Source organism: Xenorhabdus sp. SGI246 (assembly GCF_040838225.1).
Lineage (GTDB): Bacteria > Pseudomonadota > Gammaproteobacteria > Enterobacterales > Enterobacteriaceae > Xenorhabdus > Xenorhabdus indica.
In genome coordinates this window covers 1-95,455 of record NZ_JBFPEZ010000043.1, presented here as the reverse complement: position 1 = coordinate 95,455, position 95,455 = coordinate 1, and the positions used below count along the sequence as shown (strand labels likewise).

Genomic DNA, 95,455 nt, shown 5'->3' with positions numbered 1-95,455 from the left:
TTAAACTGGCTAAAGCCCCAAAAAGAGGCGGGCTGCTTTTATGCAGCCCGCCTTTAAGAATAGCTTAGACAATGAACTAGATTGATGATGGGTGTGATCAGCCCTGACGGGCTTCAGTTAACTCATTGAACATGATGCCCTGCATTCCATGCCAGATAATCCCACTCTCTTTACCATAATTGCGTACACATTCCATAATCTTGTCATAGGTCTGTTCCTGACACAGGACACTCAATTGCTGATAGAAATTTAAAGCGAGCTTACGGGCATCAGGATTCGAGAAATAATAACGACCGACACGAGTATAAAGCCCTTTCAATCCGTTAATAATCAAACCATAAATCGGGTTCCCTGACGCAAACGCCAATCCACGGAAAATATCATAATCCACGGAACTGAAAGATTCGGCAGTATCCTCTACGTTGTTCTTTTCCGCCAATACTTTCAATGATTTTTCCGGATTGTGCCTGAACGCAGTACGAATAAAAATGGCTGCAATATTAGTACGGACTGACAATAAATTATCGACTAACTGAGGCACACGATCATGATCCAGGCGCGCCAGAGTTTCCAGAATATTAAGGCCGGATGTTTCCCAGAAGTTATTGACCTTTGTTGGTTTTCCATGCTGAATAGTCAACCAACCATCACGTGCAAGGCGTTGTAACACTTCACGTAAAGTCGTTCGGGTGACACCGATTAATTCAGATAACTCACGCTCTGCTGGCAGTATGGAGCCTGGTGGAAAGCGATTATTCCATATACTTTCAATGAGATACTCTTCCGCAAAACTCGCAGGACTCTGAGCCTTAATTACCATATTTTAACTATTCCAAAGCAGTTTTCTCAGCTAATAATAGGCACTGATCATACCAGAATGCATCTGCTCGACATAGTTACATAGTAAATAAACCACGAAAGAGTGAAAGAGGTCATAAAAAAATATAATTATTATCTGATTAATTATGAGGTTAACCCCTTAAATTAGTACTGTTTAGAGCGTACTATGAGCCTTTAGAATCGTCCATGTATCCATGAAGAGGAATATTAATAATAATGGAAATCAGTATCCGACGCGCAGTGGTGAAAAACTTTCTCGGCAATTCTCCGGACTGGTATAAGCTGGCCATCATTGTTTTTCTTATTATCAATCCACTGATTTTTTTCTTTGTCAGTCCTTTTATTGCAGGCTGGATGCTTGTTGTTGAATTTATTTTCACGCTGGCGATGGCATTAAAATGTTATCCCTTGCAACCAGGAGGATTACTCGCTATTGAAGCCGTTATCATCGGTATGACTTCACCAAAACAAGTAGGGCATGAGATAGCCAACAATCTGGAAGTGATCTTACTACTGATTTTCATGGTTGCCGGCATTTACTTCATGAAACAGCTCTTATTATTTGTTTTCACTAAGCTACTATTAAGTATTCGTTCCAAAAAAATGCTGGCGCTGGCATTCTGTCTGGCAAGTGCATTCTTATCCGCTTTCCTTGACGCCCTGACAGTTATTGCTGTTGTTATCAGTGTATCTGTCGGTTTTTACTCCATCTATCACCGCTATCTTTCCAGCGCCAGCCAAAACGATAATACAGATCTCAGCGATGATAACTTCATTGATAATGAAGATAAAAAGCAGACGCTGGAGCAATTCCGGGCATTTTTACGCAGTCTGATGATGCATGCCGGAGTCGGTACAGCACTAGGTGGCGTAATGACCATGGTCGGTGAACCACAAAACCTGATTATTGCCAAACACGTTGGTTGGGACTTCATGACATTCTTTATCCGTATGTCGCCTGTGACTGTCCCTGTCTTTATTTGTGGCCTTTTGGTCTGCCTGCTGGTTGAACATTTCAAGCTGTTCGGTTATGGCGCTGAGTTACCTGAGCGCGTCCGTTCCGTTTTGGAAGACTATGCCCAAAAAGCGAGTGAAAAACGTACACACCAAGAAAAAACTCAGCTTGTGGTTCAGGCTTTAATTGGTATCTGGCTGATTGTGGCTCTGGCTTTCCACTTAGCGGAAGTGGGGCTAATTGGCTTATCAGTCATCATTCTGGCCACCGCATTTTGCGGTATCACTGAGGAACATGCTTTAGGCAAAGCCTTCGAAGAAGCCCTACCATTTACTGCTTTATTAACTGTTTTCTTTTCTGTGGTTGCCGTTATTATTGATCAGCAACTGTTTGCGCCGTTTATTCAATTTGTGCTGCAATCTTCACCTGCTTCGCAGCTCTCACTCTTCTATCTGTTTAATGGCCTGCTCTCAGCGGTATCTGACAACGTATTTGTAGGTACGGTTTATATTAATGAAGCCTTAAACGCTCTCAAAAATGGTCTCATTTCACAACAGCAATATGAATTTCTGGCTGTAGCTATTAATACCGGCACTAACTTACCCTCAGTGGCAACACCGAATGGACAGGCAGCTTTCCTGTTCCTGCTGACATCAGCCCTGTCGCCATTAATTCGCTTATCTTATGGTCGCATGGTTATCATGGCATTGCCTTACACCATTGTGATGACATTAGTAGGATTATTGTGTGTCGAATTTTTGCTACTTCCGGTGACTGAATATCTCGTCAAAATCGGTTGGGTTATCCCACTATAATTACTAAAATTTATTAATTAATTACTGAAATTTATTTTTTTATGATTTCAGAAACGGCAAAATAAGCAACTAATTATATTCAAGATATGGGAAAAGAAGTATGTTTCATTTTTTAAAACGAAGTTCCCAAGGGCGAAGTACTTGGTTATTGATGGCACTAACCGCTTTTATATTAGAAGCTATTGCGCTCTATTTTCAGCATGTTATGCAACTACAACCTTGTGTAATGTGCATTTATGAGCGCGTTGCTCTATTTGGTATTTTGGGGGCAGCACTATTAGGCGCTATTGCCCCCGGAACTCCGCTACGTTGGTTAGCCATTTTACTGTGGCTTTATAGTGCATGGCGCGGATTACAACTGGCATGGGATCACACTATGATGCAGTTAGACCCTGGCCCTTTTAACACTTGTGAATTTTTTGCCAGATTCCCATCTTGGTTACCACTGAATGAATGGTTACCTTCGGTATTTCAGGCGTTTGGTGATTGCTCAATGAAACAGTGGTCATTTCTGACATTAGACATGCCACAATGGTTAATTGGTATTTTTGCCGCTTATTTACTGACAGGTATCTTAGTTCTAATCAGCCAGTTCTTCCCTGTTCAGAGTAAATACTAAGGATAAAAATGATTTTCTCCCCCACATGGGGGAGATATAAAGCATTTTTCACTAACTCTGATTGATAATCCCTTTTCATCCGCTATCATTGTTCCCTTTTCATGTTCTCCGCCATAAAATCATCATCATTTTTAAAAGGCATTTATCCGAACAGCTATCAGAAACAGTAAGAACAATCAGAGATGAACACTCAAAAAGAACAGTATAATTTCAATAAATTACAAAAACGTCTGCGTCGTGATGTGGGCCAAGCTATTGCAGATTTCAATATGATCGAAGAAGGTGATCGCATCATGGTCTGTCTTTCTGGTGGCAAAGACAGCTACACTCTGCTGTCCATTTTGCAGAATCTGCAAAAAAGTGCCCCCGTTAATTTTTCCCTTGTAGCCGTTAATTTGGATCAAAAACAACCCGGTTTTCCTGAACATATACTCCCGGCTTATCTGGATGAACTGGGAATTGAGTATAAGATTGTTGAAGAAAATACCTATGGTATTGTTAAAGAAAAAATCCCTGAAGGAAAAACAACCTGCTCTCTGTGCTCCCGTTTACGCCGGGGTATTTTGTACCGCACGGCGACTGAGTTGGGTGCCACCAAAATTGCATTGGGGCATCATCGCGATGATATCTTACAAACTGTCTTTTTGAATATGTTTTATGGCGGCAAATTAAAAGGTATGCCACCAAAATTGATCAGTGATGATGGTAAGCACATTGTGATCCGCCCACTTGCTTACTGTCGGGAAAAAGATATCGAACGCTACGCTGAAGCTAAAGCATTTCCAATCATTCCTTGTAACTTGTGTGGCTCACAACCTAACCTACAACGTCAAGTCATTAAAGATATGCTGCGTGACTGGGACAAACGCTATCCGGGCCGCATTGAAACCATGTTCCGTGCCATGCAAAATGTGGTTCCATCACATCTTAGTGACTTTAATCTGTTCGATTTCAAAAGCATTAATCATGGTAGTGAAATTATTGATGGTGGAGATTTGGCTTTTGATCGGGAAGAATTGCCGATACAGCCTGCGATTAGCTCCGATGAACAGATTGATTTTCAGACAGAACGCCTGGATGTCATCGAAATCAGATAATGATAAAAAAATGGCCGATGCTAACATTAACATCGGCACAATACGTCAATTAATCTGTATAACCTCAATATGAGAAACACTACAATTATGGATATGGAGCACAACGTTCATCGCTCAACGTTGTATTCACCTGCACAGTTATAATGCCTTAACTGTAGATTCAGATTATTGATATATCTCAAACTGAATGAGATTAACCGTTTGATTTAGGGAAAGTGATTTTGAAACACCGCTTTCCTTATACCTTATAGCACCCTATAACCATTTGCTGCGCCTTAACCACCAGGTGAATGCGGCGATCAATAACGACAATAACAGGCTGAATAAACCAAACCCAAACTGATATTCATTCCCTGGGATCCCGCCAAGATTAACGCCAAACAACCCAGTTAAAAAGGTACTGGGTAAGAATATCATTGTTAACAAAGACATCATGTAGATACGGCGGTTCATCGCATCTGCCATAATAGAAGTGATCTCATCCGCAAGAACAGCCGTCCTTGCAATACAGCCATCTAAATCATCTAACCCACGCCCTAAGCGATCAGCAATTTCCTGCATCAGATGACGCTCCTCGTCACTCATCCAGGGCAATTTTTCACTGGCTAAACGCATAAAGACATCGCGCTGTGGTGCCATATAACGACGCAGAACAATCAATTGCTTACGCAATAACACTAACTCACCGCGTCCGGGAATTTTCTGCTCCAGAATGCCATCCTCAAACTCAATCAAGTTATCATGCAACGCTTCAATAAAATCGTTCACTTCATCGGTAATAGAGTCCGCTATTTCAACCAACCAATGTCCCGTATTCCTTGCGCCTATACCATTGTGCAAATTACCCAAGACCTGATCTATCGAATAGACTTTCCGATGACGACTGGAAATAATCATTCTGTCATTAATATAGATGCGGAATGAAACCAAATGATCAGGACGGGCATTATCATTACGGTTAATTGTCCGCAATATCATCATCGCACCTTCTCCAGTGCGAATGAGCTTAGGCCTGACACTTTCACCTGCCAACCCTTCTTTTACCGGAGCGGGTAGCAAATTTGTATTCATAATCCACTGATAACTGGCCTGATTTTTATAATCAAGATGCTGCCAGAAAGGTTGCTCTGCCGTCGCAAGTGCATTTTCCCCAAAGCCTGTGATACCGCCCTTACCATTCAATTGACAAGCATACACAGCATTTGAATTTTTAAATGCTGAGCCATATATCGTTTCCACACCCACTCCTGTTTAGCACTTGATGTTTAATTGCATAAAATAAATACAATACATACTCAACATCATTGAAGATACTTTGTGTCTGGATCAGTATAGTTATCACTTTAGAAAAATTTTACTGTAACCAATATAGAAAAAGGCCGAACCGAAGCTCAGCCTTGAATTCAGAGTGCAAATTTAGGGATTTATTTCCAGTTCAAACAAACGTGTATAGTTTTATCTCCATTTTGTTTTATTGTCTCACCTAATTTTTGTGCATCAGAATTTCGATACGAAAACACGTAATCATAAGGCCCAGAGGGTGCAGGGAATAATTCTGGTGATGCAACTGGTGGTGACTTTCCTAGATTATAGCGTACACCATCAACCGTTACCCAAAGAACATTATTTTGAAATAGATCTACTACCTTTTGATGACTTCCTTTATCCTGTTTAGCAGTTATACCAATATATACAACATATTCAAGCCAAAAAAATCCGTATATTCCTACAATATCTAGCTTATTTGGTCCCATGTTTAAATCACCACTAGTCGAATGATAAGGAGACCACCAAGACTGTGTAAATCCCCAAAGCATACCCATAGGTCCATAACCAAATTCTGTATTGGGAACTCCCACCTTAAGATCAAATTCCAACATGCAATCAACAGGCTTTGGTTCAGGTTTAGATTCTGATTTCAGCAGATTCCAGTCACAAGCCATTAGATCTTCTTGTGTTGGCTGCCAATGTGCCCAATACCCCTTGTATCTTAAATGTAGGTTAAAATAAATACGATTAGATTTGGCGCGGTGCATGCAGCCTGATGCCGCCTAGGGTTCCTAGCCCGTCTGTAAGCGATTGGCGCATACACCGAGCCACTCATCTGAAACCCGAACAGTTGTCCGTACTCCATAACGTATTTGCAAGGAGGGGTAATAATGAGTCTGCCAAATTCACTCTGTGTGGGCATTGATGTTTCTAAAGCAACACTGGACATCGCTGCCAGTCATGAGTTTGCACAGTTCACTGCAAGTAACGACTCTGATGGTTTTGATGCCATTCTTGCTGAGTTGAGAACGCATTCCGTTGCGCTGATTCTGATGGAGGCCACTGGCGGGCTTGAAGCCACCGTGGCCTGCTCGCTTCAGGCAGAAGGTTTTGACGTTGCTGTCATTAACCCCAGACAGGCACGTGACTTTGCCCGTGCGATGGGATACCTGGCAAAGACTGACCGTATTGACGCCAGAGTACTCGCACAGATGGCGGAGGTCATTAATCGTCATCCGGAACGGGAACGTTTTATCCGGGCTCTGCCAGACGCTGAACGTCAGATTCTTGCGGCTATGGTGGTGCGCAGACGCCAGTTGATTACGATGTTGGTGGCTGAACGTAACCGGTTGTACCCTTCCCATCCGCAAAACAGAAAAAGCATTAATATCATTATCAAAGCGCTGGAAGGTGAACTTGCCCGAATCGATACAGACATGAACCAGCATCTCAAGAACCACTTTAAAGTGCTTTCTGAACGGCTGAGCAGCGTTAAAGGTGTTGGCACTATGACGGTTGCAGCCTTGTTGGCTGAGGTGCCGGAACTGGGTCACCTCTCACGGCGTGAAATCAGCGCACTTGTGGGTGTTGCGCCCGTAAACCGCGACTCGGGCACTATGCGCGGTCGGCGAACCATTTTTGGCGGCAGGGCTGGGGTAAGAACAGCACTGTACATGTCTGCGCTCGTGGCAGCCCGATTTAATCCAGTGATAAAGGCGTTTTACATGCGTCTGCTTGCCGCCGGAAAAGCCAAAAAAGTGGCGCTGGTTGCCTGTATGCGTAAGTTACTGACTATACTGAATGCAATGCTCAGAAAGAACGAAGAATGGAATGAATCTTACCATCACGTTGCGCCATAATTTTTATGTTCAAGACAGTTGCTCATTATCACTCTTCTCAATATAAGCGGCTCCATCACCTGCACTCCCCACTTCCGATTTATAGGCAAGACGCATGTGCTCTTTAGGGGCATTCCAGCCACTACGATACACTTGTTTCCCCAAATACACGTGGCTCGATGCCCAGGCGAAAGTCCCGGCGGGGACAGTTATACTGTCTTTGCCAATCTGGTATTGTTCTGGTTTGAATGGGCAGTTGAGGTCAGTTTTTTTATCTTCTGGCTTATTAATTTCAGACATAAATTCCTCACTTATTATTTGTTAAAATTCAAGGTAATTTCATCTTACTGCCAAATAGCCAGTAAATATTACTTAAGTCAGATTTTTATATCAATCGAGAACCGTAAAACAGCAATTAATACGCATTAAAATAGGGCTATGCATTATAAAACTTGACTCTTCGTCGAGTACAGAATTCACTGAGTTGTAAATTCAAAGTTTACTGCTAATTCTGAGAATGCGTTTTTATTCAATCAATTTTTATTCAAAAAATATAGCGTAATAACTGGTCAAACGCATAAATACAAATTGACCAGTTTGTAATGAGTTAGCTAATTCTGAAAAATCACCATTACCAGCCTATACAGGCTAATGCTTAATGATATACATAGTGTGACTATAAGCCACATCTTCAGGATTGGTGATCGGATATCCTTTTAACCACTTTTTGATTAACCGGCCATTGGTATATTGGTAAATCGGTACAATTGGCGCTTGCTCTTCAATCATTTTTTCTGCCTGATTGTAATCCTTATTTCTGACTACGCTGTCTGTTTCCTGGCTGGCTGCTTTTAACAAGGCGTCATAGGCTGGATTATAGAATTTAGCCAGGTTTCCGCTATGTTTTGATGTTAAAAGAGACAGGAAACTTGATGGTTCATTATAATCGCCAGTCCAGGACGCCCTGACAACATCAAAATTGCCGGTATTACGGTTGTCAACATAAGTTTTCCATTCCTGATTAACTAATTTCACTTCAACGCCCAGTTTTTTCTTCCATTCCGAGCTTACTGCAATAGCAATACGTTGGTTATTTTCCAGATTATTATAGAGCAAAGAAAGTTTTAATGGATTTTCAGGGCCATAACCCGCTTCTTTTAACAGTGTTTTGGCTCTCTTATCCCTTTCCTGCTGCGTCAGCCTCTCTTGTTGACTCTTTTCTGGCTGGAACCCGGTTGTAACATCAGGAGTGAAATGCCATGCGGGCTTTTCTCCCGTTCCCAGGATTTTTTCCGCAATCAGATTCTTATCGATCGTCATAGCAAGAGCTTGCCTGACCCGGATATCATTGGTCGGTGCCCGTTGAGTATTAAATGCGTAATAATAAGTACCCAATTGATCAGGGGTAAAAACTTCTGCCGGAATATCACGCAGTAACTTGTGGTACATATTTTTAGGAAAAGATTCTGTAATATCCAAATCTCCGGCCAGATAACGCTTAACCGCATGGGACTCCTGACTGACAGGTACAAAAGTGACTTTTTTCAATACCGTATTTTTGTGATCCCAATAATAAGGGTTAGGCGTCAAAACAATTTTTTCATTGACCACCCGCCCTGTAAGCATAAATGCGCCATTACCAACCAAATGACCGACTCTGGTCCAGTCATTACCGTATCTTTCAACACACTGTTTATTGACCGGATAAAGACTAAAATTAGTTGTCATACTGGGAAAATAAGGTACAGGGCGATCCAGTGTGACTTTCAGGGTATAAGCATCAAGAGCTTCAACACCTAATTTTTCGGCTGGCAGTTTACCATCAATAATAGCCTGAGCATTCTGAATGCCTGATAAAGCCGCAAACCAGGCAAATGAAGAAGCATTTTTAGGATTAACCAGTCTCTGCCAGCTATAAACAAAATCAGAAGCTGTCACTTTGTCACCATCAGACCAATGGGCATTCTGTCGCAGTGTAAATATCCATGTTTTGTTGTCTGTCGTTTGCCAGTCAATAGCAACACCGGGAATAGGTTTTCCATAAGCATCCTGACTGACGAGACCTTCCAGCAAATCACGTAATACCTGTGCTTCCGTTAAGCCAAAAGATTTAATCGGATCAAGTGACGCAGGTTCATCTTTCAAATGTCGAACCAACTCCTGATGAGGATCTAATTGAGTCCCCATCGGGATCTCAGCAGCATAAACAGAAAGAGGCAAAGAAAGTCCGGTCATCAGTAATACAGAAGGGAATAAGGGAAAATTATGCATAAATTTTTTTACTCTACTGGTCTAATAATCACCCTAAAATAAATTATAAGACACTGTTAATTAAACAATAGGTGAGTATTTCTAAATATTACATCTATTTTTGTGGGCAAGATCGCACTATTCCTTTACACTGGCACCGCAGTTTACTTATATAGAGGGATAAAATTATGACACAAACCGTCAAGTTCCAAGGTAGCGATATCACCGTGAGCGGAAGTTTTCCACAAGTAGGTGAAACAGCAAAAGAATTTACGCTGGTAGCCAAAGATCTCACTGATGTGACACTGAGCCAATACGCAGGGAAACGTAAGGTACTCAATATATTTCCAAGTATTGATACCGGTGTTTGTGCAACTTCTGTTCGTAAATTCAATCAACATGCCAGCGAACTGAACAATACCGTCGTACTTTGCATTTCAGCAGACTTACCTTTCGCACAATCTCGTTTCTGTGGCTCTGAAGGCCTTTCAAATGTCGTCACCCTATCAACACTACGCAGCGGCGAGTTTCAGGAAAATTACGGTGTCGCAATAAACGAAGGCCCATTAAGCGGATTGACTGCGCGTGCTGTTATTGTTCTGGATGAAAATAATCAAGTTACTTATAGCCAACTCGTGGATGAAATTACCAACGAACCTGACTATGACAACGCATTATCAGTGTTAAAATAAACAGCACTATAAAAAATTCTTTATTGGAAACAATGTGTTTTCTTGCTTCCGGGCACCGTTGATACATTGTTTTATCAATAAAGCCAACCTCTGGCGGTAATTGTTGTTTGGACAATTGTTGCATAATTGCCGCCAACCTTTTTTATCCCCCCTGCTCCCTTTCCTGATTTTTCTTAAGCACTTCTACTTCTTATGTAAAGATAATTTTTTATCTAAATCAAAAGGATAAATACGATCCTTTATTAAAAAGAGATAAATTTGTAATTTTAAATTTTTTTTTGTAAAAAAATACAAACATAGTGATAATAACATTGAGATACAGTTTCTTTTGTGAAATATTGTATTTATGAATTAAATTAATAACAAGTAACGGTCAGTAATAACACAGGGTTTAATTTCTTATCTGGTCCTTTATTGATAGGTTCATGCGGTAGCTTTTAATTTAAAAAGGTACTTTCAATGAAAAGAAATATTATTGCACACACTTCACTGGGTGAAGATACTTTACTTTTTAGTTCATTAAAAGGTGAAGAAAAACTATCAACTATTTATAGCTTTGATATTGAATTAATAAGTAAAAAAAAAGATATTGATATCAAATCACTACGAGGAAAATCAATTACCATTGAAATAAATAACCCGGCTAACCCATCAGCAAACCCACGTTATCTGAATGGCATAGTCCATGATGGTATAGTATGTGATTTTTATGATTCTTACTTCTATAAATATAAATTCATTCTTCAACCAAAATTATCAATTCTGCAAAAAAGTAAGGGATGTAAAATATGGCAAAAGAAAACTGCCCCTGAAATCATTAAAGATATATTGAATAAACACAGTATCAAGTTTGAAAGCAAATTAAATTCTAAATATCAACAGCTTGAATATTGCACACAATATCGCGAGACTGACTTCAATTTTATCAGTCGATTAATGGAGCATGAGGGAATTTATTACTATTTTCAACATACTGTCAGTGATCACACTCTTATATTAGCTGACTCTCCCCAATCCCATTCGGCCTTATCGGGATATTCCTCTATAGAATATTATCCAAATCATTTTCCCCCAAGAAATAAAGAGAAGCTCTATTTATATGATTGGAATGTAAGTTATTCAATAGCACCAAAGATCTATGCAATGAATGATTACAATTTCCTCAAACCACGGGCCCAGTTACTGGAAGCACAACAAAACCCGGATTCTTCGGTTCCCGATACAAAAATATATGAATGGCCGGGAAATTATACTGAAGCTTCACAAGGAAAATCTTATGTTCTGGTTTTACAACAATCCTATACCGCTCATTGTCATTATATTAAAGCCAAGAGTCTTGAAGTTGGTATAGCTCCGGGGCATATCTTTACGCTTTCTAAAGCATTCAGAGACGGGGATAATGGTAATTATCTGATTGTCAGTGCCACATATGAACTTTCTGAATCCAGTTATCATTTTGGTGATATTAATATTAGTGATGATAGCACCATCAAGATTGAAACCAGTTTCACCGCGATTCCGGCTAAAGTAAACTGGCGAGCTCCCTGTTTAACACCATGGCCGGTCGCTAGCATAGAAACAGCGGAAGTCGTGGGTGCGAGTGGCAAAGATATCTGGACAAATGAATATGCTCAGGTCAAAGTACAATTTCATTGGGATCAAGAAGGTGCTAAAGATGATACCAGTTCTTGTTGGATACGTTGGTCCAGCACCTGGGCCAGTACCAAATTCGGTGCAGTCCAGATCCCCAGAGTTGGAGATGAAGTTTTTGTCAGCTTTATCAATGGCAACCCTGATCGGCCACTAATAATAGGCAGTACTTTTAATAAAGAGAATATGCCACCGTGGGAATTGCCAAAAGAAGCCACAAAAATAGGCTTTATGTCACGGAGCATAAAAGGTGGAAATAATAACGCCAGTTATTTATTCATTGACGATGCGCAAGATAAAGAATCTTTTGATATACACGCAGAAAAAGATATGAATATTTCTGTAGAAAATGATCAAAAGATAGCTATTGATGGCTCCCGCACAACAGAAATAAAGAAAAAACAAACGGATACCGTAGAAGAAGATGCAAGTTTTACCTATAAGGCAAAACGTAATACGACCGTTGAACAAGAAGAAACGGCTGTTTTCAAGAATAAACAGAAAACAACGGTGACTAATGGTAAAGAAGTTAAAGTCACTAGTGGTGGCATTAAATATAATATAACTGGTGATTATCAAGCAGATATCAGTGGCAATAAAAAAGAATCAATTACCGGAAACGAAGAAGGTAGTATTACAGGGAATTGGAAAAAATCCGTCACTGGATCAGCCGAGTTGAAAGCTATTTCGACTCTCACTTTAAGTGCAACAGTAAATACTGAGATTAAAGGCACTACATGCGTTACTCTCTCTGGTGCATTAATCAAGATTGGTTGATTTTCCATTTACTGTTACCCAGAAAACAATATTAATAAATATTTATAAAAATACAATTGGTTAAATCAACACCTTTTCTCATAAAAAATGAATTTTATAATCTTAAAATACTTTATATAAAAAAATAAATACATACAAAAGGGGCTAAAATAACAAAAAACATAAAAATTAATTATATATTACATCAACGAAATGATATTCACTGATTACAAATGGTAACCATTATGCTTAACTCAGCATTAGAAAACCAGCACTATATATTCCTCTAACTACCCTATATTCCCGAACTTACCTGGAGTATGCGGTAGCTTTAAACAAAAGCGAGTAAATCTTATGGAGAGAATGTTTATCGCACACTCCTCATCCGATGAAACTTTATATTTTAAGTCACTGAATGGAATAGAAAGATTATCGGAAGCTTACAAATTTGAGGTTGAATTACTGAGCGAAAAGAGATTATCCGACCCAATATCTCTGCATAATACCGTTCTGACTGTAGAAATAAAAACCCCGTCAAAACAGACAAGATATTTAAGTGGTTATATAGAACAGATATCTTATGATCCCTTTTATAAATATGATGACAGGCTTTATTTATATACGGCTACAGTCAGACCTAAGCTATGGGAGTTGAAAAAAAAACTGGGATACAGCATTTGGCAAGAAAAGACTGTACCTGAGATTATTGCGACTGTATTAATGGATGCTGGTATCTTTTTTGAGGATCGGCTTCTTGAAAAATATCGTACATGGGAATATTGCGTTAAATACAATGAAACTGATTTTGATTTCATCCATCGGCTAATGGCGCATGAAGGGATTTATTATTACTTCAAACACGACATGGGAAGTCATACTATGGTCTTAGTCGATATGCCACAAATGCTTGGTCCCATGCCTGGATATGATACGATCAATTATTTCAATGTCGGTAAATCATCCAAAAAGCCGGGTAAAGAATATATTTATAATTGGAATATTCGCAGTACCACGATACCAAACAATTTTTGTCTTGATGACTACGATTTTCGTAAACCACGGGCTAAGCTACAAGCCGCCATTCAGACATCACTCAGTTCGGTTAATAATACAGAAATATTCATGTGGCCCGGACGCTATGTAAAAAATGGACAAGGGCAATTTTATGCTCGAGTGCTTCAACAAGCCACAGAAGCCCAAAGTGAACTGATTAATGGTAAAGGTAATGTGTTGGGCATGGCTCCGGGACATACTTTCACCTTGTCACTACCTAATGATATTAAAGGTGATGACTACAATGACTACTTAATTACTGGTGCTCAATATACTTTTTATGAATCATGCTACGGCTTCGCTCTTAATTGCGAATATGACGACGATGATGATTGTGACGACGATAAACCCAATAAAGATAAAAATGTTGTCCAATTTGATGCTATCCCTGCCAATATCCATTGGAAACCACCAGCAGTAACCCCTTGGCCAAAAGCAACAGGTCTTGAAACCGCGGTTGTAACAGGCCCTAAAGATAAACCGATATGGACTGATAAGTACGGCCGGATAAAAGTGAAATTCCGTTGGGATAAAAGCGATAAAAAAGATGATACCAGTTCTTGCTGGATACGTGTGGCAACCCGTTGGGCTGGCTGGCGGTATGGCAGTATTTATGTACCCCGTGTGGGTGAAGAAGTTGTTATTAGTTTTGTCAATGGTGACCCGGATAAGCCTTTTGTTATTGGCAGCGCCTATAACAATGAAAATATGCCCCCCTGGGAGCTTCCCAAACATGAAACCCGTAGTGGTGTGATGTCAAATACAAAGGAAGGTAAACATGAACAAGCAAATTACCTCTTTATGGATGATGCTCCAGATAAAGAGTTATTTGATCTGCATGCAGAGCGTGACATGAATATCTCCGTGGAAAAGGATAAGAAAGTCACTATCGATGGGAACCGCACGACTGAAATAAAAAAACAGCAAACGGACACAGTAACAGGTAAAGCCAGTTTCACTTACGAAGATGCTCGTGACACGGTAGTTAAAGGCAAAGACACATTATCTGTTGAAAACAGCCAGCAAAGAACCATTCAGAAAGGAAGAAAAACAGAGATTAGTGATGGGGATACTTATAAACTCAAAGGGGATTTAAGTGCTAAAATTGACGGAAACTGGACACAGGATATTACCGGAACGACGTTAATCTCCAGTCCTAATCTCATTACAATAAAGAGCGATACTTATGTCGCAATAGATTGCCCACAGTCTTTTTATACATCCAAAGATTTTAGTGTTTCTTCGGTAAAAATAAGCATAAGTTCGGTTAAAATATCATTATCCCGCACAAAATTTAGTATAAGTTCAACCAATACAAGTTTCTCATCCACGATTTTATCTGTCAGCACAACTGATATATCCCTTAGTAAAACGGGAATAGAACTTTCGCAATCTAATACGAAGTTAGCTAAAGCAATGACTTCAATCATACAGGCAAGCGCTAACATTTTAAACAGCAGCTTACATATCATCAGTTGACTAATATATCTGGCAGATTGTCATGAAAATTATCAAACCCCTGCGGTTAAGTGTGCTTTATCGGCCTTATCGCTGGATGCAAAAAAACCATCTCGGCATCTCTATCATGGCACTGGCTGATATGAGCCCTACCCCACGCTTGCGTCCAGAACCAGAACTTTGGCAACTTGCAGAAAAAGAACTGAAAACCTGTAATGGTATTGTTGATCTCGCGATGCCTAAATCCTGTGCTGAATTTCTGGCCACAGGCTATGCCTATACGCATCACCAAGCCGATAAAACAGCCTGTACAGTACGTATTCAGGTGGATCAATTGGAAAAAACATTAGTTGCTTTCGGTGATCGTTATTGGATTGGTGATACTCCCTCAAAAGCTGAGGCATTTGAACAAATGCGATTGGACTGGAGCCGGGCTTTTGGTGGTGAAGGCTATGAAGAGAACCCACACGGTATCGGTTTCAGCCCGAAGTTGATAGAAAATGGCGTAAAAATCCATCACCTGCCCAATATCGAAACGTTGCACAAGCAGTTGTTATCACCAGAGGATAACCCCATTCCTGCCAGTTTTTGTCCACTGGATTTTACATGTCCGCGTCGTTTTACCCGTATTGGTAAAAAATATGACAAGGAGTGGCTGGAAAATGAATTTCCGGGGTTTGCCCATGATATTGACTGGCGACTATTTAATGCAGCTCCAAGGGATCAATGGCTGGATCAGATAACTGCCCTACCGGTCCAGGCTGCATGGCGTATTGAGAATATGCATCCTGAAAAACCGGTACAAGAAGGCGTTTTGCCTGCGTGGCGGGCGCGTTGTTTTATCAAGCGCTTACGTCTTGATGATGAGGTTTTTGAAGAAATAAGCATGCGCCAGACGACAGTATGGTTCTTTCCCCATTTGGAGCAAATGATCCTGATATGGCATGGACATTCCCAGATTAATGAAGATGATGCAGCGGATGTATTACAAATGGTATCGGCTCTGGAATTAAATGATAACCCCCTGGCAGAAAATCATTACTTGCAAGTGCTTAACCAACGTATGGATAAAGAAAAAGGCGTTTTGTATAGCTTCCGGGAAAAAGATCTCATCCCTGAAGAAATCATTGGCCCGTGGATAGATACGGAACAATCTGAAAACAATCCAATACAGGAAAATGTGCTTAATCGTGAAAAACGTCTCCGTGAACAACAGAAAGAACGTTTAGCTGAATATGGTTACGATATCGATACTATCATTCCTGCTCCCCCCGCAACATCTGCACCTCCTGCCACCCCCAGATTGGATGAACTGCCAGAATTTGTGGAGAAAATAGAGCAAGATGCGGCCCAAAAGCGGGCCGAAGCCGAGCTAAAGCGAGAGAATATAGCAGCCAAAGCGAAACAACTGGGTATTGATATTGATCAATCAGTGACAGAAAACCAAGCCAGAGGGCCAGAAAGTCTCTATAAAATGCGGGATATATTGCAGAAACAACAACAGCAAATAGCGTTTGATGACCCCAAATTAGCACAAATTGAACAATCACTACGTGATACGTATTTTTTTTCCGTGCAATCACAAAATCCGGCCTTACGCTTGACAGGAAGTTTGTCGCAAATCATCCGTAAACGGGTGCAAAAGATCATGGGGCAAGGTGGTAATTTCAGTGGCATGGATTTTACCGGAGCAGATTTGTCAAACATGGATCTGCGTGGAGCCAATTTTTCCCAGGCATTATTGGAAAGCGCCTGTTTCAATAATAGTCAACTGGACGAAGCCGATTTCAGTCGGGCTATGCTGGCCAGAACAGAGATCTGCAACGCTTCCCTGTCCGGGGTTAAATTGGATAATGCCAACTTAATATTGGCTAAATGTGAACAGAGCGATTTTTCCGGCGCTCGCTTCAAAGAAACACAATTACAGGAAGCACTGTTTGATCGTTGCCAGTTCAACCGTGCAACATTCACGGATCTGTTCCTGCAACAGGTTTTTATTACCCATTGTAATTTTCAATATTCCCAGTGGAAAGATTGTACCTTTGCAGAACTTGAATTACCTGCACTCAAATTCAATCACGCAAATCTGAATAAGGTATCTTTTCTCAAGTGTAAACTGAAACAAGCCATTTTTGACCATGCTCTCCTCGAAAGCTGTGCCTGGGTAGAAACTGAAGCAAACAAGATCCGATTTCGCTCCGCTAATCTGTTAACTTGTGCTTTTGCAATGGACAGCGAACTTAACCAGGCTGATTTCAGACAGGCTACTTTAACGGAATGCAATCTACGCAAAATGCCTTTGGTTCAGTCAATATTTCACTCCGCGACGTTGAACAACTGTGACCTGAGTGAAGCCAACTGTCAGTCAGCCGATATGCAGTATTTAAATACGATAAAAAGCCTATTTATCAGAACAGATTTTCGGGGGGCTTTGTTGAATAATGCCAATCTGATGAATGCTCTGATGCAAAAATGCAGCTTTAATGGTACGGATTTACGGGAAACCAATCTATTCCGCGCCGACATGTCCCAGTCCATCGTTGATAACTCAACCCTGTTTAAAGGTGTCTACACACAGCAAACTAAAACCTTACCCAAACGAGATAAGGAAGTGATATGAATTCGCTGTCAACAGGTGAACTGATAACAAAAATCAAACAAGGGGAAATAATTGAGAAAGTCAGCTTGCAAAATATGTCGCTCATCCGACAGGATTTATCTGGCGGGATTTTCAGGGAAGTCGATTTTTCTGGTGTGGATTTTTCTCATGCTCAACTGAAAGAAACTATTTTTACTGAATGCCAACTCGAAGAAGCCGTTTTTGATTCAGCCATGCTTGAACAGAGTACTTTTGAACAATGCAATATGAGCCGCACAGTATTCGACAAAAGTGAAATAACAAACTGCGTATTTAATACGTGTATTTTGCAGAAAGCACGTTTTACAGAAAATAAGCAAAATGAAACTCAGTTTATATCCAGTTCACTGCAAAGTGTAGAATTTAACAATAGTGACCTTGAACGGGTAACATTTATTGATTCAACACTTAATCGAGCAAAATTAACCAATAGCTGCCTGTTTCTGGTCACTTTTTTTCGGCTGGATTTACGGGAAACAGGTTTTTCTGCCAATGAATACACTAAAGCTGTTTTTTTTGAATGTGATCTACGTGGTCAGGATTATCAGAAACAACAACTCAAAGAGTGTCTGTTCACAGACTGTCAACTTAAAGCAGCAAACTTCAATCAAGCAAGATTAACTAACTGTAATTTCAAGGGTGCCACGTTACAAGGTGCAACGTTATCGAATGTCAATGCAACCCAGGCTTTATTCATTGAAGCAGATTTAACCCAGGCATGTTGCAGCAATAGTCTGTTTGAACAGGCGATTTTCGTCAGTGCCTGCCTTGAATCCGCTGATTTCAGGCAAAGCAAATTAATCCAGGCCATTATGCACAAAGTACATGCAGTAAATGCACGATTTACCGGCTGTGACATGTCTTATGCCGATCTTTCCTATGCCAATGTCAACAATAGTGACTTTCGTACAGCACACTTTATGAGAACACTTTTTCATCGTACCCAACAGACTGAAACACTGTTTTCTGACCGTCGTGGCATACTGGAAAATGATCCTGAACTGTTTGCAGCCGAAGAGTGGAGTATGCAACACAAGATTTAACCGGGAGAATCAAAATGTCAAAACCTTCTTATGCGCTTTCTTCACACCCTCTTACTACCGAACAACCCTTACACCAAGTTGCAGGTCAGGTTGTTAATCACCTTCAGGATGGTAGTTTAATAGTGGAAAGTAACAATCGGGGATGGCACTGCCGACGTGCTGCCAGTTGCCTGCTGACCCCTGAACCGGGAGATACCGTTTTAGTGACAACAGTTGATAGTCAACTCTGGATTTTGGCCATATTAGAGCGAGCAGAACAGCATCATCCGGCAGAAATCAGCGTGCCTGGTGATCTGGCTATCTCTTCTCAGGGAGATTTGAGTTTAAACAGCAACGGACTGAATATTGCTGCCAGCATTGGAAACTGCCATATCAGCAAAATGCAATACAGTGGTGAATCACTGTCTGCATGGGTATCCATCACCCAATTGGTTGGCAATAAATTTGAATCTGTCTGGCAGACAGTAACACAGCTTAGCAACCGACTATTTCGTCATACAACGCAGACAGAACAGGTTCAGGCAGGCCAACTAGATATGCAGGCTGAAAGCTATATTCGATTACATGCCCAAAACACCATGATGTCTGCAAAAGCTGTCACCAAAATAGATGCTGAACAAATTCATATTGGTTAAGGAGAGACATTATGTTTGCTAATACTCAAGGGGGTGGAATGGATCTGGCAGCCCCTGATATTTGCCTGACCCCATGTCCCTTTCCTGTACCCGTACCTTATCCCAATATGGCACAAGGGCCTACCGGCATCACTAATGCCATGAACATCTTATTTGCAGGCTCTCCTGTACATAACATAGCGACAAACTTTCCCATGACAACAGGTGATAATGCCGGAGTTAATATGGGAGTGGCTTCAGGAACAGTAATGGGACCAGCACGACATACATTAGGGGCCAACTCTGTCTTAATCAAAGGTTCACCAGTAACACGGCTGACAAGTCTCACTATGCAGAATTCAACAAACGCTGTGGGTGCCCGCATTACTCCCAGTCAGACAAAAGTGCTTATTTCAGCGGCCTGATGTATTCGGCTTTTTATTTTATTCAATGCTGGCTATGCCTGAATAATTAATGAACTTTATGATATGCGTTTTTCACTGAGAAAAACATTCTTAATCAAAACGTTATATTCAATTAACTATTGGATTAACAGAGCAATTTTACCCTCGTTTTTATTAATATCACTTCTTTTAATAATGACAGGCTGTTCATCGCAACCGGAAAAGTTGCCCCCTTATAAATTAATTTTCAGTATCGCATCTAATGTAAATGATTCAGCACCACTGAAAATACACGTTTTTTTATTGCAATCGAATGAAGAATTTATGTCGGCAGACTTTTTTTCACTACAAGACAAAGCGAAAGATACCCTAGGCGATAAATTGGTCAATGAAGATCGGTTTTTTATACTTCCTTTCAAACGTGCACATTATTTATTGGAAAAGAATCAGCCAGAAATCAGCTACATCGGAATTATTGCAGAGTATAAACAATTAGATGGCAAGAAATGGCGTATTTCGTTTCCAGTCCCTGTACCAGAAAAGCGCCCTTTTTACGAATTCTGGCGTTCTGCCCCCGATGAACTACAAGTGTGCGTTAAGGTTACTGGAAAAGGCTTAAGTTCCACCTCAAACTGTGCCGCAGGAAACTGAAAAAATCATGAATAGATCAGAAAAAGTCATTTGGACCGAAGGCATGTTTCTGCGCCCTCATCATTTCCAACAGACGGAAAACTATCTGGAAGCTTATGTCCGCGACTGGGGTAAATCCCAACTGCCCTACTACTGGGGTTTTCTGACACTCGAACTGGATCAGGAACTCCTCAATCAGGGTAAAGTCATGCTTTCCTCAGCGAGTGGTATTTTTCCGGATGGAACTCCATTCAGTTTTGACGGTGCGCATGCCCCTGCGCCTTTGCAACTCACTGAAAATCAGATAGATGTTAATGTAGTACTCGCCCTTCCTCTTTTTCGGCGGGGCAGAGAAGAAGTCATTTTCAGTGAAAAAAAAGATTCTTTGGCACGTTTTGTCAGCTTTGAAGCCGAAGTAAATGATTTTAATGCCATGTCAGTCGGTAGTGCTGCTGTGCAATTCGGCAAAATGCGCTTACGCCTGATGCTGGAGTCTGATTTGACACCAGAATGGACTTCATTGAGCATTGTACATGTCATAAATAGAACCAGCGATAATAAAATCTATCTTGATCAACAATTTATCCCTCCCCTGCTTAACTGTTACGCCAGCCCACAAGTGGCAGGATTTATCACCGATATCCAGGGGCTATTAGAGCAACGCCGCCAACAGATAAGTCAACGTTTGTTACAATTGGGACGGCACAATGATTCCGAAATCATGGATTTCCTGTTGCTGTCCCTGGTTAATCGCTATAGTGGCCAGGTCAACCACATACGGAATATATCGTTACTGCATCCAGAGAGACTATTTAGTGAGTGGCTGCAATTCGTCACTGAATTGGCAACGTTCTCCCAAAACCGGGTGCCGGAAGAAATCTTTCCCCTCTATGATCACGACAATTTGACACTGTGTTTCAATCAACTCATGTTTCAATTGCGTCAAGGATTGTCAATTATTTTGGAGGAGCATGCCATCCAGCTCCCATTGACAGAATATTCTCATGGTTTAAATATCGCCACATTACCCAATGCCAGTATGGTCAATACGTTCAGCTTTATTCTGGCTGTTTACGCTGATATCGCCAATGACACATTAATGAGTCATTTCCCGGCCCAAATGAAAATTGCTCCCGTCGGGCGTATACGAGAATTGGTTCAGTTGCAATTACCCGGTATTTCAATACGAGCTCTGCCATCCGTGCCGAGACAAATCCCTTGGCACTCAGGATATATCTATTTTGAACTGGAAAAAGACGGGGATTTATGGAAACAAATGGATAAATCGGGTGGTTTTGCATTGCATTTGGCGGGTGAGTTCCCCGGTTTAAATATGGAATTTTGGGCTGTCCGTGATCAGCCTAAATAGAGGTAATGACGCCGATGATAAGACAAGAAATGCAGAAGATTGAGCATTCATGGTTTTCTGGTAAAGCCAATGATAATCCTCTGGTTGCTGCTGCAAATCCCCTGCTGAATACGCTTCCCCAAATCCGGCATACCACTGTTCACCCGGACCCCGCAGGTTTACGTCAAAAACTGATTGATGAAATCCGACGTTTTGAAGTCGCGTGTCAGCATGCCAAACAACCCTATGAAGTCATTATTGGCGCACGCTACTGTCTATGTACCGCACTGGACGAAGCAGCCGCACTGACACCTTGGGGAAGTCGTAGTGTTTGGTCAGGTAGTGGATTACTGGTCACTTTTCATAATGAAACCTGGGGCGGTGAAAAGTTCTTCCAATTGTTGGCTAAATTGTCACAGAATCCCAAAGAAAATTTATTCCTATTGGAGCTGATTAATTTTTGTCTCCAACTTGGATTTGAAGGACGTTACCGCATCATGGACAACGGACGTTCTCAGTTAGAAACGCTAAAACAACGCCTGTTTCAATTAATTCGTTCAATCCGCGGCAATCATCCTGCCGAATTGTCTCCCAATGTACAAGTCATCACAAAACCCAACAAACTCTGGAGACCTTTTTTGCCTATGTGGATTTGTATAGCATTATTGTGCTTTCTGGGCTGTATCTTGTATATCGGCCTGAATTGGCGATTAAGTGATATATCTACCCCGGTTTTATCATCTATCTATCAGACCAATCTGCCAAATGTAGCTATTGATGATCGGATATCCCCACCTGTTCCCCCGACGCTGAATCTACAAAGCAGGTTACGGGATGAAATCTCTGCCGGGCTATTAACTGTCACCGATCTGGCTGATAGAAGTATCATCACCTTGAAAGGGGACGGTTTATTTAAATCAGCTTCAACACAAATCAGAAACCGTTATCTGGACGTTATCAGGCGTATTGCGGAAGCGATGAACCATTATAAAGGTGAAATTTTAGTTGTCGGATATACCGATAATATCCCCATCTATTCTCATTTCGTCTCTAACTACTCTTTATCGCTGGCCAGAGCGAAATCTGTCCAGAGAGAACTTCAGCATTATTTGCATCAGCCTGAGCGAGTTAAAACTGAGGGAAGAGGCGCAAGTGATCCTCTTGTCCCTAATGATACCCCCAGTAACCGGGCCAAAAACAGACGAGTAGAAATCACACTGTTAGTTTCTCCAGCCGATCAAATAAAGTGAGGAAACTAAGATGCTGAATGTACTCTTTTCTATCCTTACCAGCAGATTAATGTGGAGTTTTCTTGGTATAATGGCAATTTCTGCCATTATCTGGTTCATCGGGCCCATTATTTCTATCGGTAACTCAGTCCCTTTTGAATCGAAATTCATACGAATCTTTACCATTATTTCACTTTTCTTCGCCTGGCTCTTAAGTCAGTTAATTCCCCTGCTATATCGGACATGGCTTAATAAAAAATTAGCTAACCAATTGAATATCATTAAGGACGATAAAAAAGAACAGGAACAGGACAAAAAACACGATGATCAATACCTCACGTTGTCAGAACGCTTTTCTGACGCCGTAAAATTATTGCGAAAAGCTTATTTTTCTGGCTATTTTTCCGGTTTAAATGGCAAACCTAAACCTGGCTGGCGGGGGCTGTTTAGCCGTCAATATTTATACCAATTACCCTGGTATCTCGTTATCGGTGCACCACATTCAGGTAAAACAACAGCACTGGCAAATTCCGGGCTGAATTTCCCACTTTTAGACTATTTCGGCAAATCGGCTCTATACAGCATAGGAGATATGAATAGCTGTAACTGGTGGTTTACGAATAAAGCCGTCCTGCTTGATACCGCAGGTCGCTATACCACTCATAATAACAACTTACACGCAGCAGACAGCAGAGAATGGCAGACTTTTATCAGGTTGTTAAAAAAATACCGTACACGGCAACCAATCAATGGGATCATCCTTACTATCAGTGTGGAAGACTTACTGAATCCATCAACAGAAGCCCGTGATCAACACGCCTATATGTTACGCAGGCGTCTGTCTGAATTACGTGAAAAACTTAAAATCCAATTTCCTATTTACATTTTCATCACGAAAACGGATTTACTAAAAGGATTTAACGCCTATTTTACCCATTTTGATAAAGCATCACGTGAACAAATTTGGGGATTAACATTCCCACAAGACAAAAAAACTGACTGGAATATTAATTCGATATTTGAGGAACAATACAATCAGTTACAACTACGACTGGATGCAGAATTACCCTATATTCTCTTAAACGAGTCTAATCCGCGGCAATGTGCCGAGAGTTATCTGTTTCCACAAGAATTTGCTGCCTTACGTCCACGCATTGCGCAATATCTTGAAATTGTATTCGCGAGATCAGGATTTGAAATCCCCAATTATCCACGAGGACTCTATTTCACCAGCGGAACACAGGAAGGGAAACCATTTGATGGTGTTATGGATACATTTAACCGTAATTTCCAATTGCCAACAGACAATGACAGTATTTCAATGTCATGGGGAAATAATGATGATAAAGGAATTTTATATCAACCCCAGACTCGCCAGACTTATTTCCTGAAAAATTTACTGGACAGTATTTTTCAGGAAGCAGGACTTGCCAGCTACAACCGTTGGTGGGTATACCAAAATCGCCTGCTTAATGGGTTAGGCAACATGGCATTAATAGCAATTCTGGTCTTAGTAACCACTTTATTTCTAACCAGTTATAACAATAATAAAAATTATCTGATGGAAGTTCAGGCTAAAATTCCGACCATATTGCGTCAGGGAGCTGAATTAAATAAAAATCATGATGATACCGATGAGATAATTAACACCTATAATCTATTGCCGATTTTGAACAGTCTGGCTGACCTCGCTAAAAACCAGAACTTTTCGCTGGATGATCCCCCAATATCTTACCGTATGGGATTATATAGTGGTGAACAAGTCAGTAATGCAAGCCGTACTCTGTATATGAAAGCACTGCAAACACTACTACTGCCACAAATAACAAAGTTAATCACCAGCCAACTACACAATGCTAACAACAATAATACAGAGGAAACCTACAATACGTTAAAAGCGTATCAGATGTTATATCAGCCCAAACACTATGACGGTGCGTTTCTACGTAATTGGGTGATGCAATATCTAAAAGCACACTTAGATCCAGAAACAACTCAGGCACAACTACAACAACTTAACGGGCATCTCAGCCAATTACTGGATAATCAGGTTGTCACATCGCCATATATTCGTAATGACTATCTGGTTGAACAAAAACAAGCATTCATTGGCAGTATTCCCCCTGCACAACGAGCCTACAATATTCTGAAACACAATTTGTTACTTGACCCCAATTTAACATCAGTAAATTTAGTCACACTTGCAGGTCCTCAAGCTGAATTAGCTTTCTCACGTATTAGTGGAGCCCCCATAACCAGTGGCATACCAGGAATGTTCACTCCTGCGGGGTATAAAAAAAGTATCGGCAAAGATCTCATGACTTTTCTTGTTAATTTGAATTCACAGGATAATTGGGTACTGGGTTCCTATGCGAGAAAACAGTCAGTTAAAGATCTCGAACTATCTGTTCGACAGTTTTATATCAATGATTATATTTATCAATGGGACAAATATCTGACTGATATTCGTTTGAACAATATTAATGAATTAAATCAACGGGCCAGCACAGCACGTTTGCTCTCTTCTTCAGCTTCACCGATGCGTACCCTGCTAATCAATATCAGCAAAAATGTCACACTAACTAATAACCAACTCAACAGCCTTATGAATAAGGCTAAAGGTAAAGTCAGTAGTAACTTCACAAACGGTAAATTAACAAATTTCGTTCCAAAGCAAATTTTGCCGGATAATAGCCAACCGTCACCAGAGCAAGTGTTAGCAGAACATTTTGCACAAATTACCGCTCTGACGAAAAGCCCTGATGGAAAAAATAAACAAATACCTTTTGACGATATACTGAAAAAAATCGGTGACTTATATCAGTATCTGGCTTCAGTGCAAAATGCCGTCAATACAGGTATGCCTTTTCCTCCCAACAATATTATTACCCAGTTACAAACGGCATCTGAACGCCTGCCAATACCATTCAAAGATATGATTTCTGCCCTGGCAATTGGAGCCAGTAGTGATACACAAATCAGTGATATGAAAAATGTCAGCAAACATCTCGGTGCAGAAATAGGGGGTTTTTGCCAACAGGCTATTGCCAATCGTTATCCGTTGATGCCTAAAGCGTACAAAGATATCAAACCTGATGACATGACACGGATGTTTGCCCCCGGAAAAGGCTTGATGGACACTTTTTTTCAAAAAAATTTAGTGGGTAAGGTTGATACAACTCAGCCAGGATGGCGGTTTATGCCGGGGGTAGATGGTAAGCCTTTACCCGGTGGAGAAAAGTTGCTCAAACCTTTCCAGCAGGCACAGATTATTCGCGATACTCTCTTTTCCAGTGGGGCTCTCACACCGTCATTTCATATCATGGTTCGCCCAATCAGTATGGATAATGAGATATTGAGTATGGTTCTGGATGTTGATGGGCAACGACTGCAATACAGTCACGGCCCTCAACTTTCGCGGCTCATTAGCTGGCCGGGCTCTGCGGGAACCAATCAGGCCCGTATTCAATTAAATTTAGAAAATGGCACAACGGCAAACTTATCGACTTCTGGCCCCTGGGCACTGAATCGGTTACTGGATCAAGCGAAGCGTATTTGGCAAAACAGAACAGGAAATCCAACTCAAAGTGATGATGCTGGCTTACAGGCAATGTTTAATATCAAAGGGCATACGGTTTTACTGGAGTTCACACCAAATAGTATTTTCAGTCCGTTTAAACTGCCTGATTTCTCTTGCCCGAACCTGACGAGTATGAAAACACCATGAATATTGATGCTTTATTTGCGCCAATCAGTGAAGAGTCTCCCTGTGGGGAAAACCTTGAATACGATGATGTATTTCTGCTATTAGAACAAAGTATTATCGGAAAAGCAGAGCAACAGTTTGGGGATTTTGTTATCCCTGCGGAGCCACCCGATTGGTTAGAAGTGGAAAAACAAGCTACAACGCTACTGCTGTCCCGTACCAAAGATCTGCGTATTATCATCGCTCTCATGCATGCATGGGTAGAAACTCAGGGAATATGTGGCTATGCCGATGGGCTGGCGCTACTCCGACAAACACTGGAGCACTATTGGGAAGAGGTATGGCCAAGACTGGAATTTGATGGTGAATACGACCCCTTATTTCGCCTCAATGCTTTGGCAGATATTGAAGATGGCGCCCCTCTCTCAATAAAAGTGCAATATTCCATTCTGCTGAAAAGCATTTCGCAAGAATTGTCATTCCGGGAAGTTTGCTCACTGCTTGATGGTTCGATAACAGAAATTAGTGGTTACACCGGAGGGCGAACCCGCCTGCAAGATGAGTTAAAACAACAAGCTGACAGCCCGGAAATATCAGCATTAGCCATCATTCGCGATCATATTACGGCTCTGCTTGATATTATTCGCCAGCACTTATCCGCCGGCCATATGCCTGAACTATCGCGATTCCTAAAAAATCTGAATACTGTTATTGAATTTAGCGCATTAAGTAGACCCACAACTGCCGCTTCGATAACTCCCGGCAACAAAGGAGAACCTCAATCTGCATCAGTGATAAAACAGGCAACGACGCGATCATCAATAAACCCATCGTCTATAGTGCCATCATCAACAGATACAGCAGCTCCGGCTGGTTTGTCCTCATTTAATTGGTACGGAGTAGAAGTCAATAATCGTGATGAAGCACGCATGTTATTGGAAAAAGCGAAAACCTATTTTCTGACACACGAACCAAGCCACCCTGCTCCGATGATGATTGACCGTATTCAACGCCTGATTGATCGTGATTTTATCGATATTATCTATGACCTTGCACCAGAAGGATTAAACCAGCTCGCCATCATCTTTGGCCATACTGATAATTCTGACACTGATATGAATTAGTTGTCTCTTGTATTTATCCAACCAACAAAGAGGCAGCGTGAAAGACGAAGGGTATATCGCCCGTTTACCTCTTAACTTACCTATTTAGCCAGTAATGGAGAAATTGTCATGAAATCCAGTGGACAAAAGTTTATCGCCCGAAATCGTGCTCCTCGAGTCCAGATTGAATACGATGTCGAGCTTTATGGCTCAGAAAAAGTTGTCCAATTACCATTTGTCATGGGCGTTATGGCTGATTTGGCAGGAAAACCCACAGAAGCCCTACCAGACGTTAGCGACCGAAAATTTCTGGAAATTGACATTGATAACTTTGACGAACGCATGAAATCAATAAAGCCACGAGCCGCCTTTCAGGTTGATAACACCTTGACAGGTGATGGCAAACTGAATGTCGAGTTAGTTTTTGAAAAAATGGAAGACTTTCAACCTGATGCTATCGCTAAAAAGGTAGAACCTTTAGCTCAACTGTTGGAAGCACGTACCCAACTGGCAAACCTACTGTCTTATATGGATGGTAAAAGTGGCGCAGAACAACTGATTGCTGAAATACTGCAAAATCCTGCTCTGTTGAAATCACTGGCGGAAGCGCCAAAACCTGAAGATAGCACTTCAGCTTCAGATGAAGGTGCTGAAGATAAGGAGTAATTGATGAGTACAACTGAACAAGAAAACCTGGCTCAACAAGAGCAGACACCGAAAGAATATACGGTTGATGAATTAAGTGTATTGCTCGGTAAGGAATTCCGTCCACAAAGTGATCAAACACGTGATGCCGTTGAAAATGCGGTAAAAACTCTGGCACAGCAGGCACTGGAAAATACTGTTACCATCTCTGGCGATACTTATCGCACTATTCAGTCATTGATTGCTGAAATTGATACCAAAATATCACAACAGATGAATCATATTCTGCATCATGATGAATTCCAGACACTGGAAGGCGCATGGCGTGGTCTGCATTATCTGGTTAATAACACAGAAACCGATGAAATGCTGAAAATCCGTGTGATGAGCCTTTCCAAAAAAGAACTAAGTAACACACTAAAACGTTTCAAAGGTGTTAGTTGGGACCAAAGCCCACTCTTTAAGAAGATCTATGAAGCAGAATACGGTCAGTTTGGTGGTGAACCTTTCGGCTGTCTGGTAGGCGATTACTATTTTGACCATACCGCGCCGGATGTTGAACTTTTGCGTCAGCTAGCACAAATCGGCGCCGCAGCACACTGTCCATTTATTTCAGGAGCAGCCCCAAGTGTTATGCAAATGAAATCCTGGCAGGAGTTAGCTAACCCTCGTGATCTCACCAAGATTTTCCAAAATACGGAGTATGCCCCCTGGCGGAGTTTACGCGAATCAGAAGACGTACGTTACATCGGATTAGCACTGCCCCGTTTTCTGTCCCGTTTACCTTATGGTGCTCTCACTAATCCCGTTGATAATTTCAATTTTGAGGAAAATACTGAAGGCCCCACCCACGAAAACTATACCTGGGCAAATGCCGCTTATGCTATGGCGGTCAATATCAACCGTTCCTTTAAACTGTACGGCTGGTGCACCTCTATTCGCGGTGTGGAATCTGGTGGTATTGTAGAAAATTTGCCTTGCTATACTTTTCCCTCTGATGATGGCGGGGTGGATATGAAATGTCCTACCGAGATTGCCATCAGCGATCGTCGTGAAGCTGAATTAGCCAAAAATGGTTTTATTCCACTTTTACACCGTAAGAATACCGATATGGCCGCCTTTATCGGTGCCCAATCGCTGCAAAAACCATCAGAATATTATGATCCTGACGCTACAGCAAATGCCAATCTCTCTGCTCGTCTGCCTTATTTATTTGCCTGCTGTCGTTTTGCTCATTACCTGAAATGTATTGTACGCGACAAAATTGGGACTTTTCAGGAGCGTAGTGATATGGAACGTTGGTTAAATGAATGGATCACTCATTATGTTGACGGTGACCCAGTCAATTCATCACAGCTTACTAAGGCGAAGAAGCCACTGGCAGCCGCAGAGGTTCAGGTAGAAGAAATAGAGAGCAACCCAGGATATTATCAAGCTAAGTTTTTTCTGCGCCCCCATTATCAATTGGAAGGACTAACCGTTTCTCTACGTCTGGTTTCAAAATTACCCTCACTAAAAGGAGCATGATACTAAAAAGTCATTTTCTCTAAGCAAAATCAGAAATCATCCCGCACAGAGGGGGCTTCCAGTAACAATACACATGTATTTCTAGACCGCATATACATACTCCAATATACATCCATTGGATTCAATCATCCCATTCAACTCTATTAAGGCAAAGATTATGTCTAACAACGCATATATTACTTTTACTGACATTCAAGGTGAATCAGGTGACGAAGCCCATAAAAATTGGACTGCCGTCCATGTTTTTGAACTGACAATGACTAATTCTATTTCCACAAATACTCAGTCTAGCGGATTGAGTTCAGGTATAGTTGAAGTTCCTGGTATTACTGTAGGACTCTTCTTTGATAAATCATGTATCACTTTGTCTAATTATCTGACGATAGGTAAACATATCAATGAAGTTAAAATTGAAGTATTGCGGCAAGGAGGCGAAAATGTACTTTGGCATAAAATAGTCATGACGAACGTTATGGTAGCAAGCACATCGCTCGGATTCTCATTTGACCAATATATTTCTACTGTTAGGTTATTCTTCCAAAAACATAAAGAAAGCTATTATCCTCTGGACTTCACAGGCAAAAAAGGCGCCGAAGTCACTTATGGATGGGATTCTTTCACTAATAAACCTCTCTAATTTCATTATAATCTACCCCGATAACCTCCCTGTTTCAGGGAGGTTATCTCTACTAACCTATCCTTATCAAAAAAATAGGGATCTACGCTTATGCGATTCACCATTGTTAAAAACACCGGTACAAATCAACCCACACAATTGAGTTATGATTTTTCGCCTCCGGGGGGAACTATCGGTCGCAGCAAAGACAATAACTGGATTTTGCCCGATGAAGAGCAGGCTATTGCCCGGCTTCAGGCCATCGTGTCTATTTCTGCTGATGGTGAGTGTCGGATTACCAATCGTGGCTCTGCATCTGAGTTGTTACTAAACACAATACCATTGGCTCCGGATCGTCAGGTTGAAATCCGCGATGGTGATGTATTGAATATTGGTGACTATCAGATTCAGGCAGTTGATATCAATAAAAGTGCACCTCCGCAAGCAACCACTCGGATTATCAATACGGAATCCCAATCGGCTACCAACTGCTCAGGCATTCCCAATGAAATCTGGGACGGTCTGGAACAGATTTTCACTGCATCCGATACTTCGTCCTCCCCCAACAAACAGCAGACAACATCAGGGGGAAATGACAATAACCCACTACTCAAACCCCAACAACAGGAAAACGATGAACGTAACCCGATTGATCCATTAGCCCAAATTGAAAACACAACCGATCTAGAGACACTACAATTACGGGCGACAGATCCTGTGACTATGTTCCACTCAGATGCCCTCTTCCAACAGGAAGATATTCTGAATAACAATACCCCCACAACATTATTCCAGTACGATGATCAGAGAATTGAACATAGTGACGACAAAGAAAAAGAAATTGAAATTGATCCACTGGCATTATTTTCTGACAATTCTATAAAACAGCAGAAATACGTCAAAAATGATGACCCGCTAAACTTGATGTTAGATAATGCCGTACCACTAACATCACCTGATAACCCAACAACTTCTAATTCTCAGTTTGCGCCTATATCACAGCCCATATCTGCTCAGGATAAACAATCCATTACTCAGCCACCTTCTTTACCTCCACTCTTCACAACAGAAGAGATATCTAAGGAACTCAGTAAAGATTTAACTAAAAGCCATACAGGTATAGAAGAAGCCAGAACAAAAGAAAATATTTTTCCTCCTGCTCCTTCAAATGAATATCCTGATTATCCGGCCAACACCAATCACCAACCCTCTGTTAAGCACCAAGCGAGTCACGCGAATCATTCCCTGCATATCACGCATGATAATCATGCTTATGAACGGCTTGGTATTGATCCAATAAGCTACAGTTCCAATAACCATCAAACAGACGGGATCAAACTAGAGGGGAAATTACTGGCATCGCTATTAGAAGGAATGGGACTCAAAAATCTTCACCAACCACAATTTGATGAACACCGTATGTATCAATTAGGTCTGTTTATCAGCCAGTTATCTCAAGGGATTGTCGCACTCAATGCTTCACGCACTATGCTGAAACGGGAAGCTGATGCGGATATGACTCAAATGCTACTGGATGCCAATAATCCATTTAAGCTATTACCTTCTGGTCAATCTGTTTTAGTACAGATGTTTGGTGATCATATGCCGGGATTTATGCCTATTGAGCAGGCGACTCGCGATATTTTAATTGAATTACAAGCACACCAATTAGGAATGATTGCAGGAGTACGTGCCATTACAAGAGATATTCTGCAACTCTTCCATCCCGGTGTGCTTGAGCAGAAAGCACGGGATGAAGGTGGTATGCCACGTTTGTCTTTATCGTCAACTTACAAAACATCACTGTGGGAATTTCTCACCAAATACTATCAAAAAACAGCCAATGAATTTGAGCAAAATTCAGCACTGTTTGGTGAAAACTTTCTGCAATCCTACGAAAAAGAGGTCAATAAATATAAAAGTTCTCAAAGCAAACTAAAAAAATAAACAAACTAAAAAATAGGTTCATTGCCTCAGCAATCTTTCCCCTATTGCCCATTATCACCACGACCAATAGGTACTCCATGAATGACAATATAACTTTAATGCATGGTGGTTATCATCGTCGGAGTAATACCAAGCATATCACTGCCAGAGACAGAATGCAGCCATCCTTGCTGGATAGACTCACTGATAACGACCCCGATAAGAAAAAAGAGGCAATCAGCAACTATCTGATATCACACAGTACATTACGGCAAAATGTTCTGCGGGATTTACAGTGGTTGCTCAATAGCATCAACTGTGAATCTGAGCAAGATCTTACCCTATATCCGGAAATACGCTGTTCTGTTTATAACTTTGGGCTAGAACCCCTGGCAGGTAAACGCATGTCTGAAATAGAGTGGGAAGATATTCAACATAAAATCATTAAGGCTATACATGTGTTTGAACCACGCATTATCGCTGATGAACTTGAAGTGCGTTGTGTTTCCGATACTCACTCTCTGAATCTATACAATACATTATCCATAGAAATTAAAGGTTTTTTGTGGTGTGTTCCCTGGCCACTCGAATTCCTGTTCCGTAGTGATATTGACCTGGAAAACGGTTATTTCACTATCAAAGAAGCAGGATAAAAACAGATACGAGAGGATACGGATACATGGATAACAAACTACTTGAATATTACAATCGTGAACTAGTCTATTTACGTGAGATGGGCAAAGAATTTGCCGAACGTTATCCAAAAGTCGCCAACCGACTGGGTATGCACGGTATTGATGTTGCTGACCCTTATGTTGAACGACTTATGGAAGGTTTTGCTTTTCTGACTTCCCGTATTCAGTTGAAAATGGATGCTGAATTCCCGAATTTTTCCCAACAATTACTGGAGATGCTCTACCCTAATTATCTGGCCCCCACTCCATCAATGACAATCGTCGAACTCCAGCCTGATACCAGCAAAGGGGATATCAGCCACGGTTTTTTAGTGCCACGTGGAACGCTCATGCACTGTCAGACATTGAAAAAAGATGGCATCACATTCCAGTACAGCACAGCACAAGACGTTATTTTGCAACCATTACATTTGCAGAAAGTTGAACTGGGTAAGCTCCCTGCCAACATTCCTCTGGCAACTTTAAATCTTCACCAATCCGGTGCTGTCAGTGCGCTGCGCATTCATCTCTCCTGCAAAGGAAAATTTTTCCTCAATGAACTGGATCTCAACAAACTGGTATTCTTTCTTTCAGGGCCGGATATTCAATCCCAACAATTGTTAGAATTACTCATGGAACATTGCGTCGGCATGGTATGCCAGACCCTTGGTGATACTCCCCAATATCAAGTTTTACCTGATACTTCTCCACATCATGAAGGTTTTGATGATGATCAGTCATTGTTACCTAATGATCCACGTACTTTCAGTGGCTACCGTCAGATCCAGGAATATTTTGCTTTTCCGGCACGTTTCCAGTTTTTCAGCATTAGTGGCATGCAATCTCTGTTGGAAAAAACACAAAAAGAGAGTGAGTTTGAACTTATCCTGCTTTTGGACAAAATAGACACGGATTTGGAGCATCTGGTTGATGTCTCTTATTTAGCTCTCAATAGTACACCTGTCATTAATTTATTCCCTAAGTTGACTGAACGTGCCACGGTAAAAGAAAGTACTAATGAATACCATTTAGTTGTCGATAATATCAGGCCTCTGGATTATGAAATCTTTTCCGTAAAACATCTGCATGGTGCAGATATTAAACACAGAGAAACACAGATTTTCAGACCCTTCTGGTCTACTTTCAGTGATGATAAAAGCAATTACGGTGCCTATTTTTCTGTGCGCCGTGATCCCCGCATTTTATCTGAACATGCCCATCATTACGGCACCCGGACCAGTTATGTCGGTACAGAATCCTTTGTTTCTATTGTTGATGAACAACATTCCCCTTGGCCGAACGAACTCAAATTCCTAACTGCCGATGTCCTGTGCACTAACCGCGATTTATCTGCAATGTTGCGTCAACAAGATCTTGATAACTTCGTTATGCTGGATTCTATCCCCATCAACCAGATTGTATTTCTTAAAAGACCAACCATACCACGCCCTGCCTTAGCACAAGGTTCAATATCCTGGAAATTAATCAGTCACCTCCATCTCAATTACCTGAATTTTATGGATAAAAATGATGAACAAGGGACTCAGGCATTACGGCAATTACTCAGTCTGTATGCCAATCTTTCAGAGCCAGCTATCACCCGTCAGATTAATGGTATTCGCCATTGTTCATTAAAAACGATTTATCGGAGGGTTCCTGAACCCGGCCCAATCGTTTTTGCCCGTGGAGTCAGCATTGAACTGGAAGTGGATGAGCAGGAATTTGCCGGAAACAGCCCCTGGTTACTAGGAAGTGTTCTGGAAAAACTATTCTCGCGTCTGGTCACCATGAACTCTTTTACTGAAATGACTCTCTATAGCCAGCAACGTGGCAAGATCGGTTTTTGGCCGGCCCGGATGGGAAAAAAGAAACTGATATAACCAGTACTTACAGATAAAAATGAATATGAGCGAAACAAGTGCCATTTCCATACATCGCATATGTCACCTGCCGGATAATTTTTGGCAACAACTCACCCAGACACCGTGGCAATTCGATCTATTTCAAACCCTACGCCGAATAGACGCCCAGTCCGGGGAGTATTATATGTTAGGTTCTGCCCCATTGCCGCGATACGATCTGTTGCGTCTGGGTCAAAAAGCATCAATGATATTCGCCCCATCGACCATTGCTGAAGCCAAAAAACGCGAAAACTCAAAACTGTATGACATATTGATTTACAGTTTTGGTTTGTTCGGCCCAAATGGGCCATTGCCGCTCCATATCACCGAATATACTTATGCGCGACAATATAACTATCAAGACCCAACACTGAACGCATTTGCTAATTTATTTCACCATCGGCTAATACTGCTGTTCTATCGTGCCTGGGCTAATTCCCAATCAACAGTATCGCTTGATCGTCAGGATAACCAACGCTTCTGTCATTATCTTGCTTGCCTGATTGGTATGGGATTACCTGCTCAACAACAATCAGATTCAATTAGTGAACACGCCCGTTATTCTTTATCAGGCCATTTATCCCGGCAGGGACATGGCGCGGAAGGGTTGGCAAAAATATTATTCTGTTACTTCAATATTCCGTTAAAAATTATACAAAATATCCCCCAATGGTTGAAAATTGAGGCTCAGGATCAGGCACGGTTAAAAGCCGGACGCAATATGCCTCGTTTGGGTGAATCGGCCTTTTTGGGAACTGCATTATATGATGTTCAATATAAATTCCGCCTTGAACTCGGCCCGTTAACTTTGGCTGAGTATGAAGCGTTTTTACCAAACCAACCAAAGTCACTACAGCTACGTGATTGGGTATATCAATATTTCGGGATCGAATACGCATGGGATATCCGCCTGATACTTGATCGAGCTGATATAAAAGGTATTCACCTGTCAGAGCCCGTAAAATTAGGATTAAGTAGCTGGCTTGGCAACATTGAACAGAAATCCCATTGTGGTGACTTAATCTATAATCCATAATTTCATTGAATAACAATTTCATTAAGTAATAACTCTACTAAACAACAATTCCACTAAACAGTAATGTAATCACTCTCTACAAAACACGATCAACGATAACATCACGGATTACACGTTATGTCAGAAATCAGCCGCTCCGTACTATTTGGTAAGCTTAACCGCACATTATTCACCTCGCTAGAAGGTGCCACTGCTTTTTGCAAATTGCGGGGGAATCCTTATGTTGAGTTAGTGCATTGGCTACACCAAATCATGCAGCAACAAAACTGTGATTTACAGAAACTTCTCCATCATTTCGGGCTGGATGAATCTGCGTTGACCAAAGACATTGTTACAGCGCTGGATCGCCTGCCACGTGGTGCCAGCGCTATTTCTGATCTCTCAGAACATATTGATAGTGCCGTTGAGCGAGCTTGGGTTTATGGTTCACTGAAATTCGGTGTTAATCAAATTCGCAGTGCCCATTTACTGATAGGCATATTGAAAACTTTCAATCTACGCAATGCCCTGAAAGCCATTTCTCCTCTGTTTGATCGCATTAATACAGATGTCCTGATCGATAATTTTCACGCAATATTCGATGGCAGTGATGAAGCCCAGGAGATCACAACATCATCAACAGGTACACCAGGGGCAACAACACAAACTGCAACAGGCTCAGCGCTACAGCAATATGGTCAGGAATTAACGGCGCGGGCCCATAATGGTGAGATCGACCCTGTGTCTGGACGTGATGAAGAAATCCGCCAGATCATTGATATCCTGATGCGTCGCCGTCAAAATAACCCATTACTGACAGGTGAAGCTGGTGTCGGTAAGACTGCGGTAATTGAAGGGTTAGCACTGAGAATTGCCGCGGACGAAGTTCCTCCTCCTTTACGGAATGTTCAACTTTGGTTGTTAGATATTGGCATGTTACAAGCAGGCGCGGGGGTTAAAGGAGAATTCGAATCCCGACTGCGAAAAGTGATTGAAGAAGTGCAATCCAGTCCAACCCCCATCATTTTGTTTATTGATGAAATCCATACTCTGATTGGTGCTGGTGGGCAACAGGGAACAGGTGATGCTGCCAACTTATTAAAACCTGCCTTAGCGAGAGGCCAATTACGTACACTGGGTGCTACAACCTGGTCAGAATATAAAAAATATATCGAAAAAGATCCTGCCTTGACTCGTCGTTTTCAGGTTGTTCAGGTTCATGAACCTGACGAAACTAAGGCTCTGATCATGCTACGTAGTCTGGTCAATACACTGGAAAAACATCACCGTATTCTTTTATTAGATGAGGCAGTCGAAGCAGCAGTGCATCTCTCCCACCGTTACATTCCTGCCCGTCAGTTACCGGACAAAGCCATTGCATTACTGGACACAGCCTGCGCCAGAGTTGCAGTCAGCCAACATGCAGAGCCTCCTCAGCTAGAAAACTGCCGCCATCAGATAGATGCCCTGAATGTTGAACTGGAAATTGTGGAGCGGGAAGCAAAAGTAGGTATGGGTGACCCTCAGCGAACAGAAAATATCTTCAATCAACTCGCCACTCTGGCAGAACAAAAAGCGCAGCTAGAAGCACGCTGGCAACAAGAACTTTCCCTGACAGAGAAAATTATTCAATTACGCATCCAATTGAATGAAGACCAAAATGATGATACCGCGACTCTCCATACCGAATTAACTGAGCTGCAACAACAATTGAAAACTTTACAGGGGGAAGAGCCTCTCATTTTTGCGGCAGTAGACAGTAACGTTGTTTCCGCGGTTGTGTCAGATTGGACCGGCATTCCTCTAAGCCGCATGATGAAAGATGAAATTGAAGCTGTATTGCAGTTGGCTGATACACTCAGTCAGCGAGTGATTGGTCAGTACCACGCATTGGAAATAATCGCAAAACGGGTACGTACTTCACGGGCAAAATTAGATGATCCCAATAAACCGGTTGGCGTTTTTCTATTATGTGGCCCTTCTGGGGTGGGTAAAACGGAAACAGCACTCGCTCTGGCTGAAACACTATATGGTGGTGAGCAAAATCTCATTACCATCAATATGAGCGAATTTCAGGAAGCACACACCGTATCAACATTGAAAGGAGCTCCTCCCGGCTATGTTGGCTATGGTGAAGGGGGAGTATTAACCGAAGCTGTTCGCCGTCGTCCTTACAGTGTTGTATTGCTGGATGAAATCGAAAAAGCACATCCTGATGTTCATGAGATTTTCTTTCAGGTCTTCGACAAAGGCTGGATGGAAGATGGTGAAGGCCGACACATTGATTTTCGTAATACCATTATTATCCTGACATCCAATGTGGGAGCCGATTTAGTCAGTTCACTATGCCGCCAGCATACCCAACAAGATAATAGTGTACCAGAGCCGGAACAGCTCAGTTCCGCATTACGTAAGCCATTATTGGACACATTCCCTGCGGCTTTATTGGGGCGTTTGTTGGTTATTCCCTACTATTCATTGAATGACGAAGTGATGACTAATATTGTCCATTTACAATTAGGGCGAATTCAAAAACGTTTACTGGAGAACCATGGCATTGCTGCAACATTTGATGACGCTATGATTGAAAATATTGTCAGTCGTTGTACTGAGGTTGAATCAGGTGGTCGTACGGTGGATGCTATCTTGACTAACACCATATTGCCACAAATCAGTCAACGGCTGCTCTCTGCCAGCGCCCAGGATGAACAATATAACCGGTTACAAGTATCACTCGAACAAGGGGAACTTGAATTCCAGTTTTCGAATGATAATCAATAGATCCTGCGTAACATCGTGTGTATACCCTATGGGTTTCAAGATACAGCCAACAAAGAGGGAATTTGAAAAGTAAAGAGGACAAAACAAAGATTCAAGAGGCCATCTCCGATGCAGAATTCCGACTATAACTACTTTAATAACAGGCACTCATTATTGCAGGCATTACCTATCGGGTACTGCTTCAAGGAATTTGAAATTGAAAAAATTGTGGGTAAAGGTGGATTTGGTATCGTATATAAGGCTTGGGATCACCGTAAAAAATGTGCTGTTGCCATTAAAGAATATCTGCCATCAGCAATTGTGCTCCGTCGCAATGATTTAAAATTAAAACTGCGTTGCTCAAGTCTGCAAAAGAAATTCAAAATCGGTCTTCATAGTTTTATGCGTGAAGCCCATATAATGTCTTGCTTTAACCATCCATGTTTGCCCCGTTTTCTGCGTTTTTGGCAACAAAATAGCACGGCTTATATTGCCACCCCGTTTTACAGAGGTATAACACTAAAACTGTTGCAGCTAAAACACCCAAAGCTCATTACGCAGAACTGGCTGTGTCGTATTTTGTTTCCCTTGTTTGATGCCCTCAATACGCTTCATCAGGCAGGCTATCTGCACTGTGATGTTTCTCTCGATAATATTTTAATTCAGAACAATCAGTTACCAATACTGCTTGATTTGGGATCGGCCCGAAAAACAACGGAACATTTGTCTGATGATGAAGAAATCACTGTCAGGCCTGGTTTCACGCCTTGCGAACAATACACCATCAATGAAGAAGGACAGCAAGGCCCCTGGACTGATATCTATGCTTTAGGGGCTGTATTACATACTTTGATTGTCGGGAAACCACCACCCGTCAGCATTGTGCGCAATATTGAAGATCATTATCAACCTTTAACCAAACAATGTCCTAAAGGTTATTCCTTATCATTTCTACATGTCATTGATTGTATGCTGGCAATAAAAGTGTCAGACCGCCCGTCTTCCATTTCAAAATTAGCTGCGATGATAAAACCCTCTCTTATACAAGCCTGTAAAACTCCCACATCGCATCTCCCATTCCTTTATCAGATCTCCTGACATACCTGCCTTCAGGAGATCCGAGCTAGGAATAACAACCGAAAATTCATTTCCTGAAAAACATTATCCCCAGGGAAAATTCTGTCGTTTGTACAAGCAAGTATTATTCATCATTCGAATCCGATCCTACTGTCTGTTTTTTACCACTCAATCCATATTCACGCAGTTTATTGGCAATAGCGGTATGAGAAACACCAAGTCGTTTTGCCAACTTGCGGGTACTGGGATAGTGGCGATAAAGACGGGTCAAGACAGAACGTTCAAAACGCTTACTGATTTCATCTAAAGAGCCAACCAGAATGTCTTCATTGATAAAGGCAGTTTCTGTTTCTAATTCCGGTAACTGAATATCTTGTGGGCTTAATTGATTACCTTCAAGCTGCGTTAATGCCCGGTAGATGGCATTACGCAACTGCCTCACATTTCCGGGCCAATAATAGCTACACAAGAATTGTTCTAGATCAGGTGAGAATTTGGGTTTTTCTACACCTTGCTCTCTGGCAAAACAAGTTGAAAAATAATCCGTCAATGGAATGATATCAGCCTGACGTTCCCGTAAAGGTGGCAAAGTGATGGTTAATACATTGAGCCGATAGTAAAGATCTTCCCTGAATTCCCCTTTTTGCACCAACTCAACCAAATTCTTCTGAGTAGCACAGATGATCCTGACATTCACTTTAACTTCGTTATCCTCTCCAACACGACGAAATGTTCCATCATTGAGGAAACGGAGTAATTTGATCTGCATTTGTGGCGACATTTCACCAATTTCATCTAACAGAACAGTGCCACCATTCGCCTGCTCAAAAAAACCTTTTTTGCCTTCCAGTGCATTCGGATATGCACCCGCTGCATAACCAAACAGTTCACTTTCTACTACGTCATCCGGCATAGATGCACAATTTAGTCCAAGAAAAGGTTGTTTTCCTCTTGAACTTCTCAGATGACACGCTTTGGCAAATTCATCTTTCCCTGTTCCTGTATCACCAATAAGCAACAAAGGCAGATCCAACATAGCCATTTTACGAGCCTGTTCAACGACATGAACCATCTTCGGACTGACAGCAATAATATTCTTAAAGGCCTGATCGTCATTCACTGTCAACTTTTTCTGCACAAATTCTGCATAAACGGATACACGTAGCATAATCACCGCTCCCACACATTTAATCTTCTGATTTTCATCAGTCAATTGCATGGGTGTCATATCCATCAAATAAGATTTTCCTTTGATAGTTAACGTTGCCGAATGAGGCTGATGATGATCGCTTTCCAACCAACGGAGGAAATTGTAATTACTGATAAGTTGGCTGATATTTTTTTGGCTGATTTTTTCTTTGCTAATGCCAAACAATGTCTGGGATGCCAGATTAGCCAAATCGATATTTCCTTTCATATCAATGGACAAGATAGGCTCAGGCACAGACTCCAGTAATGTCCACATCGCTCTGTGCTCTTTTTCCGATGGCATAAAAGCCACTGTCCTGACATCTATCACGCCATTAATACGACGGATTTCTGCCATCAGCAAGCGAAAGGTATTGAAATCAATTTGAGTAAAACTAAGGTAAATACGACGTTCAGGAGAGATCTCAATTCCTTTCAGGTCAATATTTCTTAAAACCAATAAATCAAGTAACTCGCGAGTCAGCCCAATTCGATCCTGACAAGTAACTTCCAATCGCATTTATTCCGACCTTATTTACACGATGTTCATAACCGTCTGAAATATTACTCGTTACTGTGCGATAGATGAAGCCCCTTGTCAGCTAAAGTTGACAATAAAGCAAAGTGTCAAATTAAAGTGACAGTTGCTTCTGGTTAATGATGGTTTCTAATTGGTTACAGTCCTGTTTTTTTAGCTTCACTCTTGGACTTAGTCGCCAACGTACTTTTAAGCTGATTAATCAGTTGATAACGGAAATCCCCCAACTTGGGTTTATCGTCATCAATCCAGGGTAAAGGACGGCATAGCTCCATTGCCTTAATTCCCAAACGCGCCGTAAGTAGCCCCGCGCCAATCCCCTGCGCAGCACGGGCTGAAAGCCGGGCAGCAATATCCTGCGATAACCAATCCATTCCCACTTCTCTGACCAAATCTGACGCACCTGCAAAGGCAATATTCAGCAATACCAGCCGAAATAAACGAATACGGCTGAAATACCCCAATTCAATTCCATATATTGCCGCAATTCGGTTAATAAGACGAATATTTCGCCATGCAATGAAGGCCATATCCACCACAGCAAGTGGACTGACAGCGATCATCAGCGCAGATTCTGCTGCTGAACGACGGATCTCTTTTTTGGCCTGTTCATCCAGAACAGGTTGAACCAGCTTGCTGTATAACATGACTATCTCACGGTCATTGTGAGTTTCATGCACAGCCGCCTGCCAACGTTGTAAGGCAGGATGTTGTTGCCCTATGCCCGCCTGTTCTGCCAGTTTTTCACAAAATTGTCGCCCTCTGTTAATGCCATGACTTTGTAATAATGTTTTGGCAATATCACGTTCTTCTGTCCGCTGGCGCAAATGGTAAAGACGACGCCATTCACTGATTACCCCCCCTATTCCCGCAAAGATAATCAAACTGCCTGCGGCAGCTACACCCAATGCAATCCAATCCTGTTGTTGCCACGATTGATATATCCATTGCATAAACTGAGCGATAACACTGACTCCCAATAACAGTACTGCGCCAGAAAAAATTTTTCTCCACAAGCTGCGCTTAGGCTTCAATGCTGCATTCACTGCTCCTTCAAATTCACTTTCCTGCTCTTCAGCATTCAATTCAGGCATAACCGGATAGAACTCATTCTCTCGTTCATTGAATTCTTTTTGGGATTTCAGCGAAGGTTCTGATGTTGTTGATAAAAGATCATCAAAATCCACTCTTGGTTTTAAGGAGCCATATCCCTTTGGCTCCGCTTTCAAAGAGTCCGTCATGTCAGTTTGTCTCCTAATAAAAACTCCATCGCACTGTCCATGCGGATATGAGGTAACGACTCATCAATATTAACTTGTCTTGGCCGAAATGATTCAAAATTGAAACCCTGCTTTTGCCAAAAATCATTATCAGGCAAACGCTGTGGCACTTCTCCCGGAAAAAATGTCAATAACTTGTCATCTGATAAACGGTTTCCCTTGATAGCCGGGATCTTTTCTCCCTCATGCACCACAATACCACTTTCAGTTGCCTGAACTGATGCAAGGCCGACACAGTCCATACTGATCCCTTCAAATGCAGCATTCTGCCACGCTTCCTGTACAAGTTGCTGGAGAAGGGAAACAAGATTGGCATGTTGATCCGCTGTGACATGATCCGCTTTGCTCGCTGCAAACATTAACTTGTCAATACAAGGTGAAAATAAACGACGAAATAGCGTCCGCTTGCCATAATGAAAACTCTGCATTAGTTGTGTCAGCGCCAGACGCATATCGTTAAAAGCGTGGGGGCCACTGTTTAATGGCTGCAAACAGTCAACCAAAACAATTTGCCTATCAAAACGAAGAAAGTGTTCTTTATAAAAATATTTTACGATGTGATTGCAGTAATACGTAAACCGTTCACGCAGCATACCAATATTGGTATTTTTATCCGCCTTAAGTAGTTGAGGTTCTCCGATTCGATCAATATCCGGCCAGGGAAAAAATTGCAGCGCTGGTGCTCCCATCAAATCTCCCGGTAAGATAAAACGCCCCGGCTGAATGAAATGTAGCCCCTGTGTTTTACACTGGTGTAAATAATCCGTATAAGCCTGCGCAATTCTGGCCAACAGATTTTCATCGGCAGGTGCCAGTGGGTCACACTGTTTACATAATGCCAACCACGGTTCAGCCCAGTTTAACCTTTCACCTTTCAACAATCCGTTCATCTGCCGTGACCATGCCAGATAACCCTGTTCCAGCATAGGTAAATCCAATAGCCACTCTCCCGGATAATCGACAATTTCCAGATAGAGGGTGGAGGTTTCTTTGAGATAACGAAATAAAGAATCTTCTGAACGATAACGCAGAGCAAGGCGGATTTCACTCACTCCCCGCGTCGGAATTGGCCAATAAGGCGGTATATTATGCAATGCAGCCATGTTTTCATCATAGGTGAAACGGGGAACACCAAAATCCCGCTGTGGTACTCGTTTTACACCTAATAAACGTCCATCACGCACAGTTGAAAACAGCGGTAATCTGGCACCACTGTGAACATGCAGAAGCTGATTGACCAAAGAAGTAATAAATGCTGTTTTCCCACTACGGCTTAATCCTGTCACTGCCAGCCGTAAATGGCGATCGATTCCACGATTAACAAGTGCCGTCAGTTCATTTTGCAATCGTTTCATGTTTCTCCTGAATTGGACACCATGACATTATTTATGCTTTATGCCTGCCATATTTCAATAAAGGTATTTCCAATGTCGTCCATTTTTATCATAACTTGTTTATTATGGTTTAGATTTTCCGAATAGGTGAGTTCCCTCACCCAACAATGGGTGAGAGATAACGGGCGAGGGATTGCAACCGTAGCAACCTTATAAGCGCTGCCAATAATTCAAGTTGCCTCACTGAAAATCTATCCAGCATGACTTAAAGCTGGCGAAATCGGCTGCGCACATTATAGGTATCAGAAGTAATATAACGTTCCATTTGGCGCAAACGTTCTTCCCCTGCCCGCAATTGGTAGTCAACTTCATCCAGCATTTTTCGGGTTGATGGTGCTCTGTTTTCCCCTGCCTGATATCCCGCAGGTGCGGGATCTAATACAAAGGTCAGGATAATGTAAGCCAATACTGTTATGCCAAATAATCCAAAGAATAGTGACAATATTGTTATGGTACGAATAAGCGCAACTGGGATACCAAAATAGTGCGCTAACCCGGCACACACGCCTTTAATCACTCCCTGTTCTGGCAAACGGTAAAGTTTTCCACGGTAAGAGTTGGACATTATGACTGTCTCCAGTTTGGATGTTCTGCATCAAGAATGTCTTCCAGCGTGTTGATCCGCTCCTGCATACGCCGGGCGTTTTCTGCCAGTTGCTCCAAACGTTGAATTTCATTGTTCTCTAATTTACCGCGATTCTGGTGACTGTAATGCAACCATAACCAGATGGGTAACACAAAGAGCACAAACAGGATCAGCGGGATCCCCAGAAATATATAGGCCATTACCTTTCCTTAGTTATCAATGAAAGTGCGAATAACATTTGCTATCACTGTGAATCTTTAGCACTCATTTTAGCCTTGAGTGCAGCAAGTTGTGCACTGATTTCATCATCCGCTTTCAATTCTGCAAACTGCTGTTCCAGCGATTGCTTTTTCCCCAAACCAACAGCTTCCGCTTCTGCTTCCATATGGTCAATTCTGCGCTCAAACTGCTCGAAACGAGCCATAGCTTCATCAATTTTACCGCTGTCTAACTGACGACGTACTTCACGGGAAGAAGCCGCCGCCTGATGACGCAAAGTCAAAGACTGCTGTCTTGCCCTCGCTTCTATCAATTTGTTTTCCAGTTCAGCAACTTCTCCTTTGATACGATCAAACGTTTCATCCAGAATAGACAGTTCATTTTTCAGCGTTTCAACCAATTGGCTGACTTTTTGTTTTTCAATCAAGGCAGCACGGGCCAGATCTTCTTTGTCTTTACTCAATGCCAGTACGGCTTTTTCCTGCCAACCTTCAATTTGACTCTCTCCGGTGCTGATACGGCGCAGAAGCTGTTTTTTCTCGGCCAAAGTACGTGCAGATGTTGAACGTATTTCCACCAGCGTATCTTCCATTTCCTGAATCATCAAGCGGATCATTTTTTGTGGATCTTCTGCTTTATCCAGCAGGGAAGAAATATTAGCGTTAACGATATCAGCAAAACGAGAAAAAATACCCATAATCATAAACCTCTTTCATTAGAATGTATGTTATGCCTGTGTACTGTTAAGTAAGATACAGAGTAAGGCATTTAGTTAAATACAAGATATGTGCCAACTTTTATTTCTAAATTATCCTATTGAAATATATCACTTAATTTTCATTTGATTTTTTCTTACAATGTTCTATTGTGGTTAAATCAATCAATAATTGGCGAAAAATACTATCCATTAGTGGAAAAATTATGAATCAGTTCACTGATAACCTATTAGGGGAAGCAAACAATTTTATTGAGATCTTGGAGCAAGTCTCTGAATTGGCAAAATTAAATAAACCTGTTTTGGTTTTGGGGGAACGGGGAACAGGTAAGGAGCTAATTGCCCGCCGTCTGCACTATCTTTCTCCCAGGTGGCAAGGCCCTTTTATTTCACTGAACTGTGCTGCCCTCAACGAGAATTTGCTGGATTCAGAGCTTTTTGGTCACGAAGCGGGAGCTTTTACCGGTGCCCGTTCGAAGCATCTGGGGCGTTTTGAACGAGCCGATGGCGGGACACTGTTTCTTGACGAACTTGCTACTGCTCCAATGCAAGTACAAGAAAAGCTGTTAAGGGTTATTGAATATGGATATTTTGAACGCGTGGGAGGCAGTCAGGCTTTACAAGTTGATGTCCGGCTGATTTGTGCCACCAATGAAGATTTACCTGCTATGGCAGATCATGGAAAATTCAGAGCTGACCTGCTCGATAGGCTGGCATTTGATGTTATCAACATCCCTCCATTGCGCCAAAGACATCAAGATATTATGTTACTGGCACAACACTTTGCCATTCAAATGTGTCAGGAATTAAACCTTCCTTTCTTTCCGGGATTTACCGAGCAAGCCAAACAGCAATTACTCGATTACCATTGGCCCGGCAATGTTCGTGAATTGAAAAATGTCATAGAGCGCTCTATCTACCGTCATGGAGATAATCAAAATGAATTAACTACTGTTATTATCAACCCTTTTTCTACATCACCAATATTTTCATCTGCTGCACAAACGGTGTCAGAGAAAACCTCCGACCATAACACAGCCAGTGACTATTTTCTTCCCGATTTACCTCTCGATTTAAGACAATGGCAAAACGACTGTGAAAAGCGACTGATTATACAAGCAATAACAGAAAGCCAATACAGCCAGAAAAAAGCATCTGAAAAACTCAACCTGACATACCATCAATTACGTGGATTAATCAAAAAACACCACATCAATATTCATGTTATGGATTAAAAATTATGGGTTATTGATAGCTTAGTTATGGGCTAAAAAAAGAAAAAATGCAGAAGGTTACACAAAAAAATAGCCAGCACCCGAGCTGGCTAATAATAAAAATACTGGAAGCAATGTGAGCAATGTCATGCATATTGAGACAACAGACTGGGGTCACGAAACACATCTCAACAGCACGATGCGAATGATAATGCTTATCAATAGTGATTGTAAAGTATTTTATTGAGAATTTTTCTCACTATAGTGATCCGCCCGTTGTTTTTGAGCAAGAAGGGGGAGTTAAGTTACAATAGCCAGACTTTTCCTATAACTGATGTTTTATATGCGCTATTTGATTTACTGGATCATATTATTGTTTTCAGCATCCACTCTGGCTGCTGAGACAGCTATTCCAGAAACGACTAAAGCTACTGTCAAAGTGACTCATGGACATATATCAGAAGGTATATCTTATGTTCCGGCAGCCCTGCGGCAAAATGGCTTTATTTATTGCGTCAACGGTAACCTAAGTACCTTTAACCCCCAAATGGCTATTAGCGGCCTGACTGTAGATACTCTGGCCGCCCAGATTTATGATCGTCTACTGGGGGTAGACCCTCTAACTTATCGTTTAATGCCAGAATTAGCTTCTCGCTGGGAAGTAAAGGATAACGGAGCAACATACCGTTTTTACTTACGTCATAACGTTGCTTTTCAATCAACTGCCTGGTTTACTCCGACCCGTACGATGAACGCTGATGATGTTATCTTCAGCTTCCGCCGTTTATTCGACAAAACGCACTATTATCATTATGTCAATGGCGGGCATTACCCCTATTTTGATAGCTTACAGTTTGGTGATTCCGTTCAGGATATCCGAAAAATCGATAAATATACTGTCGAGTTCCGCCTGAATGCGCCTGATGCTTCTTTTCTCTGGCATTTAGCCACTCATTATTCTCCGATATTATCTGCCGAATACGGGCAGAAACTGCATCACATAAACAGGGAGGAGCAAATTGACTGGCAGCCCGTCGGGACAGGGCCATTCATGCTGGAAGATTATCAGATGGAACAATATATCCGTCTCGTCCGGCATGATAACTATTGGAAAGGTAAGCCATTGATGAAACAATTCGTTGTAGATACCGGAGCGGGTGGTACAGGCAGAATATCCAAATTACTCACTGGTGAATGTGACGTATTGGCCTACCCAACGGCTAACCAATGGAGTTTACTCCATAGTGATCAGAACCTACGCCTGACTTTACGTCCAGGGATGAACATTGCTTATCTTGCATTCAATACCAGTAAACCGCCATTAGATAAACTGGAAGTGCGTCAGGCCATTGCGTATGCCATCAATAACCAAAGGTTGATGCAAGCTATCTATTATGGCACGGCTGAAACTGCCGCATCTATTTTACCAAGAGCATCGTGGGCTTATGATAATCGTGCTGAAATCACCGAATATAATCCGGCAAAATCCCGCAAGATACTCCATAAATTGGGTTTAAATGGGTTGGAACTGACATTGTGGGTGCCAACCACTTCACAGTCTTATAACCCAAGCCCTTTGAAAATGGCAGAGTTGATTCAGGCAGATTTGGCGCATGTCGGTATTAACATGTCTATCCGCTCTGTTGAAGGCCGTTTTCAGGAAAACCAATTAATGGACAAAACCCATGATATGACGTTAGCGGGTTGGTCTACTGACAGTAACGATCCTGATAGTTTTTTCCGCCCGCTTCTCAGTTGTGCAGCTATCGCATCTCAAACAAATTTGAGCCGTTGGTGTGATCCGACATTTGATAATGCAATCCACCAGGCACTGTTAGATCAACAACTCGCGTCACGTATCAAAAGTTATCATATAGCACAACAAATCCTTGCCCAACAATTACCTGTATTACCACTAGCTTATCCAATGAGATCACAGATATTTCGTTATGATATTAAAGGATTAGTTCTGAGTCCCTTTGGCAATAGCTCTTTTGCCGGTGTTTACCGAGAGCAGGAACGCTATATATCTACTGGACATACATCTACTGAACATATATCCACTGAACTTACGCCTGCTAAAAACGAAAAGGGAAGTAAATGATTATTTATATTCTGCGTCGTTTGCTATTGCTGGTTGTGACGTTATTTTTTCTCTCATTAATCAGTTTTAGTCTGATGTATTTTACTCCTCATGGACCTTTGAGCGGTGCATCACTGATTGATGCCTATCTGTTCTATTTTCACGGTCTGCTACAATGGGATTTTGGTATTTCCAGCATTAATGGTGAGAGAATTGTTGAACAACTGTACGATGTATTTCCGGCAACTCTTGAACTTTGTCTGCTTTCGTTCACTCTGGCATTATTAATGGGTATCCCTTTAGGGATTATTGCTGGTGTATGGCGAAATAAAAAGGCAGACAAAATTATCAGCACGCTTGCACTGTTTGGTTTTTCTATTCCTGGGTTTTGGCTGGCTTTGCTACTCACTCTCTTATTTTCACTGCACTTAGGTTGGTTACCAGTATCAGGAAGGATTGATTTATTGTACCGAATGGAACCCGTAACAGGTTCCGCATTGATTGATGCCTGGTTATCAGAAAGCCCTTATCGTCATGAAATGATCATGAATGTCATCCTGCATATGATCTTACCTGTTATCACACTGTCAGTTGCTCCGATGACTGATGTTATTCGCCTGATGCGTAATAGTGCGGAAGAGGTTTCAGCATCCAACTATATAAGATCTGCTTCCATTCGTGGCTTATCAAGACTGACGATTATCCGTCGTCATTTACTGCATAATGCCCTGCCCCCCATTATCCCCAAGCTAGGATTACAATTCTCAACCATGCTCACATTAGCTATGGTCACGGAACAAGTCTTCAATTGGCCGGGATTGGGGCGTTGGCTTATCAGTGCCATTCGTCAGCAGGACTATTCGACTATCTCTGCGGGTGTGATGGTGATAGGCACTTTAGTTATTTCAGTTAACGTGCTGACAAATATTATTGGCGCGATGGCTAATCCCTTAAAACATAAGGAATGGTATGCCCTTAGATAATTTTTACCGTGAAAAGAAAACGCCTTCGCCCCTAAAAGTTATCTGGCGTTTTTTCTATGCTGACGCACTGGCAATGACGGGTTTTTATGGCGTACTGATTTTGATTGTCTTAAGTCTTTTCGGTAACCATATTGCTCCATATCAGCTTGATCAGCAATTTATCGACCAGTTGATGCCTCCTTCATGGTCACATTACGGTAACGTTGCCTTTTTTCTTGGCACAGATGATCTTGGGCGGGATATTTTCAGTCGGTTATTGATTGGCACTTCTTCTACTTTTGGTGCAGCGCTGATCGTGACTACAGCCGCGGCCATTGTCGGATTATTTATCGGTAGCCTTGCTGGCATTACACATGGGTTAAAATCTGCAATTCTGAACCACATTCTTGACACTCTACTTTCTATTCCCTCACTGTTATTGGCTATCATTGTGGTTGCTTTTGTGGGAGCCAGTCTGCAACATGCAATGATTGCTATCTGGCTGGCCTTATTACCAAGGATCGTACGGACCATTTACACTGCTGTACACGACGAGTTGGATAAAGAATATATTATTTCTGCCCGTTTGGATGGCGCTTCAAATTATCATATTCTACGTTATGCCATTTTTCCGAATATTACTGCTGTGATAGTCAGTGAATTAACGCGTACTTTCTCGATTGCCATCCTTGATATTGCAGCCTTAGGTTTTCTCAATCTTGGTGCACAATTGCCATCACCTGAATGGGGAGCTATGCTCGGTGGATCACTGGAATTAATCTACACTGCCCCCTGGACAGTGATGTTGCCCGGCGCAGCGATTATGCTCAGCGTCCTGCTGGTTAATTTACTTGGTGATGGCTTACACCGCGCTATTAATGCAGGAGTCGAATAATGCCATTACTCGATATCCGTAATCTTACAATTGAATTCATGACGGCAGAAGGCCCTGTCAAAGCTGTTGACAGGATGAGTATTTCGTTAACCGAAGGTGAAATACTTGGACTGGCTGGTGAATCAGGTTCTGGTAAGAGCCTCATCGCCAAGGCTATCTGTGGTGTCACCAAAGATAACCTTACAGTTACCGCAGATCGCTTCCGCTTTAATGATATTGACTTATTGCGCTTGACACCAAAACAGCGCCGTAAAGTTATTGGTCACAATATTTCAATGATATTTCAAGAACCCCAATCATGCCTCGATCCATCGGAAAGTATTGGTAAACAACTTATTCAATCTATTCCCGGCTGGACATTTAAAGGTCGTTGGTGGCAACGATTTAATTGGAAAAAACGTCGTGCTATTGAATTGCTCCATCGGGTAGGTATCAAAGATCATCATGACATTATGAACTCTTATCCTTATGAGTTAACCGATGGAGAATGTCAAAAAGTGATGATTGCCATTGCACTTGCCAATCAACCAAGATTGCTGATTGCCGATGAACCAACCAATGCAATGGAACCAACAACGCAGGCCCAAATATTTCGTTTACTATCGAGCCTGAATCAAAACAACAACATGACGATTTTGTTAATTAGCCATGATCTGCAAATGATGAGTAAATTGGTAAAGCGTATCAACGTATTATATTGTGGTCAAACGGTGGAAAGTGCTACACCTGATGAGTTGCTGGTCACTCCTCGTCATCCTTATACACAGGCATTGATCCGTTCGATTCCTGACTTCGATAGCCCACTCCCCCATAAAAGCCGCCTAAACACCCTACCCGGTGTGATTCCATCATTGGAACATTTGCCGATTGGATGCCGTCTTGGGCCTCGTTGTCCTTATGCCCAAAAGACTTGCATTGAAACGCCACGATTGCGGGGAGTCAAAAGTCATACTTTTGCCTGTCATTTCCCCTTGAACATGGAGGAACAATAAGTGGTCGAGACATTATTGGAAGTTAAAAACCTGACGAAAACATTCCACTATCGTACCGGATTTTTCCGCCGCCATTATCTTGATGCCGTGAAGCCCGTAAGTTTTACTTTGCAGCCCAGAAAAACGCTGGCGATTATCGGGGAAAATGGCTCAGGCAAATCCACACTGGCCAGAATGCTGTCAGGGGTTATCGAACCTACATCAGGTGAAATCTCGATCAAAAATCATAAACTGGTTTATGGAGACTATAGTTACCGCAGCCAGCTCATCCGTATGATTTTTCAAGATCCCAGTACGTCATTAAATCCCCGTCAACGGATTGGTCAAATTCTGGATATGCCTTTGATCTTGAATACAAAACTTTCTCCTTCTGAACGGGAAAAACGCATCAATCAAACATTACGCCAAGTCGGACTACTGCCCGATCATGCCAATTATTACCCACATATGCTGGCTTCAGGTCAAAAGCAGCGTGTAGCATTGGCACGAGCACTAATATTACAACCTCAAATTATTGTTGCTGATGAAGCATTGGCTTCTCTTGATATGTCTATGCGTTCCCAGATTATTAATCTGATGCTGGAATTACAGGAGAAACATGGTATTGCCTATATATATGTCACACAACACCTCGGTATGATGAAACATATCAGTGATCAGGTGTTGGTCATGCATCAGGGGAAAGTCGTAGAGCGCGGTAATACAGCCGAAGTGCTGGCCTCTCCATTACATGATATTACACGCAAGTTGATAGCCAGCCATTTTGGCGAACCGCTGTCCGCCGAAGCATGGAGACAGGATATCACTTGATATTATTGGGTAGATTTTAATCAGTGATCGGAACAGCAGTGGAAACTCACCACATTTTTTTCCAGCGTGGTAGAATCATGCCCATTTATTAACAATGAATACCCTAGTTATAGTGAGTATATTATTATTCTATAATATTAACTTTGGTATTTTGAACATTAAGAACAATAAGGAACTGCTATGGGTTTCATGACCGGCAAGCGCATTCTAATCACTGGCGTCGCCAGTAAACTGTCTATTGCCTATGGAATTGCTAAGGCAATGCACGATCAAGGTGCTGAACTGGCTTTTACCTACCAAAATGACAAATTGAAACCTCGTGTCGAAGAATTCGCTGCTTCATTGAATTCGAACATCGTTCTGCCATGCGACGTGGCTAAAGATGAAAGTATCGACGCATTGTTCGCTGAACTAGGTAAAGTATGGCCTAAATTCGACGGTTTTGTTCACTCTATCGGCTATGCACCTGCTGAACAACTTGACGGCGATTATGTCAATGCCGTCAATCGTGAAGGCTTCAAAATTGCACATGATATCAGTGCATACAGCTTTGTTGCGTTGGCAAAAGCCTGTCGCAGCATGCTGAACCCTGACTCAGCCCTGCTTACCTTAAGCTATTTAGGTGCAGAGCGTGCAATCCCTAACTACAACGTTATGGGATTAGCAAAAGCGTCTCTGGAGGCAAATGTACGTTACATGGCAAATGCTATGGGTGCTGAAGGTGTTCGTGTTAATGGTATTTCCGCAGGCCCAATCCGTACTCTGGCCGCGTCTGGTATCAAAGACTTCCGTAAAATGCTGGCACATTGTGAATCTGTCACGCCTATCCGTCGTACCGTTACCACAGAAGATGTGGGTAATGCTGCTGCATTCCTGTGCTCTAATCTGGCTGGTGGTATTACCGGTGAGATCCTGCATGTTGATGGCGGGTTCAGCATCGCTGCCATGAATGAACTGGAATTGAAATAATTTCGGTAAATAGCAATTGATATCACATTGAGAGTATAGTTCCATCGCTAATTAGCGCATTTTAACAAGCCCCGTTATGGGGCTTTTAAATGTTCAATAGGAAATAAACGATCAATTTCCTTCAGTTATCGAACAAACTTATCGCCATCAAACTTCATTTTTATATTCAGATTTTCTCTATGCAAAATAACGGGCTTGTCTAAACAATCTTCTCCTCCACACGTTGCTTCTTGAATAGAGCCAGAAGGACAAAACGAAGTCTCAATTGTCCAAATCCACCCTCCATCCGACGGGTAAACTTCAAATTTCACCTTACATTCTGGTGGGCGTGGAGGCATGTTATTTCCATTATCTATGCTCCATTCTATAAATTTATCTGTCTGAAAACATCCTTCAAGAATTCCATTTTGATCTGTAATATCAAAACTTACTGCTGGATGTAACCCTAAATATACTACACCCGGACCTCTCTGAGTTATGCACTTTGAATCATTCCTACCAACCACAAGCAAAGACCCTGGAGTTCGAGAGATATTTTCCATACTCACGTGATAAGTTTCAGCAGCCAACACTGATTGTGAAGTTAAAATAAATAAGGACAAGACGATACCAAATAAAAAATTAATAATTTTCATGTCATTCTCCCTATGATGAAATTATTCAAAATATTATGGGGCGCTATTACTTCACCGTTAATGAAATACTAAGATGATAATTGCTATATCATGTAGGTTATTTACCTATCCGCTTTAGTATAGATAAATGTTTCTGATTACTATAATTCAAAAGCCAGCAGACAATTAAGGAGGATTAATATGTTCCCTCTATTGCCATGTTGTAAATTCTATCTATCAATGCGTTAAAAGAAGAGAACCCTAAAATTTATTATAACTTATTGATTTTTTAATCTAAATTAATCATTAAGAACCGATAAAGGAAATATACTTATGAGCGGACTGCGAACATATACAACAGACGCAGGCTTGTATGATAGATATTATTTTGAAAAGATGCTTTTCAAGATGACTTGATACTTTGATATATAAGATTCAAAAAGGGGCAGCTACTCGCCCCTGTCCTTATTTTGGTTGTTCAGGCCAGCCAAACGTGGATAACCTGATGTTCACTCTGTATGGACGCACCGCTATATTTAACGTTGTAACTATCTGATTTGCACGGCGCTAAATTTATGGGTTGGGGTTACCATCTTATCCTGAGCAGCAACAAGCTGTAACTCAAACTCTCCTCTTTTTTGCGTTTCCAGCATGACTTCATAAACTCCTGCGGTAACATGTTCCAACGCAGCCTGCAATGCTGAATTTGTTAAAGACGGGCTTTTCAGTAGGTTAACGAGGAATAAGCCACTGGTTAAGTCACCTATTCCGACGGGTTGACGTTCACCCGTATCGATCAATGGCCGGCTGATATGCCAGCTATTTTCTTTAGTTACCAGCAACATTTCGAAATTATCTTTTCGGTAGCCTGCACGACTAAGATGTTTAACTAAAACAATTTTAGGACCTTTTTCACACAGTAAACGGGCTGCGGATATTGCTTGTTCTACCTCTTTGATTTCCCGCATAGTGAGTGTTTCAAGTTCCAGTAAATTAGGGGCAATGATGTCACTAATAGGTAACGCCTTTTCAGTGAGGAATTCGGCCACTCCCGGAGCAACAATACACCCTTTTTCCGGGTGTCCCATAACAGGATCACAGAAATACCATGCCTCAGGATTAGCTTGTTTAACCTGTTTCACGATATCAAGAATATAGTTTCCCTGCTCCGCCGAACCAATATAACCACTCAGTACAGCATTACAGGATGCTAATTTATTAATTTCACCAATTCCCTGCACAATCTCAGCCAGATGCTCCGGCGGCATCACACACCCGCGCCATTGTGGATATTGAGTATGGTTAGAAAACTGAACCGTATTTAATGGCCATACGTTCACTCCCATACGACACATCGGAAAAACAGATGCACTGTTTCCTGCGTGACCAAAAACAACATGAGACTGAATTGAAAGAATATTTTTCATGATAAGGCCTGGTTTATTATCTTAGAAGTGATGCTTAAAAACCATGTTTAAGAACCATAAATGGCTTAACAGGCTGATATTTTAAGGGCAACAGTAACGTTGCCCTTTAGTCACACTTTTATGAATTATTTCCAATTAATGAGGCAATAATGTTTTTTACCACGACGCAGTAAAGTATAACGTCCAAACAGACGGTCATTATCGGTAAACACATACATAGGCTCAGACTGTTTTTCACCATTAACGGAAACCGCATTGGAGCTGATCATGGTGCGCGCCTGCCCACGGGAAGGAACAAATTCAGCGGTCACTAGAGCCTGTTGCAAATCAGCATCCTTCTCAAGTTCAATTGCCGGCATGCCATCCTGCGCTAATTGTGCAAAATCATCTTCGGTCAAATCAGCGACTGCGCCAGAGAACAAACTTTCAGTAATACGTTTCGCCGCAGTAAAACCCGCTTCACCATGTACCAGCCTGGTAACCTCTTCGGCCAGAACATACTGAGCACGCGGAGCTTTACCGCTGCTCTTATCTTCTTCTTCCAACGCATTGATTTCCTCAATGCTCATGAAAGTAAAGAATTTCAGGAAACGATACACATCAGCATCTGCTGTGTTAATCCAGAACTGATAAAATTTATATGGGCTGGTTTTCTTAGGATCCAACCAAACTGCTCCACCTTCTGTTTTACCGAATTTGGTGCCATCAGATTTAGTAATCAGAGGTACTGTCAAACCAAATACTTGTTTCTGATGCAAACGGCGTGTCAAATCGATACCTGAAGTAATATTGCCCCATTGGTCTGAACCACCGATCTGCAATTCAACACCGTATTTTCCATTCAGGTTAGCAAAATCATAAGATTGCAATAGGTTATAAGAAAACTCAGTGTATGAAATACCAACATCATCACGGTTCAGGCGCTGCTTCACCGCTTCTTTATTGATCATCTGGTTAACGGAAAAGTGCTTGCCTATATCACGCAGGAAAGTCAGTACATCCATTTCGCCAAACCATTCATAATTGTTGGCTAATTCTGCACCATTCTCACCTTCAAAATCGAGGAATGGTGAAACTTGTTTACGAATTTTTTCAACCCACTCTTTGACAGTTTCTTCTGTATTTAATTTGCGCTCCACAGCTTTAAAACTCGGATCGCCAATCAGACCTGTCGCTCCACCTACCAACGCTATCGGCTTATGCCCTGCCAGTTGGAATCTTTTTAAACACAGCAAGGGAACCAGATGGCCCAAATGCAAGCTGTCAGCGGTAGGATCAAAGCCGCAATAGAGAGAGACCGGACTTTGCGCCAGTCTTTCCGCTAACGCCTCTTCATCCGTTACCTGGGCAATAAGGCCCCGCTCTTGCAGTTGTTTAATCAGGTTATTGCTAGACATCAATGACTCCATCGGTTTGTATTCTGTAGTTATACCCTTTGTCTTTCAAGTTGCAGGCTTTATCGATTGTGTTCACTGACTGCTGCACTGCAACTTGCAATCTATTAGGCATATATAGTTGTCACAATTTGCTATAAATCGCGCGCTATAGCATAAAACGCCAGTAATATAAGTGCCAGTATTAAAAATGGTAATTGATACAGTTAAGGCGCCAGACGATCAATATGCCACTCATCTCCTTCACGTTGGTACAGAAAACGATCATGAAGACGATTAGCACCTCCCTGCCAAAACTCTACTGAATCAAACTCAACCCGGTATCCCCCCCAGAAACTGGGTAACGGCACTTCGCCATTCTGGAATTTCTGTTTCAACTCTAGGAACTTACCTTCTAAAATACTTCTGGCAGAAATACGAGAAGATTGTTGTGAAGCCCAAGCTGCTATCTGACTATCTTTCGGACGGCTGTGAAAATATTTCACCACTTCAACAGGTGATAAACGCTCAGCTTTTCCCAGGAAACTAACCTGTCGCTCAAGCTGATACCATGGGAAATGGAGACTAATACGGTTATTTTGAGCTAAATGTTTCGCCTTCCGACTGCCAAGATTGGTATAAAACACCAGGCTACGGGTATCAAAGTGTTTCAATAAAACAATACGCTGATAAGGCTGACCATGCTCATCAACCGTCGCAATACACATTGCTGTTGGATCGCTGAGTTTGGCTTCACAAGCCTGTTTGAACCACAGTCCGAACAAATCCATCGGCTCTTTAGTAAGATCTTTCCGCCGTAATCCACCACGCATATATTCGCGGCGTAATTCTGCTATATGAGTTTCATTATGCTCTGACATTTTTAGCTCTCGATTCCTGAATGAGTATCAGCATAACATTGTTATCTATCAGCAACAGGATAAATTGCTCCTAAAATTGTTGCCCTGTCGGCACCCGTTACTGATGGTAAGTTACCCGGCAGCCCAGACATTGTACGGAATGCCAGCCAGGCAAAAGCTAATGCCTCCATATCATCACCACTCAATCCATATTTATCTGTTGTAGCAACTTCAGTATCAGGCAACAAAGCAGATAATCGGTGCATGATGAGCGGATTTCTGGCACCACCACCACAAACCAACAAACGTTCACAACCATTATTCAGTAATACCTGTTCGGCAATACTGACTGCCGTTAGTTCAGCAAGAGTGGCTTGCACATCCTCTGGTTTAATATCAGGAAAATCAACTAATTGTTTTTCCAACCATGCCATATTAAAGTATTCACGCCCCGTACTTTTCGGCGCAGTACGCGCGAAGTAAGGATCAGACAACATTTTCTGTAGTAAATCCTCGTTGACGTTCCCTTCACCCGCCCATTGCGCATCTTTATCATAAGGCAGTTGTTTATGACGCCATGTCCAAGCATCCATCAGCATATTCCCCGGCCCGGTATCGTATCCTTTGACAGCAGAATTTGGCAGAAGCGCAGAGATATTGGCAATACCACCAATATTAAGAATTACACGCCTTTCTGTCGGATGCCCAAGTACCGCCATATGGAATGCGGGAACTAAAGGTGCTCCCTGACCACCATACGCCATATCGCGACGACGAAAATCTCCTACAGTTGTAATGCCCGTCAATGCTGCTACACGGTTATTATCACCGATTTGCATGGTAAAAGGTTTTTCACCGTCCGGTTCATGCCATACAGTCTGACCATGACACCCAATCGCTGTAATATCATTTACAGTTAACCCGGCTTTATCCAATAATCCTTTTACTGATTCAGCAAAAAGCGTCCCCAGTTCATAATCAAGCTGCCCAACTATTGATAATGTTGTTTGCTGCCCCTGACAAATAGAAAGTAATTTTTGTTTAAGTTCCTGAGGAAATGGATGGCTATAACTTTCCTGCTGTGTAACCGCCTTATCACTAATCTCTGCTAAAATAACATCAACTCCATCCATGCTGGTGCCTGACATCACACCAATATAACGTCCTGACTTCATAAATATTCTCCTATTTAAAGAATGGATTACATTTGTAAATAAATACCGTGTAACTATAAAACACATTGATTTGGACTATATATGCTTAACAAGCAATATAAGAGATAAAATCTGAGTTTTGGAGGACTCTTCACAAAACATGCTAAACTTTTGGTCAAGAATTATTCCTATTGGAGTTCATCGAGAAATTTATTATATATTTAGAGATAAGCCATTAGTGTATAGAATAAGTAACTCGCAAAATTATTATGCTTGTTACTGACCATAATAGCTGAATGCTTGGTTGTAGGTTTATTATCAGTTTTCCCCCGTAGCATTAAAATTAGGAGTAACTATGTTCAAACGTTTCCTGGTTGGTGCAGTTGCAGTGACAACATTATCCGGATGTGCTGACATGGGAGCACTTTCCAGCGACACCTACTCAATCGGTCAAGCCAAACAAATTCAAAACGTTGCCTATGGCACTATTCTGTCTGTCCGTCCGGTGACTATTAAAGGTGGTCAGGCTGGTAACCCGAATGTGCTAGGTCTGATAGGTGGAGCTGTTTTAGGTGGATTGCTAGGAAATACCATTGGTGGTGGTTCTGGTCAAAAGCTTGCAACAGCCGCAGGTGCTATTGCTGGTGGAATGGCAGGTCAAGGAATTGAAGGTGTTCTCGATAAAACAAAAGGTGTGGAGTTGGAAATTCGGACTGATAGCGGAAGGAATATCGTTGTGGTACAGAAGCTGGATCAGGTTGTATTCAATAAAGGGCAACGAGTTAAAATCGTCGATAGTGGTAATTCGACAACGGTTTCACCTATTTAACATCGTTCAAATATGTTTAAACAGAAAATCGCGGAACTGAATCTTGGTAATCCGTGATTTTCTGTTTATCGATTAATTTTTATATTACCTGTTTATGTAATTGGTTAATATTTTTTTCGATTTTTTTTATTACAGAAGCAAGCAGAATTAACTCATCATGAGTAATTCCCTCCAAAATTTCTTTCCTCGTCGAACCAATAACACTATCCACTTCTTTGATAAAATTTTCCGATTCTTCGGTTAATTTGATTCTTTTGGCACGCCTGTCATTAGCACATGTGTGCCTTGTAATGAGTTTTTTTTCTTCTAATTGATCTAAAGTTCTTACCAAGGACGGTTGTTCGATACCAATAGCTTTCGCAAGTTGTATCTGTGACTGCTCCGGTGGTAATAGACTAATATTATACAGAGTAACCCAATGTGTTTGAGTTAATTTCAACGGTTTCAAACGATGATCAATTAAAGCGCGCCAAACACGAACTAAACGTGCCAGGTCTGATCCCAATGTCAATTCCAATTACCCCTCCTTATAATTAGAGACTCATATAACATCAATGAATTATCCAATCAGTTTATTCATATGAATAATGGATACGCATCCTATATCACGCTCACATAAGTAGAGTCAGATATTTCACTAATTACTTAATGAGTGCCGCGTTGGCCTGTTACTTACGTTTCACAAACAAAAATAAAGTTGACATCTTCGTTGCCCTAAAAAGCGAAGTTTTACGGCGCATCGAATAAAATCGCGCATTAATCCACCAACGATATAAACTGTATAAAATAATCCTTCAGCTAAACTATTAAGATTTTAAATATCAATGAAACAAATACAAACTCTAAAAAATAGACATAGTACCACTCGGCTAAAGTTCTATAAGAATAACCGCCATCCAAATACTAATCTATATATTTTTACATTAATATCATTTTTCTCTTACAGTTACAGCCAATAAAACGACAAAAACCATTAAAAACAACAAGATAAATAATTAGCGTGATTATTGTTCAATAATTGATTATTTGATAAGAAAATTTTACCGAAAGGCTTTAATTAGTCAACTGTTATAATATTTTTAAATGACCTATATCAAATAAAAGATATGTAACATGAATAAAATGTCATTTTTATCACGGTAAAACTTCCTAACCTTATGGAAAATATGAAATATTATTCATATAAACAATTTCCATTAACAGTTAAGATGAAGAATCAAAATAATCCAAGCTGTTTTGATGGAGCACCTTCATCATGTTCTTTATTTCTACTCATTCGCAGATATCTATCACGACATAACCGCAATACTTCTCTTTTTTGTCCGTCTGATAATTTCATCCACATAAATCGCTCCTCCCTACTGCGATAACATCCCCGACAGAAACCACGAGTATCAGATTCACAAATCCCTTTGCAAGGGTTAGGAATAGCAAAAAACTCTAATTGCTCAGCCATGTCATCCTCCTGCACTCAAAATTACCTAGATAAATATCTATGACAGAATTGCAACATTACCCAGATTAAATTCAAGCCAAATATTGAACTACAAAAAGAGTAATGGTTAGAAACAAAATAGATGAAAGGACGAATTGAATTACTTTATCTTTACCATATATAGTTAATCAAACACATGCAGTCAGAGCGCGAAATTTCACCACTACGTTATTTCGCGATATCGCCATTTGATTATAAGACCATAAATTCAAGAGGTAATCATGCGTCTACTTCATACAATGATCCGTGTTGGCAATATGCAACGTTCGATTGATTTTTATACTAAAGTGATGGGTATGCGTCTACTTCGTACTAGTGAAAATCCAGAGTATAAATACTCTCTCGCTTTTGTAGGTTATACCGATGAAAGTCAAGGTGCTGTCATCGAACTGACCTATAATTGGGGAGTCGAAAATTACGAAATGGGAACAGCATTCGGTCATATCGCGTTAGGCGTTGATGATGTTGCAGCAACTTGTGAACGTATCAAACTTGCTGGTGGAAAAGTCACTCGCGAAGCAGGTCCAGTTAAAGGCGGAACAACGATTATTGCTTTTGTTGAAGATCCTGACGGTTATAAAATTGAGTTAATCGAAAACAAAAGTGCCACCAGTGCATTAGGGCGTTAATTATTTCTCTCTACAAAAGGGCATTTTGCATGCCCTTCATTTCTCAACTAGATAGATATTACTTCTGCAAGACACCGTAAATTTTGTCATAATATCCGCTATCCTGAAGTTAAGAACAAAATCAGATGCCTAATACAAAAGATCAAAACAAACTAAGCGGACGTTTTCGTGGCTATTATCCCGTTGTCATTGATGTAGAAACTGCTGGTTTTAATGCACGAACAGATGCTTTACTCGAAATCGCTGCAACTACTTTAAAAATGGATGAAGAAGGCTGGCTGGCACCTGCTGATACGCTACATTTCCATATTGAACCCTTTGAAGGAGCCAACCTTGACCCGGCAGCTTTAGCATTTACAGGTATCGACCCTACCAACCCATTACGGGGAGCTGTCAGTGAATATACAGCGTTACATGCTATTTTCAAAATGATCCGCAAAGGCATGAAAGACAGCCATTGCAACCGCGCAATTATAGTTGCCCACAACGCCAGTTTTGATCACAATTTTGTCATGGCGGCAGCAGAACGCTCCGGTTTAAAACGCAATCCATTTCACCCTTTTGCCACTTTTGATACTGCCGCATTGAGTGGATTAGTGCTAGGCCAGACAATTCTGGCTAAAGCTTGTATTACGGCAGAAATACCTTTTGATAATAATCAGGCACATAGTGCTCTGTATGATACAGACCGGACTGCCCTGCTTTTCTGCGAATTGGTTAATCGCTGGAAACGGCTTGGTGGTTGGCCATTGGCTGTGTCAGATCCCGATAATGAAACCTGATAAACTAAGAGCCTATCTCATTAGGCTCTCAGTCTATAACTCTATAACAATTATCACCCCATACCTGTTGCCACAACCTAACATTGCCATGAAATATTACCGTCAATAAATATGATTATTAATGCTAATTGTGTATGGGGCTTTGTTGATTCAAAACTTCACTGAGACAACAAATTACTGACTGTCGCTCTGCTCACGGTATTTATCCGCAGTCTCTTTGAGCAGAACCTGCAATTCACCACGTTGATACATTTCGATCAGAATATCACATCCCCCAATTAACTCACCTTCAACCCAAAGCTGAGGGAATGTTGGCCAGTTTGCATATTTAGGCAACTCTGCGCGGATATCAGGGTTTTGCAGAATATCTACATAAGCAAAACGTTCACCACAAGCAGACAAAGCCTGAACTGCCTGAGCAGAAAAACCACAGCTTGGTAGTTTTGGCGAACCTTTCATGTACAGCAGGATTGGGTTTTCTTGAATCTGGCGTTCGATTTTCTCAATTGTCGTCATTTTTACTTCCTTAAACGGCAGGCGCTGTTTATCAGCATCAGAAAAGATTGATTCAGAATACCACTTTCTGATGCAGATTTGCTACCGTGAACACACTCCTGCAAATTTTTTGTTCTGAACAATAAGTTGTAACTGGTTGATATTTTCATCCTTAATAAATATTAAAATCAGTAAAATTGAATGCTTCTACGTCAAATCGCCACTAAATAACATCATTTCCCCTGTTAATTAGCAGAAAAATTGTTAAGATAATGACCAAATAAAATAGCAACATGATAATAAGCTAAAATTTGCTCTATCCATGATTAATACACTACAAATCATGGTTTATAAAGCCAAAAACCCGATATTAAAAGGAGTATGCAATGTCTTTTGAATTACCAGCATTACCTTATGCTAAAGATGCCTTAGAACCTCACATCTCAGCAGAAACTCTGGAATATCATTACGGCAAACACCACAACGCTTACGTTGTAAACCTGAATAATCTGATTAAAGATACTGAGTTTGCCGGAAAATCACTGGAAGAAATTATCAAATCCTCTGAAGGCGGTATCTTTAATAACGCAGCACAAGTCTGGAACCACACCTTCTATTGGCATAGCCTGTCACCAAATGGTGGTGGTGAACCAACTGGTAAAGTTGCAGAAGCTATCAATAATTCTTTCGGTTCTTTTGCTGAGTTTAAACAACAATTTACTGATGCAGCACTGAAAAACTTCGGCTCTGGCTGGACATGGCTGGTTAAGAAAGCCGACGGCAGTCTGGCTATCGTCAATACCTCCAACGCAGCAACTCCATTGACTGGTGAAGATAAGCCAGTTCTGACTGTTGACGTTTGGGAACATGCCTATTACATCGATTACCGCAATGCACGTCCTCAATATCTGGAGCATTTCTGGGCTCTGGTTAACTGGAAATTCGTGGAAGAAAATCTGGCTTAATTAACCCGTCAGTTAAAATGACAAGGGTAAGTTTTTCCGATCCAACACACTTAATTTTATTTAGTAAGTGCGCTTTGAGTAGTGAAAAACTTACCTTTACTTGCCGTTAAAGCAAAACAGACAGCATTTCACCTTGATATTGTTTCCCGACCTTGATTAGATCAGGCAAAGTCCCCCCAGAAAAACGATCATGATTAATGCACTACAGGCAGTCAATAATCCCAATTTCAGATCTGTATCCATAAGCCATCCTCACCATGAAAATTAAGACTCTGCGACACCATAAATTTTGTTTGGTTATTTACCTCAGAGGTTAAAAAAACCACACTGTGCTATTTAATGCATATACTTTATAGCATTGATTACTACTTTCACTTTTGCGCTAGATCAGACAAAATTCAGGGTTTATCACTAAATTAGTGCCAGTTATCTTCCTATATATAAATATAATACTGGCAAATGATTAACAAAGATCTATATCCAGATGAAGGGTATACAAATTTAGACCTAAGGTCAGGAGTCCTTTTTATCATGGCAACGATTAAAGATGTGGCCAAACGCGCTGGTGTTTCAACCACAACCGTATCCCATGTTATCAATAAAACCCGTTTCGTCGCCGAAGATACAAAGGCCACAGTGTGGGCTGCCATTAAAGAACTGAATTATTCCCCCAGTGCTGTTGCGCGTAGCTTGAAGGTTAATCACACCAAATCTATCGGATTACTGGCAACTTCAAGTGAAGCGCCTTATTTCGCTGAAATCATCGAGTCTGTCGAAAATAGTTGTTATAGCAAAGGTTATACTTTGATTTTATGTAATTCCCATAACAATCTCGACAAACAAAAAGCTTATCTCGCTATGCTGGCACAAAAACGCGTTGATGGTTTACTGGTTATGTGTTCCGAATATCCTCAACAACTGTTGGGAATGCTGGAAGACTATCGCAACATTCCCATGGTAGTCATGGATTGGGGTGAGTCCAGAGGGGATTTCACTGATGCAATTATCGATAATGCCTTTCATGGTGGTTATTTGGCCGGTCGATATCTGATTGAACGTGGTCACCGTGATATTGCTGCTATTCCTGGATCATTAGCCAGAAATACCGGAGGCGGACGTCATCAAGGTTTCCTCAAGGCGTTGAAAGAAGCCAATATCACTATTCGGGAAGAATGGATTGTTCAGGGGGATTTTGAGCCTGAATCCGGTTATCAGGCGATGTATAAGATCTTAAGCCAAAAACACCGCCCTACGGCCGTGTTTTGTGGAGGAGATGTGATGGCAATGGGGGCGATCTGTGCTGCGGATGAAATGGGGTTACGTGTTCCACAAGATATCTCTGTCATTGGTTATGACAATATTCGCAATGCCCGTTATTTCACACCAGCCCTGACAACGATTCATCAGCCTAAAGAGCGTCTGGGGCAGATGGCTTTTTCCACGTTACTTGATAGGATCATTAATAAACGTGAAGATGCACAAACTATCGAAGTCCATCCGCGCCTTGTTGAACGTCGCTCTGTTGCAGATGGCCCTTTCATTGATTATCGTCGTTAACAATTAATCCTCTTGTAGCCATTCAGCATTAAGTGTTGCACTATCTCCAAGATAATCAAGCAACCAACTTAATGCAGGTGAATGGCTTTTTTGTGACCATGTCAGGCAACATGGGCTATCAGGTAATGGCTGCTCAAGTTCAAGCAAGCTGAGTTTTCCTTGACGAATAAGCGGCAAAGCACGATGTTTGGGCACCATTCCCACACACAGCCCATCCATCAGACAAGCCAACCCTGCATTCCAATCAGGGACAACTAACCGCCGTTGATTATCCAAAGCCCATGTATTACGCTTGGGCAAATTACGTGAAGTATCTTCAAGGCACAAGCTAGGATAATCCCTCAATTGATCATCATTTAATCTTTCTGTTATAGAAGTTAACTCATGCTCAGGACTGACAACACATAGCCACGGCATGAACCCCATGTCCCTGAAACTATACCGTTCCCCAACCGGAGAGGCGCGAGTGGCACCAATAGCAACATCAACGCGCCCATCCACCAGCGCATCCCATACCCCATTAAAAACCTCAGGATAAATAAATAATTCGATATCCGGAAAATGGCGGTAAAAATCCAGAATAAGCTGGCGAGTCCGTTCTGGTTTCACCACTTCATCAACAGCGATACTGAGCTGCCCACGCCAACCATTCGCCACTTGCTGACATTGATGACGAGTATGATACATTTTTTTGATAACAGAACGCGCTTCCTTTACAAAGATAGCCCCTGCCCCGGTTAATTCCACATCGCGATGACGACGTTCAAATAAGGGTACTGCCAACCATTCTTCAAGTTGCTTTATTGTATAACTGATAGCAGAAGGTACGCGGTGAAGTTCTGATGCTGCTGCACTAAAACTTCCTGTTCTGGCTACAGCATCAACAACTTCCAGAGAATATTCAGACCACATATTTCTTCCTTTTAATTTTTTTCACAGCATTATGCAAATAATACCGTTTCACAAGTAAAAATGACGCTATATAAAATAAACCGTATATTTTCTTATCAATTATCACATCGATTTATTGACACAATGACTACAAATAAAAATTCCATACCATTTATGCTTTATCTCGCTGGCCTAAGTATGCTTGGCTACTTAGCTATTGATATGTATCTGCCCGCTTTTGATGCCATGGCAAAAGACTTAGGTACATCAGAAGGGGCTATTAGTGCAAGTCTCAGCGTTTTTCTTGCTGGTTTTGCTGTTGCTCAGCTTTTATGGGGACAACTGTCTGATCGTCTGGGAAGAAAACCTGTTCTGCTTATCGGCTTATCTCTGTTTTGTCTTAGCTGTTTAGGAATGCTTTGGATAACAGATGCAACTCAATTACTTATTCTGAGATTTATTCAGGCTGTGGGTGTCTGTTCTGCTGCTGTTTCCTGGCAAGCTTTAGTCGTTGATAGGTATGACGCTGAACGCACAAAACGTATTTTTGCCATGATTATGCCACTGGTTGCACTTTCCCCTGCCCTTGCCCCTTTACTCGGTGCATGGTTATTGTCACATACAGGTTGGAGAACTATTTTTCTTGTTTTAATGGCTGTAACACTCGTTCTGCTTGTACCAACATTTTTACTGGCAAGTAAACGCGCGCCCATTGATACCAACATTAATGAAAATAAAGTTTCTTTCTTTACCTTATTGAAGTCTTCAACCTTCAGCGGAAATGTGTTGATTTATGCTTCCTGTAGTGCTGGTTTTTTTGCCTGGCTAACGGGTTCACCAACGATCCTGATCAATATGGGTTATGATGCCACAGATATTGGCTTAAGCTATATTCCACAAACTTTGGCATTTATGCTCGGTGGATATGGTTGCCGCATTTTATTGGAAAAAGTCAAAAGTGAAACCATATTTCCAATTTTGCTGATAGGCTATGCTGTCAGCATGGTACTCATCTATTTAGTTGCCCAAATTTATCCTTCTTTCATGCTTATTCTTATTCCTTTCTGTTTTATGGCCGTCATGAATGGTGCTTCTTACCCTATTGCTGTAGCAAATGCACTTTCTGTTTATCCAAAAGACGGCGGTAAAGCGGCTGCATTACAAAATGCTTTACAATTGGGTCTTTGCTTTATTGCCAGCATGTTTGTTGCTATGTTTATGAAAAACCCGCTTCTGTCTACCACAATAGTGATGGTTTTAACCATTATCCCAATGATAATAGGTTATTGTTTGCAAAAGAAAAAAGTAAACAATGATCATTAGTTATATATTAAAAAATTACGCCTAAAAATAATAACTAAGAACATTCTCATATAAAGGTCATACCATAATATGGCCTTTAAATTATTGTTTAAATATTATTTCACTCATATACTCATACAGATTCATTATTCTAAAAAATTCGGAATTTGAGGTTTCTAAAGGCAATGAAGCTCCCTTTAATTTCAGGATGAATCGGCATCTCTGCCTTTGAAACATTTTCTGCTTAATTTCAAGTCAATCCATTTTTGTTTTAGGATAATAAATAACCTATCACAAAGATATACCTCAAAATTCCATCAAACAAATGTTGGAGAGTCTATGAGTTCATCTTTCGTTGAAGGAAAAAAAACCATTACTGACCAGTGGCATAGGATCGCCAATGACTTGCTTCAAGAAGCGGATGTTGAAATCAATGGTAAGCGTCCTTTTGATATACAAGTCAAAAATCCTGATTTTTATAAAAGAGTGTTAAAACAAGGCTCTTTGGGATTGGGTGAAAGTTATATGGATGGTTGGTGGGATTGCGAACGTTTGGACATATTCTTTTATAAAGTCTTAAGAGCAGGCCTGGAACATAGAATCCCTAAAAATATCAAAGATATCCTGAAGATTATTACCACCCGCGTGTTTAATTTACAATCCCCCAAACGCGCTTGGATCGTAGGTGAAGAACATTATGATTTAGGTAATGACTTATTCACGCTTATGCTTGATCCCTACATGCAATATTCCTGTGGTTACTGGAAAGATGCAAATACTCTGGAAGAAGCTCAATCTAATAAGCTCCGGTTAATTTGTGAAAAACTACAATTATCACCGGGCATGACTCTTTTGGATATCGGATGTGGATGGGGTGGGCTGGCCGCCTATGCTGCCAAATACTATGATGTCTCCGTTACTGGTGTTACCATTTCTGTAGAGCAACAGAAATACGCTCAAGACCGCTGTAAAGATCTAGATGTTAAAATCATTCTCGAAGATTATCGTGACCTGAATCTACAGTTTGACAGAATTGTTTCCGTTGGTATGTTTGAACACGTTGGCTATAAAAATTACGCCAATTATTTCGATATAGTACGTAAGAACCTGAAACCTGATGGGCTTTTTTTACTTCATACTATTGGTTCCAATCGAGATAAAGTCAATGTCGATGCATGGATCAGCAAATATATTTTCCCTAATGGCCACTTACCATCAATTGCAAAGATCGCTAAAGCCAGCACAGGAAAGTTCGTCATGGAAGATTGGCATAACTTTGGGGCTGATTATGATCGTACCCTGATGGCATGGTATGAACGTTTTATCGCGAACTGGAGTAAGATAGAAAATAACTACAGCCCTCGTTTCAAACGAATGTTCAGCTATTATCTGAATGCCTGCGCTGGCGCATTCCGAGCCAGAGATATTCAACTATGGCAAGTTATGTTCAGCCCGCATGGAATTGAAAATGGGCTGAGAATTCCTCGATGATACTGTTTACAACAGCTTTCGATAAAGCTGTTGTAAAGCTACAGTGAATACCTCTGTAGCTTTTTTCATTAATATTTTTTCATTAATATAAGCAGCGTTAACTACTCTTCCAATTGGGATAATACTTTTTCCTGTTCTTTTTGCGCCATGAACCGTTCAACAGTATCTACAATTGCTTGTGTCTGTGGGTCAATTTCAATATTTACTTTTTGGCCAATGCGTTTTTTGCCCAGTGTCGTACGTTCCAACGTTTCTGGAATCAAATGAACACAGAAACGATTATTCACGACATCTCCAATCGTCAGACTGATCCCATCAATACCAATAAAACCTTTATGCAGGATATATTTCATTAACTGCTTATCATAAATACGGAACCATATTTCATGGTTATTTTCCGAAGTAAAAATTTTGGCAATCTCAGCCGTTGTAATGACATGACCGGACATCAAATGTCCACCAATTTCATCACCAAATTTAGCTGCTCTTTCCAAATTTACTAAATCGCCCACTTTAAGTTCACCGAGATTAGTCAAACGCAGTGTCTCTTTCATTAAATCGAAACTAATCAAATCACCATCTATTTTGGTGACAGTCAAACAACAGCCATTATGGGAAACGGAAGCACCTGTTTCAATTTCGGGTAATAATTCAGGCGGAAATTTAACTACATGAGTCCGAAAGTGTGTTTTTTCTTCAATAGCAACTATAGGTGCTTTTCCCTGGACAATGCCTGTAAACATGGGAAACCTCTTTCATCGTTTTGCATGATAAGTTAGTGTAACGTACTCATCTCTTTTAGACACTATTTCGGTGGAGAGTTATTTTCGATTTGGTATAAATATCGTGCAATGATTGGCTTAATAAAATGAGTCCTATACAATACTTGAGTTAACAAGAGATTACTTTTCAAACAACTTCGTTTGCTCGCAGAAATGTTCCTTGTTCTTCTAATTAATTTTTAATCAAAAAAGGTGTAGTACGTGCAGAAATATTTAAATGAAGCGCGTAGTTTGCTCGCTCTGGGGATCCCCGTCATCATCGCTCAATTTTCACAAACTGCGATGGGTTTTGTAGATACAGTTATGGCTGGTAAAGCTGGCGCAATCGAGATGTCAGCAGTTGCTATCGGGACATCAATTTGGCTGCCAGCGATTCTGTTTGGTCAAGGCTTGTTGATGGCCTTAACACCAATCGTTGCGCATATGAATGGCTCAGGCCAGAGAAAAAATGTCGCCAGCCAAATCCAACAAGGTTTTTGGCTGGCAACGTTCCTGGCTATTTTTATTATTACAATTTTGTATAACTGCCGCTTCATTATAGAAGCGCAACATAATGTGGATCCTATTCTGGCACAAAAAGCTGTAGATTTTATTCACGCTATTATGTGGGGAGCGCCTGGTTGCCTGTACTACCAGGTTTTACGCAGTCAATGTGAAGGGCTGTCAAAAACCAAACCAGCAATGGTTATTGGTATTTTAGGATTATTGGTTAATATCCCCGTCAACTACATTTTCATTTACGGTAAATTCGGTGCACCGGAACTTGGTGGTGTGGGTTGTGGTGTTGCAACAGCAGCCGTTTACTGGGTAATGTGCCTGTTACTACTTGCATATGTCAAACACTCACCTTCTCAGAAAGATATCCATACATTTGACAATTTTGCCCGCCCTAACTGGTATGCTCAAAAACGCATTACTCTGCTTGGCTTACCCATCGCTCTGGCTATGTTCTTTGAAGTTACGTTATTTGCTGTTGTATCCCTACTGATCTCCCCTCTCGGCGTAATTGCCGTTGCAGGACATCAAATTTCTCTCAATTTCAGTTCATTGATGTTTATGTTCCCGTTGTCATTTGGCATAGCGGCAACTATCCGTGTAGGTTATAACCTTGGGCAGAAATCAACCGAAGGCGCTAAAATATCAGCTTATACCAGCCTTGTTGTTGGCTTGGTAATTGCTTGTATAACAGCAACCTTCACGATTTTATTCCGTGAACCAATTGCAATCATGTACAACAATAATTCCGAAGTTGTCACTTTGGCATCTCATTTGATGCTGTTTGCTGCTATCTATCAGCTTTCTGATTCAGTTCAGGTGATTGGTTCCGGGGTATTGCGCGGATATAAAGATACACGTTCCATTTTCTTTATTACTTTCATCGCATATTGGGGTTTCGGATTACCTAGTGGTTATATACTAGCACTAACCAACTATGTGACTGAACCGATGGGGCCACAGGGTTTCTGGATTGGATTTATTATCGGATTAACTGTAGCGGCAATCATGATGGGTAGCCGGATTTGGTGGTTACAAAAACAGCCTGATCATACTGTTCTGGCATATTCTACTCGTTAATTCAGTGTATTAGATTATCATCTCAAGGGGAAAAAGTTGTAAATTCACACTGATAGATGTAAATGCGAGCAATCGAACACGAATTTGCATTTTTCCCCTTGCCAGACAGCTCAGTGATCGTTAATATTCGTCCCCGTTGTCAGCCACGGAAATTTAGATTGCGTCCGTAGCTCAGTTGGTTAGAGCACCACCTTGACATGGTGGGGGCTGGTGGTTCGAGTCCACTCGGACGCACCAAATATCTGGTTGACAAAAAGTTCATTTTTACGTGCGTCCGTAGCTCAGTTGGTTAGAGCACCACCTTGACATGGTGGGGGTCGGTGGTTCGAGTCCACTCGGACGCACCATATCTTTATGGTTCACCCTGTTTTTTTCACTTTTAACTCTCTTCACTTATAATCTGGTTACCCCATTTATTCGTTGTCACAATTTGGTACTGATTGGCCCATACTTATTCTTATACCCAACTTCTCATACCCAACTGAAATAACAACTATCCGATTCGATACTATTGCGCAACAACTTACTGATTTTACTAACTTGTATGTGAGTATTTTTTATTCCTTTAACATAAATCTTTTCGATAACTCTTTTTTTAATTCATTTCACAGAAATTAGTCTCTATAATACGCATTGTCATATGTTGAATGGTTTCAGCCAATTGATTTACCGAACTCAGAAAAGTTACAAATGATTAATCATTCCAAGTCCACATGTCCATACATGCCTGGCTTCATGAAAAGCAACCACTTGACATTTTCTGCCACCCGTTTTCTATTATGTTGCGCAACTAACAATGCCAAATTAACAAAGCCAAATGACACTGGCTTATAATGTCAATGGTTGGTGATTCACTCTTTTTAATTCATAAAAACCAGTAGATAGATTGTCATGAAAAAAACCAAAATTGTTTGTACTATCGGACCAAAAACTGAGTCCGAGGAAAAACTAACCGAACTGCTTAACTCAGGCATGAATGTTATGCGCCTGAATTTTTCTCACGGTGACTACGAAGAACATGGTCAACGCATTAAAAATCTTCGTGCAGTTACTGCAAAAACCGGCAAAAAAGCAGCTATCTTACTGGACACCAAAGGCCCTGAAATCCGAACCATGAAACTGGAAGGGGGTAATGATGTTTCTCTAACGTCAGGTCAGACTTTCACTTTCACAACAGATCAATCCGTCATCGGTAATAAAGAATGTGTTGCCGTAACCTATCCAGGTTTACCAGCGGATTTATCTGTGGGTAATACAGTATTGGTTGACGATGGCCTGATTGCTATGGCAGTAAAAGGTATCACCGAAACTGAGGTCATTTGTGAAGTGTTGAATAACGGTGACTTAGGTGAAAACAAAGGTGTCAATCTGCCAAATGTTTCTATCAACCTGCCTGCACTGGCAGGAAAAGACAAGCAAGACCTTATCTTTGGTTGTGAGCAAGGTGTTGATTTTATCGCAGCGTCTTTCATTCGTAAGCGTTCTGATGTTTTGGAAATCCGCGAACACTTAAAAGCCCATGGTGGCGAACACATCCAAATCATTTCCAAAATTGAAAATCAGGAAGGTCTGAATAATTTTGATGAAATTCTGGAAGCTTCAGACGGTATCATGGTTGCCCGTGGTGATTTGGGTGTTGAGATCCCCGTAGAAGAAGTGATTTTCGCGCAGAAGATGATGATAGAAAAATGTAATTCTGCACGTAAAGTTGTTATCACTGCGACTCAAATGCTGGATTCCATGATCAAAAATCCACGCCCTACCCGTGCTGAAGCAGGCGACGTTGCCAATGCCATCTTAGATGGTACTGACGCAGTAATGCTTTCCGGCGAAAGTGCTAAAGGAAAATACCCTGTTGAAGCCGTCTCCATTATGGCAACCATCTGTGAACGTACAGATCGTGTCATGAGTAGCCGAATCGAAAATACCAAAACTCAGAAGTTACGTGTTACCGAAGCAGTTTGTCGCGGAGCGGTAGAAATTGCCGAAAAATTGGAATCACCTCTGATTGTTGTGGCGACTTATGGCGGTAAATCTGCAAGATCTATCCGTAAATACTTCCCTAATGCCCCTATTCTTGCACTGACTACCAATGAAATTACTGCTCGTCAGTTGTTACTAGTTAAAGGTGTCTCTACGCAAGTTGTCAAAGAAATTGCGTCTACTGATGATTTCTACCGTATTGGTAAAGAAGCGGCATTAGCCAGCGGTATGGCAAGCAAAGGAGATATAGTTGTGTTGGTATCCGGTGCATTAGTACCAAGCGGTACAACAAATACTTCTTCTGTTCATGTACTGTAATTATTTTTGAGCACAAGACAAGCTGCCCAATTAATGAGCGGCTTGTCAAACAAAAATAACGCTTGTCTTTTAACCATACCCCAATAATAAACAAATATTCACACTGAAATAATTCAAAACATTCAGCACAAAAAATACTCCATTTATTTTAAAACCATTTATACTAATATTGATCTCACTTGCTTGATTTACAGATATTGGAAGCTAATTTTTTGACAAAATAGGCAAAATAGATTTTTTTTATTTATTACAGCCAAGCAGTAAAAACTGGAAGATACATCACGTAATGTTTAAGATTTTTCTGATTTAATTATTCATCTCATTACCGTTTTATTGCGATTATCTAAAAATTATTAACTTTTTTTAGAATAAAAAACAGTATAATTGGTTTCTTTAGACAAAAATTTATTCTCTTTCCAAAAAAGTTTGTGTAATAATTAGATAGCTACTTGGAGATTAACTTAATCTAGAGGGTATTGTGATGAATCGTACTAAAGTTGTACTTGGCACAGTAATTCTTGCTTCTATTATGTTAGCGGGTTGTACAAACCCACCTAAAGTTGATCAGCTTTCCTCTCAGGTTCAAACTCTGGGTTCAAAAGTTGACCAACTGAGCAATGAAGTTAGCTCAATGCGTTCTGATGTACAAACAGCGAGAGACGAAGCCTCTCGTGCGAATCAACGTCTTGATAATCAAGTTCGTTCCTATAAAAAATAAACTTGTAGCATATTCAAGAATGGCGTACTTCGTAAGTACGCCATTTTTTATGTTCTCAATTCCTCAATTCACTGTTTCGGTTAGGATTTAGTTTGATAGATTGGAGCTGGCTGGCTCAACGGTGGTAATTTAACGGGCTGAATATTGAGAGTAGCTTCTTCACGTTCTTCCATTAAACTTGGAAGTTCTCTTTCCTTTTTACCGGATGAAATAGTTTCCTTGTTGACTACCACAGGCAGTCCAGAACGACGAATGATCGCCTGATCCACCAAGACAGCATTCGTATTACTGTTTGCAATAAACTTTAATAACCCTTCTGTACGTTTAATTGGTATAGTTTGAGGATCATCAGCATCTGTCTTTGAAAGTGGTTGATGAACCTCAACATAACGTTTGCCATCTGGTTCTACCGCATATTTGATTGGTTCATTAATGATCTGAACACGGGTTCCCTTCGGAACATTATAAAATAGTGCTTCAATATCATCAGGACGCAAACGGATACACCCCGAACTGACTCGCATGCCAATACCAAAATTCGCATTAGTACCATGTATCAGGTATTCTCCACGCCCTGCTGCCAAACGCAGAGCAAAATCACCCATCGGGTTATCCGGGCCTGCAGGTATTACCGCCGGCAAGATAATACCGCGACTTGCATAATCTTTACGGATATTAGCAGTAGGTGTCCATGTCGGATGTTTAATTAACTGGTTAACCGATGTCGTCATTGTTGGTGTATTGCGCCCAAGCTGCCCAATTCCAATTGGGTAAACAATGACATGATCCTTTCCTTTTGGAAAATAATAGAGTCTCAGTTCAGCAAGATTAATAATAATCCCCTGACGAGGGGCATTGGGAAGTAACATCTGTGACGGGATAATGAGTTTTGTACCAGGTTTGGGTAGATAAGGATCAACACCAGGATTGGCTTCCAGCATAGCCAGTAAACCTATTTGGTATTTGGCGGCAATGGCTTCCAACGGGAGACCATCATCAGGTACGACATAGATGGAGTTCTCACCAATCAGGCGACTGTTAGCAGGTGGCAATGGATATTCCGCTGCATAAGCTAGATTAGCTGCCCCACAGAACGACAACATGCCGATCAAGAAAGTACTGATAAAAGACAAAAATCGCTTCATACACACTTCCTCAATGTTATTTGAATGCCAGTGGTTAATTAATAGCCTATTCTATTCCCTTTGCCACAATCAAAGCCAAAGCTAAATTTGAACAGTATTCAGACTACAACGCATCTTACAACTGATAGCAACTAATTACACCAGACTAACATATCAATAGTCAAAACCTGCCGTAAAACAGGCTACGTGTTATTTTCAGCCATATTCCGAACGAATTGGCTGAAATCAACCAAATAATCAGATAAACCCCAAAAAGTTCCTGCCAACAAATATCAACAGGAACTTAAACTAATCAACTTACGTTATAATATATTGAATATTAAGCTAAAATAGCTGTAGTCAGGCGGGATGTACAACATAATTGCTGTTGTCCATTATAGATATCAATTTGCCAGATTTGATGGGTACGCCCAAGATGGATTGGTTTGCAGATCCCTTTAACTATACCCTTACGTACCGCTTTTATATGGTTGGCATTAATTTCTATCCCCACAACCTTTTGTTCACCTTCAGAGCAAAGATATCCTGCAAGAGAGCCAAGTGTCTCAGCTAACACCACTGATGCTCCACCATGCAAGATGCCAAATGGCTGTTTAGTTCGCTGGTCAACAGGCATTGTTCCCTCAATGAAATCATCTCCAAGCTGAGTAATTTCTATTCCAATATGATTCACAATACAATCAATACCCAATTGATTTAACATGTTTACATCTGGATGACGTTTCCAAATCACTGCATTATCTCCAATAAAGCTTGTAATGGGTGTTTAAGTACTTTTCCTTCTATGCGTTTCACCTGACTACGGCATGAATATCCAGTACTGAGACAATGTTCCAAAGCTAAATTATTTAGTACAGGTGCCCATGAAAGTCTGTAAATGCCAATCGAATTATCAAGGTTCTTTTTCTCATGACCATATGTGCCTGCCATACCACAACATCCCACATTGATGTTGTTTAATTTACAGCCAAAATGGTGGAAAATATCAATCCATTGTTTACCGCTATTAGGTAACGCTGTCACTTCTGTACAGTGCCCCAATAAATACCAATCATGACTGGATGTTACCTTGTCACGTTTTCCTTTTGAAGCAATTTCCGGCAACACGTTCACCAGCCATTCATGAACCAATTGAACGTTAAAATTCCCCCGCTGTTCACCCAGAATATCTTTGTATTCATCCCGATAACACAGAACCAAAGCAGGATCAACACCCACCATAGGAATATCCAGTTGTGCGACCCGTTTCAGGAAATCAGCCGTTTTCCTGGCAGTTTTGGCAAATTTATTTAAAAATCCTTTAACATGTTGTGCTTTTCCATTCGGAGAAAATGGTAACAACACTGGCTGATATCCCAACTTCTCGATCAGCCGTACAAAATCAGTGACAACTTTTGCATCGTGATAACTGGTGAAAGGATCCTGGACGATAAGTACATGCTGCTTACGTTGGATCGTAGGTAACATTTCGAGCTGTTCTAATGTCGTCCGGGTTGCATAATGACTTGCGAGTTGCTGCTGTAATGTCGGATAGGAAAGCTGTGGCAAATCAACCATACCAATAGTATGTTGACTGAGTTTTTGTACCCACGGCTGCCGCAAGAAGAAGTTAAATACCCGAGGAGCCTTTGCCATTAATGGGGTACTGCTTTCTACATTGGCAACAATATGATCACGCAACGGACGTAAATAACGGCTGTGATACAGAGCCAAAAAGCGGGAACGAAATGATGGTACATCAATCTTAATCGGGCATTGTGTCGAACAAGCTTTACATGCCAGGCACCCCGACATCGCCTCTTTGACTTCATGGGAAAAATCATACTCTCCCCGCCATGCTTTCCAGCTATGACGCGTTTTCTCAATCAATCCACGCAAGCTTACTCCATGTAAACCGGATCGGGCCTGTTCAAATCCTTGCTCTAATAACTTAGGTTCAACGCCTTGCTCCGTCAGAAGCCGCAACCACTCCCTGACAAGGGTTGCTCTGCCTTTAGGTGAATGGATGCGATGCTGGCTGATTTTCATTGAAGGACACATTGGGCTTTTTACGTCAAAGTTGAAGCACAGGCCATTACCATTACATTCCATTGCTCCACGGAATGTGTTTCTGACATTAACCGGAATAATTCTGTCATAAGTGCCACGCTTAGTGGCATCGACCTGCATCATCGGGGCATCTATTCCCATTGGCGGGCAGATTTTTCCCGGATTCAACCTGTTGAGTGGATCAAATGCCGCTTTAACCCAACGTAATTCATCGTACAGGACTTCACCAAAAAAAGCCTGACTGTACTCTGCCCGAAAACCTTTGCCATGCTCTCCCCATAACAACCCGCCATATTTAGCCGTCAAGCGGACTATCTCATCGGAAATCTGCTTCATAAGAATTTCCTGCTGAGGATCGCACATATCTAATACCGGCCGAACATGTAAAACGCCTGCATCCACATGACCAAACATACCATAATCAAGCTGATGGCTATCAAGAAGCTGACGAAATTCGACAATATAATCAGCAAGATGTTCAGGTGGTACACAAGTATCCTCAACAAACGGAATAGGTTTAGCGGCACCTTTACTGTTACCCAACAATCCGACAGATTTTTTCCGCATGGCATAAATGCGTTCAATATCATCCAAATGGTGGCAAGTCTGGTAACCGATAACACCAGCCTGACTGTTTGCCATTAATTCATCAAGGCGCAAGCAGAGAGCATTGACCTGCTGATCAATCTGCTGTTCATCGTCTCCGCTGAATTCAACGATATTTAAGCCTTGCATATCTCTGTCTGGAACGTCAGCAATCAATTCTTTCACTGAATGCCAAATAATATCTTCACGTGCAAGGTTGAGAACTTTTGAGTCCACTGTTTCAACAGAAAGCGCTTTGGCTTCAACCATAAACGGAGCATTACGCAGGGCTGAATCGAAAGAATCATATTTTACATTCACGAGCCGTCTGACTTTCGGCAATGGTGTGATATCCAATGTTGCTTCGGTAATAAAGGCCAGAGTACCTTCAGATCCCGTTAATATGCGTGTCAGGTCAAATGATTGCATATCATCACTATAAACATGACGCAAATCATAACCTGTCAGAAATCGATTGAGTTTCGGGAACTTCTCAACAATTAATTCCCTCTGCTCACGACAACGCTCAAGTACCGTTTTATAGATATGACCAATAACCGATTTCTCTTCCGCAATTGATTCTGCCAGTGTTGTACTCATAGGGCGGGTATCAAGCATCTCTCCCCCCAGTAAAACAGCCCGGACACCAAGTACATGATCTGACGTTTTACCATACACCAACGATCCCTGACCGGATGCGTCGGTATTGATCATACCGCCTAATGTGGCACGGTTACTGGTTGATAATTCAGGAGAGAAAAAATAACCGAAAGGTTTTAGGTATTGGTTGAGTTGATCCTTAATAACACCTGCTTCAACTTTAACCCAGCCTTGTTCTGGATTAATTTCCAGAATTCTTTTCATATACCGGGACATATCTACAACAATGCCATTGTTGAGGGCCTGGCCATTCGTACCAGTTCCCCCACCTCGGGGTGTGAATGTCAGAGAATGGAAGCGTTCTTCTCCTGCAATCCTCGCCAACAATGCAACATCGGCACTGGAACGCGGAAAGATAACCGCTTGTGGTAACAACTGATAAATACTATTATCTGTCGCCATAGTCAGTCTATCTGCGTAATTGCTGGCAGTATCACCTGTAAAACCAGTATCCTTCAATACAGTCAAATATTCCTTTACCAGTTCACTGACTTGGGGGGCTTGTGGTATACGTGGGATCATTGGCTCATTGCCCCTTTTTCTAATAAGTGTCCACAATTGCTTTATTTATATACTACCTTAACCATCAATTCAGACAGGGATCTGAATAACTAGTTTTTCAACGATATCACAATATCTAACAATTTTGAGCAATCTGTGAAATAACGTTATATTTATTTACCATTGTTGATTCTGACAATATTATCAATTGCCGAGAGAAATCATTTCATGGAAAAATCGCAACCACGTCACGATTTACCCAAACTGCTATTTGTACTGTTCTTCATTTTACTGCTCATTACGACCAGCTTTTGGGTTTTGAGTCCATTTATTTTGGGTTTCATCTGGTCAGGAATGGTGGTTATCGCAACTTGGCCACTAATGGAAAAAATACAACAACATTTATGGGGAAAACGCTGGATTGCGGTTTCCATCATGACATTAATATTGCTTTTATTATTTGTTATTCCTATTGCCTTACTGGTTGGCAGCCTGCTGGAAAACAGCGCACCACTAATTGTCTGGGCAAAATCTCCAGCCAATATACATCTGCCTCAATTGGAGTGGCTGAATAAAATCCCGGTCATTGGCAATGACTTATATATTAAATGGCAAGACACTATTGCTGAAGGTAGTAACATGCTTCTGGCTAAAATTCCACCTTATATCGGTAAAGCAGCAACATGGTTTTTTGCCCAAGCCGCCAATGCAGGCCGTTTTCTGTTCCACCTGGCACTGATGGTACTGTTCAGTGTCCTGCTTTATTGGAAAGGTGAACACGTTATGCTAGGCATTCGCCATTTCGCTATCCGGCTGGCAGGTAGACGTGGTGATGCTGTTGTACTACTGGCTGCTCGCTCCATTCGTGCTGTTGCTTTAGGTGTGGTCGTTACAGCACTCGTCCAGGCTATCGCTGGTGGAATTGGGTTAGCAATCGCAGGTATTCCTTATGCCATGATCCTAACAGTCATAATGTTTGTACTCTGTGTTGCTCAATTAGGTCCTTTACTCGTCCTTATCCCATCCATTGTTTGGCTTTACTGGACAGGAGAAACAACCTGGGGAACTATTTTAGTTGTCTGGAGTTTAATTCTGGTCACAATGGATGGGGTGCTTCGTCCTTTCCTTATTCGCCTTGGTGCCGATTTACCTATGGTTTTAATTCTCACCGGTGTTATCGGCGGCATACTTTCACTGGGTGTGATTGGATTATTTATCGGCCCGGTGGTATTAGCTGTTTCTTATAGCTTGTTGCTGGCCTGGATGGATGAAGTTCCTAAACCTGAAAATAAAATAGAACAGATAGAACAATATTTCAAAAAAGACCATATACAATAATAAATGATAGCGCGGAATATGATTTTTCCGCGCAATTATCATTAATGTAAATAGATAATCTCGTTTCTATAGAAAATAAAAATTCATCCCACCAGTAAATAAATCCTTCAAAAATTTGTTACAAAAAAGTTATTTTTAAATTTTGTTTTTTAATTCTGATTTATTAAGAGAATTCTTAATGAATAAACTCACTTATTAAATTAGTATTCTTTTCATCGAAACAATGTTTCCCATGAATTGCTGTCTTAGTTTGTAAACGCCACAAACTGGGATAAGTGAAGTAATATATATTGCTGTGTGTAGTCTTTGCCTGTCAGCCCATGATAGGCTTTTTTTTTGGGTTTAGGAAAAATTTTCATTGGTTCTATATAATATATGACCAATGTTAAAAAAGATTATGCTATAAAAACAAAAAGCCTGAAAATATTTTTAACAGGCTTTTTAGTTCATGTCTGAATAAGTTGTTATTAATTATTTCTCGCTAGAGAAATCCAAGTTTTAACAACGGTATCAGGATTCAATGATAAACTGTCAATCCCTTCTTTCATTAGCCACTCAGCGAAATCTTCATGATCAGAAGGCCCCTGACCACAAATACCAACATATTTACCTTGTCGTTTAGCTGCCCGAATCGCCATAGAAAGTAATTGTTTCACTGCATCATTACGCTCATCAAATAATTCAGATACAACACCCGAATCACGATCCAATCCTAATGCTAATTGAGTCATATCATTTGAACCGATAGAAAAACCATCAAAATACTCAAGGAATTGTTCCGCTAATAATGCATTTGATGGAATTTCACACATCATGATGACTTTCAACCCATTCTCGCCACGTTTCAACCCCTGTAATGCCAATTCTGAAATGACAGCTTCAGCCTGTGCTACTGTACGTACAAATGGGATCATCACTTCGACATTAGTTAACCCCATAACATTACGCACTCGTTTGACCGCCTCACATTCCAAAGCAAAGCATTGGCGGAAACTGTCAGAAACATAGCGACCAGCACCACGGAAACCAAGCATCGGGTTTTCTTCATGTGGTTCGTATAAATCACCACCAACTAAGTTCGCATATTCATTAGATTTGAAGTCAGATAAACGAACAATAACGCGCTTAGGCCAAAATGCGGCCGCCAACGTCGCAATACCTTCCGTCAGACGTCCGACATAAAACTCAACAGGATCATCATAACCTGCCATTAATAATTTAATCTGTTCCTGTAGTTCAGGGGATTGTTCAGCAAACTCAATCAGGGCACGGGGATGAACACCAATCATGCGGTTTATAATGAATTCCAAACGTGCCAGCCCTACACCTTCATTCGGCAGGCAGGCAAAGTCAAACGCCCGATCCGGATTGCCCACATTCATCATAATCTTAACATCCAACTTTGGCAGTTCATCAACCTGAGAACTTTGGATGCTGAAATCTAGTTTATTCTGATAAACGAAACCGGTATCCCCTTCAGAGCAAGAAACAGTCACTTGCTCACCTTCTTTTAAGCGTTCCGTCGCATCACCACAACCTACTACCGCAGGAATACCCAATTCACGAGCAATAATAGCAGCATGACAAGTACGGCCGCCACGATTGGTAACAATCGCCGCCGCTTTTTTCATGATGGGTTCCCAATCTGGATCAGTCATGTCTGTTACCAACACATCCCCTACTTGGATACGATCCATTTCGCTGAGATTGTGGATAACTTTAACCGTACCAATACCGATTTTGTGCCCGATCGCACGGCCTTCCACCAGCACACGGCCCTGTTCATTCAGTTGATAACGCTCCATCACCTGCTGATTTGAGCGGACTGTCTCAGGACGTGCCTGTACAATATATAGCTTGCCATTGTGCCCGTCTTTCGCCCATTCAATATCCATCGGACGGCCATAATGTTTTTCAATCAATAAAGCTTGTCTTGCCAATGCTTCAACTTCGCTGTCAGTAAGAGAGAAACGATTGCGTAACGCCTCAGAGACATCTTCTGTACGTACCTGCTGACCGTGCTCTTTGCTGTCTGCATAAACCATACGTATTTTTTTGGAGCCCAAATTACGACGGACGATCGCAGGGCGATTATTTTTTAATGTCGGTTTATGGACATAAAACTCATCAGGGTTTACTGCTCCCTGAACAACCATTTCACCCAAACCATAGGCAGATGTAATAAACACGACTTGATCAAAACCAGACTCCGTATCAATCGTAAACATCACACCCGATGATGCCAGATCTGAACGCACCATACGCTGTACCCCGGCTGATAATGCAACACCACGGTGGTCATAGCCCTGATGGACACGGTAAGAGATAGCACGATCATTGAAGAGAGAGGCAAAAACATGTTTAATGGCAATCATCACAGCATCAACGCCCTGCACATTTAAAAAAGTCTCTTGCTGTCCGGCAAAAGAAGCATCCGGCATATCTTCAGCAGTCGCAGAGGAGCGGACAGCGAAAGAAGCATCCGGCTCACCTTCAGACAATTGCAAATAAGCATCGCGGATATCTTTTTCCAGTTGTGCCGTAAATGGTGTATCAATCACCCACTGACGGATCTGTACGCCAGCCTTAGCTAATTGATTAACATCATCAACATTAACTTCATCCAGTAATTGATAAATACGCTGGTTAACACCGCTTTGTTCCAGAAAATCATTAAATGCCTGTGCAGTTGTAGCGAAACCATTGGGGACAGATACACCAAGGTCAGCCAGATTAGTAATCATTTCGCCAAGAGAGGCGTTTTTACCACCGACCCGACTAACATCATTCATGCCTAATTGGTTATACCAAAGCACATTACATGGGGTAAGGCCATTATTGGACATTGAAACTATCCTTTTTACATTCGAAGGTACAACTCGGAAAATTAAAGCTGTTTTTACAGCAAGAAATAGCCTAGCACAATGTCTTGCTACATATAGAAAGGTGAATCGATCAACCCAGCAATATTATTTTTTTACACGTATAATCTGGCACATTATCTATGGCTGTAATTTGTAATAAAAACGATTCAGCTAATATTTTACTAACTCCCTATAAACTCAACAATAAAAGAAAAGCACAATGATAGAGATCCAACTCCCTCAGACTCAGGACAATGAAATTCTGGAACGCAGTGTATTTTTCATTTCCGATGGTACAGCAATTACGGCAGAAGTTTTGGGTCATGCTGTATTGTCTCAATTCCCGATTAATATCACGTCTTATACCTTACCCTTTGTAACCAACAAAATGAGAGCAGAAGAAATTAGGAACCAGATAAATACCCTCTATCAGGAAACACAAATCAGGCCACTCGTTTTTTATTCCATCATTTCCAATGAAGTTAAAAATATTATCACCAGCAGTAAAGGTTTTTGCCTGGATATTGTCCAGACTCTCGTCGCACCATTGCAGCAAGAAATCGGGCTGGAACCTAAACCTGAATTACACCGTACCCACGGTTTATCTGAAAAAAATCTGAGTCAATATGATGCCCGCATCGCAGCCATTGATTACGCCCTCGCACATGACGATGGTGTTTCATTACGCAATCTCGATCAGGCTCAGGTAATTATTCTGGGTGTTTCCCGCTGTGGAAAAACCCCCACCAGCCTCTATCTTGCCATGCAATTCGGCATTCAAGCCGCAAACTATCCTTTCACTGCGGATGATATGGATAATCTGCAATTGCCTGCTGATCTAAAACCTTTCCAGCAAAAACTATTCGGATTGACAATAAGCCCGGAAAGACTGGCCGCTATCCGGGAAGAACGCAGAGAAAATAGTCGTTATGCTTCATTACGACAATGCCGGATCGAAATTACTGAGGTTGAAGCCCTATTTCGCAAAAACAAAATCAATTACTTAAATACCACCAATTATTCTGTCGAGGAGATTTCAACCAAAATTATTGACAGTATGGGATTGAAACGGCGTATGTTCTGATCCCGGAAATACCAGTACATTTCAGAACACCGTTACAATCTTATGCGCGCGATTTCTTATGTAATTGTAATTATTGTCTGTTGAATTTGCTGGAGGTTGAGTTATTGTAATTTCAATTACGCCAGACTGCATTCCAAGATGAAGTAGAATTTGAGAAAGTATATGCACAAAACAGATGAATTAAGAACCCACCCAATTGACAGATTAATAACACCTAAAACACTTTCTGAGCAATATCCCATATCAGAAAAAACATTGCAAAATGTGACGGTATCACGCAGACGTATTGAAGCTATTCTTACGGGCAACGACCAACGTTTGCTGGTTATCATTGGGCCTTGCTCTATACATGATGTTGATGCCGCTCTTGATTATGCCTCACGTCTGCACGTATTGCGTAAAAAATATCAGCATAGTCTGGAAATCGTAATGCGAACCTACTTCGAAAAACCTCGTACTGTTGTTGGCTGGAAGGGATTGATTTCAGACCCTATGTTGGATGGTTCTTGTCATGTCAATAAAGGAATTTCACTCGCCCGTAAATTATTAATTGATATTAATGAGTTGGGAATTCCCACCGCCACAGAATTTCTGGACATGGTCATCGGGCAATATATTGCAGATTTAATTAGCTGGGGAGCAATCGGTGCAAGAACAACAGAAAGCCAAATCCACCGGGAAATGGCCTCTGCACTGTCATGTCCGGTTGGATTTAAAAATGGTACTGACGGTAATACTCATATTGCTATTGATGCGATACGCGCATCACGTGCCGGACATATGTTCTTGTCACCAGATAAAGATGGACAGATGACCATCTATCAAACCAGTGGAAACCCTTATGGGCATATCATTATGCGCGGTGGGAAAAAACCGAATTACAGTGCTGAAGATATTACAGCAGTTTGTCAGAAATTACGCGAATTCAACCTACCAGAACGCTTGATAGTAGATTGCAGTCATGGAAACTGTCAGAAAGTTCACCGCCGACAACTGGATATAGCCAGAAATATTAGCCAACAGATCCAGTCTGGTTCAACGGCTATTGCGGGTGTCATGGCAGAAAGTTTTTTAGTGGAAGGTTCTCAAAAAATCATGCAGGGAGAACCTCTGACCTACGGACAATCTATTACTGACCCATGCCTTAGCTGGCAAGATACCGAACAATTCCTTAGTATTCTTGCGGAAGCAATTGAAAGCCGGTTCTGAATATCGTTTTTATTGGCTTCTGTTCACGTGGGAGCAGGAGCCAATCCCCCATTTGAAAAATCATACAAAACCAATCTATCGAGTCAGTTATATCCACATAAAAAAATAGCTTGAAGTTAACCAAGACAGAAACGATAATTATTCTCAATATTAGAATAATTATTGTTCATATTGGGTTATGAAAAAAATAACTGATTGCCTGTGCTACTACATCAATCCTTTGCAACAACAGATCCTTCTTGCGTTACATCGTGATTCGACACAAACCGATAACTTTACTCTGACGTAATAATAATTCAGAGAATTCACCGTGATGCATCTCAATGGTTCTTAAAACAATATATATGTTTCAAAACCATTCGTATGCTTTAAAACACAGCAAAATTATGGAGATAACCTATATGACCCGAATTCAACCACCAAACCTGAAATTGTCTGCACTAAGTATTGTCATTCTGACAGGGTTGTCTTCTGCTCACGCAGCAACCATCCCAGATGAAAAAACAGCTTTAGCAGAGAATAATAAACATCATAAAGATACGCTGACGGTTTATGCCACAGGGAATCAGCGCGACAGTTTTGAAGCACCTATGATGGTAACAGTTGTTGAAGGTAACTCAGCCAGCAGTAAAGTTGCAGGCAATGCAAATGACTTGCTGCGCAAGATCCCTGGGATTAATACTGCGGATTATGGGCGCGCTAATGGGCAAGATATCAACCTGCGTGGTTACTCTCAAAAAGGCGTTTTAATGCTGGTTGATGGCGTTCGTCAGGGTACTGATACCGGGCATATTAATGGCATCTTCCTTGATCCCTCACTGATTAAACAAGTCGAAGTTGTCCGTGGTCCATCTGCCCTGCTCTATGGCAGTGGTGCATTAGGTGGGGTTATTGCCTACCAGACGGTTGATGCCGCAGATCTCTTACAGGCGGGGCAAAATACTGGTTTTCGTGTTTTTAGTCGTGCCGCAACTGGGGATCACAGTTGGGGATTCGGCGGAGCCGCATTTGGTAGAACCGATAATCTTGATGGTCTATTTAGTTTTAGTACCCGTGATGTTGGCAATATTCGTTATGGCGGCGGGGTAAAAGGCCAGAATGATGAGATTATCGGCAATATACTGACCAAAGGGACATGGAAAATTAATGACAACCAATCAATCGGTGGCGAACTTCGTTATTACCGTAATAAAGCTAATGAGCCACTGAACCCACAAACTGTCAAAACAGCAGATAAAACAGAACAAACTGATCGCACCACAACACAGCGTGATGTGCAACTGACTTACAAGTTAAATCCGGCAGAATATAACTGGTTAAATTTCAGAACAGATATTTACTATTCCAACATTAGTATTGATGCTAAAAGTAAAAAAAGTGGTTTTGAAGGCCGTAAACAAGAAACTTACGGTATAAAACTGGAAAACCGTTCTCACTTGAGTGCCAACTCCTTCGCTGCACATCAATTTACTTATGGTAGCGAACTATATAAACAGAAACAAAAACCAAGCAGCAATGATATAAATGGATTCCCGCATGCAGATATCCGTTTTGCATCCGGTTGGTTGCAAGACGAAATCACCATGCGTGACTTGCCGATTTCATTTATCGTCGGTACACGTTACGATAATTACAAGGCATCAAATGATAAATATAAATATAAAGATATCAATGCCGACAAATGGTCATCAAAAGGTGCTATCAGTATCACCCCAACAGATTGGTCGATGCTGTTTGCTTCTTACTCTCAGGCATTCCGTTCGCCGACAATGGGGGAGATGTATAACGACTCCAAACATTTTCCAGGTAATTACTGGAAGCCGAATCCTAACTTACGCCCTGAAAGCAATGAAACTCAGGAATATGGCTTTGGGCTCCGTTTCGATGATCTCTTTACCAGCAATGATGGCCTAAAATTCAAAGCCAGCTATTTTGATACCAAAGCAAAAGACTATATCGACACTTCCGTAGAGTTTAGGAAAGGATTTACGACTTCCTTGAATATCCCCAAAGCAAAAATTTGGGGCTGGGATGCATCAATGACCTATGATTCCGATTACTTCTCATGGGATCTGGCTTACAACCGTACAACTGGCAAAGACGAACAGACTGGCGAGACTATCAAAAGCCTCAGTCCTGATACGGTGACCAGCACACTAGATATTCCTCTTTCCAGTAGCGGTTTTTCTATTGGTTGGATCGGTAAATTTACTCAACGTACCCAGTTCATAGGCGTTAATGGTGACAAAGATGAACGTGGAAAAAAAATTACTCAATATGCAGGCTATGGCGTCAATGATTTCTACATTAGTTACCACGGTGAAGACCAGCTAAAAGGTGTAACGGCCTCTGTCGTACTCGGCAACGCTTTCGACAAGCAATATTACTCATCACTGGGTGCACCACAGAGTGGCCGCAATGCCAAACTGTTTGTCAGCTACCAGTGGTAAAGACTATCGGTGGTAAAGATTATCGATAGTAAAGACTATCGATGGTAAAGAATAGCAGCACTAATTTTTAACCTTTAACGCAGTTTTTTTAAGGAGCTAGTATCTGTGAATCAGTCACTTTATGAACGTTACCTACAGGCAAAAGCGGATAATAAAGCTAAATATGCACGCGACTTAGCCGCTTATCTTAATGTCAGCGAAGGAGAATTACTGCACAGTCGTGTCGGTATCGACGCAAAACGTCTGAACGTTGATGCTCCTACCCTGCTGCAAGAATTAGCAACAGTCGGTGAAACCAAGGCCATTACCCGCAATGATTTTGCTGTTCACGAACAGGTTGGCCGTTACGAAAACACGAAGTTCAGCCAGCATGTTGGTCTGATCCTCAATCCGCGTGAACTGGATTTACGTATGTTCTTTGAACATTGGAGCTGTGTTTTCTCTCTGGCAGAACCTACGAAAAATGGTATACGTCACAGTATCCAGTTCTTTGATCGCCAGGGTGATGCTCTGCACAAAGTGTATACAACAGAACATACTGATATGACTGCATGGGAAGCCCTGATTGAAAAATATCAGACAGATAAAAACCCGGTGCTGGAAGTGAAATCTGAAGAAGCCCCTGAATATGCAGAAGTGACTGAAGAGCTGAAAACACAATTGGATGAAGAGTGGCGTGCAATGACCGATGTTCACCAGTTCTTCATCATGATGAAACGTCATAATCTGAATCGCCAGCAGATTTTCAATGCTGTCAAAGATGATTTGGCTTACCGTGTAGAGAATTCCGCCTTGACTCAGATCCTTGAAGTTGCACACAAAGATCAAAATGAAATTATGATCTTCGTTGGAAATCGCGGTTGTATCCAGATCTTTACGGGTAAACTTGAGCGTCTGATGCCGTATCAGGAAGAAAACTCTTCCCTGAAGTGGGCTAATATTTTTAATCATAACTTCACGTTGCACCTGATTGAAAGTGCTATTGCTGAAAGCTGGATCACACGCAAGCCAACAACAGATGGTTTCGTCACCAGCCTTGAGTTGTTCGATGCGGATGGCAACCAAATCGCCCAACTGTATGGTCAGCGTACCGAAGGTACTCCTGAGCAGGCACAGTGGCGCGAACAAATTGCCGCACTACCTAAACTGCAACCAGAAAAGGAAACTTGTGTAGCATGAAAAAGTGGCTTCTAACATTTATGCTTGCCATCTCCTCCAGTGCGTTTTCTGCTGACTCTGCTGAACGTATTGTCACAATTGGCGGTGATGTGTCTGAAATCGTTTTTGCACTTGGCGAAGGACAGCATGTTGTTGCCAGGGATAGTACCAGTCAAAACCCTAAAGAAATACTCTCATTACCAGATGTGGGGTATATGCGAATGCTGAATTCAGAAGGAATTTTGTCTATGCGCCCGTCACTGGTTATCACTAGTGAATTGGCCCAACCTTCTCTGGCACTCAAACAAATCGAAGATTCCGGTGTGAAAGTTATTAAAGTGACCAGTAAAGCCTCGTTAGAAGCCATTCCTGAAAAAATCAAGACCGTCGCCAAGGCGGTCAACCAGGAAAAACGTGGTGAAAAGCTAATCACTCAATATCAACAACAATTGGCTACAATCACTACGTCAGACATTCCTACAAAAGTGATGTTTGTTATGAGTCACGGAGGGATTATGCCAATGGCCGCCGGCCAACAAACCGCGGCGGATAAGATTATTCATGCCATTGGTGCCAAAAATGCCATGCAGGGATTCAAAGGATACCGCCCTTTATCACAGGAAGGTGTTATCGCCAGCCAGCCGGATTTGCTGCTGGTTAGCACCGAGGGGCTGAAAACGCTAGGTGGTGTGGATAAACTGTGGCAACTTCCGGGTTTGAACTTTACTCCGGCAGGAAAGAAAAAACAGGTTGTTGTTGTGGATGAAATGAGCTTGCTCGGATTCGGTATCCACACCCCGGAAGTGATGAAACAAGTCCGTGAAGCTGCGGAGAAAGTGCAATGAGTCGTACTCAATCCCCCAGTTTTGGTTTGATGTTACTGGGCATATTGCTATTTATTCTGGCAATCAGTTCAGCCAATATGGGGGCATTGCCTCTTTCTTTTAAAACTCTGTGGGAATCCTCTTTGGATGACCCACAGTGGCAAATCTGGTTAAATATCCGGCTACCACGCATTCTATTGGCGATTCTGATTGGCGGTGCGCTGGCTGTTTCCGGTGCCATAATGCAGGGTTTATTTCGTAACCCTCTTGCTGATCCCGGATTATTGGGGATCAGCAGTGGTGCTGCACTGACTGTGGCAATCATTATTGTTGTGCCCACTTTTTTGCCTTTCTCTTTACCAGACAACATGCTATCTGAAAATATTGCGTTGTATGGTCATGTTATTGCAGCTTTTGGTGGTAGTTTATTAGTCTCATTACTGATCTTTTCATTAAATAAATATAGCCACGGTAATTTATCGAAATTGCTGCTTGCAGGTATCGCTATTAATGCACTGTGCATGTCATTTATCGGTGTATTGAGCTATATCAGTAATGATCAGCAATTACGTCAATTTACCATTTGGATGATGGGTTCACTGAGCCAGATTGAATGGCCGACACTGATTATTGCCGCTTCTATTATTATTCCTGTCAGCCTGTTAGCACTCAGTCAATCACGAAAACTCAATCTATTGCAATTGGGCGATGAAGAAGCCCACTATTTAGGCATTAATGTTCAACAAACGAAATTTCAATTACTGCTGCTTAGTGCCTTGCTGATTGGCTGTGCGGTCGCATTGAGTGGTGTTATCGGTTTTATTGGTTTGGTTATTCCCCACCTTGCCAGATTGCGGTTTGGTGGTGATCATTCCTGGTTACTACCAATATCAACACTGGGTGGTGCATGTCTTTTGTTAACTGCGGATACATTAGCCAGAACGTTAGTTGCTCCCGCCGAAATGCCAGTTGGTCTTATTACCGGTTTAATTGGTGCACCTTATTTCTTAGGGTTAATCCTTAAACCTTCAAAAGGCCGTTTGTAATGGAGCCGATAATGTCAAAAAGTTTACTTGAAGCCAAAAATCTGAATTACTTCATTGGGCAGCGCCAAATCATCAAAGAGGTTTCGCTCTCTATCCATCAAGGAGAAGTGGTTGCAATTATTGGTCCCAATGGCGCAGGTAAATCCACGCTATTACGGCTGTTAACCGGTTATGTTTCACCAAACAGCGGCGAATGCCTGTTACAAGGAATTCCCCTGCCCCAATGGCCAACCCAAAAACTTGCACGGATCCGTGCAGTAATGCGGCAATACAGTTCACTTTCTTTTCCTTTCAGCGTGGAAGAAATTATTGCAATGGGACGAGTCCCCCATGAAAACGCTCATAAACAAATTGCTATTGATGAAGCAATTGCATTAACAGAGTGTGAAGAACTGAGGCATCGGAATTATCAGCAACTCTCTGGTGGAGAACAGCAACGTGTTCAATTGGCAAGGACTCTGGCTCAACTCTGGCATCCAGAGCCAACAGAGTCCTGTCTGTTTTTGGATGAGCCAACCTCAGCATTGGATCTTTACCACCAACAGCATACATTGCGACTTGTTCATAACCTGACCCGTCAACACCCTCTTGCTGTTTGCTGCGTATTGCACGATCTAAATCTGGCTGCACTCTATGCGGATAAAATTATCCTATTACATCAAGGAAAGTTAGTTGCATCCGGCACACCACAGGATGTCCTGCGGAATGATATCCTTAAACAATGGTATCGGGCTGATTTAGGCGTAACCCGGCATCCTGAAACTTACCAGCCGCAAGTTTACCTCCGGCAATAATGGCATATCAGAATACCTCGGAAGCTGATTAGACCTGGCATATGCTAAATTACGTAGTGAAATGCAGCTTGTGCATCATAAAGGAAAGATTGTTAATCGTGAGGTAAAATTCTCAGTCTTTTCTTTAATCATGTGATTTTTCATCCAAGCGTTTATCAATGATACGGATCGCAATTTCGCGCAATTTTTCTACACCAATAAAACCCACAGCTCCACCAAGCGCAGGTGACATGCTGCTGGGAATACCAACCAGTTCCAGCGCACTTGAGAATCCCCATGACAACGCCCCACATAAAAAAGGTTCAACCCAGCGTTTTTTTCGTTCTACACCGTCATAAAGCAGACGTCCATAACAGATCATAATAGCCAGCAAGGAACCGGATATCTGTGGCCAGGCATTTCTCAGGCTATCCATCAATTCAATCCATAAATCAGGGTGTTCTTTCATCATTAGTCCCATAATTGAATAATTGACGTCACAGATATAAAGCTTTCTGGCGATTCAATCACAGTTCCAGCCTGATATTTCTCAAATCAGAATCGGTAGACAGGGATTGATCCAGTACTGAGTGACGTTTTGTATATATCCATATTAACGTCAGCATAAGGCAACTACACTGTCATATACTTGTGCTCTGCTCAGTACTAAATCACACTGTCAAATGTTGCCCAAAATGTGCCACAGCTCATTAATTAGTTTCATCGCATTCATTTTTTCTCTGGTTACCACAATACTAATATCACGGCAGCGTTCTTCGGAATATTTTGATAGTACCTTGCCCCAACAGTACGCCTATAATAGTAAGAGTACTACCAATAAACTGAACTAAGTTGAACCTGTTCTCTACAATGATCTGTATCGTCAAGGCAAAAATAGGTACAAAATTAAAAAATATTGCTGTCTTACCTGCCCCACGAGTAGCAATGCCTATATTCCAAAAAAGATAAGCAAGAAAAGAACCTGCAATACCCATATAAATACTCGCCAAATGACTCTCAGATGATGCTGATAATAATGCAGGCACAGGAGATTCAACAAAAATTGCCACTATTACCAATATAATCATGCCAAAAAACATTGTCCAACTGGTGGTTTCAAGTGGAGTTGCTTCTGTAACAAAAACACGAATTCCAACGGTATAAATTGCCCAACCGAGACTCCCTGCAAAAATAATCAATACCCCTTTTTCTATATGAACCGCGCCACCAAGAATCAACTGACCATTGGTAATTACCAATACCACTCCAAGTAAACTAATAATCATTCCAACCACACGTATTATTTCAGGGAAACGGCGATTAATAATAGCTTCTAAGATATTGGCAGAAACTGGTGTCGTTGCCATTATTAATGCAGCAGTCACAGGATGTCCATGTTGGAGACCAACAAACAATGCTCCATTAAATCCCGCGATACCAATTCCTCCAAGAAAAATAAAAGCCAACCAGTTTTTCTTAAACGCCCTGCCATTAATTTTTCTTCTAAACATCATAAAAATGAAAATACCCAAGACAGCAAAAACAAAACGTTCACCAGAAGCTGTCCACGGAGGGAGATCTACAAGCACTATTTTAGTTACCGGAAAGTTTGAACCCCATAAAAATGTTGCAATTAACGTCAGAATAACCGCTAACTGTGGTGTTATCCGTATGTTCATGGCTTAGCTCTCTTAATTTTTAGAAAAATAATTGGGTTGTTTTTATTGAAATTATTGTGGCATAGTTCAAAAATGAAATATTTAGTCATAAGTAGAAGATAATTTTCCAAAAACGGAAATCATAATATGCAATCATTTAGTTGGGATGATATTCGAGTATTCCTGGCAGTCGCACAAACTGGAACTATCAGTAATGCATCAATGCTTCTTAGTGTTGGTATCGCAACGGTATCGAGAAAAATTGAACGGCTTGAAAAAACGTTCGGAATGCCTTTATTCCTCCGTCATCAGACAGGTTATCAGTTAACAGAAGATGGAAGGGAACTATTGGAAAAAGCCAAAGTAATGGAAATCGCTGCAAATTCATTTCTGACTGAAGTTGATATACGTACAAAAATCGCGGGTAAAGTCCGTCTCGCAACAACCGAACTTCTTGCTAACGATTTAATTATTCCTAATCTGTCAACCTTACAAAAAAACTACCCAGATCTGACGCTGGAAATCATTACTGATGTACATACTGTAAATCTTCATCGCCGTGATGCTGATTTAGCCCTTCGTCTTGTCAGACCTGAACAAGGCCATGTTACAGTGCGTCGATTAGGTATATTGGGTTTTGGATTATATGCCAGTAAGAAATATTTTATAAATTATCCAGATAAGATACCTGAAGGCATATATAACAACATCCATTTTATTAGTTGGACTGATGAATACCTGCAACTCCCATCATCTAAATGGACGGAGAAAATTTTGAAAGGCCGCCCACTCTCTATAGCTACAACTTCACTTTCAGGCCAAATTGCGGCAGTAAAAGCAGGTTTAGGATTGGCAATACGGTCATGTATTGAATGGTT

78 protein-coding genes and 2 tRNA genes are annotated in these 95,455 nt (G+C 41.3%); 53 read left to right on the top strand and 27 right to left on the bottom strand.

Going from position 1 to position 95,455, the window contains the following annotated elements:
• Nucleotides 1-97 precede the first annotated feature (97 nt).
• On the bottom strand, nucleotides 98-820 hold the full coding sequence (gene fadR / locus ABLA85_RS11375) for a fatty acid metabolism transcriptional regulator FadR (protein WP_367964180.1): 723 nt from the start codon (nucleotides 818-820) through the stop codon (nucleotides 98-100).
• A gap of 236 nt (nucleotides 821-1,056) precedes the next feature.
• Between fadR and nhaB the strand changes: the two genes are divergently transcribed.
• The 3 genes from nhaB to ttcA all read left to right on the top strand — a co-directional run bounded on the left by nhaB (nucleotide 1,057) and on the right by ttcA (nucleotide 4,326).
• Nucleotides 1,057-2,610: a sodium/proton antiporter NhaB gene (nhaB, locus tag ABLA85_RS11370; RefSeq protein WP_367964178.1), complete on the top strand. Its 1,554-nt coding sequence runs from the start codon at nucleotides 1,057-1,059 to the stop codon at nucleotides 2,608-2,610.
• Between the two features lie 100 nt (nucleotides 2,611-2,710).
• A complete protein-coding gene (gene dsbB / locus ABLA85_RS11365; RefSeq protein WP_367964176.1) occupies nucleotides 2,711-3,229 on the top strand; it encodes a disulfide bond formation protein DsbB in 519 nt (172 codons plus the stop codon).
• 182 nt (nucleotides 3,230-3,411) lie between these two features.
• Nucleotides 3,412-4,326: a tRNA 2-thiocytidine(32) synthetase TtcA gene (gene ttcA, locus ABLA85_RS11360; protein WP_367964174.1), complete on the top strand. Its 915-nt coding sequence runs from the start codon at nucleotides 3,412-3,414 to the stop codon at nucleotides 4,324-4,326.
• A 255-nt stretch (nucleotides 4,327-4,581) separates the two neighbouring features.
• On the opposite strand, the gene zntB is transcribed toward ttcA, so the two are convergent.
• Together zntB and ABLA85_RS11350 are read right to left on the bottom strand one after the other, a co-directional pair.
• Nucleotides 4,582-5,565, bottom strand: coding sequence for a zinc transporter ZntB (gene zntB / locus ABLA85_RS11355; RefSeq protein ID WP_367964172.1), 984 nt, complete (start codon nucleotides 5,563-5,565; stop codon nucleotides 4,582-4,584).
• Nucleotides 5,566-5,750: 185 nt separating this feature from the next.
• The gene (locus tag ABLA85_RS11350) at nucleotides 5,751-6,269 is read right to left on the bottom strand and encodes a hypothetical protein (RefSeq protein WP_367964170.1); all 519 of its coding nucleotides are present in this window, start codon (nucleotides 6,267-6,269) and stop codon (nucleotides 5,751-5,753) included.
• Nucleotides 6,270-6,485: 216 nt separating this feature from the next.
• On the opposite strand from ABLA85_RS11350, the gene ABLA85_RS11345 reads away from it, so the two are divergent.
• Nucleotides 6,486-7,454 carry an IS110 family transposase gene (locus tag ABLA85_RS11345; protein ID WP_367964167.1) on the top strand — a complete coding sequence of 323 codons (969 nt, stop codon included), beginning with the start codon at nucleotides 6,486-6,488 and terminating at the stop codon, nucleotides 7,452-7,454.
• 9 nt (nucleotides 7,455-7,463) lie between these two features.
• Here ABLA85_RS11345 and ABLA85_RS11340 read toward each other — a convergent pair whose 3' ends face one another.
• Together ABLA85_RS11340 and ABLA85_RS11335 are read right to left on the bottom strand one after the other, a co-directional pair.
• Nucleotides 7,464-7,733: a hypothetical protein gene (locus ABLA85_RS11340; protein WP_367964165.1), complete on the bottom strand. Its 270-nt coding sequence runs from the start codon at nucleotides 7,731-7,733 to the stop codon at nucleotides 7,464-7,466.
• A gap of 348 nt (nucleotides 7,734-8,081) precedes the next feature.
• Nucleotides 8,082-9,668, bottom strand: coding sequence for an ABC transporter substrate-binding protein (locus ABLA85_RS11335; protein WP_367964183.1), 1,587 nt, complete (start codon nucleotides 9,666-9,668; stop codon nucleotides 8,082-8,084).
• A gap of 203 nt (nucleotides 9,669-9,871) precedes the next feature.
• Between ABLA85_RS11335 and tpx the strand changes: the two genes are divergently transcribed.
• The 21 genes from tpx (at nucleotide 9,872) to ABLA85_RS11230 (ending at nucleotide 40,169) form a co-directional block, all read left to right on the top strand.
• Nucleotides 9,872-10,375, top strand: a complete 504-nt coding sequence (gene tpx, locus ABLA85_RS11330) for a thiol peroxidase (protein ID WP_367964163.1) — start codon at nucleotides 9,872-9,874, stop codon at nucleotides 10,373-10,375.
• A gap of 459 nt (nucleotides 10,376-10,834) precedes the next feature.
• Nucleotides 10,835-12,802 carry a type VI secretion system Vgr family protein gene (locus tag ABLA85_RS11325; protein WP_367964161.1) on the top strand — a complete coding sequence of 656 codons (1,968 nt, stop codon included), beginning with the start codon at nucleotides 10,835-10,837 and terminating at the stop codon, nucleotides 12,800-12,802.
• A 342-nt stretch (nucleotides 12,803-13,144) separates the two neighbouring features.
• A complete protein-coding gene (locus ABLA85_RS11320) occupies nucleotides 13,145-15,313 on the top strand; it encodes a type VI secretion system Vgr family protein (protein ID WP_367964158.1) in 2,169 nt (722 codons plus the stop codon).
• A 22-nt stretch (nucleotides 15,314-15,335) separates the two neighbouring features.
• Nucleotides 15,336-17,912, top strand: a complete 2,577-nt coding sequence (locus tag ABLA85_RS11315) for a DUF2169 domain-containing protein (protein ID WP_367964157.1) — start codon at nucleotides 15,336-15,338, stop codon at nucleotides 17,910-17,912.
• The gene (locus ABLA85_RS11310; RefSeq protein WP_367964155.1) at nucleotides 17,909-18,973 is read left to right on the top strand and encodes a pentapeptide repeat-containing protein; all 1,065 of its coding nucleotides are present in this window, start codon (nucleotides 17,909-17,911) and stop codon (nucleotides 18,971-18,973) included. Before ABLA85_RS11315 ends, ABLA85_RS11310 begins: the two co-directional genes overlap by 4 nt.
• Nucleotides 18,974-18,987: 14 nt before the next feature.
• Nucleotides 18,988-19,608, top strand: a complete 621-nt coding sequence (locus ABLA85_RS11305; protein ID WP_367964153.1) for a DUF3540 domain-containing protein — start codon at nucleotides 18,988-18,990, stop codon at nucleotides 19,606-19,608.
• 11 nt (nucleotides 19,609-19,619) lie between these two features.
• Nucleotides 19,620-20,012: a DUF4150 domain-containing protein gene (locus ABLA85_RS11300; protein ID WP_367964151.1), complete on the top strand. Its 393-nt coding sequence runs from the start codon at nucleotides 19,620-19,622 to the stop codon at nucleotides 20,010-20,012.
• Between the two features lie 63 nt (nucleotides 20,013-20,075).
• The gene (gene tssJ / locus ABLA85_RS11295) at nucleotides 20,076-20,642 is read left to right on the top strand and encodes a type VI secretion system lipoprotein TssJ (protein ID WP_367964149.1); all 567 of its coding nucleotides are present in this window, start codon (nucleotides 20,076-20,078) and stop codon (nucleotides 20,640-20,642) included.
• A 7-nt stretch (nucleotides 20,643-20,649) separates the two neighbouring features.
• Nucleotides 20,650-21,990: a type VI secretion system baseplate subunit TssK gene (gene tssK, locus ABLA85_RS11290; protein WP_367964146.1), complete on the top strand. Its 1,341-nt coding sequence runs from the start codon at nucleotides 20,650-20,652 to the stop codon at nucleotides 21,988-21,990.
• Nucleotides 21,991-22,004: 14 nt separating this feature from the next.
• Nucleotides 22,005-23,219: a DotU family type VI secretion system protein gene (locus tag ABLA85_RS11285; protein ID WP_367964144.1), complete on the top strand. Its 1,215-nt coding sequence runs from the start codon at nucleotides 22,005-22,007 to the stop codon at nucleotides 23,217-23,219.
• Nucleotides 23,220-23,229: 10 nt separating this feature from the next.
• Complete coding sequence (tssM, locus tag ABLA85_RS11280) at nucleotides 23,230-26,925, top strand: type VI secretion system membrane subunit TssM (RefSeq protein ID WP_367964142.1); 3,696 nt, start codon at nucleotides 23,230-23,232, stop codon at nucleotides 26,923-26,925.
• Entirely contained in the window at nucleotides 26,922-28,028 is a 1,107-nt protein-coding gene (gene tssA / locus ABLA85_RS11275) for a type VI secretion system protein TssA (protein WP_367964139.1), read from the top strand. The genes tssM and tssA overlap by 4 nt, the downstream gene beginning before the upstream one ends.
• Before the next feature lie 108 nt (nucleotides 28,029-28,136).
• Nucleotides 28,137-28,673, top strand: a complete 537-nt coding sequence (tssB, locus tag ABLA85_RS11270; RefSeq protein ID WP_047682490.1) for a type VI secretion system contractile sheath small subunit — start codon at nucleotides 28,137-28,139, stop codon at nucleotides 28,671-28,673.
• 3 nt (nucleotides 28,674-28,676) lie between these two features.
• The gene (gene tssC, locus ABLA85_RS11265) at nucleotides 28,677-30,179 is read left to right on the top strand and encodes a type VI secretion system contractile sheath large subunit (protein WP_367964136.1); all 1,503 of its coding nucleotides are present in this window, start codon (nucleotides 28,677-28,679) and stop codon (nucleotides 30,177-30,179) included.
• 157 nt (nucleotides 30,180-30,336) lie between these two features.
• Entirely contained in the window at nucleotides 30,337-30,816 is a 480-nt protein-coding gene (locus ABLA85_RS11260; RefSeq protein ID WP_367964134.1) for an Hcp family type VI secretion system effector, read from the top strand.
• Between the two features lie 90 nt (nucleotides 30,817-30,906).
• Nucleotides 30,907-32,742 (top strand): type VI secretion system-associated FHA domain protein, encoded by a 1,836-nt coding sequence (locus tag ABLA85_RS11255; protein WP_367964133.1) that lies wholly within the window; start codon nucleotides 30,907-30,909, stop codon nucleotides 32,740-32,742.
• Nucleotides 32,743-32,819: 77 nt separating this feature from the next.
• Nucleotides 32,820-33,374 carry a type VI secretion system baseplate subunit TssE gene (gene tssE, locus ABLA85_RS11250; RefSeq protein WP_367964130.1) on the top strand — a complete coding sequence of 185 codons (555 nt, stop codon included), beginning with the start codon at nucleotides 32,820-32,822 and terminating at the stop codon, nucleotides 33,372-33,374.
• A 26-nt stretch (nucleotides 33,375-33,400) separates the two neighbouring features.
• Nucleotides 33,401-35,275: a type VI secretion system baseplate subunit TssF gene (gene tssF, locus ABLA85_RS11245; RefSeq protein ID WP_367964128.1), complete on the top strand. Its 1,875-nt coding sequence runs from the start codon at nucleotides 33,401-33,403 to the stop codon at nucleotides 35,273-35,275.
• Between the two features lie 25 nt (nucleotides 35,276-35,300).
• Nucleotides 35,301-36,332, top strand: coding sequence for a type VI secretion system baseplate subunit TssG (tssG, locus tag ABLA85_RS11240; protein ID WP_367964126.1), 1,032 nt, complete (start codon nucleotides 35,301-35,303; stop codon nucleotides 36,330-36,332).
• A 117-nt stretch (nucleotides 36,333-36,449) separates the two neighbouring features.
• Nucleotides 36,450-39,092 (top strand): type VI secretion system ATPase TssH, encoded by a 2,643-nt coding sequence (gene tssH / locus ABLA85_RS11235; protein WP_367964124.1) that lies wholly within the window; start codon nucleotides 36,450-36,452, stop codon nucleotides 39,090-39,092.
• 108 nt (nucleotides 39,093-39,200) lie between these two features.
• Nucleotides 39,201-40,169: a serine/threonine protein kinase gene (locus ABLA85_RS11230; RefSeq protein WP_367964121.1), complete on the top strand. Its 969-nt coding sequence runs from the start codon at nucleotides 39,201-39,203 to the stop codon at nucleotides 40,167-40,169.
• A gap of 103 nt (nucleotides 40,170-40,272) precedes the next feature.
• Here ABLA85_RS11230 and tyrR read toward each other — a convergent pair whose 3' ends face one another.
• The 6 genes from tyrR to pspA form a co-directional block, all read right to left on the bottom strand.
• Nucleotides 40,273-41,856, bottom strand: a complete 1,584-nt coding sequence (gene tyrR / locus ABLA85_RS11225) for a transcriptional regulator TyrR (protein WP_367964119.1) — start codon at nucleotides 41,854-41,856, stop codon at nucleotides 40,273-40,275.
• Nucleotides 41,857-42,011: 155 nt separating this feature from the next.
• Entirely contained in the window at nucleotides 42,012-43,115 is a 1,104-nt protein-coding gene (locus ABLA85_RS11220) for a YcjF family protein (RefSeq protein WP_367964118.1), read from the bottom strand.
• The gene (locus ABLA85_RS11215) at nucleotides 43,112-44,509 is read right to left on the bottom strand and encodes a YcjX family protein (protein ID WP_367964116.1); all 1,398 of its coding nucleotides are present in this window, start codon (nucleotides 44,507-44,509) and stop codon (nucleotides 43,112-43,114) included. Before ABLA85_RS11215 ends, ABLA85_RS11220 begins: the two co-directional genes overlap by 4 nt.
• Nucleotides 44,510-44,753: 244 nt before the next feature.
• Nucleotides 44,754-45,113 carry an envelope stress response membrane protein PspC gene (pspC, locus tag ABLA85_RS11210; RefSeq protein WP_367964114.1) on the bottom strand — a complete coding sequence of 120 codons (360 nt, stop codon included), beginning with the start codon at nucleotides 45,111-45,113 and terminating at the stop codon, nucleotides 44,754-44,756.
• The gene (gene pspB, locus ABLA85_RS11205; protein ID WP_367964111.1) at nucleotides 45,113-45,334 is read right to left on the bottom strand and encodes an envelope stress response membrane protein PspB; all 222 of its coding nucleotides are present in this window, start codon (nucleotides 45,332-45,334) and stop codon (nucleotides 45,113-45,115) included. Before pspB ends, pspC begins: the two co-directional genes overlap by 1 nt.
• A gap of 44 nt (nucleotides 45,335-45,378) precedes the next feature.
• The gene (gene pspA / locus ABLA85_RS11200) at nucleotides 45,379-46,050 is read right to left on the bottom strand and encodes a phage shock protein PspA (protein ID WP_367964108.1); all 672 of its coding nucleotides are present in this window, start codon (nucleotides 46,048-46,050) and stop codon (nucleotides 45,379-45,381) included.
• Between the two features lie 224 nt (nucleotides 46,051-46,274).
• Here pspA and pspF point away from each other — a divergent pair, with 224 nt between their 5' ends.
• The 7 genes from pspF (at nucleotide 46,275) to fabI (ending at nucleotide 53,993) form a co-directional block, all read left to right on the top strand.
• The gene (gene pspF / locus ABLA85_RS11195) at nucleotides 46,275-47,303 is read left to right on the top strand and encodes a phage shock protein operon transcriptional activator (RefSeq protein ID WP_367964106.1); all 1,029 of its coding nucleotides are present in this window, start codon (nucleotides 46,275-46,277) and stop codon (nucleotides 47,301-47,303) included.
• A gap of 322 nt (nucleotides 47,304-47,625) precedes the next feature.
• Nucleotides 47,626-49,386: an ABC transporter substrate-binding protein SapA gene (gene sapA, locus ABLA85_RS11190; RefSeq protein ID WP_367964103.1), complete on the top strand. Its 1,761-nt coding sequence runs from the start codon at nucleotides 47,626-47,628 to the stop codon at nucleotides 49,384-49,386.
• Nucleotides 49,383-50,348: a putrescine export ABC transporter permease SapB gene (sapB, locus tag ABLA85_RS11185; RefSeq protein WP_367964100.1), complete on the top strand. Its 966-nt coding sequence runs from the start codon at nucleotides 49,383-49,385 to the stop codon at nucleotides 50,346-50,348. Before sapA ends, sapB begins: the two co-directional genes overlap by 4 nt.
• Complete coding sequence (gene sapC / locus ABLA85_RS11180; RefSeq protein ID WP_367964097.1) at nucleotides 50,335-51,222, top strand: putrescine export ABC transporter permease SapC; 888 nt, start codon at nucleotides 50,335-50,337, stop codon at nucleotides 51,220-51,222. The genes sapB and sapC overlap by 14 nt, the downstream gene beginning before the upstream one ends.
• Entirely contained in the window at nucleotides 51,222-52,214 is a 993-nt protein-coding gene (gene sapD / locus ABLA85_RS11175; protein WP_367964094.1) for a putrescine export ABC transporter ATP-binding protein SapD, read from the top strand. The genes sapC and sapD overlap by 1 nt, the downstream gene beginning before the upstream one ends.
• Entirely contained in the window at nucleotides 52,215-53,024 is an 810-nt protein-coding gene (gene sapF, locus ABLA85_RS11170; RefSeq protein WP_367964092.1) for a putrescine export ABC transporter ATP-binding protein SapF, read from the top strand.
• Nucleotides 53,025-53,204: 180 nt separating this feature from the next.
• Nucleotides 53,205-53,993, top strand: a complete 789-nt coding sequence (fabI, locus tag ABLA85_RS11165) for an enoyl-ACP reductase FabI (protein ID WP_367964089.1) — start codon at nucleotides 53,205-53,207, stop codon at nucleotides 53,991-53,993.
• 125 nt (nucleotides 53,994-54,118) lie between these two features.
• Here fabI and ABLA85_RS11160 read toward each other — a convergent pair whose 3' ends face one another.
• From ABLA85_RS11160 to anmK, 5 genes are all read right to left on the bottom strand, one after another.
• The gene (locus ABLA85_RS11160) at nucleotides 54,119-54,628 is read right to left on the bottom strand and encodes a hypothetical protein (RefSeq protein ID WP_367964087.1); all 510 of its coding nucleotides are present in this window, start codon (nucleotides 54,626-54,628) and stop codon (nucleotides 54,119-54,121) included.
• 527 nt (nucleotides 54,629-55,155) lie between these two features.
• On the bottom strand, nucleotides 55,156-56,034 hold the full coding sequence (gene pdxY / locus ABLA85_RS11155; protein WP_367964085.1) for a pyridoxal kinase PdxY: 879 nt from the start codon (nucleotides 56,032-56,034) through the stop codon (nucleotides 55,156-55,158).
• A 125-nt stretch (nucleotides 56,035-56,159) separates the two neighbouring features.
• Nucleotides 56,160-57,431, bottom strand: coding sequence for a tyrosine--tRNA ligase (tyrS, locus tag ABLA85_RS11150; RefSeq protein WP_367964083.1), 1,272 nt, complete (start codon nucleotides 57,429-57,431; stop codon nucleotides 56,160-56,162).
• A 203-nt stretch (nucleotides 57,432-57,634) separates the two neighbouring features.
• Nucleotides 57,635-58,288, bottom strand: a complete 654-nt coding sequence (pdxH, locus tag ABLA85_RS11145; protein WP_367964081.1) for a pyridoxamine 5'-phosphate oxidase — start codon at nucleotides 58,286-58,288, stop codon at nucleotides 57,635-57,637.
• 41 nt (nucleotides 58,289-58,329) lie between these two features.
• A complete protein-coding gene (anmK, locus tag ABLA85_RS11140) occupies nucleotides 58,330-59,442 on the bottom strand; it encodes an anhydro-N-acetylmuramic acid kinase (protein ID WP_367964079.1) in 1,113 nt (370 codons plus the stop codon).
• Between the two features lie 334 nt (nucleotides 59,443-59,776).
• On the opposite strand from anmK, the gene ABLA85_RS11135 reads away from it, so the two are divergent.
• Complete coding sequence (locus tag ABLA85_RS11135) at nucleotides 59,777-60,250, top strand: glycine zipper 2TM domain-containing protein (RefSeq protein WP_367964076.1); 474 nt, start codon at nucleotides 59,777-59,779, stop codon at nucleotides 60,248-60,250.
• Nucleotides 60,251-60,329: 79 nt separating this feature from the next.
• On the opposite strand, the gene slyA is transcribed toward ABLA85_RS11135, so the two are convergent.
• Both slyA and ABLA85_RS11125 read right to left on the bottom strand, forming a co-directional pair.
• Nucleotides 60,330-60,767 (bottom strand): transcriptional regulator SlyA, encoded by a 438-nt coding sequence (slyA, locus tag ABLA85_RS11130; protein ID WP_038265702.1) that lies wholly within the window; start codon nucleotides 60,765-60,767, stop codon nucleotides 60,330-60,332.
• A gap of 699 nt (nucleotides 60,768-61,466) precedes the next feature.
• Nucleotides 61,467-61,706, bottom strand: coding sequence for a DUF1289 domain-containing protein (locus ABLA85_RS11125; protein WP_367964074.1), 240 nt, complete (start codon nucleotides 61,704-61,706; stop codon nucleotides 61,467-61,469).
• A gap of 260 nt (nucleotides 61,707-61,966) precedes the next feature.
• Between ABLA85_RS11125 and gloA the strand changes: the two genes are divergently transcribed.
• A complete protein-coding gene (gene gloA, locus ABLA85_RS11120; protein WP_047681426.1) occupies nucleotides 61,967-62,374 on the top strand; it encodes a lactoylglutathione lyase in 408 nt (135 codons plus the stop codon).
• 125 nt (nucleotides 62,375-62,499) lie between these two features.
• Nucleotides 62,500-63,156, top strand: a complete 657-nt coding sequence (gene rnt / locus ABLA85_RS11115; protein ID WP_367964072.1) for a ribonuclease T — start codon at nucleotides 62,500-62,502, stop codon at nucleotides 63,154-63,156.
• Between the two features lie 174 nt (nucleotides 63,157-63,330).
• Here rnt and ABLA85_RS11110 read toward each other — a convergent pair whose 3' ends face one another.
• The gene (locus ABLA85_RS11110; protein WP_367964071.1) at nucleotides 63,331-63,672 is read right to left on the bottom strand and encodes a Grx4 family monothiol glutaredoxin; all 342 of its coding nucleotides are present in this window, start codon (nucleotides 63,670-63,672) and stop codon (nucleotides 63,331-63,333) included.
• 365 nt (nucleotides 63,673-64,037) lie between these two features.
• Between ABLA85_RS11110 and sodB the strand changes: the two genes are divergently transcribed.
• Together sodB and purR are read left to right on the top strand one after the other, a co-directional pair.
• A complete protein-coding gene (gene sodB, locus ABLA85_RS11105) occupies nucleotides 64,038-64,616 on the top strand; it encodes a superoxide dismutase [Fe] (RefSeq protein WP_367964069.1) in 579 nt (192 codons plus the stop codon).
• 531 nt (nucleotides 64,617-65,147) lie between these two features.
• Nucleotides 65,148-66,173, top strand: coding sequence for an HTH-type transcriptional repressor PurR (purR, locus tag ABLA85_RS11100; protein WP_367964068.1), 1,026 nt, complete (start codon nucleotides 65,148-65,150; stop codon nucleotides 66,171-66,173).
• A 3-nt stretch (nucleotides 66,174-66,176) separates the two neighbouring features.
• Here purR and punR read toward each other — a convergent pair whose 3' ends face one another.
• Nucleotides 66,177-67,085 carry a DNA-binding transcriptional activator PunR gene (gene punR / locus ABLA85_RS11095; protein WP_367964066.1) on the bottom strand — a complete coding sequence of 303 codons (909 nt, stop codon included), beginning with the start codon at nucleotides 67,083-67,085 and terminating at the stop codon, nucleotides 66,177-66,179.
• A gap of 123 nt (nucleotides 67,086-67,208) precedes the next feature.
• Between punR and punC the strand changes: the two genes are divergently transcribed.
• Together punC and cfa are read left to right on the top strand one after the other, a co-directional pair.
• Entirely contained in the window at nucleotides 67,209-68,387 is a 1,179-nt protein-coding gene (punC, locus tag ABLA85_RS11090; RefSeq protein ID WP_367964064.1) for a purine nucleoside transporter PunC, read from the top strand.
• Nucleotides 68,388-68,705: 318 nt separating this feature from the next.
• Nucleotides 68,706-69,857, top strand: a complete 1,152-nt coding sequence (gene cfa, locus ABLA85_RS11085; RefSeq protein WP_367964061.1) for a cyclopropane fatty acyl phospholipid synthase — start codon at nucleotides 68,706-68,708, stop codon at nucleotides 69,855-69,857.
• 101 nt (nucleotides 69,858-69,958) lie between these two features.
• Here cfa and ABLA85_RS11080 read toward each other — a convergent pair whose 3' ends face one another.
• On the bottom strand, nucleotides 69,959-70,600 hold the full coding sequence (locus ABLA85_RS11080; protein ID WP_367964059.1) for a riboflavin synthase subunit alpha: 642 nt from the start codon (nucleotides 70,598-70,600) through the stop codon (nucleotides 69,959-69,961).
• 240 nt (nucleotides 70,601-70,840) lie between these two features.
• On the opposite strand from ABLA85_RS11080, the gene ABLA85_RS11075 reads away from it, so the two are divergent.
• The 5 genes from ABLA85_RS11075 (at nucleotide 70,841) to ABLA85_RS11055 (ending at nucleotide 75,233) form a co-directional block, all read left to right on the top strand.
• On the top strand, nucleotides 70,841-72,214 hold the full coding sequence (locus tag ABLA85_RS11075) for an MATE family efflux transporter (protein WP_367964057.1): 1,374 nt from the start codon (nucleotides 70,841-70,843) through the stop codon (nucleotides 72,212-72,214).
• A gap of 160 nt (nucleotides 72,215-72,374) precedes the next feature.
• Nucleotides 72,375-72,451: transfer RNA gene (locus tag ABLA85_RS11070), tRNA-Val, on the top strand.
• A 33-nt stretch (nucleotides 72,452-72,484) separates the two neighbouring features.
• Nucleotides 72,485-72,561, top strand: a tRNA-Val gene (locus tag ABLA85_RS11065).
• Between the two features lie 544 nt (nucleotides 72,562-73,105).
• Nucleotides 73,106-74,515, top strand: coding sequence for a pyruvate kinase PykF (gene pykF / locus ABLA85_RS11060; RefSeq protein ID WP_367964055.1), 1,410 nt, complete (start codon nucleotides 73,106-73,108; stop codon nucleotides 74,513-74,515).
• A gap of 481 nt (nucleotides 74,516-74,996) precedes the next feature.
• The gene (locus tag ABLA85_RS11055) at nucleotides 74,997-75,233 is read left to right on the top strand and encodes a major outer membrane lipoprotein (RefSeq protein ID WP_047680124.1); all 237 of its coding nucleotides are present in this window, start codon (nucleotides 74,997-74,999) and stop codon (nucleotides 75,231-75,233) included.
• Nucleotides 75,234-75,313: 80 nt separating this feature from the next.
• Here ABLA85_RS11055 and ABLA85_RS11050 read toward each other — a convergent pair whose 3' ends face one another.
• The 3 genes from ABLA85_RS11050 to ABLA85_RS11040 form a co-directional block, all read right to left on the bottom strand.
• A complete protein-coding gene (locus ABLA85_RS11050) occupies nucleotides 75,314-76,378 on the bottom strand; it encodes a L,D-transpeptidase family protein (RefSeq protein WP_367964053.1) in 1,065 nt (354 codons plus the stop codon).
• A 319-nt stretch (nucleotides 76,379-76,697) separates the two neighbouring features.
• A complete protein-coding gene (locus ABLA85_RS11045; RefSeq protein ID WP_367964051.1) occupies nucleotides 76,698-77,111 on the bottom strand; it encodes a hotdog fold thioesterase in 414 nt (137 codons plus the stop codon).
• The gene (locus tag ABLA85_RS11040; RefSeq protein ID WP_367964050.1) at nucleotides 77,108-80,194 is read right to left on the bottom strand and encodes an FAD-binding and (Fe-S)-binding domain-containing protein; all 3,087 of its coding nucleotides are present in this window, start codon (nucleotides 80,192-80,194) and stop codon (nucleotides 77,108-77,110) included. Before ABLA85_RS11040 ends, ABLA85_RS11045 begins: the two co-directional genes overlap by 4 nt.
• Nucleotides 80,195-80,401: 207 nt before the next feature.
• Between ABLA85_RS11040 and ydiK the strand changes: the two genes are divergently transcribed.
• On the top strand, nucleotides 80,402-81,511 hold the full coding sequence (ydiK, locus tag ABLA85_RS11035) for an AI-2E family transporter YdiK (protein ID WP_367964048.1): 1,110 nt from the start codon (nucleotides 80,402-80,404) through the stop codon (nucleotides 81,509-81,511).
• Between the two features lie 467 nt (nucleotides 81,512-81,978).
• Here the strand turns inward: ydiK and ppsA are convergent, their stop codons facing one another.
• Nucleotides 81,979-84,357, bottom strand: coding sequence for a phosphoenolpyruvate synthase (gene ppsA, locus ABLA85_RS11030; protein ID WP_367964046.1), 2,379 nt, complete (start codon nucleotides 84,355-84,357; stop codon nucleotides 81,979-81,981).
• 238 nt (nucleotides 84,358-84,595) lie between these two features.
• On the opposite strand from ppsA, the gene ABLA85_RS11025 reads away from it, so the two are divergent.
• The 7 genes from ABLA85_RS11025 (at nucleotide 84,596) to ABLA85_RS10995 (ending at nucleotide 92,940) form a co-directional block, all read left to right on the top strand.
• Nucleotides 84,596-85,459 carry a pyruvate, water dikinase regulatory protein gene (locus tag ABLA85_RS11025; protein ID WP_367964044.1) on the top strand — a complete coding sequence of 288 codons (864 nt, stop codon included), beginning with the start codon at nucleotides 84,596-84,598 and terminating at the stop codon, nucleotides 85,457-85,459.
• 162 nt (nucleotides 85,460-85,621) lie between these two features.
• On the top strand, nucleotides 85,622-86,668 hold the full coding sequence (locus ABLA85_RS11020; RefSeq protein WP_367964042.1) for a 3-deoxy-7-phosphoheptulonate synthase: 1,047 nt from the start codon (nucleotides 85,622-85,624) through the stop codon (nucleotides 86,666-86,668).
• 401 nt (nucleotides 86,669-87,069) lie between these two features.
• Nucleotides 87,070-89,118, top strand: a complete 2,049-nt coding sequence (locus tag ABLA85_RS11015; RefSeq protein ID WP_367964040.1) for a TonB-dependent hemoglobin/transferrin/lactoferrin family receptor — start codon at nucleotides 87,070-87,072, stop codon at nucleotides 89,116-89,118.
• 105 nt (nucleotides 89,119-89,223) lie between these two features.
• The gene (locus ABLA85_RS11010; RefSeq protein WP_367964038.1) at nucleotides 89,224-90,297 is read left to right on the top strand and encodes a hemin-degrading factor; all 1,074 of its coding nucleotides are present in this window, start codon (nucleotides 89,224-89,226) and stop codon (nucleotides 90,295-90,297) included.
• Complete coding sequence (locus ABLA85_RS11005; RefSeq protein WP_367964036.1) at nucleotides 90,294-91,121, top strand: hemin ABC transporter substrate-binding protein; 828 nt, start codon at nucleotides 90,294-90,296, stop codon at nucleotides 91,119-91,121. Before ABLA85_RS11010 ends, ABLA85_RS11005 begins: the two co-directional genes overlap by 4 nt.
• A complete protein-coding gene (locus ABLA85_RS11000; RefSeq protein WP_367964034.1) occupies nucleotides 91,118-92,146 on the top strand; it encodes a FecCD family ABC transporter permease in 1,029 nt (342 codons plus the stop codon). The genes ABLA85_RS11005 and ABLA85_RS11000 overlap by 4 nt, the downstream gene beginning before the upstream one ends.
• A complete protein-coding gene (locus tag ABLA85_RS10995) occupies nucleotides 92,146-92,940 on the top strand; it encodes a heme ABC transporter ATP-binding protein (RefSeq protein ID WP_367964032.1) in 795 nt (264 codons plus the stop codon). Before ABLA85_RS11000 ends, ABLA85_RS10995 begins: the two co-directional genes overlap by 1 nt.
• 124 nt (nucleotides 92,941-93,064) lie before the next feature.
• On the opposite strand, the gene ABLA85_RS10990 is transcribed toward ABLA85_RS10995, so the two are convergent.
• Nucleotides 93,065-93,388 (bottom strand): phage holin, lambda family, encoded by a 324-nt coding sequence (locus ABLA85_RS10990; protein WP_367964182.1) that lies wholly within the window; start codon nucleotides 93,386-93,388, stop codon nucleotides 93,065-93,067.
• Nucleotides 93,389-93,680: 292 nt separating this feature from the next.
• Complete coding sequence (locus ABLA85_RS10985; protein ID WP_367964031.1) at nucleotides 93,681-94,598, bottom strand: DMT family transporter; 918 nt, start codon at nucleotides 94,596-94,598, stop codon at nucleotides 93,681-93,683.
• 126 nt (nucleotides 94,599-94,724) lie between these two features.
• On the opposite strand from ABLA85_RS10985, the gene ABLA85_RS10980 reads away from it, so the two are divergent.
• The coding region (locus ABLA85_RS10980) for a LysR family transcriptional regulator (protein ID WP_367964029.1) at nucleotides 94,725-95,455 on the top strand (731 nt) is incomplete at its 3' end.

Excerpts from the sequence above, each read along its gene's own strand:
- tssE (WP_367964130.1), top strand. The coding sequence starts at position 32,820 with ATGAATGACAATATAACTTTAATGCATGGTGGTTATCATCGTCGGAGT.
- tssC (WP_367964136.1), top strand. The coding sequence starts at position 28,677 with ATGAGTACAACTGAACAAGAAAACCTGGCTCAACAAGAGCAGACACCG.
- punR (WP_367964066.1), bottom strand. The coding sequence starts at position 67,085 with ATGTGGTCTGAATATTCTCTGGAAGTTGTTGATGCTGTAGCCAGAACA.
- ABLA85_RS11285 (WP_367964144.1), top strand. The coding sequence starts at position 22,005 with ATGATAAGACAAGAAATGCAGAAGATTGAGCATTCATGGTTTTCTGGT.
- ABLA85_RS11000 (WP_367964034.1), top strand. The coding sequence starts at position 91,118 with ATGAGTCGTACTCAATCCCCCAGTTTTGGTTTGATGTTACTGGGCATA.
- fadR (WP_367964180.1), bottom strand. The coding sequence starts at position 820 with ATGGTAATTAAGGCTCAGAGTCCTGCGAGTTTTGCGGAAGAGTATCTC.
- ABLA85_RS11025 (WP_367964044.1), top strand. The coding sequence starts at position 84,596 with ATGATAGAGATCCAACTCCCTCAGACTCAGGACAATGAAATTCTGGAA.
- ABLA85_RS11055 (WP_047680124.1), top strand. The coding sequence starts at position 74,997 with ATGAATCGTACTAAAGTTGTACTTGGCACAGTAATTCTTGCTTCTATT.
- ABLA85_RS11160 (WP_367964087.1), bottom strand. The coding sequence starts at position 54,628 with ATGAAAATTATTAATTTTTTATTTGGTATCGTCTTGTCCTTATTTATT.
- tssJ (WP_367964149.1), top strand. The coding sequence starts at position 20,076 with ATGCGTTTTTCACTGAGAAAAACATTCTTAATCAAAACGTTATATTCA.
- ABLA85_RS11230 (WP_367964121.1), top strand. The coding sequence starts at position 39,201 with ATGCAGAATTCCGACTATAACTACTTTAATAACAGGCACTCATTATTG.
- ABLA85_RS11110 (WP_367964071.1), bottom strand. The coding sequence starts at position 63,672 with ATGACGACAATTGAGAAAATCGAACGCCAGATTCAAGAAAACCCAATC.
- punC (WP_367964064.1), top strand. The coding sequence starts at position 67,209 with ATGACTACAAATAAAAATTCCATACCATTTATGCTTTATCTCGCTGGC.
- gloA (WP_047681426.1), top strand. The coding sequence starts at position 61,967 with ATGCGTCTACTTCATACAATGATCCGTGTTGGCAATATGCAACGTTCG.
- tpx (WP_367964163.1), top strand. The coding sequence starts at position 9,872 with ATGACACAAACCGTCAAGTTCCAAGGTAGCGATATCACCGTGAGCGGA.
- ABLA85_RS11080 (WP_367964059.1), bottom strand. The coding sequence starts at position 70,600 with ATGTTTACAGGCATTGTCCAGGGAAAAGCACCTATAGTTGCTATTGAA.
- fabI (WP_367964089.1), top strand. The coding sequence starts at position 53,205 with ATGGGTTTCATGACCGGCAAGCGCATTCTAATCACTGGCGTCGCCAGT.
- tssM (WP_367964142.1), top strand. The coding sequence starts at position 23,230 with ATGCTGAATGTACTCTTTTCTATCCTTACCAGCAGATTAATGTGGAGT.
- pspF (WP_367964106.1), top strand. The coding sequence starts at position 46,275 with ATGAATCAGTTCACTGATAACCTATTAGGGGAAGCAAACAATTTTATT.
- tssG (WP_367964126.1), top strand. The coding sequence starts at position 35,301 with ATGAGCGAAACAAGTGCCATTTCCATACATCGCATATGTCACCTGCCG.
- pspC (WP_367964114.1), bottom strand. The coding sequence starts at position 45,113 with ATGTCCAACTCTTACCGTGGAAAACTTTACCGTTTGCCAGAACAGGGA.
- ABLA85_RS11325 (WP_367964161.1), top strand. The coding sequence starts at position 10,835 with ATGAAAAGAAATATTATTGCACACACTTCACTGGGTGAAGATACTTTA.
- pspA (WP_367964108.1), bottom strand. The coding sequence starts at position 46,050 with ATGGGTATTTTTTCTCGTTTTGCTGATATCGTTAACGCTAATATTTCT.
- tyrR (WP_367964119.1), bottom strand. The coding sequence starts at position 41,856 with ATGCGATTGGAAGTTACTTGTCAGGATCGAATTGGGCTGACTCGCGAG.
- pspB (WP_367964111.1), bottom strand. The coding sequence starts at position 45,334 with ATGGCCTATATATTTCTGGGGATCCCGCTGATCCTGTTTGTGCTCTTT.
- sapB (WP_367964100.1), top strand. The coding sequence starts at position 49,383 with ATGATTATTTATATTCTGCGTCGTTTGCTATTGCTGGTTGTGACGTTA.
- cfa (WP_367964061.1), top strand. The coding sequence starts at position 68,706 with ATGAGTTCATCTTTCGTTGAAGGAAAAAAAACCATTACTGACCAGTGG.
- dsbB (WP_367964176.1), top strand. The coding sequence starts at position 2,711 with ATGTTTCATTTTTTAAAACGAAGTTCCCAAGGGCGAAGTACTTGGTTA.
- ABLA85_RS11215 (WP_367964116.1), bottom strand. The coding sequence starts at position 44,509 with ATGAAACGATTGCAAAATGAACTGACGGCACTTGTTAATCGTGGAATC.
- tssK (WP_367964146.1), top strand. The coding sequence starts at position 20,650 with ATGAATAGATCAGAAAAAGTCATTTGGACCGAAGGCATGTTTCTGCGC.
- ABLA85_RS10995 (WP_367964032.1), top strand. The coding sequence starts at position 92,146 with ATGGAGCCGATAATGTCAAAAAGTTTACTTGAAGCCAAAAATCTGAAT.
- ABLA85_RS11305 (WP_367964153.1), top strand. The coding sequence starts at position 18,988 with ATGTCAAAACCTTCTTATGCGCTTTCTTCACACCCTCTTACTACCGAA.
- ABLA85_RS11335 (WP_367964183.1), bottom strand. The coding sequence starts at position 9,668 with ATGACCGGACTTTCTTTGCCTCTTTCTGTTTATGCTGCTGAGATCCCG.
- ABLA85_RS11005 (WP_367964036.1), top strand. The coding sequence starts at position 90,294 with ATGAAAAAGTGGCTTCTAACATTTATGCTTGCCATCTCCTCCAGTGCG.
- ttcA (WP_367964174.1), top strand. The coding sequence starts at position 3,412 with ATGAACACTCAAAAAGAACAGTATAATTTCAATAAATTACAAAAACGT.
- ABLA85_RS11040 (WP_367964050.1), bottom strand. The coding sequence starts at position 80,194 with ATGATCCCACGTATACCACAAGCCCCCCAAGTCAGTGAACTGGTAAAG.
- ABLA85_RS11125 (WP_367964074.1), bottom strand. The coding sequence starts at position 61,706 with ATGGCTGAGCAATTAGAGTTTTTTGCTATTCCTAACCCTTGCAAAGGG.
- ABLA85_RS11310 (WP_367964155.1), top strand. The coding sequence starts at position 17,909 with ATGAATTCGCTGTCAACAGGTGAACTGATAACAAAAATCAAACAAGGG.
- sapA (WP_367964103.1), top strand. The coding sequence starts at position 47,626 with ATGCGCTATTTGATTTACTGGATCATATTATTGTTTTCAGCATCCACT.
- ABLA85_RS11320 (WP_367964158.1), top strand. The coding sequence starts at position 13,145 with ATGTTTATCGCACACTCCTCATCCGATGAAACTTTATATTTTAAGTCA.
- tyrS (WP_367964083.1), bottom strand. The coding sequence starts at position 57,431 with ATGTCTAGCAATAACCTGATTAAACAACTGCAAGAGCGGGGCCTTATT.
- ABLA85_RS11345 (WP_367964167.1), top strand. The coding sequence starts at position 6,486 with ATGAGTCTGCCAAATTCACTCTGTGTGGGCATTGATGTTTCTAAAGCA.
- sapD (WP_367964094.1), top strand. The coding sequence starts at position 51,222 with ATGCCATTACTCGATATCCGTAATCTTACAATTGAATTCATGACGGCA.
- ABLA85_RS11220 (WP_367964118.1), bottom strand. The coding sequence starts at position 43,115 with ATGACGGACTCTTTGAAAGCGGAGCCAAAGGGATATGGCTCCTTAAAA.
- pdxY (WP_367964085.1), bottom strand. The coding sequence starts at position 56,034 with ATGAAAAATATTCTTTCAATTCAGTCTCATGTTGTTTTTGGTCACGCA.
- pykF (WP_367964055.1), top strand. The coding sequence starts at position 73,106 with ATGAAAAAAACCAAAATTGTTTGTACTATCGGACCAAAAACTGAGTCC.
- ydiK (WP_367964048.1), top strand. The coding sequence starts at position 80,402 with ATGGAAAAATCGCAACCACGTCACGATTTACCCAAACTGCTATTTGTA.
- ABLA85_RS11340 (WP_367964165.1), bottom strand. The coding sequence starts at position 7,733 with ATGTCTGAAATTAATAAGCCAGAAGATAAAAAAACTGACCTCAACTGC.
- pdxH (WP_367964081.1), bottom strand. The coding sequence starts at position 58,288 with ATGTCAGAGCATAATGAAACTCATATAGCAGAATTACGCCGCGAATAT.
- ABLA85_RS11020 (WP_367964042.1), top strand. The coding sequence starts at position 85,622 with ATGCACAAAACAGATGAATTAAGAACCCACCCAATTGACAGATTAATA.
- anmK (WP_367964079.1), bottom strand. The coding sequence starts at position 59,442 with ATGAAGTCAGGACGTTATATTGGTGTGATGTCAGGCACCAGCATGGAT.
- ABLA85_RS10985 (WP_367964031.1), bottom strand. The coding sequence starts at position 94,598 with ATGAACATACGGATAACACCACAGTTAGCGGTTATTCTGACGTTAATT.
- ABLA85_RS11255 (WP_367964133.1), top strand. The coding sequence starts at position 30,907 with ATGCGATTCACCATTGTTAAAAACACCGGTACAAATCAACCCACACAA.
- rnt (WP_367964072.1), top strand. The coding sequence starts at position 62,500 with ATGCCTAATACAAAAGATCAAAACAAACTAAGCGGACGTTTTCGTGGC.
- sapC (WP_367964097.1), top strand. The coding sequence starts at position 50,335 with ATGCCCTTAGATAATTTTTACCGTGAAAAGAAAACGCCTTCGCCCCTA.
- ABLA85_RS11135 (WP_367964076.1), top strand. The coding sequence starts at position 59,777 with ATGTTCAAACGTTTCCTGGTTGGTGCAGTTGCAGTGACAACATTATCC.
- ABLA85_RS11350 (WP_367964170.1), bottom strand. The coding sequence starts at position 6,269 with ATGGCTTGTGACTGGAATCTGCTGAAATCAGAATCTAAACCTGAACCA.
- tssB (WP_047682490.1), top strand. The coding sequence starts at position 28,137 with ATGAAATCCAGTGGACAAAAGTTTATCGCCCGAAATCGTGCTCCTCGA.
- ABLA85_RS11050 (WP_367964053.1), bottom strand. The coding sequence starts at position 76,378 with ATGAAGCGATTTTTGTCTTTTATCAGTACTTTCTTGATCGGCATGTTG.
- ABLA85_RS11015 (WP_367964040.1), top strand. The coding sequence starts at position 87,070 with ATGACCCGAATTCAACCACCAAACCTGAAATTGTCTGCACTAAGTATT.
- tssA (WP_367964139.1), top strand. The coding sequence starts at position 26,922 with ATGAATATTGATGCTTTATTTGCGCCAATCAGTGAAGAGTCTCCCTGT.
- ABLA85_RS10990 (WP_367964182.1), bottom strand. The coding sequence starts at position 93,388 with ATGAAAGAACACCCTGATTTATGGATTGAATTGATGGATAGCCTGAGA.
- ABLA85_RS11300 (WP_367964151.1), top strand. The coding sequence starts at position 19,620 with ATGTTTGCTAATACTCAAGGGGGTGGAATGGATCTGGCAGCCCCTGAT.
- sodB (WP_367964069.1), top strand. The coding sequence starts at position 64,038 with ATGTCTTTTGAATTACCAGCATTACCTTATGCTAAAGATGCCTTAGAA.
- nhaB (WP_367964178.1), top strand. The coding sequence starts at position 1,057 with ATGGAAATCAGTATCCGACGCGCAGTGGTGAAAAACTTTCTCGGCAAT.
- purR (WP_367964068.1), top strand. The coding sequence starts at position 65,148 with ATGGCAACGATTAAAGATGTGGCCAAACGCGCTGGTGTTTCAACCACA.
- tssF (WP_367964128.1), top strand. The coding sequence starts at position 33,401 with ATGGATAACAAACTACTTGAATATTACAATCGTGAACTAGTCTATTTA.
- ABLA85_RS11315 (WP_367964157.1), top strand. The coding sequence starts at position 15,336 with ATGAAAATTATCAAACCCCTGCGGTTAAGTGTGCTTTATCGGCCTTAT.
- ppsA (WP_367964046.1), bottom strand. The coding sequence starts at position 84,357 with ATGTCCAATAATGGCCTTACCCCATGTAATGTGCTTTGGTATAACCAA.
- ABLA85_RS11260 (WP_367964134.1), top strand. The coding sequence starts at position 30,337 with ATGTCTAACAACGCATATATTACTTTTACTGACATTCAAGGTGAATCA.
- tssH (WP_367964124.1), top strand. The coding sequence starts at position 36,450 with ATGTCAGAAATCAGCCGCTCCGTACTATTTGGTAAGCTTAACCGCACA.